Origin of the sequence: Opitutus sp. ER46, from assembly GCF_003054705.1 — a bacterium.
Taxonomy (GTDB): Bacteria; Verrucomicrobiota; Verrucomicrobiia; order Opitutales; family Opitutaceae; genus ER46.
Genome location: NZ_QAYX01000020.1, coordinates 288358 through 403700, shown reverse-complemented (window position 1 = coordinate 403700; position 115343 = coordinate 288358). Strand labels below are relative to the sequence as shown.

General features: G+C 67.4%; 86 protein-coding genes and 1 tRNA gene (2 of these 87 only partly in view). 44 read left to right on the top strand and 43 right to left on the bottom strand.

The window, feature by feature from the left end; genetic code table 11:
* The 10 genes from DB354_RS08335 to DB354_RS08290 form a co-directional block, all read left to right on the top strand.
* Positions 1 to 843, top strand: the end of a protein-coding gene (locus tag DB354_RS08335) for an Hsp70 family protein (RefSeq protein ID WP_107834987.1). Its footprint begins 999 nt before the window's first position; 843 of the gene's 1842 nt are visible here — the last part of the coding sequence; its start codon lies off the left edge, out of view; the stop codon is at positions 841 to 843.
* Between the two features lie 3 nt (positions 844 to 846).
* Complete coding sequence (locus DB354_RS08330) at positions 847 to 3648, top strand: Hsp70 family protein (protein WP_107834986.1); 2802 nt, start codon at positions 847 to 849, stop codon at positions 3646 to 3648.
* A gap of 94 nt (positions 3649 to 3742) precedes the next feature.
* Positions 3743 to 4153, top strand: coding sequence for a hypothetical protein (locus DB354_RS08325; RefSeq protein WP_107834985.1), 411 nt, complete (start codon positions 3743 to 3745; stop codon positions 4151 to 4153).
* A 267-nt stretch (positions 4154 to 4420) separates the two neighbouring features.
* Complete coding sequence (locus DB354_RS08320) at positions 4421 to 5467, top strand: LacI family DNA-binding transcriptional regulator (RefSeq protein ID WP_107835031.1); 1047 nt, start codon at positions 4421 to 4423, stop codon at positions 5465 to 5467.
* Between the two features lie 320 nt (positions 5468 to 5787).
* Positions 5788 to 8145, top strand: a complete 2358-nt coding sequence (locus DB354_RS08315; RefSeq protein WP_107834984.1) for a TonB-dependent receptor — start codon at positions 5788 to 5790, stop codon at positions 8143 to 8145.
* Between the two features lie 33 nt (positions 8146 to 8178).
* Positions 8179 to 8934: an SDR family oxidoreductase gene (locus tag DB354_RS08310; protein WP_107834983.1), complete on the top strand. Its 756-nt coding sequence runs from the start codon at positions 8179 to 8181 to the stop codon at positions 8932 to 8934.
* On the top strand, positions 8934 to 11126 hold the full coding sequence (locus DB354_RS08305) for a heparinase II/III family protein (RefSeq protein WP_107834982.1): 2193 nt from the start codon (positions 8934 to 8936) through the stop codon (positions 11124 to 11126). Before DB354_RS08310 ends, DB354_RS08305 begins: the two co-directional genes overlap by 1 nt.
* Before the next feature lie 11 nt (positions 11127 to 11137).
* Positions 11138 to 11488: a cupin domain-containing protein gene (locus tag DB354_RS08300; protein ID WP_107834981.1), complete on the top strand. Its 351-nt coding sequence runs from the start codon at positions 11138 to 11140 to the stop codon at positions 11486 to 11488.
* Between the two features lie 14 nt (positions 11489 to 11502).
* Entirely contained in the window at positions 11503 to 12780 is a 1278-nt protein-coding gene (locus tag DB354_RS08295) for an MFS transporter (RefSeq protein ID WP_107834980.1), read from the top strand.
* A gap of 36 nt (positions 12781 to 12816) precedes the next feature.
* The gene (locus DB354_RS08290) at positions 12817 to 13701 is read left to right on the top strand and encodes an alpha/beta hydrolase (protein WP_107834979.1); all 885 of its coding nucleotides are present in this window, start codon (positions 12817 to 12819) and stop codon (positions 13699 to 13701) included.
* Positions 13702 to 13736: 35 nt separating this feature from the next.
* Here DB354_RS08290 and DB354_RS08285 read toward each other — a convergent pair whose 3' ends face one another.
* Positions 13737 to 16022, bottom strand: a complete 2286-nt coding sequence (locus DB354_RS08285; RefSeq protein ID WP_107834978.1) for a cation:proton antiporter — start codon at positions 16020 to 16022, stop codon at positions 13737 to 13739.
* Between the two features lie 230 nt (positions 16023 to 16252).
* Here DB354_RS08285 and DB354_RS08280 point away from each other — a divergent pair, with 230 nt between their 5' ends.
* The 5 genes from DB354_RS08280 (at position 16253) to DB354_RS08260 (ending at position 23024) form a co-directional block, all read left to right on the top strand.
* A complete protein-coding gene (locus tag DB354_RS08280) occupies positions 16253 to 17353 on the top strand; it encodes an efflux RND transporter periplasmic adaptor subunit (protein ID WP_107834977.1) in 1101 nt (366 codons plus the stop codon).
* Between the two features lie 6 nt (positions 17354 to 17359).
* Positions 17360 to 20434, top strand: a complete 3075-nt coding sequence (locus DB354_RS08275) for an efflux RND transporter permease subunit (protein ID WP_107834976.1) — start codon at positions 17360 to 17362, stop codon at positions 20432 to 20434.
* 102 nt (positions 20435 to 20536) lie between these two features.
* Entirely contained in the window at positions 20537 to 21499 is a 963-nt protein-coding gene (locus DB354_RS08270; RefSeq protein ID WP_107834975.1) for a LysR family transcriptional regulator, read from the top strand.
* 447 nt (positions 21500 to 21946) lie between these two features.
* A complete protein-coding gene (locus DB354_RS08265; RefSeq protein ID WP_199226813.1) occupies positions 21947 to 22669 on the top strand; it encodes a response regulator transcription factor in 723 nt (240 codons plus the stop codon).
* The gene (locus DB354_RS08260; RefSeq protein ID WP_107834974.1) at positions 22662 to 23024 is read left to right on the top strand and encodes a hypothetical protein; all 363 of its coding nucleotides are present in this window, start codon (positions 22662 to 22664) and stop codon (positions 23022 to 23024) included. Before DB354_RS08265 ends, DB354_RS08260 begins: the two co-directional genes overlap by 8 nt.
* A gap of 21 nt (positions 23025 to 23045) precedes the next feature.
* Here the strand turns inward: DB354_RS08260 and DB354_RS08255 are convergent, their stop codons facing one another.
* From DB354_RS08255 to DB354_RS08245, 3 genes are all read right to left on the bottom strand, one after another.
* Complete coding sequence (locus DB354_RS08255) at positions 23046 to 27479, bottom strand: PAS domain-containing protein (RefSeq protein WP_158277440.1); 4434 nt, start codon at positions 27477 to 27479, stop codon at positions 23046 to 23048.
* Between the two features lie 182 nt (positions 27480 to 27661).
* Positions 27662 to 29761 carry an HAD-IIB family hydrolase gene (locus DB354_RS08250; protein ID WP_107834972.1) on the bottom strand — a complete coding sequence of 700 codons (2100 nt, stop codon included), beginning with the start codon at positions 29759 to 29761 and terminating at the stop codon, positions 27662 to 27664.
* Between the two features lie 178 nt (positions 29762 to 29939).
* Complete coding sequence (locus tag DB354_RS08245) at positions 29940 to 31238, bottom strand: glycosyltransferase (RefSeq protein WP_343205569.1); 1299 nt, start codon at positions 31236 to 31238, stop codon at positions 29940 to 29942.
* Between the two features lie 397 nt (positions 31239 to 31635).
* Here DB354_RS08245 and DB354_RS08240 point away from each other — a divergent pair, with 397 nt between their 5' ends.
* Positions 31636 to 31995, top strand: coding sequence for a hypothetical protein (locus DB354_RS08240; protein ID WP_107834970.1), 360 nt, complete (start codon positions 31636 to 31638; stop codon positions 31993 to 31995).
* A 126-nt stretch (positions 31996 to 32121) separates the two neighbouring features.
* Here the strand turns inward: DB354_RS08240 and DB354_RS08235 are convergent, their stop codons facing one another.
* Both DB354_RS08235 and DB354_RS08230 read right to left on the bottom strand, forming a co-directional pair.
* Complete coding sequence (locus DB354_RS08235; RefSeq protein WP_107834969.1) at positions 32122 to 34332, bottom strand: hypothetical protein; 2211 nt, start codon at positions 34330 to 34332, stop codon at positions 32122 to 32124.
* Between the two features lie 16 nt (positions 34333 to 34348).
* Positions 34349 to 35746, bottom strand: coding sequence for a glycoside hydrolase family 88 protein (locus tag DB354_RS08230; protein ID WP_107834968.1), 1398 nt, complete (start codon positions 35744 to 35746; stop codon positions 34349 to 34351).
* Between the two features lie 287 nt (positions 35747 to 36033).
* Between DB354_RS08230 and DB354_RS08225 the strand changes: the two genes are divergently transcribed.
* The gene (locus DB354_RS08225) at positions 36034 to 37713 is read left to right on the top strand and encodes a methyl-accepting chemotaxis protein (protein ID WP_158277439.1); all 1680 of its coding nucleotides are present in this window, start codon (positions 36034 to 36036) and stop codon (positions 37711 to 37713) included.
* A gap of 51 nt (positions 37714 to 37764) precedes the next feature.
* On the opposite strand, the gene DB354_RS08220 is transcribed toward DB354_RS08225, so the two are convergent.
* On the bottom strand, positions 37765 to 39159 hold the full coding sequence (locus tag DB354_RS08220) for an MBL fold metallo-hydrolase (protein ID WP_107834966.1): 1395 nt from the start codon (positions 39157 to 39159) through the stop codon (positions 37765 to 37767).
* A 558-nt stretch (positions 39160 to 39717) separates the two neighbouring features.
* Here DB354_RS08220 and DB354_RS08210 point away from each other — a divergent pair.
* Positions 39718 to 42483, top strand: a complete 2766-nt coding sequence (locus DB354_RS08210) for a glycoside hydrolase family 38 C-terminal domain-containing protein (protein ID WP_233256590.1) — start codon at positions 39718 to 39720, stop codon at positions 42481 to 42483.
* Between the two features lie 226 nt (positions 42484 to 42709).
* Here the strand turns inward: DB354_RS08210 and DB354_RS08205 are convergent, their stop codons facing one another.
* On the bottom strand, positions 42710 to 43147 hold the full coding sequence (locus DB354_RS08205; protein WP_107834963.1) for an HU family DNA-binding protein: 438 nt from the start codon (positions 43145 to 43147) through the stop codon (positions 42710 to 42712).
* Between the two features lie 342 nt (positions 43148 to 43489).
* Here DB354_RS08205 and DB354_RS08200 point away from each other — a divergent pair, with 342 nt between their 5' ends.
* Positions 43490 to 44740: an inositol-3-phosphate synthase gene (locus DB354_RS08200; RefSeq protein WP_107834962.1), complete on the top strand. Its 1251-nt coding sequence runs from the start codon at positions 43490 to 43492 to the stop codon at positions 44738 to 44740.
* A gap of 273 nt (positions 44741 to 45013) precedes the next feature.
* Positions 45014 to 45331, top strand: a complete 318-nt coding sequence (locus DB354_RS08195) for a hypothetical protein (protein WP_146180156.1) — start codon at positions 45014 to 45016, stop codon at positions 45329 to 45331.
* A gap of 51 nt (positions 45332 to 45382) precedes the next feature.
* On the opposite strand, the gene DB354_RS08190 is transcribed toward DB354_RS08195, so the two are convergent.
* Positions 45383 to 46186, bottom strand: coding sequence for a CDP-alcohol phosphatidyltransferase family protein (locus DB354_RS08190; protein WP_158277438.1), 804 nt, complete (start codon positions 46184 to 46186; stop codon positions 45383 to 45385).
* A 261-nt stretch (positions 46187 to 46447) separates the two neighbouring features.
* Between DB354_RS08190 and DB354_RS08185 the strand changes: the two genes are divergently transcribed.
* Both DB354_RS08185 and DB354_RS08180 read left to right on the top strand, forming a co-directional pair.
* Positions 46448 to 47350 (top strand): phosphatase PAP2 family protein, encoded by a 903-nt coding sequence (locus DB354_RS08185; RefSeq protein WP_158277437.1) that lies wholly within the window; start codon positions 46448 to 46450, stop codon positions 47348 to 47350.
* Positions 47351 to 47368: 18 nt separating this feature from the next.
* Positions 47369 to 48487: a CDP-alcohol phosphatidyltransferase family protein gene (locus tag DB354_RS08180; protein WP_107834958.1), complete on the top strand. Its 1119-nt coding sequence runs from the start codon at positions 47369 to 47371 to the stop codon at positions 48485 to 48487.
* A 14-nt stretch (positions 48488 to 48501) separates the two neighbouring features.
* On the opposite strand, the gene DB354_RS08175 is transcribed toward DB354_RS08180, so the two are convergent.
* Entirely contained in the window at positions 48502 to 49785 is a 1284-nt protein-coding gene (locus DB354_RS08175; RefSeq protein ID WP_107834957.1) for a beta-ketoacyl-[acyl-carrier-protein] synthase family protein, read from the bottom strand.
* Positions 49782 to 50156 (bottom strand): acyl carrier protein, encoded by a 375-nt coding sequence (locus tag DB354_RS08170; protein WP_158277436.1) that lies wholly within the window; start codon positions 50154 to 50156, stop codon positions 49782 to 49784. Before DB354_RS08170 ends, DB354_RS08175 begins: the two co-directional genes overlap by 4 nt.
* 385 nt (positions 50157 to 50541) lie before the next feature.
* Between DB354_RS08170 and DB354_RS08165 the strand changes: the two genes are divergently transcribed.
* Entirely contained in the window at positions 50542 to 51228 is a 687-nt protein-coding gene (locus tag DB354_RS08165) for a bifunctional 4-hydroxy-2-oxoglutarate aldolase/2-dehydro-3-deoxy-phosphogluconate aldolase (RefSeq protein WP_107834955.1), read from the top strand.
* Between the two features lie 118 nt (positions 51229 to 51346).
* Here the strand turns inward: DB354_RS08165 and DB354_RS08160 are convergent, their stop codons facing one another.
* Entirely contained in the window at positions 51347 to 54127 is a 2781-nt protein-coding gene (locus tag DB354_RS08160) for a glycoside hydrolase family 31 protein (protein WP_107834954.1), read from the bottom strand.
* A gap of 63 nt (positions 54128 to 54190) precedes the next feature.
* Positions 54191 to 55135: a hypothetical protein gene (locus tag DB354_RS08155; protein ID WP_107834953.1), complete on the bottom strand. Its 945-nt coding sequence runs from the start codon at positions 55133 to 55135 to the stop codon at positions 54191 to 54193.
* A gap of 184 nt (positions 55136 to 55319) precedes the next feature.
* Between DB354_RS08155 and DB354_RS08150 the strand changes: the two genes are divergently transcribed.
* The 6 genes from DB354_RS08150 to DB354_RS08125 all read left to right on the top strand — a co-directional run bounded on the left by DB354_RS08150 (position 55320) and on the right by DB354_RS08125 (position 60636).
* Positions 55320 to 56822 carry an NfeD family protein gene (locus DB354_RS08150; protein ID WP_233256589.1) on the top strand — a complete coding sequence of 501 codons (1503 nt, stop codon included), beginning with the start codon at positions 55320 to 55322 and terminating at the stop codon, positions 56820 to 56822.
* Positions 56819 to 57286, top strand: a complete 468-nt coding sequence (locus DB354_RS08145; RefSeq protein ID WP_107834952.1) for an NfeD family protein — start codon at positions 56819 to 56821, stop codon at positions 57284 to 57286. Before DB354_RS08150 ends, DB354_RS08145 begins: the two co-directional genes overlap by 4 nt.
* A 6-nt stretch (positions 57287 to 57292) precedes the next feature.
* Positions 57293 to 58306, top strand: coding sequence for a flotillin-like protein FloA (gene floA / locus DB354_RS08140; RefSeq protein WP_107834951.1), 1014 nt, complete (start codon positions 57293 to 57295; stop codon positions 58304 to 58306).
* Positions 58303 to 59019: a hypothetical protein gene (locus DB354_RS08135; protein ID WP_107834950.1), complete on the top strand. Its 717-nt coding sequence runs from the start codon at positions 58303 to 58305 to the stop codon at positions 59017 to 59019. Before floA ends, DB354_RS08135 begins: the two co-directional genes overlap by 4 nt.
* Positions 59020 to 59257: 238 nt before the next feature.
* On the top strand, positions 59258 to 60154 hold the full coding sequence (locus DB354_RS08130) for a thymidylate synthase (protein ID WP_107834949.1): 897 nt from the start codon (positions 59258 to 59260) through the stop codon (positions 60152 to 60154).
* Between the two features lie 230 nt (positions 60155 to 60384).
* Complete coding sequence (locus DB354_RS08125; RefSeq protein ID WP_107834948.1) at positions 60385 to 60636, top strand: hypothetical protein; 252 nt, start codon at positions 60385 to 60387, stop codon at positions 60634 to 60636.
* Positions 60637 to 60685: 49 nt separating this feature from the next.
* On the opposite strand, the gene DB354_RS08120 is transcribed toward DB354_RS08125, so the two are convergent.
* The 3 genes from DB354_RS08120 to DB354_RS08110 form a co-directional block, all read right to left on the bottom strand.
* The gene (locus DB354_RS08120) at positions 60686 to 61936 is read right to left on the bottom strand and encodes an MFS transporter (protein ID WP_107834947.1); all 1251 of its coding nucleotides are present in this window, start codon (positions 61934 to 61936) and stop codon (positions 60686 to 60688) included.
* A 123-nt stretch (positions 61937 to 62059) separates the two neighbouring features.
* Complete coding sequence (locus DB354_RS08115; RefSeq protein WP_107834946.1) at positions 62060 to 64489, bottom strand: beta-L-arabinofuranosidase domain-containing protein; 2430 nt, start codon at positions 64487 to 64489, stop codon at positions 62060 to 62062.
* 174 nt (positions 64490 to 64663) lie between these two features.
* The gene (locus DB354_RS08110; RefSeq protein ID WP_158277435.1) at positions 64664 to 67078 is read right to left on the bottom strand and encodes a hypothetical protein; all 2415 of its coding nucleotides are present in this window, start codon (positions 67076 to 67078) and stop codon (positions 64664 to 64666) included.
* Positions 67079 to 67303: 225 nt separating this feature from the next.
* On the opposite strand from DB354_RS08110, the gene DB354_RS08105 reads away from it, so the two are divergent.
* The 4 genes from DB354_RS08105 (at position 67304) to DB354_RS08090 (ending at position 72697) form a co-directional block, all read left to right on the top strand.
* Positions 67304 to 68215, top strand: a complete 912-nt coding sequence (locus DB354_RS08105; RefSeq protein WP_107834944.1) for an EamA family transporter — start codon at positions 67304 to 67306, stop codon at positions 68213 to 68215.
* 163 nt (positions 68216 to 68378) lie between these two features.
* On the top strand, positions 68379 to 69125 hold the full coding sequence (locus DB354_RS08100) for an MIP/aquaporin family protein (protein ID WP_107834943.1): 747 nt from the start codon (positions 68379 to 68381) through the stop codon (positions 69123 to 69125).
* 33 nt (positions 69126 to 69158) lie between these two features.
* Positions 69159 to 70667, top strand: coding sequence for a glycerol kinase GlpK (gene glpK, locus DB354_RS08095; protein WP_107834942.1), 1509 nt, complete (start codon positions 69159 to 69161; stop codon positions 70665 to 70667).
* Between the two features lie 335 nt (positions 70668 to 71002).
* Positions 71003 to 72697, top strand: coding sequence for an MFS transporter (locus DB354_RS08090; RefSeq protein ID WP_107834941.1), 1695 nt, complete (start codon positions 71003 to 71005; stop codon positions 72695 to 72697).
* 48 nt (positions 72698 to 72745) lie between these two features.
* On the opposite strand, the gene DB354_RS08085 is transcribed toward DB354_RS08090, so the two are convergent.
* Positions 72746 to 73582 carry a rhomboid family intramembrane serine protease gene (locus DB354_RS08085; RefSeq protein ID WP_107834940.1) on the bottom strand — a complete coding sequence of 279 codons (837 nt, stop codon included), beginning with the start codon at positions 73580 to 73582 and terminating at the stop codon, positions 72746 to 72748.
* 184 nt (positions 73583 to 73766) lie between these two features.
* On the bottom strand, positions 73767 to 73991 hold the full coding sequence (locus DB354_RS21960) for a hypothetical protein (protein WP_146180155.1): 225 nt from the start codon (positions 73989 to 73991) through the stop codon (positions 73767 to 73769).
* 9 nt (positions 73992 to 74000) lie between these two features.
* On the opposite strand from DB354_RS21960, the gene DB354_RS08080 reads away from it, so the two are divergent.
* Positions 74001 to 75248, top strand: coding sequence for a sensor histidine kinase (locus tag DB354_RS08080; RefSeq protein WP_107834939.1), 1248 nt, complete (start codon positions 74001 to 74003; stop codon positions 75246 to 75248).
* 8 nt (positions 75249 to 75256) lie between these two features.
* Here DB354_RS08080 and DB354_RS08075 read toward each other — a convergent pair whose 3' ends face one another.
* Both DB354_RS08075 and DB354_RS08070 read right to left on the bottom strand, forming a co-directional pair.
* On the bottom strand, positions 75257 to 75616 hold the full coding sequence (locus tag DB354_RS08075) for an arsenate reductase family protein (protein ID WP_107834938.1): 360 nt from the start codon (positions 75614 to 75616) through the stop codon (positions 75257 to 75259).
* Between the two features lie 172 nt (positions 75617 to 75788).
* On the bottom strand, positions 75789 to 76670 hold the full coding sequence (locus DB354_RS08070; RefSeq protein ID WP_107834937.1) for a LysR substrate-binding domain-containing protein: 882 nt from the start codon (positions 76668 to 76670) through the stop codon (positions 75789 to 75791).
* Between the two features lie 70 nt (positions 76671 to 76740).
* Between DB354_RS08070 and ilvD the strand changes: the two genes are divergently transcribed.
* From ilvD to DB354_RS08050, 4 genes are all read left to right on the top strand, one after another.
* Positions 76741 to 78438, top strand: coding sequence for a dihydroxy-acid dehydratase (ilvD, locus tag DB354_RS08065; protein WP_107834936.1), 1698 nt, complete (start codon positions 76741 to 76743; stop codon positions 78436 to 78438).
* Positions 78439 to 78625: 187 nt separating this feature from the next.
* A complete protein-coding gene (locus tag DB354_RS08060) occupies positions 78626 to 79636 on the top strand; it encodes a PDZ domain-containing protein (RefSeq protein WP_107834935.1) in 1011 nt (336 codons plus the stop codon).
* A gap of 101 nt (positions 79637 to 79737) precedes the next feature.
* A complete protein-coding gene (locus DB354_RS08055; protein WP_107834934.1) occupies positions 79738 to 80058 on the top strand; it encodes a metalloregulator ArsR/SmtB family transcription factor in 321 nt (106 codons plus the stop codon).
* Between the two features lie 35 nt (positions 80059 to 80093).
* The gene (locus DB354_RS08050) at positions 80094 to 80651 is read left to right on the top strand and encodes an SRPBCC family protein (RefSeq protein ID WP_233256588.1); all 558 of its coding nucleotides are present in this window, start codon (positions 80094 to 80096) and stop codon (positions 80649 to 80651) included.
* Between the two features lie 54 nt (positions 80652 to 80705).
* Here the strand turns inward: DB354_RS08050 and DB354_RS08045 are convergent, their stop codons facing one another.
* Positions 80706 to 81161, bottom strand: coding sequence for an SRPBCC family protein (locus DB354_RS08045; protein ID WP_107834932.1), 456 nt, complete (start codon positions 81159 to 81161; stop codon positions 80706 to 80708).
* A gap of 64 nt (positions 81162 to 81225) precedes the next feature.
* Complete coding sequence (locus tag DB354_RS08040) at positions 81226 to 81822, bottom strand: NAD(P)H-dependent oxidoreductase (RefSeq protein ID WP_107834931.1); 597 nt, start codon at positions 81820 to 81822, stop codon at positions 81226 to 81228.
* A 298-nt stretch (positions 81823 to 82120) separates the two neighbouring features.
* On the opposite strand from DB354_RS08040, the gene purT reads away from it, so the two are divergent.
* Entirely contained in the window at positions 82121 to 83311 is a 1191-nt protein-coding gene (gene purT / locus DB354_RS08035) for a formate-dependent phosphoribosylglycinamide formyltransferase (RefSeq protein ID WP_107834930.1), read from the top strand.
* Between the two features lie 1242 nt (positions 83312 to 84553).
* Here purT and DB354_RS08025 read toward each other — a convergent pair.
* The 8 genes from DB354_RS08025 to DB354_RS07990 all read right to left on the bottom strand — a co-directional run bounded on the left by DB354_RS08025 (position 84554) and on the right by DB354_RS07990 (position 94514).
* A complete protein-coding gene (locus DB354_RS08025) occupies positions 84554 to 86335 on the bottom strand; it encodes a glycoside hydrolase family 9 protein (protein ID WP_107834928.1) in 1782 nt (593 codons plus the stop codon).
* Positions 86332 to 87240, bottom strand: a complete 909-nt coding sequence (locus DB354_RS08020) for a polysaccharide deacetylase family protein (protein WP_107834927.1) — start codon at positions 87238 to 87240, stop codon at positions 86332 to 86334. The genes DB354_RS08025 and DB354_RS08020 overlap by 4 nt, the downstream gene beginning before the upstream one ends.
* 491 nt (positions 87241 to 87731) lie before the next feature.
* The gene (locus DB354_RS08015) at positions 87732 to 88544 is read right to left on the bottom strand and encodes a DUF72 domain-containing protein (protein WP_107834926.1); all 813 of its coding nucleotides are present in this window, start codon (positions 88542 to 88544) and stop codon (positions 87732 to 87734) included.
* Positions 88545 to 89718: 1174 nt separating this feature from the next.
* Positions 89719 to 91650 (bottom strand): Ig-like domain-containing protein, encoded by a 1932-nt coding sequence (locus DB354_RS08010; RefSeq protein WP_107834925.1) that lies wholly within the window; start codon positions 91648 to 91650, stop codon positions 89719 to 89721.
* A 242-nt stretch (positions 91651 to 91892) separates the two neighbouring features.
* A complete protein-coding gene (locus DB354_RS22820) occupies positions 91893 to 93167 on the bottom strand; it encodes a DUF6596 domain-containing protein (RefSeq protein ID WP_107834924.1) in 1275 nt (424 codons plus the stop codon).
* A gap of 10 nt (positions 93168 to 93177) precedes the next feature.
* The gene (locus DB354_RS08000) at positions 93178 to 93561 is read right to left on the bottom strand and encodes a YciI family protein (RefSeq protein WP_107834923.1); all 384 of its coding nucleotides are present in this window, start codon (positions 93559 to 93561) and stop codon (positions 93178 to 93180) included.
* Positions 93562 to 93708: 147 nt separating this feature from the next.
* Positions 93709 to 94278, bottom strand: a complete 570-nt coding sequence (locus DB354_RS07995; RefSeq protein ID WP_107834922.1) for a DUF4256 domain-containing protein — start codon at positions 94276 to 94278, stop codon at positions 93709 to 93711.
* 26 nt (positions 94279 to 94304) lie between these two features.
* A complete protein-coding gene (locus DB354_RS07990) occupies positions 94305 to 94514 on the bottom strand; it encodes a hypothetical protein (RefSeq protein WP_107834921.1) in 210 nt (69 codons plus the stop codon).
* A gap of 220 nt (positions 94515 to 94734) precedes the next feature.
* On the opposite strand from DB354_RS07990, the gene DB354_RS07985 reads away from it, so the two are divergent.
* The gene (locus DB354_RS07985; protein WP_107834920.1) at positions 94735 to 99135 is read left to right on the top strand and encodes an immunoglobulin domain-containing protein; all 4401 of its coding nucleotides are present in this window, start codon (positions 94735 to 94737) and stop codon (positions 99133 to 99135) included.
* Positions 99136 to 99189: 54 nt separating this feature from the next.
* Here the strand turns inward: DB354_RS07985 and DB354_RS07980 are convergent, their stop codons facing one another.
* Together DB354_RS07980 and DB354_RS07975 are read right to left on the bottom strand one after the other, a co-directional pair.
* On the bottom strand, positions 99190 to 100005 hold the full coding sequence (locus DB354_RS07980; RefSeq protein WP_107834919.1) for an alpha/beta fold hydrolase: 816 nt from the start codon (positions 100003 to 100005) through the stop codon (positions 99190 to 99192).
* A gap of 170 nt (positions 100006 to 100175) precedes the next feature.
* On the bottom strand, positions 100176 to 100877 hold the full coding sequence (locus DB354_RS07975; protein WP_107834918.1) for a PIN domain-containing protein: 702 nt from the start codon (positions 100875 to 100877) through the stop codon (positions 100176 to 100178).
* 259 nt (positions 100878 to 101136) lie between these two features.
* On the opposite strand from DB354_RS07975, the gene DB354_RS07970 reads away from it, so the two are divergent.
* Positions 101137 to 101622, top strand: a complete 486-nt coding sequence (locus DB354_RS07970) for a VOC family protein (RefSeq protein ID WP_107834917.1) — start codon at positions 101137 to 101139, stop codon at positions 101620 to 101622.
* 78 nt (positions 101623 to 101700) lie between these two features.
* On the opposite strand, the gene DB354_RS07965 is transcribed toward DB354_RS07970, so the two are convergent.
* The 4 genes from DB354_RS07965 to DB354_RS07950 form a co-directional block, all read right to left on the bottom strand.
* A complete protein-coding gene (locus DB354_RS07965; protein WP_107834916.1) occupies positions 101701 to 102438 on the bottom strand; it encodes a hypothetical protein in 738 nt (245 codons plus the stop codon).
* A 24-nt stretch (positions 102439 to 102462) separates the two neighbouring features.
* Complete coding sequence (locus DB354_RS07960) at positions 102463 to 103365, bottom strand: hypothetical protein (RefSeq protein WP_107834915.1); 903 nt, start codon at positions 103363 to 103365, stop codon at positions 102463 to 102465.
* Positions 103362 to 103634: a helix-turn-helix transcriptional regulator gene (locus DB354_RS07955; protein ID WP_199226812.1), complete on the bottom strand. Its 273-nt coding sequence runs from the start codon at positions 103632 to 103634 to the stop codon at positions 103362 to 103364. Before DB354_RS07955 ends, DB354_RS07960 begins: the two co-directional genes overlap by 4 nt.
* Before the next feature lie 388 nt (positions 103635 to 104022).
* A complete protein-coding gene (locus tag DB354_RS07950) occupies positions 104023 to 105828 on the bottom strand; it encodes a LamG-like jellyroll fold domain-containing protein (protein WP_107834913.1) in 1806 nt (601 codons plus the stop codon).
* Positions 105829 to 106554: 726 nt separating this feature from the next.
* Here DB354_RS07950 and DB354_RS07945 point away from each other — a divergent pair.
* Positions 106555 to 106629, top strand: a tRNA-Asn gene (locus DB354_RS07945).
* 75 nt (positions 106630 to 106704) lie between these two features.
* Here the strand turns inward: DB354_RS07945 and DB354_RS07940 are convergent.
* Complete coding sequence (locus tag DB354_RS07940) at positions 106705 to 107280, bottom strand: hypothetical protein (RefSeq protein WP_107834912.1); 576 nt, start codon at positions 107278 to 107280, stop codon at positions 106705 to 106707.
* A 74-nt stretch (positions 107281 to 107354) separates the two neighbouring features.
* Here DB354_RS07940 and DB354_RS07935 point away from each other — a divergent pair, with 74 nt between their 5' ends.
* Positions 107355 to 107732: a hypothetical protein gene (locus DB354_RS07935; RefSeq protein WP_146180153.1), complete on the top strand. Its 378-nt coding sequence runs from the start codon at positions 107355 to 107357 to the stop codon at positions 107730 to 107732.
* A gap of 3 nt (positions 107733 to 107735) precedes the next feature.
* Here the strand turns inward: DB354_RS07935 and DB354_RS07930 are convergent, their stop codons facing one another.
* Both DB354_RS07930 and DB354_RS07925 read right to left on the bottom strand, forming a co-directional pair.
* Complete coding sequence (locus DB354_RS07930; RefSeq protein WP_158277434.1) at positions 107736 to 108017, bottom strand: hypothetical protein; 282 nt, start codon at positions 108015 to 108017, stop codon at positions 107736 to 107738.
* Between the two features lie 139 nt (positions 108018 to 108156).
* Entirely contained in the window at positions 108157 to 108432 is a 276-nt protein-coding gene (locus DB354_RS07925; RefSeq protein ID WP_107834909.1) for a hypothetical protein, read from the bottom strand.
* A gap of 681 nt (positions 108433 to 109113) precedes the next feature.
* Here DB354_RS07925 and DB354_RS07920 point away from each other — a divergent pair.
* A complete protein-coding gene (locus tag DB354_RS07920) occupies positions 109114 to 109392 on the top strand; it encodes a hypothetical protein (RefSeq protein WP_158277433.1) in 279 nt (92 codons plus the stop codon).
* A gap of 17 nt (positions 109393 to 109409) precedes the next feature.
* On the opposite strand, the gene DB354_RS07915 is transcribed toward DB354_RS07920, so the two are convergent.
* The 4 genes from DB354_RS07915 to DB354_RS07900 form a co-directional block, all read right to left on the bottom strand.
* Entirely contained in the window at positions 109410 to 112859 is a 3450-nt protein-coding gene (locus DB354_RS07915) for a hypothetical protein (RefSeq protein ID WP_233256587.1), read from the bottom strand.
* A gap of 358 nt (positions 112860 to 113217) precedes the next feature.
* Positions 113218 to 114795, bottom strand: coding sequence for a hypothetical protein (locus tag DB354_RS22500; protein ID WP_199226811.1), 1578 nt, complete (start codon positions 114793 to 114795; stop codon positions 113218 to 113220).
* Between the two features lie 13 nt (positions 114796 to 114808).
* Entirely contained in the window at positions 114809 to 115186 is a 378-nt protein-coding gene (locus DB354_RS07905; protein ID WP_107834906.1) for a hypothetical protein, read from the bottom strand.
* Positions 115187 to 115257: 71 nt separating this feature from the next.
* A protein-coding gene (locus DB354_RS07900) for a hypothetical protein (protein ID WP_107834905.1) crosses the window boundary here: on the bottom strand, positions 115258 to 115343 show its 3' end. It continues 301 nt past the right edge of the window; only the last 86 of its 387 coding nucleotides appear in the window; its start codon lies beyond the right edge, outside the window; its stop codon occupies positions 115258 to 115260.

Below are 115343 nucleotides of genomic sequence, written 5' to 3'. Positions count from 1 at the left end.
CGGGTGCTGACCGACGGCTTCTTCCCGCAAGTCGCGGTGACGGACCTGCCGAAAACCGCCCGCAGCACCGGCCTTACGCAGATGGCGTTGCCCTATGCGCAGGACGCGGCGGTCACGCGGCACCTCGCAGCTTTCCTCACGCGGCAGGCGCGGGCGCTCGCCGCTACGCCCGACGCGCCGGTCAAGGTCGCGGGGCGCACGTTCGTGCATCCGACGGCCGTGCTCTTCAACGGCGGTGTTTTCAAGGCCGGCGTGCTCAAGCAGCGCGTGCTCGAGGTTCTCAATGGCTGGCTGGCGGCCGATGGCGGCGCGGCCCTCAAGGATCTTGAAGGCGCGGAGCTCGACCTCGCGGTGGCGCGCGGCGCGGCCTACTACGGCTGGGCGCGGCACGGTCACGGCCTGCGGATCCGCGGTGGCACGGCGCGCGCGTACTACGTGGGCGTCGAGGCGGCGATGCCGGCTGTGCCCGGGATCGAACCGCCGGTGCGCGCGTTGTGCGTGGCGCCGTTCGGCATGGAGGAGGGTACGCAGGCGGACATTCCGCCGCAGGAGTTCGGCCTGGTGATTGGCGAACCCACGCGCTTCCGGTTCTTCTCGAGCTCGGTTCGCCGCGACGACGCCGTCGGCGTCATGCTCGACGATCCGGTGGGCAACGATGAGTTCGAGGAGCTCGCGCCGATCGAGTCCACGTTGCCCGCCGCCGGCGCCGATGCTGCCGGCCGCGTGGTCCCCGTGAACCTGCAGGCGGTCGTCACCGAGATCGGCACGCTGGAGCTGCGCTGCCTCGAGAAGGGCGGCGCCGGGCGGTGGAAGCTCGAGCTCAACGTCCGCATGAAGGAGTAAGGCATGGCGGCTGACTTCGTCGTTGGCATCGATCTTGGCACCAGCAACTGCGCCATGGCCGCCGCGGCGCTCGCGTCCGGCGCCGGGGCGACGGTGACGGACTTCGCGATCACGCAGCTGCAGCGGCCGGGTCAGGCGGAGGCGCGGCCGTTGCTGCCATCGTGCCTCTATCGGCCGGGCGCCGGGGAGATCGCGCCCGGGACGGCGCGGCTGCCGTGGGGCGAAGCGACGGATTGGATCGTCGGCGAGTTTGCGCGCTGGCAGGGGGCACGGGTGCCGGGGCGGTTCGTGAACTCCGCGAAGAGCTGGCTGTGCCACGCCGGCGTCGATCGCACGGCGCCGATCCTGCCGTGGGGCGCGCCGGCCGACGTGGAGAAGATCTCGCCGATGCAGGCCTCGGCCCGGCTGCTGGCGCACCTGGCGGCGGCTTGGGATGCGGCGCATCCGACGGCGCGGCTCGCGGCGCAGGAGGTCGTGATCACGGTGCCGGCGTCCTTTGACGAAGTGGCGCGGGCATTGACGGTCACCGCGGCGCGGGAGGCGGGACTGGAGCAGTTCACGCTGGTCGAGGAGCCGCAGGCGGCGTTTTACGATTTCACGTCGCGACACCGCCATGACCTGGCTGACGCGCTGGCGGGCGTGCGGCTCGTGCTGGTGGTGGACGTCGGCGGGGGTACGACGGACTTCACGCTGATCGCGGTCGGAGTGGGGGACGACGGACCGGTTTTGAAGCGCATCGCCGTGGGCGAGCATCTCATCCTGGGGGGCGACAACATGGACGCCGCGCTGGCGCGGCGCGCGGAGGAGCGGCTGGCGGAGACGGGTCGGAAGCTCAATGCGACGCAGTGGACGCAGCTGGTGCAGGCGTCGCGGGTGGCGAAGGAAGCGCTGCTGGCGGTCACGGCGCCGGAGCGGCAGCCGCTGGCGCTGGCGGGCAGCGGGAGCCGACTGATCGGCGGCACGCTTTCGACGGAGGTCACGCGTGCCGAGGCGGAGCAGTTGATCGTGGAAGGCTTTTTTCCCGCGTGCACGCCGGACGAGCCGCCGCGGCGGGCGGCGCGGGTGGCCTTGCAGGAACTCGGTTTGCCGTATGCGCAGGACGCCGCGATCACGCGGCACCTCGCGGCGTTTTTGCGGCGGCATGCGGCGGCGGGTCATGCGGCTTTGGGCCGGCCGGTGGCGACGGGTGAGACGGCGGCCGAGGCGGAGTTGCCCCGGCCCGACGCGATTTTGCTCAACGGCGGTGTGTTCAACGCGCCCCGACTGGCGAATCGTCTGGTGGACATGGTCTCGGCCTGGTGGCCCAACCAGCCCCGCATCCCGCTGCTCGAGCACGACTCGCTCGATCTCGCGGTGGCGCGCGGCGCGGCGGCCTACGGACTCGCGCGCCGCGGGCTGGGACGAAAGATCGGCGGCGGCGCGGCGCAGGCGTTGTACATTGGGCTGACGCCGGAGGACGCGGGGGGCGATGCGCAGGCGGTGTGCGTGATCCCGCGCGGGCATGAGGAAGGGCAGACGGTCGACATGGCGGAGCGCGCCTTCCAGCTCACGGTGGGGCGGCCGGTGCAGTTTCCACTCTTTGCGACCACGGCCGACCGCGTGGACAAACCGGGCGACGTGGTGGCGCTGGGCGATGACTTCAAGCCGCTGCCGCCGCTGCACACGTTGCTACAGGCGACCGCGGCGAAACGCGGCGCGGTGCCGGTGCACCTGCGCTCGGCGCTGACGGAGCTTGGCACGCTGGAGCTGTGGTGCGTGTCGAACGCCGCCGACGAACGCTGGCGCCTCGAGTTTGACCTGCGCGGGGCGGCGAGCCGCGGCGGGGCAACCGTGACCGAGTCGATGCCGGAGAGTTTCGGCCAGGTGCGCGAACTCGTGGAGCGCGTGTTCGGGCCGGCGCCGCGCGTGGTCGAGCCGCGGGAGGTAAAACGGTTTGCCGAGACCCTCGAGGCGGCGCTGGGGCCGCGTGAGGCGTGGAGCGCGCCGCTGCTGCGGGAACTGTGGAGCACGCTATTCGCCGGAGCGAAACGCCGCCGGCGGTCCGCGGTGCACGAGCGTCTGTTTTACCGGTTCGTCGGCTACGGGCTGCGCCCCGGCTTCGGGTATCCGCTCGACGACTGGCGTTGCGAGCAGACCTTTGCGCTGCTGACGGAGAACGTGAATTTCCACGCGGAGGTCTCGGTGTGGAATGAGTTCTGGGTGATGTGGCGCCGTATCGCCGGCGGCCTTACAGCGGAGCAGCACCAGGCCATCTGGCGCGTGCTGGAGCCGCACCTCGCGCGGCGTATTCCGCCGAATGCGACGAAGAACGCCGGCCGGGTGAAGGGCATCCAGCCGGAGGGGCTGGACGAGATGGTGCGGACCGCCGCGGCGCTGGAACGGCTTGAGCCCGCCCAGAAGGTGGTGTTTGGCAACTGGATCGTCGCGCGCCTGCGCACGCCGGGACAATCGGCGGCGGGCCCTTGGGCGTGGGCGCTCGGTCGGGTGGGCGCGCGCGTGCCGTTGTTCGGCAGCAGCCACCAGACGATTGCGCCGGAGGCCGCCGCGGCGTGGCTGGAGCTCCTGCTCGAGCGCGGGCTGCGCGAAATCGACGGCGCGGCGTTCGCGGCGGTGCAACTGGCGCGGCGGACGGGCGACCGGACGCGCGACCTGGACGACACGTTGCGGGAACGCACGCTCGAGGGACTGCGGGCGGCGAAAGCGCCGGAACGTTGGCTGCAACTCGTGGCGGAGGTCGTGGCGCTCGAGTCGGAAGACGAGGCGCGCGCTCTCGGCGACACGTTGCCGCTTGGGCTGAAGCTGTAGCGTGGCGGACGGCCGGCACGAAAGGCACTTGTCGCGCGGCGGCCGGTCGGGTATCCCAGCCGCGACTTCGTCCGTCCCAAGCACTCCTTGCACCATGAAGACGCTCCTTCGCCTCTGCCCGGTCCTCGCGTTGTTTTTCCTCGCTGTTCCAGGCGGGGTTGCGACGGCGGCGACGCCCTCGGAGAAGGCAGCGATGACGGCCGTCGACGTGTCGGGCACCTGGGACGTGGTGGTGGAGACCAGCGAAGGCTCCGGCACTCCGGTGCTCGTGCTGCAGCAGGACGGGGCGAAGGTGACCGGCAAATATCAGGGGCAGCTCGGCGACGCGCCGATCAGCGGCACGGTGCAGGGGAAGAATATCCGACTTACGTTCAAGACCGGCGCCGGCGAAGGCGTGCCGGTTGAGTACACCGGCGTGGTGGATGGCGACGCGATGTCGGGCAAGGCGAAGATGGGCGCCGAAGGCGAAGGCACGTTCAGCGCGAAGCGTCGGAGCGGAAAGTAACGGCGCCTCGGGACGGCGCGCCGCTGCGACGGCGGGCGTCCGGTATCTGGACATTATTCGGCGAGTATCTGGACATTATCCCGGAAGTACCCCGTCACGGGGGAGATATAATTGCAGCCCTCGTTGCCTCCTGCTCCTCAGTACGCGCGGTGGAGTGGGGGAGGGCGCAGCAGGACGGAAAAGCAGGTGGGGGCGCGGTGGAGTTGCGGATCGCGCCGAGGTTCGGAATTGCGCGGCGCGGTCGATCCGGCAATGAAGGCGCGTCCCATGTCATCCGGAGGCCAGACCATCCACGACGTTGCCCGCCTGGCGAACGTGTCGCCAAGCACGGTCTCGAATGTCCTGAACGGGCGGCGCGACCGGATGCGCGCGGAGACGCTGGAGCGCGTGATGCAGGCGATGGCGGACCTCGGCTACGCGCCCAACCAGGTGGCCCGCGGGCTGAAGACCGGTTTCATCCCCACGATTGGGTTGATCGTGCCGTCGGTGGCGAATCCCTTCTGGGGCGCGTTCGCGCGGTACGTGGAGCACGCGGCGCTCGCGCGGAACTGCCAGGTGCTGCTGTGCAATGGCGAACGCGATCCCGCGCGGGAACAGCAGTACGCGGAGTCGCTTCTCGCGCGCGGCATTCGCGGACTGATCCTGGGATCGGCCCCGCTCTCGTTGAATCACATGGTGGGTCTCGTGAAGCGGGGGCTGCACGTGGTGACCTTCGACCGCGAGCCGGTGGGGGCCGACGGGGTGGAGTTCGACAGCGTGCGCGTGGACAACGCTGGCGGCACGCGGCTCGCGATCGAGCACCTGCTCGCGCTCGGCCATCGGCGGATCGCCTTCGTTTCCGGCCCGATCCGTTCCTCGAATCGGCGCGACCGTTTCGAGGCGTATCGCGCGGCCCTGGCGGCGCAGGGCGTGGCGGTCGACGATCAACTTGTGTGGACCGAGGCGGTGGCCGCGGGGGATGAGGAGGGCACCGAGACGGGGAAGTCAGCGGCTCGGACGCTCCTGCAGCAGCCGAACCCGCCGACCGCGTTTTTTGCGATCAATGACATGACCGCGTTCGGCGTCTATGCGGGCGTGAGGGAAGCGGGACGTGAGATCCCGCGCGACGTGTCGGTGGTGGGCTTCGACGATTTGCGGCTGTGTGAGGTCGTGACGCCGCCGCTGACGACGGTGCGCCAGCCTTTGGAGGATCTGATGCGTTCGGCCGTCGAGCTGTTGCTCGCGCGCCTGGAAGGAAAGCAGACGGGACCGGCGACGCACGTGACGCTGCCGGCGATGCTGGTGCCACGCGGATCCACGCAGCCGGCGCGTTAACGCCGCCATCGGTGCGACGCGCCGGCGCCCGGGTCAAAATGTGACGCGGTGACGGCCTGACCCCATCGTCAGGGGAAACGGGGTCAGGCCGTCACCGTTTCACATTCTGGGATCCTATGCGCGACGGGGTCAGCAACGGTCACGGCGTCACATCGGTACTCAGAAGCGATATCGCGAAGATGGGGATTTGCATCTACGTCAATGTGGCCGCTCATGTTGATGTAAGAAACAAATGGACAGGAAATTAGGATTTTGCGTAGTGTTTTTCATTGCGTGAGTGCATCGATATAGTAAATCGATGCACCAAGTTCGCCACCCCTATGAACACCCCGAAGCTCGCCGCCTTGGCTTTGCTGTCTTTTGCCCCGTTCGCCGCCTTCGCGCAGGCGTCCAATCCGCCCACCAACGGCGGCGCCGCTGACGACGAGATCGTCACCCTCAAGGAGTTCACGGTTTCCGCCAAGGCCGCCTCTGAATACGCGGCCGCCGAATCCACCACCGGCACCCGCGTCGCCAGCAAGATCCTCGATCTGCCGTTCTCGGTGCAGAGCGTCACCGCGGACTTCATGGACGACTTCAACACCCTCGAATTCCGTGATCAGTTCGCCTTCACGAGCAACGTGGTCGGGTGGGAAACGCTCTCCACCGGCTACAGCGTGCGTGGCTTCGACGCCGACGTGCAGCTGCGCAACGGCTTTCGCCGCATCGGTCTCATCGACAAGGTGAACATCGAGCGCGCCGAGGTCATCAAGGGGCCCGCCGCCTCCATCTACGGCAGCGTTCTCCCCGGCGGCACGATCAACTACGTCACCAAGAAGCCGAAGACCAAGGCCGAGCAACGCCTCACGGTCACCGCCGGCGATCACGATCTCCTGCGGGGCCAGTTCTCCAGCACCGGCCCCCTCGGCACCTCGAAGACGTGGTTCTACCGGCTCGATACCGCCGCGCTTCAGCGCCGGTACGACCAGCAGTACAAGGAAATGAACCAGGCGACCGTCGCCGCGCAGGTGCAATGGCGGCCCAGCCGCGACACCAGCCTGCTCATGGAGGCGGAGTGGCTCGAACGGCGCGAACGCGGCACGTCCAGCGCCGGCGTCCCGTTCCGCATCCAGACGGGCACGCCCGACCCGTACCGGCTGCCCGCGCAGAAGCGCACGTACAACCGGTACGTCGGCGTCGCCTACGAGATCATCGATTTCAACACCCAGGGGCCGCACAACTACTCCAACCGCTACGTCAAGAACCTCACCGCCACCTTCGAGCACCGGTTCAGCGAGGTCTTCTCCCTCCGCTCCAGCGCCAACTGGTTTGACCGCGGGCTCACCCGTCAGGAGGTCGGCGGGCGCGACCAATTCAACCCGGTCACCCGCACCGTTCCGCGCGGCACGCCGCGCTATCGGCCCTTCCCCGAAGGCGGCGCCAGCCTCCAGAACGACCTCCTCGCCGCGTTCTCCACCGGCAGCGTCAGCCACAAGCTTCTCGTCACCGTCGACTACCAGCGCCAGACGCAGCAGCCCGAGCGTTACGATCTCTCCAACTTCGCCGCCGGCATGCCCGCGGGTGTGCTCTCCGGCATGAGCGTCGATGCACCCAATTACGACTTCACCGGCTACCTTGACGCTCCCGAGCTGTACACGCCGGGCCAGAAGGAGGACGACGAGATCGACATCTACGGCCTGTTCATCAGCGAACGCGCCACGTTCTGGAATGGCCGCGCCAACCTGCTCCTCGGCGGCCGCTACGATTGGTCGCACAATATTTCCCGCGACCTCCTCGGCGGTAACGTCACCGATCAGAAGAGCAGCGAGATCACCCACCAGATCGGCCTCAATGTCCGCGTCGTCTCCGGGCTCAGTCTCTACGCCAATCAGAGCACGTCCTTTGTCCCGCAATTCGGTCTCGGCCAGAACGCGGACGGCTCCACCTACGACCTGCCCAACGAGCGCGGCAAGGGAATCGAGGGCGGCCTCAAGGCCGGGCTCTTCGGCGAGAAACTCACCTTCACCCTCGGCTGGTTCGACATCACCCGAGACAACGTCGCGACCGCCACGACTGACTCCGTCACCGGCCGGCCCATCACCGTCCTCTCGGGCAAACAGCAGTCGCGCGGCCTCGAGTTCGACTTCAACGCCGTCGTCACGCCCTCGCTCCAGTTCTTCGGCGGCTACGGGCACACCAAGGCGGAGACGGTCAGCAATGTGAACTCGCCCCACCTCGAGGGACTCTCCCTCCGCCGCGCCCCCGAGAACACGCTCGGCATTGGCTCCAAGTACGAGTTCAAGAAGGGCGCGCTCAAGGGCGTGTTCCTCACGGCGAGCTTCAAGTACAACGACCAGTCGATGGCCAACCCCTCGAGCGGCCGGTCCATCACCGCCTCCGCCTCGAATCCGATCATCAACAACCCGATGCCCAACGGACGCCTGCCTTTCGCCGACAAGCCCGTCGGGGCCACCATCACCAGCGGCAGCGTCCGCGTGGACGACGGGCGCGAGACGGTCTTCAACAACGCCTACGAGGTCGTCGACGCCGGCATCGGCTACAAGTGGAAGGACGCCCGCAAACACGCCCACCGCGCCCAGCTCAACGTCGGCAACGTCTTCGACAAGCGCTACACCTACGGCTCCACCGGCCAGGGCGAGCGCCTCAGCGTCGCCGTCACCTACGACCTCACGTTCTGACGCGGTTCATCCCGCCGACTCTTCTCCAACGCCATGCTCGAACTCGCCCAAAAGGTTGCCCTCGTCACCGGAGGCGCGCGTGACATCGGTCGCGCCGTCTCGCTCCGCCTCGCCGAACTCGGCGCCGCCGTGGCCGTAAATTACCGGTCCGACGCGGCCGCCGCCGAGGAGGTGGTGCGCACCATCACGCAGGCGGGCGGTCGCGCGATCGCCGTGCCGGGCGACGTCACCGTCGCCGCCGACGTGGGCCGCCTGGTGGCCGCCACCCGCGCGCAGCTCGGCGGCTCGATCGACATCCTGGTCAACATCGCCGGCGGGCTCGTCGGCCGGAAGGCCATCGGCGAGATGGACGAAGCCTTCTGGGACCACGTGCTCGCGCTGAATCTCAAGAGCGTGTTCCTGGTCACGAAGGCGGTGCTGCCGCACATGCCCGACGGGGGTGCGATCGTGAACTTCTCCTCGCAGGCGGGCCGCGACGGCGGCGGGCCCGGCGCCAGCGCGTACGCCGCGGCCAAAGCCGGGGTGCTCAACTACAGCCGCGCGCTCGCCAAGGAACTCGCGCCGCGGCGCATCCGGGTGAACACCGTTTCGCCCGGGATGATCGCGACGAAATTCCACGACACCTTCACCAAGCCCGAGGTGCGGCAGCGCGTGGCGGCCATGACGCCGCTCGGCCGCGAGGGCACCGCCGCGGAGGTGGCCGACCTGACAGCGTTCCTGGCGTCCTCCCGCGCCTCGTTCATCAACGGCGAGGCGATCGAGATCAACGGCGGCATCTTCTTTGCCTGATGAACCCGCGCCTGCTCGCCCTGCTGCTCCTTTTCCTCCCGGCCGCGTGGGCCTCGGCCGCGATCGCGCCGACCCATCCGCGCCTGCTCTTGACGCCCGACGGCGTGACGGCGCTGCGCCAGAACCTCGGCCGCGCGCCGCTGTTCGATGCCGCGCTTGCCGAGGCCAAGGCGCAGGTTGACCGCGCGCTCGCCGCGCCGCTCGAGGTGCCGGTGCCGCGCGACGCTGCCGGCTACACGCATGAGCGGCACAAGCAGAACTACACCGAGATGCAGCTTGCAGGCCTGCTGTATCAGGTGACGCGTGACGCCAAGTACGCGCGCTTCGTCCGGGACCTGCTCGAGCGCTACGCGCAACTCTATCCCACGCTCGGCGCGCATCCGGCGGGGCGCGGACAGGCGCCGGGCCGGCTTTTCTGGCAGACGCTGAACGAGGCGGTGTGGCTGGTCCACGTGAGCCAGGCCTACGACTGCATCTACGACACGCTGTCGCCGGACGAGCGGGCCCGCTATGAGACCGCCCTGCTGCGGCCGATGGCGCGATTCCTGAGCGAGGAGCGCATGCAGGAGTTTGACCGGATCCACAACCACGGCACGTGGGCGGCGACGGCGGTCGGCATGATCGGCTACGCGCTCGGTGACGAAGAGCTGGTGCAAAAGGCGTTGCTCGGTTCGAAGCGCGACGGGCAGGCCGGGTATTTCCGGCAGATGGACGAGCTTTTCTCGCCCGACGGCTACTACTGCGAGGGCCCGTACTACGCGCGCTACGCGCTGATGCCCTTCATCCTGTTTGCCCAGGTCATAGAGAACAACGATCCCGGCCAGCAAGTGTTCGCCCGCCGCCAGCAGATCCTCCGGCAGGCGGTGTACGCCACACTGCAGCAGACCAGCCCGCAAGGCGCGTTCCTGCCCTTCAACGATTCGCTCAAGGACAAGGACATCCGGTCCGACGAGGTCGTGCTGGCGGTCGACGTGGTCTATTCGCGCTACGGCCGCGACCCGCGCCTGCTCTCCATCGCGCAGCGGCAGGGCAGTGTCTTCCTCGGCGGGCCTGGGCTCGAGGTTGCGCAGGCGCTCGCCGCCAATCCGACGCCGCCGGCATTTCCGTTCGCCAGCGTCGAGTTCAAGGACGGCCCGGACGGTCGCGCGGGTGGGGTGGGGCTGTTGCGCGCCACGCCCGCGGCGGACGCCGCGCTCGTGCTGATGAAGTACTCTGCCTTCGGCATGGAGCACGGGCACTACGACAAGCTCGCGGTCATGTACTACGACCAGGGGCGCGAGATCATTCCCGACTACGGCGCAGCACGCTTTCTCAACGTCGACCAGAAGTTCGGCGGCCGTTACCTGCCGGAGAACAATTCCTTCGCGAAGCAGACGATCGCGCACAACACCGTCACCGTCGACGAGCGCTCCAACTACGGCGGCTCGTTCAAAACGGCGGAGGAAGCGCATGCGGAACGAGTCTTCTTCTCGGCGCAGGATCCGGCGTTTCAGGTGATGAGCGCGCTCGATCGCACCGCGTATCCCGGCGTGCTGATGCACCGCACGGTCGCGCTCGTCCGCGATGCGAAGCTGCCGCAGCCCGTGGTGGTGGACGTCTTTCGTCTCCGTGCCTCCGCCGCGCACCGCTATGACCTGCCATACTACTACGCGGGACAGTTCCTCGAGACGAACGTCGCCCTCACGCCACACGTGACGAGCCGACCTGTCCTCGGCGCCAAGCACGGCTACCAGCACCTCTGGGTCGCGGCCGAGGGCCAGGCGACCGGGCCGGTGCGCTTCACGTGGATGAATCAGCAGCGGTACTACACGCTGACGATGGCGGCCGACGCCACGGCCCGCGTGGCGCTGGTCCAGGTCGGCGCGAACGATCCTTCCTTCAACCTCCGCAATGAGAACGCCGTGCTGCTCCGGCAGGACGGTCGTGGCGACCATGTGTTCGCCGCCGTCCTCGAGCCGCACGGCCACTGGGACGGCGTGCGCGAGCGCACCTACGGCGGCCGGCCCACGATCCAGGAAGTCCGGGTACTGGCGGCGTCCGCCGAGGGCACCGCCGTGCGGATCACCGGACCCGGCGGGCTCGAGTGGACGCTGCTGATCGCAGCGGCGGAGACGGTCGCGGGGGCGCACCGCCTCACCGTGGGCGGGGAAACCTTCTCGTGGGAGGGCGCCGTCGCCCTCCGCAAACGCTAACTCATCCAGCTATGTTCGTATCCAAGGAGCAGCTTTTCATCGAATTCGCCCAGGTCGCCTGGGAGGACCGGGGCGGCGGAGTGCGCCGCAAGGTCATGGCCTATGGCGACCAGCTCATGGCCGTGTACGTCGAGTTCCAGCGTGGCGCGATCGGCGCCAAGCACCACCATCCGCACCTGCAGATCACGTACATCCAATCCGGCTCGTTCCGCACCCACATCGGGGACCAGACGCGCGTGCTGAAGGGCGGCGATTTCTACTACATCCCGGCGGACGTCGAACACGGGGTCGAAGCGCTGGAGGACTCCGTGCTGGTCGATTTCTTCACGCCGATGCGCGAGGACTTCGTCCCGCAACGATAACACCGAACGCCGCCATGCCTTTCCAACACCGCCTGCGCTGGGCCATCATCGGCCTGATCGGTCTCGCGACGATCGTTAACTACATCGATCGCACCTCACTGGCGGTGATGTGGCCGGCGATCTCGCGGGACACCGGGCTGTCGAAGGACGCGTACGCGTCGATCATCGCCGTCTTCATGGTGTGTTATGCGCTCGGCCAGGCGGTCTCGGGCCGGCTGTTCGACCGCGTCGGCACACGGATTGGCTTCGTGCTCTCCATCACGGTGTGGTCGGCGGCGTGCGGGCTGCATGCCGCGGCGCGCAGCGTGCTGAGTCTCTCGCTCGTACGCGGGTTGCTCGGCTTCAGTGAGGCGGGCAACTGGCCCGGTGCGACCAAGGCGGTGGCGGAATGGTTTCCCCGCCACGAACGCGCGCTTGCGCAGGGCGTCTTCAACGCGGGCGCGTCGGTGGGCGCCGTGGTGTCCGCCCCGATCATCGCGACGCTGTACCTGTGGTTTGGCTGGCGGGCGACCTTCCTCGTCGTCGCCGCGCTCGGCTTCCTCTGGCTGATTCCCTGGCTGTGGATCGCGCGGTCCACGCCGGCGCAGCATCCGTGGATCACCGCCCGGGAGCGGGAGCATATTCTCGATGGCGCCGCGCCCGCGGCGAATGCGGGACAGCCGGGGATGCGCTGGCGCGAAGCACTCGCGTTCCGCCAGACCTGGGCGGTCGTAGTTTCGCGTTTCTTCCTCGATCCGATCTGGTGGCTGTTCGTGAACTGGCTGCCCATCTACCTGGCGGACCGCTTCGGTTTCGACGTGAAGCAGATAGGCATGTTCGCGTGGGTGCCGTACCTCGGGGCCGCGGCCGGCAGCCTGGGTGGCGGCTGGTATTCCGGGCACAAGATCCAGCAAGGCTGGAGCGTCGACCGGGCGCGAAAGCGCGCCATCCTCATCGGGGGCGCGATGACCATCCCGGGATTCGGACTCGCCGCCATCGCCGGCTCTCCCTGGGCCGCCGTCATTGCCATGGCTCTCGTTCTCGCGGGATTCCAGGTGATGATTAACAACATCCAGACCCTCCCGAGCGACTTCTTCGCCGGGAAGTCCGTCGGCACGGTGGCCGGCATCGGCGGCCTCAGCGCGGTCGCGGGCGTGCTTGTTTTCAGCACCTGGCTTGTGCCGGTGCTCACGCGCATCAGCTACGTGCCCGTCTTTCTGTTGGGCGCGGCGCTCGTGCCGCTCGCCATCGGTTCCGTGTACTTCTTCAGCGGCGAGATCCGGCGCGTCGACGTGGCGGCCGACGTGCGCTGACCGCGTTTTTTCCACCCCAGGATACTTTCCTCGCCCATGCGCTCCTTCTTCGTTCTCTCCCTGACCTGCGGCTTGATGTCGGCAACGGTGGCCGTGGCGGCGGCGCCGGCGACGGCCAAGGCCGCTACGCCCGTCGAAGCCACGCCGCACGGCTTTCCCGGGGCGCAGACGTACGTGTTTCGCGAGCTCACCCCGGAGCCGCTGCGGCTGCACGTCTTCAAACCCGAGGGCTGGCAGGCGCAGGATCGTCGGCCGGCCCTGATGTTCTTCTTCGGGGGCGGTTGGACGCGCGGGACGCCGGAGCGCTCGGCCGGCTGGGCGCGCTGGGCGGCGCAACACGGCCTCGTGGGCATCGCGCCCGATTACCGGACCAAGGAGCGTTTCGACACCGCCCCGTTGGAAGCGGTGGCGGACGCGCGCGCCGCGCTGCGCTGGGTGCAGGACCACGCGGCGGAGCTCGGGATCGACCCGAAGCGCGTCGTGGTCGGCGGGACTTCGGCGGGCGGGCATCTGGCACTTTGGACGGCGATCACGGCGACGCCGCCAGGCTCGGCTGAGGCGGAGGCGCCGAAGTTCAAGCCGGTTGCGCTGGTCCTCTCGAGTCCGGTCTCGGACACCGCCGAGATCGGCGGCTACACGCCGCAGCGTTTCGGGCCGCACGCGGCGGCGCTCTCCGCGGTGCACCGGCTCGATGCGAAGATGCCGCCGGTTCTCGTGTTCCACGGTGACGCGGACAAGACGGTGCCGCAGCGCCAGTCGCTCGCGCTACGCGACAAGCTGCAGGCGGGAGGCAACCGGTGCGAATTCGTCAACGTTCCCGGTGGCTCGCACAACTTTTCGACCGATCTGCCCGAGTGGAAGGAAAAGGTCCGGGCGCGCATCGAGTCCTTCCTGCGGGAGGAAGGGTTGTTGGCGCGCTGAGACGACGAACGCGGCGGGCGCGCGCACCCGGCCGCTCAGGCGGCGGCCTGACCGAGCAGCCAGCGGTGAAACGCCTTGATCTCCTGGAGCGTGCCCGCGACCAGGATGCTGTCGCCGACGTCGAGCCGTTCGTCTCCCGATGGGGCGACGATCTCCCGGTCACCGCGGCGAATGCCGACGACGCGGGCTCCCGTGCGTTGGCCAATGTTGGAAGCGGCGAGCGTGCGGCCAGCGTGCGGTCCTTCCGGGACCACGAAGGTTTCCAGTACCGAGCCCTCGAATTCGTGCGACTGATCGGTGGCGGCCCGGGCATGCTGGAGAAAGTTTTCGGCGGCGGCGGTCTGCTCCTCCTTGCCCAGCAGCAGGACGCGATCGCCTGGGTAGAGACGCAGATCGGGCCGAATGGCCGTGATGACGATGCCGTTGCGCTCCACCTCGAGCACGGTGCAGCCGAACTGGGGTGGAATCGCGAGTTGGGCGAGCGACTGCCCCGCATACGGCGCGCCATCCGGCACGACGGATTCGCGCAGTTCGACGTCCCAGCCGGCGAGGTCCTTTTCCCTCTGCTCGCGTAGCTTTTCGGCGGCCGCGACCTTGGGGCCGCGCGGATCCTCGGCGAGCACGTCGCGCATCGAAGTCTGCCACTGGCTATGCCAGTAGATGAGCCGGTTGGAGAAGATGCCCACGAAGACGATCGCCGCGAGGCTGATGGCGATCCAGCCCCAGATGCCGAGCTGGTCGGTGGGGAGGATCGCATGCAGCCAGAAGCCGATCGCGAAGAGCGCGATGCCCTTGAAACCGGTCAGGAGCCGGTCGCGGGCGGGCGCGAGGCCGCCGACGCTCTCGGCCAGGATCATCGCCACGGCGCTGAGATTGCGCCAGACCGCGAACAGCGGGATGAGCACGATCACGGCGACGACGCCCCAGAAGACGGGAACCAGGGTGCCGGGGGCGAGGCCGAAGGACTCCGAGTTGGCGACCACCATGGCCAGGATCTGGCGGGAAAATGTCATGACCCCGGTGATGAAGAGCACCTCGCCTCCGATCTGGATGAGACGGGGCCGCACCAACGCCCACGCCGAGGCGGAGGTCGGCGCGTTCTGCAACTGGGTGAACCAGCCGTGATAGGCCTCAAGCGTGCGCTGCAACCAGCGCGGCTCGGCACGCTCGAGGGCGCCGACGATCGGATCGGCGAATCGGTTGAGCAGCGGCATCAGCAGGACCGTGAAGATCGAGACGCCGACCGCGATGGGGTAGTACTGTTTGGGCAGGACCGCGGTGCTCACGCCCAACTGGGCAATGATAAAGGAAAACTCACCCAACGGGCCGAGGAGTAGGCTGGCCCGCCGGGCCTCGTGGGCGTTGCTGCCGCTCAGGATCAGCGCGAGGCCCGTTGCCATGGCGCGCGCGAGTAGCACGAAGACGCCGAGCCCCAGGATCCAGGGCCAGACTTCGAGCAGGAGCTTGATCTCGATCAGCATGCCGATGGACACAAAGAACACGCTGCTGAACAGGTCGCGCATGCCGGCGAACGCCTTCTCCACCGGCGCGCGCTGGGGGATCTCGGCCACGATCGCGCCGAGCAGGAAGGCGCCGAGCGCGAGCGAGTACCCCGCCTTCACCGCTGCAATCGAGAGCAGGAACAGCACCCCGGCCACGGTGATGGTGAGAATCTCCGGATCCGCCCGGGCTTCCAGCCGGCGCAGCAGTCGCGGCACCATCAGCAGGCCGACGCCGACCAGCAGGACGACGAACGCCGACATGCTTGTCAGCAGCGAGCCCACGTTCGCGTCTCCCCCGCTGGTGCGCGCGGCGAGCAGGGTCAGCATCACCACCGCCACGACGTCCTCGAGCACGGTGATGCTCAGCGCCACCTGCCCGGAGCGGTCGTGGCTGAGGTTCAGTTCGTCCAGCACCTTGGCGATCACCGCCGAGCTGGACACCATGAACATCGCGGCGATGAAAAGTGACTGGGCGCTGTTCCAGCCCACGAAGTGGCCGAGCGCCCGCGTCAGCATGAAGACGAAGAACGCGCCGAGTCCGGTCGCCAGCAACGTCGGCCAGCCCATGCGGCCCAGCTTGCTCAGGCTCAATCCCAGCCCGATGCCGAACATCAGGAAAACCAGGCCGACCTGGGACAGCGTCTGAATGCGGTTTACGTCCGACACCAGTGCGAAGGGTGGGGTGTAGGGACCGATGACGATGCCGGCGAACAGGTAGCCGACGATAACCGACAGGCCGATGCGACGGCAGATGGCGGCCGCGGCACTCGCGGCGAGCAGGACAACGGCAAGATCTTGGATGAGGCTGATTCCGTCCATGTGCGTGGGTGGCCGACGTGCGCGGAGGTGACGCGCGCGGGTGGCGCGCGGAATACGCTACCGGATGCGCCTCAAGTCAATGCGTCGGGTGGGAAATCTTCACTCGGATGCGTCAAACCCTCCCGCGCGGGCTGCAACCCGCGCTACTTGGCACTGGTAGGGTCCTGAATGAAGGAACCTTGCATATTGCGAGCTAGCTGGCGCCGTGATTTGAAGACGGGATTTTCCGCATGAAAACACGAGTCACCCTCACCCTGATTATCGCCTTCGCGGTTCTGGGCGCGATTTTCGGCGCCAAGTTCCTTTCGATTCGCAAGGCCATGGAGGCTCGGGCCCGCGTCGTCCAACCGCCGGTGACGGTCAGCGCCGTGACGGCCAACGAGGAGGTCTGGCAGACGACGTTCCCGGCCGTGGGCTCGCTCGCGAGTTACCGCGGCATCGTGGTGAAGACCGAGCTTGAGGGCGTGGTTCGCGCGATCGCCATTGAGTCCGGTGCGGAAGTCGCCGCCGGCGCGCTGCTGGTGGAACTCGACACCTCGGTCGAGACGGCGCAACTCGCCGGCCTCGAGGCGCAGGCCAAGCTGGCCGCCGCCAATCTCACCCGCGCGCAGGAACTGCGAGCCAATCACACCAACACGCCGGCCGACCTCGACGCTGCCGAGGCCGCCGTCGCCCAGACGCGCGCGGCCGCCGATCAGCTCCGGGCGACCATCGCGAAGAAGCGGATCGTCGCCCCCTTCGCCGGCCGGCTCGGCATCGTGCGCATCTATCCGGGCCAGTTCCTCAACAAGGGCGATGCCATCGCTCAACTCGAGACCCTCGATCCCATCCACGTTGATTTCTCGCTCCCGCAGCAGGATTTCCCCCGGCTCGCCATGGGCCAGCCGGTTCGGGTCACGAGCGACGCCGCCCCGGGCCAGGTGCTCGAGGGGCGCATCGCCGCGATCGATCCGCGCGTCAGCGACACCACCCGGACGATCCAGGTTCGGGCGACGCTCGCCAACCCGGGCGACAAGCTCCGCCCCGGCATGTTCGCCCAGGTTGAGGTGGTTCTCCCCGCCGAGGAAAAGCACGTCGTCGTGCCCAACTCCGCCATCATCTACAATCCCTACGGCGACACCGTGTTCGTCGTGGAGAACGGCGTCGTGCAGCCCCGCTTCATCAAACCCGGCCCGCAACGCGGCGAGATCGTTGCCGTTCTGTCCGGCCTCAAGCCCGGCGAGCAAGTCGTCACCTCCGGCCAGCTCAAGCTGCGCGCCGGCAGCAAGGTCAAGATCGACAACTCCCTCGCTCCTGGTGCCAACCCCGCGCCCAAGCCGACCGAAAGCTGAGCCGCCATGCGTTTCACCGATCTCTTCATCCGTCGCCCCGTGCTGGCGACGGTGGTCAACCTCTTCCTGCTGATCATCGGCGGACTGGCCATCAAATCGATGGTCGTCCGCCAGTATCCTGTTACCAACAACGCCGTCATCAAGGTGACGACGACGTATCCCGGCGCCAGCGCGGATCTCATCCGCGGCTTCATCACCACGCCGCTCGAACGGGAAATCGCCTCCGCCGACGGCATCGACTACCTCGAATCCGTCAGCGCGCCCAACATGTCGGTCATCACCGCCAAGCTGCGGTTGAACTATGACCCGAATGACGCGCTTACGCAGATCACCTCGAAGGTGAACCGCGCCAAGCGCGAGTTGCCCAAGGACGCCGAGGATCCGGTGTTCGACGTCTCGATTGGTGAGACGACGTCGGCGATGTACCTGAGCTTTTCCAGCGATGTGCTGGCGCAGAACCAGGTGTCCGACTACCTCATCCGCGTCGTGCAGCCCAAGCTGGCGACGATCGAGGGCGTGCAGAAGGCCGAGGTCATGGGCGCCCGCACGTTCGCGATGCGCATCTGGCTCAAGCCGGACCGGATGGCCGCGCTCGGCCTGAGCGCCGCCCAGGTCTGGTCCAAGCTCGCGGCGCAGAACTACATCTCCGCGGTCGGCAACACGAAGGGCACCACCGTCTCGGTCAACCTCACTGCCGGCACCGATCTGCACCGGGCGGAGGAATTCCGCCAGCTCGTCATCCGCGAATCGAACGGCCAGATCGTCCGCCTCGGTGATATCGCCGACGTCGTTCTGGGCGCCGAAAGCTACGACGTCGAGGTCGGGTTCAAAGGCGAGGGCGCGACCATCATCGCGATCTCCGTGCTGCCCACCGCCAACGCGATCGACGTCATCAAACGTGTCCGCGCCGTCTGGCCCGAAGTGGTCAGCCAGCTGCCGTCGGGCCTGCATGCTGCCATCGTTTACGACGCCACCGAGTTCATCAACGACTCCATCAACGAGGTCGCGAAGACCCTGCTCGAGGCGATGCTCATCGTCGTCCTCGTCATCTACGGCTTCCTCGGGTCGTTCCGCTCGGTCGTGATTCCGATCGTGGCCATCCCGCTTTCGCTGGTGGGCGTCTGCGCCCTGATGCTGGCCCTCGGGTTCTCCATCAACCTCCTGACGCTCCTGGCCATGGTGCTGGCCATCGGCCTCGTCGTCGACGACGCCATCGTCGTCGTCGAGAACATCCACCGGCACATCGAGGAGGGACTCTCGCCCTTCGATGCCGCGATCAAGGGCGCGCACGAACTCGTCGGCCCGATCATTGCGATGACCATCACGCTCGCCGCGGTGTACGCGCCGATCGGCCTGCAGTCGGGCGTGACCGGCACGCTGTTCCGCGAGTTCGCCTTCACCCTGGCCGGCTCCGTCATCGTCTCCGGTTTTGTCGCGCTGACGCTTTCGCCGATGCTGTCGTCGAAACTGCTCCGCCATAATCCGAACCCGAAGGGCATCGAGCACTTCCTCGACGTCGCGTTCGAAAAGCTGCGCAGCGGGTATGAACGGCTGCTCGACAAGGTGCTCAATACCCGCCCGGCGGTCTACGCCGTCGCGGCGCTGATCTTCCTGGCGATCCTCCCGATGTACCTGCTCACGCAGCAGGAACTTGCGCCCGCCGAGGATCGCGGCTTCGTCATCGCCATGGGGCAGGGCGCGCCCAACGCCTCCCTCGACCAGTCGCTGCGGTACTCCCGGCAGTTCAACCAGATGGTCCGCCAGATGCCCGAGGTGGTGACCTTCTTCAGCGTGCAGGGCATGGACATCGCGAGCGGCATGCTGCGCCCCAGCTCCGGCCTCACGGGCATTGCCCTCAAGCCGCGCAGCCAGCGTGCGCTTTCGGCCACCCAGCTGATTCCCCAGATCCTCGGCCGGGCGAGCACGATCTCGGGCTCCAATTACGCCGCGTTCCTGCCGCCCTCGCTCCCCGGCGCCGGCTCCGGCCTGCCGGTGCAGTTCGTCGTCAGCTCGACCTCCGACCCGGAGCGCATCGCGGCCGTGACGCTGGACCTGCTGCAGCGGGCGCTCGGGAGCGGGAAGTTCATCTATGGCGACACCGACCTGCGCTACGACCAGCCGCAGGCGAACATTCGGATCGACCGCGACAAGGCGGCCTTGCTCGGCATCGATATGAACCAGCTGAGCTCCGACCTCGGGGCGATGCTGGGCGGCGGCTACGTGAACCGGTTCTCGATCCAGGGGCGCGCTTACAAGGTCATCCCGCAGGTGACGCGATCGGCCCGCCTGACGGCGGAGCAGCTGGATAATTACTACATCTCCAGCAAGGGCGGCCTCGTGCCGCTCTCCGCGGTCGCGCAGATCGAGGCGTCGACGCAGCCCCGCGATCTGCGGCGTTTCCAGCAGTTGAACGCCGCGACGATTTCACTCCTGCCCCGCCCGGGCGTGTCCATGGGCGAGGCGCTCGAGTGGCTGAACGCCGAGGCGAAGCAGGTTTTCCCCGAGGGCTTCACGGCCGAGTACAAGGGCGAGTCGCGCCAGTTCGTGCAGGAGGGCAGTTCGCTGATGGCGACGTTCGCGCTCGCGGTCGTCGTCATCTTCCTCGTGCTGGCCGCGCAGTATGAGAGCTTCCGCGATCCGGTCATCATCATGATGGCGGTTCCGCTCTCGATCGCCGGCGCGATGGTGTTCCTCTTCCTGGGCGTCGCCACGCTGAACATCTACACGCAGGTCGGCCTGATCACGCTCGTCGGCCTGATCACCAAGCACGGCATCCTGATGGTGGACTTCGCCAACAACCTCCAGGAGCAGGGCCATGGCGTGCGCGAGGCGATCGAGCACGCGGCCGGCATCCGGTTGCGCCCGATCCTGATGACCACCGCGGCGATGGTGCTCGGCGTGTTGCCGCTGCTGGTGGCGGGCGGCGCCGGCGCCGAGGCACGTTTCAGCATGGGGCTCGTCATCGCGACCGGCATGTCGATCGGCACGCTGTTCACGCTGTTCGTCGTGCCTTCGTTCTACGTGCTGGTGTCGCGTCCCCGCGCCAAGCCGGCGGCCGCGCCGGTCGTCGCCCACGCCTGATCCGGGCGGAGCCAAGTCGGGCTCGTTTTTCGGCCGTCGCCCCGGGCGGCGGTCGCCCCCGCCTTGCGTCGGGCGCAGGCGTTCGCTACCCCGTCGAGCTGCATGGAGCTCCGACACCTGCGCTATTTCAAGGCCGTGGCTGAACTGTTGAACTTCAGCCGGGCGGCCGAGCGTTTGAACGTGGGCCAGCCCGCGCTCAGCCGGCAAATCCGCGATCTCGAGAATGAGCTCGGTGCCCGGCTGCTGGACCGCAGCCATGTGCGGGTGCAGCTGACCGACGCGGGGCGCACGTTCTACACCCATACCTGCAAGATCCTGGCGCAGGTGGACATTGCGACGGCCTCCGTGCACCAGACGCTCGAGGGGCTCGGGGGCGAACTGATCATCTGCAACGACTGGCGGCTCTCGAGCCAGTTCGTGCTGGGGGCGATCGCCGAGTTCCGGGCCACGTTCCCACAGGTGGAAGTCAACCTGCGCGACCTGCACGTCCATGAGCAGTTGACCGCGTTGCGGACGCGGCAGGCGCACTTGGGGTTTCTGGTGAATCGCGAAGTCGGCAAGGCCGACGAACTGCGGTCGATGCACCTGCAGACCGCCCAGCTGCTCGTCGCCGTGGGAGCGCAACACCGGTTCGCCTCGCGGGCGTCGATCAAGATGGCGGAACTCGAGGATGAAACGTGGCTGTTGGCGGAGGATGCGCCGGGCCTCCGTGAGTTCATCAGCCAGCTCTGCCGCATGAGCGGCTTCAGCCCGCGATTTGCCCGGCCGGTGCGCAACGTCGAGTCGCTGATCGCACGCGCCGCCATGGGATTTGGGGTGTGCCTGATGCCCGATTTTGCCGCGGCCGCCCGTCCCAATGCCATGGTCCGCTTCCTGCCGTCGGATTGCCCGCCCCTCGAGGTGAGCGCCGCCTGGCACGCCGGCGAGACCTCGCGCCTGCTCGAGCAGTTTCTCGGCATTCTCAAGCATCACCTCGCCGCCGGCGCCCCCGTGCTGAATTTCAACGCCGGCCAGACTGGGAAGAAGACCGCCGCTCCCCGCAAACGCCCGCAAACTGGCTCCTAGCCATTGCTGGTTGCTCATCCTTCCCAGAATGGCGCAGCCATTCTGCTCAGGCGAACGGCGGACACGTGCCGCCGTTCGCCTACCGGTCGCTTTCCGTGGCGACGACCAGCGTCAGCAGCGTCAGGATGAGAACGGCGACGATCAGGTTCATGGCGGGCTGAGTGTACCCGCTGGGGTGGGGACCGCGGAAATGCCTCGTTTCACTGCGGGTTATGCCCGGCCGGCATGGCGTCAGGCATGCCGGCGACGAAGGGGCGTTTGCCGCCGGCCAAACTGACGGTAATGTCAGGCGGACAGAATGGTCGACCGAGCGACGCAACCTAAGGTGACGCCCGTCCTGATGAAGCCCTTTCCCACGCCCAAGCGGGGGGATTCCTCCCGCCCCACCTCAAGGACCCCTGGCCCCGGCCGACACGCGGCTGGGCGGAAGGAGCGTTGCCTGCAGCGATGAACGCCCCATCCCCGGCGAGTGTTGAACCACCGGCCGCGCATCTGCGCGTCCTCGTGGTCGAGGACGAGGAGAAGACGCGGGACTCCGTCGCCGAGGGTCTGCGCCTCGAGGAGTGGCAGGTGACCACGGCCGCCGATGGCAACGAAGCCATCCGGTTGGCCGAAAGCGGCGCCTTTGACCTCCTCATCCTCGATTGGATGCTGCCGGACCGCGACGGGCTTGAGATCCTGCAGCACCTGCGCGGGCGTGGCATCGAAACCCCGGTCCTGATGTTGACCGCGCGCACGAAGCTCGACGACCGCGTGGTCGGCCTCGAAAGCGGCGCCGACGACTACCTGATGAAGCCTTTCGCGTTTGCGGAGTTGCTGGCGCGCTGCCGGGCGCTGCTCCGGCGCCCCGTGCTGCGGACGGGCCGGCTCCTCAACCATGCGGACCTCCAGCTCGACACCCGCGCGCGCATCGCGCTGCGGTCCGGCCAGGAAATTCCCCTCACGCCCCGCGAGGTCGATGTCCTGGAATACCTGATGCGCTACCAGGGGCAGGTTGTGACGCGTGAGATGCTCGAACGCGACGTCTGGAAGCAGACGAGCCGTCTTACCTCCCTGGACAACGTCATCGACGTGCAGATGATGCGGCTCCGCCGCAAAGTCGACGCTGAGGGCGCGGAGAAGCTGATCCACACCATTCGCGGGGTGGGGTACCGCTTCGGGAATGCCTGACGCGATCCGCCAGTTCATCGCCGCACACGTGCCCTCGGTCGAACGACTGGAGGTCCTGCTGCTGCTGTGTGAGTCGCGACCGCGGACGTGGACGATCGACGAGATCGAGCAGCGGATTCGCAGCAGCCGTGAATCCATCGCGCAGCACGTGGCCGCGCTGATCACGGGTCGGCTGTTCGTCGCCTTGGACGTCGCTCCGGTTCGCTATCGCTTCGCGCCGGAGGCCCCCGCACTCGAACGGGTGGTCGTCGACCTCGCGCATTCGTATCGCATGCGACGGGTCACGGTCATCCAGCAGATCTACGCCGAGCGCGCCAACCGGCTGGCGAACGACTCGCCCGCCTGCTCCACCTAGCGTGGATCGTGCCCGGCGCGCCTACCGCGCGTCCAGCAGCGACCGGATCAGCCGGAGGAGTTGCTCGGGCGCGAACGGCTTGGGCAGGAAACGGTCCGCTTTTTCCAGCTCCAGTGGTTCGCCTTTCTGCTCGGGCGCGTAGCCGCTGGCGTAGATCACCTTCAATGCTGGGTCCTCGGCGCGGAGTTCACGGGCGAGTTGCCGGCCGGATATCCGGCCGGGCATGACGATGTCGGTGAGCAGGAGCCGGATTTTGCCGCGATTCTGCTCCCACTGCGCGCGTCCCCTGGCGCCGGATTCGGCCTCGATGACGTGGTAGCCGTGGCGTTCCAGGAAACCGCGGACCGCCAGCCGCATGCTGGGTTCATCCTCGACGAGCAGGATCGTTTCCGAACCGCCCGAGACCGCCGGGCTGGACTCGTTGCCGTCGGGTGCATTCTCGGTCGGGGTGATGACCGGCAGGAAGATCTCCACCCGTGTTCCCTCGCCAACCTGGCTCGAGACGCTGATGCCGCCGCGATGCTGCTTCACGATGCCGAACACGGTGGCAAGGCCCAGCCCGGTGCCCTTGCCTGCTTCCTTGGTGGTGAAGAAGGGTTCAAAGACATGGGGCAGGACGTCCGGCGGGATGCCGGCGCCCGAATCGGTCACGGTGAGCGCGACATAGCTGCCCGGCTCCACCGTGCGCAGGCGCGCGGCGGCCTGGGCATCGATTTCCCGCGGCGCGGTCGTGATCTGCAAGCGGCCTCCCGCGGGCATCGCATCGCGGGAGTTGATGACGAGGTTCATCACCACCTGGTCGAGCATGCCCGGGTCGGCTACGGTGCGCAGCGGGCTGGGGTGGAGGGCGATTTCGAGGTGAATGTCCTCGCCGATGAGCCGGCGCAGCATCTTGCCCAGATTGCCGACGACCTCGTTGAGGTCGACCGGCCGGCTCTGCAGCTCCTGACGCCGGCTGAACAGCAACAACTGGCGCGTGAGATTGGCCGCCCGCAGGGCCGCGGCGCGAATCTCCTGCAGGCATTCCTGCAGCTCCGTTGGGAGCGCCGGATCGGAATGCGCCAGCTCCACCTGCATGACGATCACCGAGAGGATATTGTTGAAATCGTGCGCCACGCCGCCCGCGAGTTGGCCCACCGCCTCCATCTTTTGCGACTGGCGGAGCTGGGCTTCCATCTGCCGGCGCGACGTGACATCCCGTGCGACGCCAACCATGCGCTCCACCTTGCCGCCGGCGCCCTGGACCGGGAAGGCCCGGTCGCGGACCCAGCTGACGGCGCCGTCCGGGCGGAGGATCCGATACTCCTCATCGTAACCCACGCCGGCTGCGCGCGCGGCCATCGTCCGGCTCACGCGTTCGCGGTCGTCCGCATGCACGCTGGCGAGCCACATGCCCGGGTCCTGGATGAGTTCGCTGCAGCGTCGCCCCCAGATGGATTCAAACGCCGGGCTGACGTACAGCACCTTGGGCTCCGGCGTGGTGGCCGCGACCCAGAAGGCGTCGGTGATTGTCTCCGCGAGTTGGCGGAACCGCTCTTCGCTCTCGCGCAGCTGCAGCTCCGATTCCTTGCGATCCGTGATGTCCTGCAGCGAACCCGAGACGCTCGCCGACTGCCCATTGGCACCGGCCAAGATGCGTCCGATGGCACGGACGTATTTTGTCCGCCCATCCGGCACGCCCACACGGAATTCGATATCGAACATCAGCCGGTCGTAGATTGCGCGGCGGAAGGCCCGATGGACGCGTTCGCGATCGTCCGGATGCACGCGGGCCAGGACCCGGTCGTAGGGCGCGCCGCGCGCGCTGGCGTCGAGTTCGAACGTGCGCACCACTTCTTCGGACCACTCCAGCTGCTGCGTCGCGAGGCTCATGTGCCACGTGCCAAGTCGCGAGAGATGCTGGGCGTCCTTGAGCTCGGCCTGGCTGGTGCGCAGCGCCGCCTCCGTCCTTTCCCGACTCTTGATTTCCTCGGCCAGGACGCGATTGGTCCGGCGCAGGCGGGCGCGCTCCAGCAGCACGCGGATCAGCAGAACCGCGGCGGTCGCGACAAGGGCGGCCAGCAGCACCACGAACCACGCCTGGCGCCAGACTGGCGGCTGCACCTTGAGCCGGAGCTTCGCCGGGGTTGGGTCGACGTTGAAGCTGCGGTCGCGCGCGCGGACTTCGAACAAATGCTCGCCGGCGCCGAGCGAGAACAGCGTGGTGCCACGGTCGGCCGTGTAGGCGGACCAGGGGCCGCCGTCCAGGCGGTAGGAGTACTCCAGCCGCGAATCGTCGCCGGTGGCCCACGGTGCGGTACCGTCCCACAGCACGGAGATGTGGCCGGGATACCCGATCACCTTCGGTCCCGGCCTGAGGACGGTATCCGGCGGCGTGCCGGTGGGCACGTGGCTGTACGCGCGAAAGGCCTCGGCTTGTGCGTGTGCGCCGGGCTTCACGCGGGGCCAGCCGCGCCGGAGCCACTCCGGCGGATAGTGATTGATCCAGATGCGATTCTCCCGCCCGGCCCGTAGGCTGCCTCCGGCGTCCGGCAGCGTCAGCGCTCCAGGCAACACTGACGTCCATGTCTGGCCGTCAAAGCGGCTGTAGCCGCGATCGGTCGCAGCCCAGATCGTGCCGTCCGCGGTCTGCGCAAAGTCGCGCACCGAGTTGGCCTCGAGGCTGCCCGAGCCTTGGTAGCGCCACCAGTTACGTCCGTCGTAACGGATGGCTCCGTAGCGGCGCGTGCCGAGCCACAGATCGCGCTCCTCGGACGTGAACAGGGTGTCGACGGAATCGATGCTCACGCCGACCGCCGGGCTGACGCGTTGCCAGCGCTTCCCATCGTACGCCGCCAGGATGGTCCTTCCCGCCCACACCCGGCCGTCAGGCGAACCCGCAATGCGGCTGAACTTGCCGATCGGCTGTGGCGATTGCGTCGCGGGCAGGAGCGTGCGCGCATCGTCGTCGGCTTCACCGGGAAAAACCCGGCCGGGCTGGTGGTGGTGGATCCAGCGCCCGTCGCGATACTCGAGAATCCCGGCCCGGTGCCGGGCGGGACCGTTGGTGTCCACCGCGGCGCCAAACCAGAGCGCGCCGTCGAATCCCTCCCAGATGGCCTGGCCATCGATGCCCCAGGAGAAGTTGGCGTGCACGGTCCGGGTCCAACGCCGGCCGTCGAAGCGCGCCGTGGCGGCTTCATTCTCATGGCTGCCGGCGACCCACACGTCGCCGGCACGGGTGACGATCAGGGCGACGGGCACGCTGATGCCGCCATCTTCGGCGCCGTAGCTGGTCCACGTGTCGCCGTCATGACACACGATTCGTCCACGCTGGTGGATGAACCACTCCCGGCCCGCGGAGTCTTCGCCCTGGAACATCAGCTCGTCGAGCGTACGCCAGCGATGGGTCGAGTAATCGATCCGGAGAATCTCCGTGTTTGGGCCGGCGATCCAGAGCGCGCCGTCGCGCGTTGCGCAAAGGATGTTGCGGGCGCGGGGAATGGGCACGGCCGGCCGCTCGTAGGTGCGCCATCGGCCCTCGCGAAAGGCACTCACGACATAGCGGGCGGAAAGCCAGACCGCGCCGTCGCGGGTTTGCAGCGGGTTCACGCACACCTCGGGCAGACCGAGGGTCGCAAGCGGCGTGGCCCGCCAGCGGGTGCCGTCGAACTGATTCAGATGCGCCGACCGGGTTTCGTACGTCACCCAGACCTCGCCATTCTTCAGTCCCAGAATATACGGGCGCAGACCGCGCACGAGGCCGTCTTTCTCGTTGTAGAGTTCCCAGACGGGTGGGCTGGTGGGCGTGGCGGCGGGGGTCAGCCGCAGCAGTTCGCCGCCGGAGGTGCCGAACCACAACCGGCCCATCGCGTCGCGGCAGGCCTCAAATAGGTCATGCCGGGCCAGCGCGGGCGGGTTTCCCGGGAGGATCGGTTCCTGCACCGCCGCGGGCCACTCCTGGATGGAGAACGCGGGCGCGGGGTTGAAGTGTGCCGCGCGCAGTTGCGCGGCGCGTTCCGCCGTCGTGTGCAGCGTGCAGGTGGTGCGCCGCAGTTCCACCGCGCCGTAGGAGGAGGCGGCCCACACCGTGCCGTCGGGAAGCGAAACCAGCCGGCGGACCTCGGTGTCGCGCTCGGCCGCCAGTTCATAGCGGCGCGACCAGGTTCCATCCCGGTACTCGCTGATGCCCCAGCGGCCGGCCGCGAAGATGCGGCCATCACCGGTGGTGTGAAGCGCGAGCACACCACCCGGCAACTGGGTCGAACCATCGTCCGCCTGCCACCGGACGCCGTCGAAGTGCCACAGCCCGTCGGCCGTGCCGAACCAGAGGGTGCCGTCCGCCGCCTCGGTCATGCAAAGCACGCCCATGCCGGCAAGCTGGGGAAAGACGCGCCAGCGCCAGGGCTCGGACAACGGGTCGACGGTGAGGGGTTGGTAGGGTTCCGCCGCGATGGCGGATGGGGTCAGAAGCACTCTCAGGAAGAGCGCCAAGATCCACATGAGGTTTCGCCATCTGGCTTTCACCCACATAGTTCGGCGCGAGAGCGCAGCCGGATGGCCAGTTGCCGTCAAATCAATCCACGGGATGGCGCCCGAGTATTACGAAAACTGTGACAGATGGGCGGAGAGGAAATTTCCGCGCGACGGCCGCGGCGCTATTCCGCGCGGGCCGCTGCATCCGAATCGAGATGCAGCTCCTGGCAGGCGCGCAGGTAGGCGGCGGCGGACCACGCCTGATACGCCTTGCCCATCGGCCGGCCGGTGACGCCGTGCACCCATTCGTTGAACTCCCATTCGCGGTTGCGCCCAAGCCGGTTGACCTCGGCGAGCTTCACCAGTTCGTGGCGGGCGAGGTCGTGGAGCCCGAGCCGGTGGATGAAGCGAACCCACAGGCCGCCGATGAACGGCCAGTGGCCGCCATTGTGATAATGGTGCGGGAGGTTCAGCAGGTTGACGGTGTAGTACGGCCGCCAGTCCGGGTCGCCGGACTGCACCGCGGGGTAGAGGTTGGCAACCGGGTAGGGATTGTTCACGCCGACGCCCCACATGAAGCGGAACGCGGTGCGCGCCCGGTCGACGTCGATCACGTTGGTCAGGAACGCGAGCAGGTTGCCGATCACGTCGCAGCGCCAGTTGAAGGCGAACGGCGTGATCTCCGCGATCAGGTACTGGGCGTCGCCGAGCGAGGCCTGCCGGTCGGCGAAAGTCGGGGCGCTCTTCGGATCGCGCGCGGTCGAGGGCCAGAACGACGCCTTGATCTTGCCGGCGATGTGCTGCGACCAGCGCAGGAACTCCGCGGCGCGGTCGAAATCCTGCTGGTATTCGAGGAGCCGGCCGTAGCAGACGTTGGCGCGATACCACAACACCTCGTCGTAAAGCACGTGATAGCTGCGCCCGAAGAGATCCGTCCAGTCGCCCGCCTCCGGCACCTCGATCAGCCCGTCGTTGTTGCTGTCCTGCGCGCTCAGCCACTCCATCGTCCGGCGGAGTGTCGGCGCGTATTCCGTGAGCAGCGCGAGGTCGCCCGTTTCGGTCACATAGTGGTACACGGCGAGGATCAGCCAGAGCCCGCTGTCGATGGAACAGATCCCGCCCACGCCGCTGTACTCCGGCGTGCCGTCATCGATCCGCACATTGGCGGGGACCTGGCCGTTCGGCGCCACCGTGTCCAGCAGCGTGCGCAGCGTCCGGCGCTGCGCGTCCCGCAGGTCGGGATCATCCATTTCAATCGTCTGCACGACGGTGAAGCAGCCGTCGCGCGCCCACACGCTGCGGTAGTTCGCGTCGGTGCCGGTGACGGTGTTGTCCGCCAGCGAACACGCGGAGAAGCCCAGCGGCGTGATGTTGCGGCGCAGCGTCGCGAGCGCCTGCTCGTAGCCGGTGGCGATCAGCGCGCGTTCCTCCTCATGCAGCGTGCGGAAGGTCTCCGGCGCGAAGAGCATGCCGCGCCAGGCGGCGTGATGGCGCTGGCCGGAGGGCAGGCCGCGGCCGACCGGCACCTGGGGAATGACGCCGAAATGCTTCAGCCCCTCGAGCACGCCGTCGGCCATGACGTTGCGGGACACGAAGGTCGGCAGCTTCACGACCGACTCGAACAACTCCGGCTGCGCATTCTCGACGACGATGCCGTGGACGCCCGGCAGGAGGAACATCGCGCTGTCGTTGCCGGTATCCCCGGCCACGAGGACGCTGGTCAGCGGCAGGTTGAGTCGCGCGCAGAGCCAGGCGAGGGCGTTGCCCTTGTTCGCGCGGCTGGGCAGCACGTCGAGGTCGCGCAGGCTCGAGTACACCACGTTGACCTGCAGGCCGGCAGACTCGAAACGCCGGCGCAGCTCGTCGATCTTGGCGCGGTCGGCGCGATGCAGGTACCAGCTCGATTTGTACGGGTGCAGAAACTCGGGCGGCTGGCGCTCGACGCCCGGCATGGCCGTCATGATCGCCTCGACCTTGGCGAGGTCCCAACCTTCGCCGAATTGCGCATTGAACGCCGGCTCTTCGTGGTGCGTTCGATGGTTGTACAGCTCGGTGCCGACGCCGCCGATGATGTAGTCGGGCTCGGGCAGCCGGCGCGACAACACGAGGGCGCGCGTGTCGGTGACGCTCCGGCCGGAGTTGTACACCAGCAGGGGCCGGGTCTCGCGCGGCAGCGCCTCCCAGGCCTGCTTGAAGCGCAGCGTCGACTCGGGGTTGCCGAGCAGCGTGCCGTCGAGGTCGGACGAGAACAGGCGGATGGAGGGCGCGGGTGCGGGAGTCATGGGAGCGCAGACCGGCCGGTCGGATACGGTGGATGGTTCGCCGGGCGGAGTGCGCGTCGACTGTGCTTGGCTGGGCATGATTCGCGAATCGAAAGCGGCGGGTAACGGCAAAAAGGCCGCACCTCACAGGAGGCGCGGCCGGGAACACCGGTTCAAATGCAAGGGGACGCCGGCTGACTCAGTCGCCATCGTTCCAGGGCTGGTCCCACTCGCTGTCGTCGAGCGTGACCGCCGCGGTCATGCGGTGTTCGACCGCGGCGACGAGCTGGTGCGCGATGCCGGTCCAGGTAAAGAGACTGCGCGCCTTGTGCGCACCCATGTGCGCGAGCCGGTTGCGCAGCCGCGGATGGCGGAAGACCTTCGCCATGGTGATGCCGAGATCCTCGCGGTCGAAAGGATCGGCGAACAGCGCATGCCGGCCGAACGAGAGCGCGCGATAAAGCCCGCCATGGACGGTCACCACCGTGGGCGTGCCCGCCGCCATCGCCTCGATCGCCGTCATGCCAAACGGCTCATAGCGGCTGCAGAGCACGAACAGGTCGGCGGCGCGGTAGTAGTCGGCAAGGTCGGCATCGGCCACGAAGGAACCAAACGTGATGCGCTCGGCGTAGCCCGTTTTCTCAGCGCGCTCCTTGAGCTCGGTCAGGAGTTTCTCCTCGTTGGCATTCAACTCCTGCCCGCCCACCGCCAGGTGGAGGACGGCGTCGGGTTGCCGCGCGGCGAGCACGGCAAAGCCGTCGATCAGAAGGTCGTAGCCCTTGTTGCGGGCGAGCCGACCCAGGGCGAGCACCACCTTGCCCTTGAAGCCAAGCCGGTCGCGGATTGCCAGGCGCGAGGCCTCGCTCACCGGGTAGAAGCGCGTGTCGTCGTAGCCGGGCGGCACCATGCGCACCTTTGCCGCCGGCACTTCGTAGTCGTTCACGATCAGGTCGAGCTGCGGCGGCGTGGTGGCGATGACAATGTCGCAGTCGGCGTACAGCTTTCGCTCCTCGCGAATCCGCCGGTCAAAATTGTACCGGCGCTCGAACTCCGCGGCGCAGTCCGGGAAGTCGGCCTCCATCTGCCGCTGCTTCCAGAGACCGAGCGAATGGGGGGTGTGAATGTGCGGCACCTGGAGCACGTTGGCCAGATGCTGGGCCGCCAGCCCGGCGTCCCAATAGTGACTGTTGATGAACTTGTAGTTGAGGCCGTGCCGCGCGATGAAGCGCAGCGCGTGCTCGTTCCACTCCGCGAGGTGCTCGCAGAGGTATTCCTTGGGCAGGAAGTCGCCGCCGCCGCAGGGCATGCGGACGATGCGCACGCGGTCGGACACCGGTTCGAGCTGCGGCTGGGAGGCAAACTGGCGCGTCCAGATGTCCACTTCGTAGCCGAGGCCGGCGAGCTTCTTGGCCAGTTCCAGAACATAGACCACCTGGCCGCCGGTATCGGCGGCGCCGAGGGGCGGAACGGCGGCGACGTACCCGTGGGTTGAAACCATCGCGATGCGGGGCAGCGGGCTGTGGGCGCGCAGCAGGTCGGCAGGCGGACGCGGCGCGGGCGTGGCGGTCAGGGAACGTTTGCGGAGTCGCACCAGCGAGGTGCGGATCGGAGTGGGAACGGAGTCATGAACCATCGCGGTGGACCTTATGGCGGGTGGGGAAGCGCGCCATGGTTCCCGGCTGACATTTTCGTCAGCGAAAGCGGTCTGCGATCCGCGGGCTTGCGCGGGGCGCGCCGTGCTGCCTTGTTGCCAGCGGGTTCGGGGCCAGACGGCCTCGGAGGCATCCGGAACAGTCGGGCCGCTGTTCCAGCAACACCTTGCGCCGCTCGCGCATGATGCCTCCAACCCCCGGTTCCGGGAGGATGCGGCATCGCCGGGCGTCGCCTTGCCGATCATGCCTTCGCTCGAAAATTCCTCCGACATCGCCTCCGCCCAGGAGATCTCCCACGCCACCTGCCGCTGGGTCGGCCACATGGCCGATGACGTCGGCGCGACCTACGGGACCACGCCGCTGGCGGTCCTGACGGCCACGCCCGACGAACTGGTGCTCAGTGGCACGCGCGGAACCTTCCGCTTGCCGCGCGCGCACGTGCGCAAGGTGGGCCGCGGCGGCTTTTATCCGTGGCTCTTCGCCGCCGTGCGCCTGCATCACGACCTCCCCGGACTGCCCGAAATCCTGCAGTTCAAGTCGCGCGCAGCGCGGCCCGCCGAAGTGCGCGCGGCGCTGGCGCGGCTCGGGTATCCGACGAGTTGATGCCGGCCTGCCCGTCGCCTCCGCTCCCCGGCGTCGTACAGATTCTTATGCTCACGAGCGTGCGGCGCCGAGGCCCGCGTCGGGCGTTGCAGCCGGGCCTCGGCGGCGGTCGCGCCGCGCGCGAGGCTAGAGCCGACGCTGCACGCCGGCGGGGCCGACCTCGAAGATCGCGAGCTCCTTCGTCGGCGGCACCGGGACCGCGCGGCCCTCGCACCGCAGTTCGCCGCTCACGGTCTCACCTGGCGTGATCGGCATCACGAGGACGAACATCGTGGCGCCGTCGCCACGAATGGCCGTGACGTACGCGCCGGGCAGCTGGGTGACGGGCGAGGGAAGGCCGAGCGCGGCGACCGACGTGATCAGCGCCGCCGCGTCGCCAATTGCGAAGGCCGGCTTGGCGGCGAGCTGGAGAGCGCGCCCGTCCACCGTGCGCTGCGGCACCGTGTCGATGAAATGAAGCGGGAAACCCGCGGCCTGGAGACGTTCGATCATGGCGAGGCAGCGCGCTGTCACGACGCTCGCTCCCGGCAGCAACACGGCCTGGTAAGCCTGGCCGCGGACGATCAGCCGACCGGCGCGGAACGTGGCGTCGGCGAAGAAATCCTCGGAGATCGCGTCCGCCTGGACGCCGGCGGCGGGCATCGCCCCGACGAGGCGGTTCACGCGGTTGATCAAGCCGTCGTTGGCGGGCTCGCGCCCGGTGGCGAACGTGGAGAGCGGATACACGACGGCGACCTCGGCGACGGGCAGTCGGTAGCCGGTGATCGCGTGGACGCGGCGGGTCTTCTCGATCCAGCCCGGCAGGAGAGGCCACGTGACGTGGTCCGGGAAGCCCGGGCCGAAGTTTCGGCCGCCGCCGATGGCGCCGGTGGAACCATACGAATGCTGCAGCCACTGGTTGGAGAACAGCGGCATCAGGTCGTTGAAGTAGGCGGGCACCTCGGGGCCGTAGTTGACGCCCCAGCGGTTGTAGAACGCCTGCTTGCTCCGCGAGAACCGCCCGAGGCTGGCCGCCTGCACGAGGTAGGAAACCTGCTCGAGCTTCCGCTCCAGGCTGCCGGTGAAGTAGCCCTCGAAGCCGCTGTCATCGGTGTAACCGGCGTCAACGCTGTCGACCCCGCGCCAATAGTCGGCGGAGCCGTGGTAGAGATTGTCGGGGAGGCTGTGCCAGTTGTGGTGGATGCCCATTCGCAGCGGGCCGAAGAGCTTCTCCCCGTGCCGCCACGCGCGCTGCTCCGCGCCGAAGACGTAGTCCATCACGAGCTGGAAATAGTCCTGTCGCACGCGCAGGTGCCGGTCGTTGTTGAGCGGTAGCAGCAGGGCGGCCAGGTTGGCGCGCAGGTCATAGCCGTACTTGGCCGCGAAATCCCGGTAGATCCGCTCGCTGATCACGTACTGGCCGAACTGCAGGTAGTAGCCGGGCTCGTCCCACCACAACCCGTCAAAGCGGATGCCCTCGGCATGATAGTGGTCCAGCAACCCGAGCATGAGCCGCTCGTGCTCCGGGGAGTCGAAGGCGAACATGTTCGTGCGGAATCGCGGAAACGCGACGACCCACCACTCGCCGGGCGGCAAGTCGAGGCGGCCGAACACTTCGACGTAGTTGAGCGCGCGGTTGATGAAGAAGCGGTGTTGCGCGGTGACGTCGCGCACCGAGGCGGCGCGGACGCGGCCGTCCTGCCGCTGGTACGCGAAGACCCGATCGACGCCGACCGGGTCGAACCACAGGCTGACCTCGGTGAGCATGTGGGTGTCGCGGCGCGCGGGATAGTTGTAGCGCAGCGAGAAGCGTCCCTGCGCATCGACGCGGGCCTCATTGAGGAGCGCGCGCTCCGGGTCCGCGCTGCCGGCCGGGGCAGTCTTCGCCATGAAATCGCGACCGGTGAGGAGGACCTCGGCGCCGTAGCCGGTTTGCGTGACGACATGGTGGGCGCCGAAGCGTGGATCGGGGCCCCAGATGAAGGCGATGCCCTCACGCCGGCAGGCCTCGCTCGCGACTTTCACTGCCGCGGTCATCTCCGGATCGAAAAGCTGGTACCGGGTCGCGCGCGGCATGACGAAAAGCCCGTCGAAGCCGGCGCCCTTCAGGTCGCGCAACTCGGCCAGCAGGACGTCGGGGTTCTCGATCTCCTTGTCCTGCCAGGTCCAGAACATCGTGGCGAACGGACCGCGGCGCGCGGCCGCGGTCGCCGTGTCTGATCCGGGGGCAGCGCCGCCCGGCGCAAGAGGGGACGTCGACGCCGCGGGACTGCGCAGCGGCAGCAGGGCGAGGATGGCCAGCAGGCCGGCGAGGCGGATGGTGGCGGCGGGGCGGGGCAGGGTAACGTAGAAGCGCATGGCGGCGGGCTGCGGACTATTGGGTGGGTGCCTGCGGCTTGAAGTGAATGGCGCTGTTCACGGCGCCCGGCTTGGCGGCCTCGATCTTCAGGGAGGGATTCTGCACCAATCGGATGATTTCTGCGCCGGCGTAGATCACGGGCCCGATAAACGTCGTGTTGGGGCCGGCGCCGCGGAAGAAGTAGTACGTGCTGTCGTTGGCGTAGGTGGTGCCTTCGCAGATGCCGTCGACGCGGCCGTCGGGCAGGACGCGGGTGGCGAGGCCGTTCCAGCCGGTCAGCGCGGCGGGTCCGTAGATCGGGCTCAACCAGCCTTCGTTTACTCCCCGGGCGATCGCATAAACGAACATCGCGCTCGCGGAAGTCTCGAGGTACGTCTCGCTGTGATCGAGGAGGTTGTGCCAAAGCCCGGATCCGTCCTGCAGCTCGACGAGATGGCGCAGGTGCTGGCGGTAATAGTGCAACACGCGGTCGCGGTTGGGGAAGTCCTTGGGCAACTCGGCGAGCAGTTCGGTCATCGCGAGCGCGGCCCAGCCGTTGGCGCGGCCCCAGTAGAAGCGGGGGTCGTAGCCGTCGGTGTTCTCGCTCCAGCCGTGGTCATAGAGTCCGTTTTGTGGATTGAACAGGCGGGCGGAGGCCTGCGTGACCTGGCGCACGGCGTCGTGCCAGTATCTCGTGTCACCGGTCATGCGGCCGCGCTGGGCGAGAAACGAGATGCCCATGTAGAAATCATCGGTCCAGAGCGACACCGCCTGCGGTCGTTCGCGGGCGAGGGTGCCGTCGGGCAGTCGGAACTGGCCGTGCGAGATGTAGGCGTCGACCACGCTGATCCACTCCGCGTAGCGCGGGTCGGGGTGCTTGAGGTGCGTGCGAATGAGGCCGGCGGTGATTGCGCCGCAGTGATCGAGCGCGGCCATCTTGACCATCTTCGAGAACTCATGCCGCTGACCGGTCTTCTCCTCCCGTGCCCGCAAGTACGGCATCCACGTGAACACGAAGTCGTAGAATCGATCCGGATACTCCAGATACCGGCGGTCGCCGGTGATTTCCTCCATTCGGTGCAGCGCGCTGATGATCACGCCATTGGGGTAATCCCAGCGGTTCATGGCGGCAAAGCGGCCGTCGATGACCGCGTTGGGGTTCAGGTTGCCGAGGTCGGGCCGGGTGATCTCCTCGCCGGTCGCCTGGTCGAAGACCCGAAAGCTGGACTGCCGCAGGACATAGCCGTTGATGCGGTCGACGACGGCGCGTACCTCCGCCGGCTTCGGTACCTCATACGGCACCACGTACTGCGGGACGGCGCCATCCGGTTGGTCGACGCGCTGGCGGTAATCGGTCTGCTCGGTGGCGAACGCGGCCCCGGCAAGGAGGGGCAGAAGCGCGAGCAACGGGAGACAACGGCTGGGGAGGAGCATGAGGAAGAATGTTGGGGGCGCGGAGGAGGCGCCACCGAGTCTGTTGGCGGGGAGCGGATGGGCGAGTGGAACGGAGAGCGCGTCGTCGACCAGGGGGGGCCGGCGGGGACGACGCGGGCAGAGCCAAATCTCATGGCGCCACGGACATCCGTGATGGAGTCGGACTGACCGTGAAGCGTGGCCGAGGGGGCGGCAAGGTGTCAGGGCCCCCGGCGCGGACGGTCCGAAACGGGTGCAGCAATTACTTAGCGGATAGCGAGCACACACGCGCCGATGTACCGGGGGTAATGTCCCCAGCCACACTGTCCTCCCATCCCACCGCCCAGCGTCCGCGTCGGTCCGTCAGCATTCGTCGACGGCTGCTCGTCTTCCCCCTGATCTTTCTCGTCGCGCTCGTGCTCTTGCAGGTCGTGACCTTGATGTTCCAAGGGCGGCTGGTTCAGGGGATCAGCGGCCACATCGGGGAGCAGATGATGCAGGGACACCGGGAGAAGCTAAAGTGGACGACCGAGGTGATGATCGCCTCGTTGGCGCCGCGGCTGGCGACGCTGAAGACCCGGGAGGAGCAGATCGCCGCGATCATCGCGGAGACCGATCCCATCCGGTTCTTTGGGGACAAGTCGGGCTACTTTTTCGCCTACGACCTGACCGGCACCCGGATCAACGTGCCGACGAACAAGAGCGGGAACGGCAAGAACTTCATAGACGCGACGGACCCGAACGGCGTGCGCTTCGTGGCGGGACTGGTCGAGGCGGGCCGGCAGGGAGGCGCGTTTGTCGAATACGTTTTCGACAAGCCGGGCGCGGGCGTGCAGCCGAAGCTCAGCTACGCGCAGCGGATTCCCGGCACTGACTTTGTGCTCGGCACCGGGATCTATATCGACGACGTCGCGGCGCAGCAGGCGCAGGTCGCGGCTTCGGTCGCCGCGCAACAGCGGCGTAATCTTGGCTATGTGGTCATCGCCCTGCTCGTGCTCACGGCCGTCGTCGTCGGCGCTTCGCTGGTGGTGAGCGGCTCGGTCAGCCGGGCGATCCGCCGGGCGATCGAGGAGTTGCGCAAGAGCTCGGACGAACTCTCCTCCGCTTCGGCCCATGTGTCACAGACCAGCCAGACGCTGGCGCAGAACTCCACGGAACAGGCGGCGGCGCTCGAGGAGACCAGCGCGGCGATTCACGAGATTCAGGGCGGCATGGACAGCAATGCGGAGCGGATCACGCAGATGAAGGAGTCCGGTGCCGCGGCGCGCGTGGCCGTCGAGGAAGGCGAGCGCGACATGGCGGCGGTCAACGACGCGATGCAGGCGATCAAAGCCTCGAGCGACGAGATCGCGAAGATCACCAAGACGATCGACGAGATTGCCTTTCAGACGAACCTGCTGGCGCTGAATGCGGCGGTGGAAGCCGCCCGCGCGGGCGAGGCGGGCGCGGGGTTCGCCGTCGTGGCCGAGGAGGTGCGGGCGCTGGCGCAACGCAGTGCCCAGGCAGCCAAGGACACGGCGGGCAAGATCGAGACGGCGATCGTGACCAGCGCGCGGGGCGTCGAGCTTAACCGCCGCGTGGCCACCGAGCTCAAGACGATCGCCGAGAAGACCCGCCACGTGGACCAACTGGCCGCCGAGGTGGCCGCCGCGTCGAAGGAGCAGGGCACGGCAATCTCCCAGGTGAGCGGGGCGGTGGAGCAGATGAACCAGACGACGCAGTCGAACGCGGCCGGCGCGGAAGAAAGCGCCAGTGCCGCCGAGGAGGTCAGCGGCCAGGCGCGGGCGCTCGAGGTGACGGTCGTTCAGCTGGCGACGCTCGTCGACGGCGAGAAGGCCGCGGTGGCCTCGCACCCGGAGAAGCCGCGGGCGCTGGCCCCGGTCGCGGGGGCGGCCAGGCTGGCGCGAGTGGCGGCGAAACCCGCCAAGCTGCCGCCGACCGAGCGGCGCCGCGCTCCGACCGATCCGAACGCGATCACGTTTCACTGAGCTGCCCAACGGGCCGGGTCCGTTACGCCGCCGGCGGCCGGTGATGCGCGGCTAGAGCTCGATCGTTTCGCCGATCGCGGGCAGGTGCGGCGTGATGCCGTGGCGCTGCGCGATCACGTCGCGGAGGACGTTCCGGGCGTCGGGTTCACCGTGGGTGAGGCAGACGCGCGGCTTCGAGGCCGCGAGGGCGTCGAACCAGGCCAGCAGATCGGCCTGGCCCGCGTGGGCGCTGAAGCCGCCGAGGGTGTGGACCTTGGCGCGGACCGCGATGGTTTCGCCGAAGATGGTGACCTTGGTGGCGCCGTCGACCAACTGGCGGCCGAGCGTGCCGTGACCCTGATAGCCCACGATGATCACGTGCGCCTGTGGGCTCCAGAGGTTGTGCCGCAGGTGATGCAGGATGCGACCGGCGGTGCACATGCCGGAGCCGGCGAGAATCATGCACGGGCCGGGCACGCCGTTGATGGCGCGGGACTCGGCCGGGGAGGCGGTCATGTGCAGCGTCTTCAGGTCGAGTCCGATCGGTCGGGCCTTGAGGAAGGCGACGGTCTCCTCGTCGTAGAGTTCGGGGTGGCGCTGGTAGATGGCGGAGGCCTCGATGGCCATCGGGCTGTCGAGAAAGACCGGGAACGGTTTCAGCTTCTTCTCGCGGAAGGCCCAGGCGAGCAGGCCGGTGAGGAGCTGCGCGCGGCCAACGGCGAAGGTCGGCACGAGAACCTTGCCGCCACTCTGGATCGCTTCGGTGATGATCTGGACGAACTCCTGCACCGTCTCGGCAAACGGCTGGTGGTCGCGGTTGCCGTAGGTCGACTCCATGAACACGGCGTCGGCGCTGGTGAACGGCTCAAACTCCTTGAGAATGGGCGCGCTCTTCGGGCCGAGGTCGCCGGAGAACACGATCGTGCGGCGCGCGCCCTTGCCGTCGTCGACGAGCAGTTGGATGCTCGCGGAGCCGAGCATGTGGCCGGCTTCGACGAAGCACGCCTGGACGCCCGGCGCGATGCTGACGGGCTCGCGGTAAGGCACGGGCCGGAGCTGGCTGATGATCTGCTCCGCATCGGCGCCGGAGAACATAGGCACGAACGGCGACTCGCCGGCGCGCTCGCGAATCCGGTTCTGGCGTTCGGCGTCCTGGGTCTGGATCCGGGCGGCGTCGCGCAGGATCAAGCCGGTCATGTCGACGCTCGCCGGCGTCGTGAACACCGGGCCCTTGTAGCCGGCCTTGGCGAGCAGCGGCAGCCGGCCGGTGTGGTCGAGGTGGGCGTGCGTGAGCAGCACCGCCGACAGCGAACCCACGTCGGGCAGCGCGCCATGATTGAGCGCGTCGGCCTGCGGCCCGCCTTGGAACTGGCCGCAGTCGATCAGTACGCGCGAGCGCAGGGTTTCGACGAGATAGCAGGAGCCTGTGACTTCGCCACCGGCAGCACCAAGAAGCGTGATTTTCATAGGAGCCCGCGCCGAACGCGGAATGCCGCGGAGTGTGCACCGCCCGCTTGGCGCGAAGCAACCCCGGATCGCCAGGGAATCTTTCTCGTTCTCTTTCTCGTTCTCGTTCTCTCAGAGCCGGCGCCGCCGTGCGCCGGGCCGGGACGATGCGACATCGACGAGAACGACGACGACGAGAACGACGACGACGAGAACGACGACGACGAGAACGAGAACGAGAACGAGAACGAGAACGAGAACGAGAACGAGGAGAGGACGGCTACGACATCGAGGAGCGGCCCTCAATCCCTCAATCCCTCAATCCCTCAATCCCTCAATCCCTCAATCCCTCAATCCCTCGAGAGTAAGAGTAAGAGAAAGAGGAGGAGTAAGAGGCGGGAGAACACCCTTGCTTGGTCAGATCCCAGAGTTCACCACTCTGGCTCCCGCTTTTTTTACCTTTTTTCCCCCCTCGCATTGGCCATGGCTTCAGATGCTTTCGCCCAAACGGATAATCAATGTGCGGCGCCGTCCGACGGACGCGCCGCGGCGCCGCGCGGAGCGGCCGCGGCCCCGCGGATGCGCAAGGTGCACTACGTGCTGAGCACGCACTGGGACCGCGAGTGGTATCAGACTTTCCAGGACTACCGCCGCCGGCTGGTCCGGCTGATGGACCGCGTGCTGGATGACCTGGAGTCGGGCGCGCTGCGCGGGCCGTTCACGACGGACGGCCAGGCGATTGTCATCGAGGATTACCTCGAGATCCGGCCCGAGCGGCGGACGCAGCTCGAGCGGCTGGCGCGGGCGGGCCGGTTTATGATCGGGCCCTGGTACGTGCTGCCCGACGAATGGCTGGTCTCGGGCGAGGCGCTCATTCGCAACCTCCGCCAGGGCCGGCGCGTGGCGCGGGCGGTGGGCGGGCGGACGTCGGACGCCGGCTTTGTCTGCGATCTGTTTGGCCATATCGGCCAGTTGCCGCAATTGCTACGGCAGTTTGGGATCAAGGGCGCGCTGGTGTGGCGCGGACTCGAGCCGCGGCGGCAGGCGTTGCTGCGCTGGCGCGGGGCGGACGGCACGGAGGTGCCGGCGTACCGCTTCGGGCGATGCGGCTACTGCGACTTCGCGAACGACGTCCGATACATGAGCGAGCCCCGGCGCCCGTTCACGCCGGCGCAGGCGTTGGCCGATCTGAAGGCCTTCCTGGCGAAGGAGGCGGCGCGCACGCCGGAGGGGCCGCTCCTGATCTTCGATGGCGCGGATCATCTCGAGTACGACGCGGAGCATTACGCGGTGCTCTTCAACCAGCCGGTGAGCGCCGAGTTCCCCTACGAGATCGTGCACAGCACGCTCGACGCCTACCTCGAGGAAGCCGCGCCGCTCGCGCAGGCGAGCACGGAGGTGGTGACCGGCGAACTCCGGCAGAACGCGATGCACCCGGCGGCGACCGACGCGCAGGGGATGATTCCGGGGACGCTTTCGAGCCGCGTGCGGCTGAAGCAGGCCAACGCGGAGTGTCAGACTCTGCTCTGCGCCTGGGCGGAGCCGTTCTCGGTGCTCGCGACGGTGCTGACGGGGTCGCCGGTGCCGCAGGGGTATCTTGACGCGGCCTGGCGCTGGCTGCTGCAGAACCACCCTCATGACTCCATCTGCGGCTGCAGCATCGACGAGGTGCATGAGGACATGAAGTACCGGTTCGCGCAGGCGCGGCAGATCGCGCAGGCGCAGACGACCGAGGCCCTGCAGGCGCTGGCGGCGTCGGTCGGCGGTACCCCGGGCGAGCGCGAGCTGCGCGTCCTCGTGGCCAATGCGGCGGCGCGTCCCGTCGCCGAGCCGGCAACTCTCGTGCTGCCGATCCCGGCCGAATGGGGAACCTTCCAGGAGTTCATGGGCTACGAGCCGAAGCCGGCGTTCCGGGTGTTCGACGCCCGTGGCGAGGAGTTACCGTACCAGCTGGTTGCGCTCGAGTCGGGCCGGGCGAAGTCGCGCCTGTTCCGGACCAAGTTCCCGGAGCCGTACCGGACGAATGACGCGACGATCGTGGTGCGGCTGACGGTCCCGGGGCTGGGCTACACGACGCTGACCGTGCGGGAGGGGCCGCAGATGCCGAAGGCTGGTCCGTTCGCGGCGGCGTTTCTGCCGACGCGGCACCCTGTCGCGCCGGGTCTCGCGACGAGCGAGCGCGCAATGGCCAACGCGTTTCTCGCGGTGCAGATCGAGAGCAACGGCTCGCTCACGGTAACCGATCGGCGCACCGGGCAGAGCTATTCGCGGCTGTTGACCTTCGAGGACATCGCCGACATCGGCGATGGCTGGTACCATGGCCCGGCCGTGAACGACCAGCGGGTCGTGTCGACCGGTGCGCACGCCGATGTGGCGCTCGTGCAAAACGGGCCGCTCGTGGCGCAGTTTCGTGTCCGGATGACAATGAACGTGCCGGCGGAGTTCGATCACGGGCGCCACGTGCGGGCGGAACGATGGGTGCCGCTGGTCGTGGACTCGCTGGTGACCTTGCGGGCCGACGTCGCTCGCGTCGAAGTTACCTCGCGGATCGACAACCAGGTGAAGGATCACCGGCTGCGCGTGCTCTTCCCGACAGGCGCGGCCGGCGCGCAGACCTATTTCGCCGATGGCGCTTTCGATGTCGTCGAACGGCGCGTCGGGCTACCGGCGGACAATCACCTCGCCCGCGAACTCGCGGTCGAAACGACGCCGCAGCAGTCGTGGACGGCGGTGGCGGCCGACGGGCGGGGACTGGCGGTTGTGGCCCCGGGATTGTTCGAGACCGCGGTGCTGGATACGCCCGAACGGCCGATCGCGTTGACGCTTTTCCGCGCCGTGCGGCGTACGTTCCTGACGGACGGGCAACCTGACGGGCAGATGCAGGGTCCCCTTGAATTCTCGTATTGGATCCTCCCGCAGGCCGGTTCGTTGGACGGCGCGGCTCTGGCGGAAGCGGGCCAGCGGCTCGCGGCTGGTTTGCGCACGACCACGCTGACCGCGCAGGATGTCCCGCTGCATCGTGCCCCGGCGACGATTGCGGTGGAGCGCTCGCTGCTGACCGTGCCGCCGGGGGTGGCGCTGTCGAGCGTGTGCCCCGTGGGCGACGACGTGGAGGTGCGCATCTACAACCCGGCATCCGCGCCGGTGATCGCGACGCTCGGCGTCGAGGGCGACGCCCTCCCGGCGACCCATGCGACCGCGTTGGTCGTGGATCTTGATGGCGCCCCGCTTGGCGCCCCGATGGCGACGGCCAATGGCGTCCCAGTGACGTTGAAGCCGAAGCAAATTCTGACGCTGCGATTCCGGCGGGAACCAGAAGCCGGAGGCCAGAAGCCGGAAGCCTGAGGACGGAGGCCAGAAGCCGGAAGCCTGAGGACGGAGGCCAGAAGCCGGAGGCCGGAAGCCGGAGATCAGAAGCCAGTGTCTGAGGCCGGATGAAATTGTCCGAGGTCTGAGACGAGAAATCGGAGCCGGAAGCGGGCATCCGGGAAGGCGGCTGGCCAGATATCCGGGCGCGGCTTCGGCGGGTCCTGCCAGATTCCGAATGCAGGTGTGCGGTGGCGAGCCGGCGCTAGCGGGCGCCGCCACCCTCGGGCTTGGCCGCAGGGGCTTGGACGTTTTGACGGAGAGGGTGGTCCTCGACGGCTTCGCCGTCATCCGCACCCTCGGCGTCGCCGCTGCTCTTCTCGACGCGCCCGCTGCGCTCAAGGCTGGCGAGGTCGATGTTCTTGAGCTGCTCCTTCAGCACTTTGCCCGACTTGAACTTCACGATCGCGCGCTGCGGGATGATCACGGTGTCGGTTGGCTTGTTCGGGTTGCGGCCGATGCGCTGCTTGCGGAGCTGCACCTCAAGGACCCCGAAATTGCGCAACTCGACGTTCCGGCCTTCCGAAAGCGCGTGCTGAATGATGTCCAGCGTCTGCTGTACCGTGTCGACAATCTGTTTCTGCGGGAAACCCGACTTGCGGTAGATTTCCAGCACGATCTCGCGTTTGGTTAAGTTTGTCATGGTCGTGTTGGGTGTCGGCGTCCGTGTGGCGGACGAACGTCCCCCCGGGTTGTTGTTTTCCGATTTGCTGCCACTGACTTCTAAAGGTGCGGCCCGTTGCTCGGGAGGTGTCCCATGCCGCTCTCGGATTCGCCCGGAAGGCGTGTAAAAGTCACCGGGCCGGGTCGACTTCCACCCCCCTTCACAGGCCACTTGGGCCTGGCTAGGAAAGGCGTGAATTACGCTCGATTGGGTGCGTGGACGTGCCGCGATGTTGACGGCGGAACACGGGGCGATGTCTCGTTCGTAAATTTCGCAATTCCTTAAGGTTGAAACCCCTGCGAATTTCGGTTGCATGGCGCCATGAGTACCGAGCCAAGCAATGGGCGGCTCGGGGTGTTCGCGGTCGGCGTGGGTGCCGTCGCTTCAACCCTGATGTCCGGCGTGGAATTGATCCGACGTGGTGTACGCCCCGCGGTTGGATCCTTTACCCAGATGGGATTTCTCGAACGGCCGGACGGCACTTCCGTGCGGGTGAGCGACGCCCTCCCGGTGGCTCGGCTGACGGATATTGTTTTCGGCGGTGTGGACCTGCTCGAGACCAATGCCGCCGATGCGGCCCGTACGGCGGCGGTGTTGAATCCCACAGACCTGGCCTTGGCGCAGGATTTCCTCGCGACGATCAAGGTCGGCCCGGGCGTGTTTGATCCGGCCTACATCGGCAACCTCAAGCCGAAGAATGTGCGCGCGGAGAAGACCAAGTTCGAACTCGCCCAGGCGATGGCGGGCGAGATCCGGCGATTTCTCGCGGACGGGAAATGCGCGCGTGGCGTCGTCCTGCTGACGCTTTCAACCGAGGCTTGGCGTAGCCAGACCGCGGTGCATGCCACGCCGGAGAGCTTCCTGGCCGGCCTCAAGCGCAGCGATCCCGCGATTTCTCCCGCGCAGATCTACGCCTGGGCGGCGCTCGAGGCGGGTTGCCCGGTCGTGAACTGCACGCCCAACCAGGTGCCCGAAGTCCCGGCGCTGCAGGCGATCGCCACTGCGCGCGGACTGCCGATCTGCGGCTCCGATCTCAAGAGCGGCCAGACGCTCATGAAAACCGTGGTGGCCACGGGCCTCGCGCAGCGCCTGCTTGGCATCCGCGGCTGGTACAGCACGAACATCCTCGGCAACCGCGATGGCCTCGTGCTGCATGCGCCGGACAACTTCCGCGCCAAGGAAATCACCAAGGGTGGGGTGCTGTCGGACATCTTCGACGCGCAGCGTTACCCGGAGCTGTACGGCGACCTGACGCACCAGGTGCACATCAACTATTTCCCGCCGAAGGGGGACAACAAGGAGGCATGGGACGCGATCCAGCTCTTCGGTTGGCTGGGCTATGAGATGGAGCTGAAGATCAACTTCGAGTGCCGCGACTCGATCCTGGCGGCGCCGCTCGTGCTCGACCTTGCGCTGTTCACCGATCTCGCCGCGCGCAAGAAGGCCTCCGGCGTCCAGTCCTGGCTGGCGTCGTACTTCAAGTCGCCGGCGGCGCGCCCGGGCGAGACGATCAGCAACCAGCTCCACATCGAACTCGCCACGCTCCACGATCAACTCCGCTCCTGGCTGTAGGTCGGGCGGCTCCTGTTGCCGTGGCACCGGCCCGCGGCGGCGCGATTCCTCTCTCCCTCTGGCATGCGTCATCGCCTCACTATGCTCTGGTGGCTTGCCGCCGGGCTCGCGTTCGCCGCGATTCCGGTCGATCGCGGCACGTTTGCGCTCACCTTGCCGGACGGCTGGCGCGAACGGAAGTAGAGCGGGAACGTTGCGCCGGCGCCCGGGAGCAAGGAGGTGCCGGCGCGCTTCTTTGCCTATTCACGGCATGGCTCGTTTTCGCTCCTGCAGGTGCCGAAGCGCGGCCGGATCAATGTGGCATGGATGGCCGAGACGTTGCTGAAGCGCGAGGGGGCACGCGGTGTCGCAGCTAACGCGTTCGCGGACCGCGAAGGCGTTGGCGCGTTGTTCTACAGCCACACGCCTGACGGCGTTCACTCGGTGACGCGCGTGTTTGTCTTTGAAGAGCGTGGGTACATCTGCGGCCTCATCGCCACGACGAGCGCAATGAGCGAGACGTCCGCGGCGAAGTGGATGACCGATCAGGAGCCTGCGCTCGCTGCGATTCTCGGCTCGCTCCGACTGAAGGAAGCGAAGGCTGAAAGCTGAAGGCGGAAGGCTGAAGACGGACGTCAGAGGCCAGAAGCCGGATGCCAGAAGTCAGACGTCGGATGTCGGAGCCCGATCTCTGATCCCTGACGTCTGACATCTGACGTCTGAGATCTGGTCGCGCTGCCGGGTGGCAAAAGTGAGGGCGCGGAGCCGCAGGAATGCGGAGGCGTGGGCGAAGACGGCGATCAGTGCGAGGACGGCGCTGATGATATGCAGGCTGGGCACGCCGAGTAGCGTGCCGGCGGCGGCGCAGGCGGAGCCGGCGACCAGCCAGACGATGCGTTCGGGGCGCTTCATCCAGCCGCGCGGGGGCGTGACTTGGAGCGCCTCGGCCTTCGCGGTCGAGTAGGTGACCATAAACCCGCCGAACAGGGCGGTGACAGCGACCAGTTGGTGGGCCCAGTGTCCACGCAGCCAGACGATCAGGCCGGCGATGAAGAAAAATTCGACGTAGCGGTCGAGGGCCGAGTCGAGCACCGCGCCCGCGGGTGAGGCGGCTCTGGTTCGCCGCGCCACGGCCCCGTCGACGCCGTCGCACAATCCGCTCAACGCGAGCGCCCACGCGGCGGTGCCGAGCCAGCCCAGTCCGGCGCAGATGCCGGCCGCGGCGCCGAGGACGAAGGACAGCCAGGTGATCGCGTTGGCGGTCAGGCCGGCGGCGACCGCGCCGCGCGCCAGGGCGTCGATCCAGACGTACCCGCGCTGCATCACGCGTTCGCGGAGGAAGAACGTGCCGCCTTCGCGCCGCACGCGCGCGTAGTCCGCCGGTGCACCGCGGGCGGCGGCGGCGAGCAGGAGCGCGGCGGCCGCGACGGGTAGGGCGGCTCCGCAAAGGGCATCGCACGAAGGCATGGAAGCGACGAAAAGTTGGCGCGGAGCATAGGCGGGCGGCAGAAGCGCCGTCGACATGTTTGCGAGCCGGCACTCGACAGCGCGGTTTCACTCCAAACAGACTGGGCGCATGGTGCTGCCCCAGCCGGTTTCAGGTCCAGAAGCGCGGCGGATGCCTTGCCGCCGCGCCCAGGCGGCAGGTGTCCGCCCGGCGGGCGCCGTGCCGGGCGGGGGCGGCGGGCACTGGTCGGCCGTGGCGACGGGCGTCGGAGGGCCGCGCGCGTGAGCGCGGCGAAGCGCTTCGGAGTGGGCGCGCTTGGCGCCGGCGTGTATCTCGGACTGCACGCGCTGTTGGGCGGCCTGCGCCTGGACAATCTCTGGCTCGCGCTCGCCGGGCTGGCCCTGTGGCTGGCGCCGGGCCGGCTGCGTCCGCTGGCCAGATTCTGCGTGCCGCTGCTGGTGATCGGGGTGGTGTATGACGCCCAACGCTACTGGGCCGAGGCGTTGCGCGGGGTGGTGCACGTGGCCGAGCCGCACGCGTGGGAGCTGGCGTGGTTTGGCCTGCCGGGCGCACACGGACCGGTGACGCTGGCGCATTGGTGGCAGAGCCACACGCATCCGGTCCTCGATGCGGTCGCGGGGGTGGCGTACCTCGGCTTCATCCCGGTGTTCCTCGGCCTGGCGGCGTGGTGGCGGTTCCGGCTGGGGCGCGTCGAGGCGCTGGAGGCGATGTGGGCGATGATGGTGCTGAACCTGGCGGCCTACACGACGTTCCTCCTCTATCCGGCGGCGCCGCCTTGGTACGTCGACCATTACGGCTTCGGTCCGGTGAACCTGGCCGCGGCGCCGGAAGCGGCGGGGGCGGCGCGGTTCGATGCGCTGTTCGGCGTGACCTGGTTCGCGGACTTCTACGGGCGCAACACCAACATCTTCGGCGCGATCCCCTCGCTGCACGTGGGGCAGAGTTTCCTGGGCGCCTGGTACGCGTGGCGTTTTCGCGCGCTCCGCGGGCCCGCGACGGCGTACTGGCTCGTGGTGACCTGGGCCTCGGCGTACCTGAACCACCATTACATTGTCGATGGCGTGGCCGGCGTGGCGTACGCGGTCCTCGTGGCGCTGGGGTTCGCGGTGGGCGGGGCGTGGTGGCGGCGGCGGGCGCGCGCCGCGGAGAAGAATGGCGTCTGAGGCGAGTGTCGTGGCGGCATGGAGACGTCGGCCTTGAACCTTGCCGGCCGCGGCGCGAACAACCAACGTCGGAGCGTGGATCCCGTTCCGACTTCGGGCCCGGCGGCCCCGGCCTATGCGTATCGCTGCCATGACCGTTCGCTGCTGGTCCCTTGGATCAGCCGCGGCCCGGCGGCCTGGCTGCACCGGCAGGTGCCGGCGGGGGTGTCGGCCAACGCCCTGACCGTGTTCGGTTCGGTGGTGATGTGGGTGACGGCGGCGGCGGCGTGGCTCACGCCCCCCGGCTGGCGCGAGACGCTCGCGCCGGTGTGGGTGGCCGGGATGTGGTTTTACTGCGTGCTGGATCACGTCGACGGGCAGCGGGCGCGGGCGAAAGGCACGAGTTGCGCGCTGGGGGAGTTTCTGGACCACGCGCTGGACGCCTGGAACGTCGGGCTCGTGATCGGCGTGACGGCGTTGATGGGCCCGGGGGGGCCGCACGCGACGGCGGCCGTGCTGGGGCTGCTGGCGGCCGCGAGTTTTGCGACGGTGGCTACGTGGCTCGAACAGCGGGAGCGGGGCGCAATCTATCTCGGACGCGTCGGTCCGGTCGAAGGCGTGGCGGTGGCCGGCATTTATCAGCTGGCGTGGGCCTGGCCGGCGGCGGCGAACTGGCTCTCGGATCCGGTGGGGCTCGCGGACATGAGCCGCTCGACCGCGTTGCTGGCGGTTGCCGCGGCGTTCACGTTGGGCGGCGCGCTGCTCGGGGGCGCACGGCTGGCGACGACCCGCGCACGGTGGCTCGAGCTCTGCCTCCTTCTGCTCGTGATCGCGTGGGCGGGCACGGAAGGCTGGCTCGACGCCTGGATCGCGGCGATCGCGATCACGTCGGCGATGGCCTCCTATTCCGGCCGCGTGATCGTGAGCCATCTGGCCCACGAATCGGTGCCCGCGGTGCATCGCGCGCCCCTGCTGTTCCTGCTGCTGATCGCGTTTGCGGAAGGGCAGGGGCTGGCGCCGCGCCACTGGGAGTTCGTGGCGCTCGCGTGGCTGGCGGTGGCGGCCGTCCGACCCTGGAACGGGCTGGGGCGACTCGCCGCTCCGGCGGCGCGCGGCATGCCGGCCGTCGAGCCGGCGGAGGCGCCGCCGGTGGCGTAGGGAGGGAGATTTGCTCAGGCCGGCCAGCGCCGGAGCACGAGGGACACGTTGCTGCCGCCGAAGCCGCTGCTGTTTTTGACGATCACGTTCGGTGCCCGCGCGATGGTTTCACGCGGGATATTGAGACCCTCGCAATCGGGATCGGGGTTCACGAGGTGGGCCTGCCCCGGGATGAAGCCTTCGGCCATGGCAACCGCGCAGAACGCGGTCTCCATCACGCCGGCCATCGACAGCGCGTGGCCGGTGAGGGCCTTGGTGCTGCTGATCGCCGGGGTCGCGCCGGCCTCGCTGAAAATCGTGCGGAGGGCGCGGGCCTCCGAGCGGTCGCCTGCGACCGTCGACGTCGCGTGGGCGTTGACGTAGTCGACCTCGGTCGGCGCGGTGCGCGCGGCGGCGAGCGCCCGCTTCATCGCCAGCGCCAGCCCACGGCCCTCGGGATCGGAGATCGCGATATTGTAGCCGTCGGCGGACTGGCCCCAGCCGGCGAGCTCCGCATAAATCCGCGCGCCGCGGGCCTGGGCCGCCTCGGCGGACTCGAGCACGAGGGCGGCGCCGCCGCCGCTGCCGACAAACCCGTCGCGCGCCGTGTCGAATGGCCGCGATGCCGTGGCGGGGTCGGGGTTGCGCGAAAGGGCGCGCACCGCGTGGAACGAGTAGGTGGAATCGGCGGTGATGTCCTCGCCCCCGACAACGATCACACGTTCCAGCCGGCCGAGCGCAATCTCGTCGTAGGCGTAGCCGAGCGCATGTGACGTGGACGCGCAGGCGGAGACAAAGCCGCAGACTGCGCCGCGCATGCCGTAGCGCGTGGAAAGATTGAAATTCAGGGTGCCGGCGATGGTTGCGACGACGCCGAGCGGCACGAGCCGGTCGCCCTTCGAGTCGTACATCGTGCCCAGATACTTGTGCTGGAGAAAGGGGGACCCGGCGGACGCCGTGAACAGGCCGGTGTCGTCGCGCGCGAGATCCTCGCGCACGAGTCCGGCGTCGGCGATCGCCTCGTCAGTGGCGCAGATGGCGTGGAGGCCGTGGGGCGGGAGCGTGCGCAGGACGTCGCGCGTGAAGGTGTAACGGGCCGGCCAGCGCCAGTCGGAGTAATGGTCGGATCGGGTGTCGAATTCCTTGATGGTACCCGCGACCTTCACCGGCAGGTCGGAACCGGAGATGAAATCGAACGGCTCGAGGCCGTGGCGCAGTTCCCGCAGGTGCCGGGTGACGGTCGCACGGTCGTTGCCGATGCTCGTGATGAACCCCAGGCCGGTTACAACGACGCGGCGGGGCGCAGAGGGCAGGCTCATGCCGAGGCGCGCGCTGGCAACTGGGTCTTCCGGCGCAGGAGCGCGCGCAATTCGTCGAGGGTCCGCACGCTCGCGAAGTCATCGGCCCGAAGGCGTACGCCGAAGATGGCTTCGAAGATGGACACCATCTCGACCATGGTCAGCGAATCCAGCCCGAGGTCGGCGACAAGACGGGTGGTGCCGGGCATCGCGGAAACCGGCTGGGCCGGCGGTTGCAGCAGGTGGTGCGTTATGATGCCAGCGAAGGCGCGCTCAAAGGAGTCGTCCCGTCGCGTCGCCTTGAACTCTGCGCAGGCGAGGATCGTCTCCTCGGGGTAGCCACGCATGATCTGGCGCACGGACGGGGTTGAGTCGGTAACTGAATTCGACACGCGGTTGACGGGTAGGGTGGGTTTTGGCGGGTTTCAAGTCGTTTACATCGCCGCGCGCCGTTCCGCATAAAAATGCGGAATACTGTGTTGTCCAGTGGCCAATGTTCTGGGGTTCGCCGGTCCGACCGCTGCTTTGCCCGCCGCGGCAACTTGGGGGCCGCCTCGTACATCCGGAGCCGGTCGCGGGCGAGTTGGAGCGAACGGGTGATGGCGGCGATGGCATCTTCATTCACCTTAATCATGCGGTCCCGGTGCTCGTTGGCCTGTCGGTCGGTCCGGCGCCGTGACCGGGCTTTGGGCTTGCGATGCCCCGATGGGCGGGGAAGAACGACGGCATTCGTGGCGACCCTGCTGGCGCCACTAAACTGCACTCAAGGATACACTCATGGCCCGTTTCACCCGCATTCAGGTTCTTAACACGATCTACGACATCAGCGTCGTCCCGGTTTTCTACCATCCGGACCTCGAGACGGCCAAGAATGTCGTCGGCGCGATCAGCCGCGGTGGCTGCAAGCTGGTCGAGTTCGTCAATCGTGGCGACCATGCCTGGGAAGTGTTCTCGGAACTCGAGCGCCATTTCGCGAAGGCTGATCCCTCGCTGATCCTCGGCGTCGGCTCCATCGTCGAGCCCTACACCGCCTCGCTCTATATCAACTGCGGCGCCAACTTCGTGGTCGGCCCCTCGCTGAATGCCGAAGTCGGCAAGCTCTGCAACCGTCGCATGATCGCCTATGCGCCCGGTTGCGGCAGCGCCTCCGAGGTGTCCGACGCCCAGGAGCTCGGGTGTGAGATCGTCAAGGTCTTCCCCGGCAAGGAAGTCGGTGGTCCCGGCTTCGTGAAGAACGTCATGGGGCCGATGCCCTGGACGCGCATCATGCCGACGGGTGGTGTCGAGCCGACCGAGGAGTCGCTCACCGCCTGGCTAAGCGCCGGCGTCGCCGCCATGGGCATGGGCAGCAACCTGATCACCAAGGAACTGCTCGCGGCGAAGGACTGGGCCGGGATCGAAACCAAGGTCCGCGAGACGATCACCCGTGTGAAGGCCATCAAGGCCAAGCTCGGTCGGTCGTGAACGGCGTGAAGCGGTAAGCTCCAGGCCGTACGCTTTCGGTGGTAGGCGGGACGTTCCCGCTTACCGCCTTTTTCATGCCCGGACACGGCGCCGGGCGAGGGCGTCCCCGCGGTGGGGGCTATGGATGATCGCTGCGCAGCGCATCCAACTGCGCCTTGGCCAGCGTGATCGCCGCGCGGAATCGGGCGAGTTGCGCCGCGGCTTCCTCGGATGGAACCGACGGCTTGATCTTCAGGTAGGCGCGCAGTTCGGCGTCGGGCCGCGCGGCTTGGTCCGCGCGCTCCTTGATCCACGCGTGGGCGGCGGAGCAGGCGGCGGGCAGGCCCGCGATCTCCGCCTCGGCAGTACCCGGGTTGAAGTCGAGCCGGCGTCCCGTCTGCATCGCCGCCGTCAAGACGTCGGGCGAATACAGGTGGGGATGGTCGCTCAGCAGGGCGTCGTAGGCGGCGCGCAGGCGCGTCATCCGCCCGGCAAAGCCCTCGAGTCGGGCCCGGCGCGCGGCCTGACCTGGTGCGCGGGCCACGCGTACCTCCACCGTGTCGGTCACGGCGAGCGGGGGCGTGCGCACGATGGTCGAAAGCGTGTTGCCCTCGAAGCGCCAGCCGGCGGCGGTGGCGGCGGCGGTGAATGCGAGCGGCTGGCCGTTGCAGGTCACCGCCACGGGCGGCCAGTCGGCCGGGAGCCGGAGTTCGTAGGCGCGTTTTGGCGGGAGCGCAGGTACCTGGCCCTCGACGGCCGCGACGCGCACGACCAGCTCGTCGCCCCGCTGCGCCGCCGTGATGGGGGTCCAGCGGCAGACGCCGTGCTGGTAGTCCTCGGCGTGGCCGTCGTCCTCATAGAGTCGATACGTGCTCTCCTGGCCGTCGCGGAGCGGGAAGACCGTCAGGATCAGCGGATCGACCGGCTTCTCGCCGGTGTGGCGCATGGGCGGTTGTTGCGGGATGATCGCGCCGGCGCGGGCGTAGACGGGAATCTCGCTGATGCCGAATGCGCGGGCCACCTGCGCGGGGCCGCGGAACTGGCGGCCGGTGGGCCACTCGAACCACTCGCCCTCCGGGAGCCAGACGGTGTGCGCGGCCAGGCCGGTGGCGGCGTCGACGGGCGCGGTGACCGGCGCCACGAGCAGCTGGTGGCCAAAGAGGTATTCGCCCTTGGCGGCGTAGGCTTCGTCGGCTTCGGGCCAGTCGTAATAGAGCGGCCGGAGGAATGCGACGCCCTCGTCGTAGGTCCGCCGCGCCTCGGTGTAGAGGTAGGGAATCAGCGAATACCGCAGGTGGAACGCCTGCCGCATCAAGCTGGAATAGGGTTCCGGATACGCCCAGATGCGGCGCTCGGAGTCGGCGTTCTTCGTGGTGTGCGTGCGCAGGATCGGGCTGAACACGCCGAACTGAATCCAGCGCAGGTAGAGCTCGGGATCGACCTTGCCGGGCATGTGCCCGCCGATGTCATGGCTCCAGTAGGCGTAGCCGACGTTGGCCGCGGTGGCGGTGAACCAGGGCTGATACGCGAGCGACTCCCAGACCGAGATGGTGTCGCCCGAAAAGCCGATCTGGAACCGGTGGTTGCCCAGACCGCCCCAGCGGTGGAAGAGCAGCGGGCGTTTCCCCTGCCGCTGCTGGTCGGTGAAGTGCACGTAGTTGAGCCACCAGGTCGGATTCACGCCGGCCAGCGCGGTGCGGTGCTCTTGCTGCCAGTCGAGCCACCAGAAATCGATGCCCTGCCGTTCCAGCGGGTGGTGCAGGAGGCTCATGTAGTTCCGGGCGAACTTCGGGTTCGTCAGGTCAAAGGGCACATACGCCTTGGTCGCGGGATCGATGCCCATGGCGCGGGCCATCTCCGCGTATGCGTCCTCCCACGGCTGGACACCGGACGCGGGGTGGAGGTTGAGCGTGAGCTTGAGCCCCTCCTCGCGCAGCTGACGCAGGAACCGCTCCGGTTCGGGAAAGAGCGCGCGGTTCCAGCTGTAGCCGCTCCAGCCGAGGCGATGGCCGGAGGCGTCCTTCTCGCCGGCCCGGTCCGGGAAGGTGAGGTGCCAGTCCATGTCGATCACGAACACGTCGAGGGGCACGTCGTTGGCGCGGAAGCCGCGGGCGAGCTCGAGGAGTTCCTGGTCGCTGTACGCCCAATACCGCGACCACCACGCGCCAAAGGCGAAGCGCGGCGGCAGCGGGATCTTGCCCGCCACCCGGGTGAAGTCGGCGAGCGCGGCGCGGTAATCGTGTCCGTGGCCGAAGAAGTACCAGTCCTGCCGGTCGCCCTCGGGCCGCGGCTGCACCCACGGCCATGGGCTTTTCTCGCCGGCCTTGAAGCTGAAGTCGGCTGAGTCAAATAGCGGGCGGGTCGAGTCGTCGACGAGGACCCAACCGTCGCGGGAGATCACGCCTTCACCAATCGGCTCCTTGGTTTTGCCGCCGCGCGCGCCGTCGAGCGTCCGGGTGGTGCCGAGCAGGTTGCCGGTGGCGGGCTGGCCGGGCTGCCAGGTGGCTTCGCGCTGGGCGACGCGGAAGGTGATTGTGAGGTTGTCCGCCGCGAACCGGCCGTCACTGCCGGCCGCCGGCGCGTAGCGCAGGGTCAACGCGTCGGTGCGCAGCACCGTGGCGTCGCCGTCGCGGGTGACGGTGAACTTCGGCACCGGGAGCCGCCGCTGGATGAACGCGAGCGAAGCGCGGTCCTCGAAGGCGCGCGTGGGCGACCACTCGAGCCGGATCAGCTGGGGCGTGAGGACGGTAAACCGCGCGTTGCCGGTCGCGACGATCGCCGCGGGGTCGGCGGCGGCGAGATCGGTGCTGGCAGCGGCCGCGGGGGTGCCGAGACAGACGCTGGCTCCGAGCATGCACAGCAGGGCGGCGGTGCTCAGGCGCAACGACCGAAGCGACGGGCGGGAGGCGAGTGACATCATGGGGGTGAAGGTTACGCCCCAGCGAAACCTCCGGCCTCGCCGCCTGCCATCCGAATAAATCTATCATCGTTGCGGGGCGGCAGGGCTCGCAGGGGGGGGCGCCGTCTCCGGCAATACGCGCAGTTCGCCCACCTGGACGTCGCCGCGACGAAGCGTGGGCTGAATATGCACCGGGTCGGGGGTGTCGCGGCCAAACAGCGCGGCGCCGGCGCGGGTGAGCTCCGGCAGCACGAGCGCAAAGTTGTTGCCAGCGGCGCGGACGTTCATGTGCGTCGTCCACACGAGGGCGCGGCGCTTTTCCTTCTGCAAGACCCGGTAGTCGTACGCCATGACGACCAGAAAGTAGCGTTCCTCCCCGAGCTCATGGCGCATCGTCTTCTCTTCTTCGCTGGGCAGGATGCGCCCCGAGCGTGCTCGGAGGCTGCGTTTGTAGCCGAGCAACTCGGCGTTCTCGTCGAGGTAGCGTTGGGCGAGGGACGCATCGCCGGCCATGCCGCTGAAGAGTTCGTTCATGGCGCCGGGATCGGCGATGCCGCCATTCTCCGCGGCGGCGGACGCGTAAGCCGAGAACGCACTGTTGAGCTTCTCGATCGTCAGCTCACGGTTCGGGTCTTCGTAGGTCTGAGTCGTTCCCCAATGTACGATGAGCAGCAGGTCCGCTCGCGCGGGATCCTTCGCCGGGAAGTAGCGTTGCTGCGCGAGTGCGGGGCCGAGCGAGGTGATGATCGCCCGAAATTTGGTGGCCTCGGCCGCGCGGTCCCGGGTTTGGCCGGAAAAATAGCGGCCGGGGGAAACGACATAGGTCTCGGCCAGAACCGCGCCTCGGCTGTCGCGCGGCCTTTGGTATTGCGGGATTGCGCCTGCGCTCACCACGACGAAGTCGGCAGCCGGAGCCGACGTGGCCGCCAGGAACGCGAGCGCGAGCGGCAGCCACCAGCCGCGCGCGCGGGACGCGCGGGAGACACGTGGACCGTAAAAGCGGGAGCCGAAGGGCAGGGTGGGGTGCATGTGACAGGACGGGGGAAATGAGGTCGGCGCGGGCGCGAGGCAATCTTGCGGCTCCCGCTGGGAGCGGACTGACGCGGCGCGGGCTGTTTGGTTGCTGTTCGTCTCCTGCTGGAAACGCCGCGCCCGTTTCGACCGTCGGCACGCTTGCCCCGGCGCGCGCCGCCGGTATGCGTTACGGAACTCCATGCGCCTGCGGATACTCCAGCTGATGGGACTTCTCGCTCTCGGGTTCGCCTCCGTCGCCGCTGCGGCGGAAAACGCGGCACCCGCCCAGGGCTCGCCGGCTCCGGCTCCTGCCCCGACTACGGTTGCGGCGCCCGCGTCCCCCGCCCAGCCCGCGGTCCCCGCGCGGATCGAGCGCGTTCACGTCATCCCCATCCAGGGAGAAATCGGCTCGTCGGTGCTGTACGTGGTGCGGCGCGGCATCAAGGAAGCGATGGCCGCCGACGCCGATCTCATTGTTTTCGACATGAAGACTCCCGGCGGTGCGCTGGGGCCGACGCTCGAAATCATGGAGGCGATCGCCCGGTTCCCGCGGCCGACCATCACCTATGTGAACTCCGAGGCGATGTCGGCCGGTGCCTTCATCGCGGCGAGCACGCAGGAAATCTGGTTCGCGCCCCAAGGCATCATTGGCGCCGCGGCGCCGGTGGCGGCCGGCGGGCAGGACGTCGAGGCGACGATGAAGCTCAAGGTGGTCAGCTACCTCAAGGCCCGCATCCGAGCGGAAAGCCAGGACAAGGGCTACCGGGGCGAAGTGATTTCCGCGATGATCGACGCCGACCGTGAGTTCAAGATCGGCGACAAGGTGATCAAGGAGAAGGGCGAGCTGCTTTCGCTCACCGCCGTCGAAGCGGCCCGGACTTACGGCACGCCGCCGCAGCCGCTCCTGTCGGCTGGCACGGCCGGCAGCTTGGCCGATTTGATCGCGCAACGCAGCGGTGGCACGCATCCGAAGGTGACAACGCTGGAAATGACGTGGTCGGAGACCCTCGCCTCGTGGCTCAACTCCATTGCGCCGGTCCTCCTCGGCATTGGGATGCTGGCGCTGTTCATTGAGTTCAAGACGCCTGGCTTCGGCGTGTTCGGGATCGTCGGCATCGTGCTGCTCGCGATCGTGTTTCTCAGCAGCTACATCGCGGGGCTGTCCGGCCATGAGCCGATCCTTTTCTTTGTGCTCGGCGTGGCGCTGCTGGCCGTCGAGATCTTCTTCTTCCCTGGGACCGTCGTCATGGGTGTGGCTGGCCTGCTGCTGATCTTTGGCTCGCTCGTGTGGGCCATGGCGGACCTCTGGCCCAACGAGCCCCTCACGGTTGCCTGGTCGGGTGACGCCTTCGTCCAGCCGCTGCTTAACCTCCTCTTTGGCCTGCTGATCGCTGGCGGCGTGGGCGTGCTGCTTATCCGCTTCCTGCCGCGCGGCTGGGTCTGGGACCGCCTGGTTCTGAACACCGCGGTTGCCGCACAGGCACAGGTCTCCGGCGGTGCGAGCGCCACCACGACGCGGCCCGACGAACTCATCGGCGCACGCGGCGTGGCCGCGACCGCCTTGCGCCCCAGCGGCCAGATCGACATCGATGGCCGGCGCTACGAGGCGCGCGTGGAGATGGGCACGGTGCCCGCCGGCGCCTCGGTGGTGGTTGTGCGCCGCACCGACTTCGAGCTCATCGTCGAGGAGACCCACTCATGAACGCCGTCGTCCTGCTCTTCCTCGTCGGGATCATTCTCCTCGTCTTCGAGGTGTTCACCCCCGGCGGCATCCTCGGCATCCTGGGCGGCATCGCCATGGTTGCCGGTTGCGTCATCGCTTTTCAGCAGTTCGGCGCCACGACCGGCGCGGTCGCGACCGGCATCGCCGTTCTCGTGCTCGGCATCATGCTTTGGGCCGAGCTCGTGCTGCTCCCGAAGACGCGGCTGGGGCGCAAGCTCTTCCAGGACGAGGCCATTTCCGCCCGCAGCCAGCCTGAGGTCGCCAATGCCGTGGCCATTGTTGGCCAGCAGGGCGAGGCGGCCACCGCCCTCGCGCCCAGTGGCTATGTCGTGATCGCCGGCCGTCGCTACGAGGCGTGGTCCCAGACCGGGTTCCTGCCCAAGGGGGCCGCGGTGCGCGTCATCGGCCTCGATAATTTCCGCCTCATCGTCACCAAAACCTGAACCATCATGAGTGAACTGCTCTCCTCTCCCCTGTTCTGGGGCATCCTGATCGGCGTCCCCGCGCTGATCGTCGTCATCGTGTTCCTTTCCTTCTTCAGCGTGTGGCTGCGCGCGCTGCTGGCGGGGGCGCCGGTGAGCCCGCTGAACCTGGTCGCGATGCGGCTGCGGCAGGTGCCGTATGGTATCATGGTCGACGCCCGCATTCGCGCCACGAAGGCCGGCATCAAACTCTCGATCGACGAGATCGAGGCCCAGTACCTCGCGGGCGGCAACGTCATCAACTGCGTGCACGCGTTGATCGCTGCCCAGAAGGCCGGCATCGCCCTCGACTGGCAGCGCGCGTGCGCCATCGACCTCGCGACCAAGGGCTCCGGCAAATCCGTCGAGGAGGCCGTCCGCACTTCCGTCGATCCCAAAGTCATTGATTGCCCCAACCCGGAGAGCGGCCGCACCACCATCGATGGCGTCGCCAAGGACGGCATCCAGGTGAAGGTGAAGGCCCGCGTGACGGTCCGCACCCACCTCGACCGCTTCGTCGGTGGCGCCAAGGAGGAAACCATCATTGCCCGCGTCGGCGAGGGCATCGTCTCCACCATCGGCGGCGCCGAGAGCTACAAGAGCGTGCTCGAGTCTCCCGACAGCATTTCCAAGACCGTGCTGGCGCGCGGCCTCGATGTGGGCACCGCCTTCGAGATCCTCTCCATCGACATTGCCGACGTGGACGTCGGCGAAAACGTCGGCGCCAAGCTGCAGGAGGCGCAGGCCGAGGCCAACAAGAGCATCGCCCAGGCGCAGGCCGAAATCCGCCGCGCCGCCGCCGTCGCCGTGGAGCAGGAAATGAAGGCGCGCGTGCAGGAAATGCAGGCCAAGGTCGTCGAGGCGCAGGCCCAGGTGCCGCTCGCGATGGCCGAAGCGTTCCGCAGCGGCCGGCTCGGCGTCATGGACTATTACCGCATGGAGAACGTGCAGTCCGATACCTCGATGCGGTCCGCGATCGCCAATCCCGAGGGCAAGAAGTGAGCGAATTCCCTGCCATCGCCAGCCTCCCGCTGGCTGCGGCTGACATCGGCGCGCTGATGCCGCTGATCGTGGTGGTGTTTTTCATCATCTCGATCGTGCGCGCCATCCGCCAGGCCCAGCGCGCCCGCCAGGAACACGAGGCTCGCCGAGACGAATCCGAAGCCGACCGCCGCGCGCAGGAGATACGTGAACGTCTGCGCCGGCTGTCCGCGGAACGCCGGGGGGAGACGGCGCCTCCGCCGCTGGTGCGCGAGGGACCTCCCGTCGTGGCGTCGGCCCCGGCGGCCGCGCCCGCGGCGCCCCAGCCGCGCGTGCCGCCGCTCGATCCGTTTGGTGGCGGTGCCCTGGGCAAGCGCATCGGCCGGGTTTTGACCGAACTTGAGCGCACGCTCAACGAGCGCGGCGAGGAACCGCAACCGGCCCCCGTCATCCCGGAGTGGCGCCGCCTCGAACTGGAGCGCGAACGGCTGGAAGCCGAGCGCGCCGCCGCCGAACGTCGATTGGCCGCCGCCCGCGAGCAGACCGGCGGAGAGGGGCCATCGGGCCCCGTCGTGCGCCACGAGGATCGCTTCGTGATTCAGGCCAAGCGTGAGGCCGAGGGTCGGCGCGCCGCGCGCGGCCGGCTCCTCGAGGATCTCGCCAGCCCCGACGCCCTCCGCCGCGCGATCGTGCTCCGTGAGGTGCTCGGCCCGCCGGTATCGCTTCGTCGCTGAGCCGTCGCCGGTCGCGCCCGCCGCGGCGGCGCGCACCGGTCGTGCACCGGCCTGAACCCAGCCGCCCCGCACTGCGAACGGTGAGGCAAACTCGACGCGTTCGCTTCGCCTCCGGGCCGCCTCGTTCGCGCCACGCCAAAAGACGCGTGGCCGCGGGCAACTTTTGCGCCGAAAAGCGCGTCGCCCCGGCGTACCCGCGTCGCCAACCTGGGCTCCCAGCCAACCGCTCCTCCACGGCATGAAGAACATCCCCGTCCTGCACGTTTGTGAGAACAGCCTGGCCGCCGCGCACGAAAAGGCGCTGACGGCGCTTTACCAGAACGGCGTCCGGTTCCGGACCCAGTACGACAAGCCCGGTGATCCGCTCAGCCTCGACTGCACGATGAACATCACCGTGCTCGATCCGCTGGCCGAGCCGATGATCCATAAGGCGTTTCCCGGCGGCATCGAGGACCTGCGCGAGTACGTGATGGAGCTCTGTGGCGCCAAGGACCACTGGGTGAAAAACATGAACGACCCGGCGGACACGCGCTGGGAATACACCTATCATGGCCGGCTCGCCGGCTACGGCGCTTGGCAGGAGAAGCGCGACGGCCAGTCGGTGCGCGCCGGCGGTTTCGACATCAACCAGATCGAGCACGTCATCGCGAAGCTCGTGAAACAGCCTTTCACCCGCCAGGCGCAGATGATCACCTGGATGCCGAACATCGATCTCGACTGCTTCGATCCGCCGTGCCTGCAGTCGCTCTGGTACCGGCTGATGGAGGACGACGAGCAGCCGGGTACCTCCTGGCTCAACTGCAACGTGCGCTTCCGCAGCAACGACGCCTGGGGCGCGAGCTTCATGAACATGTTCGGCTTCACGCTGTTCAACCGCGACGTCATCGCCGCCGCGATCGCGCAGCGCACCGGCCGCACCATCAAGCTCGGCCGGCTCAACTGGCAGGCCGACTCCTATCACATTTACGGCAAGGACATCGCTGAGGCGAAGACGCGCCTCTTCGACCGCCTGGCCGCCGGTGGCTCCCTGGCCGACCGCGCCTTCGAATTTTCCGACGAGGCCATTCAGGAAATGTACCACGAGGCCGAGGCGGCGGTCCGCGCCAAGATCGCGGCCTACGACGCGACGCACTGACGCCCGGGCCTGCTCCGGAAAGTCCGCCTCGGCCCATCCGCCATGCGTGGTGGGATGATGCCCGATTGCCCATTCCGCGACGCCGCCCATGGCGGCGTCGCCCGCGCTGGGCTAGCGTCCGGCGCAATCGAGTGAGGGCCGGCGTGCGGGCGGGAAATGTCCTGCCGCGCGCCGGTTTCTTCCCCGCGGGCCCACTGCGCGCGGGACAACCACCACACGGAGGAAACAACATGCGCCTGGCAGCGGAAAACGAGATGCAGCACATCGGTGAGACCCACGGGGCCGCCGATCACGACCACGACATGATCCATGAGCTCAGCAAACGCCTCGATGCGCTGTGGCGCATGGACCAGTACATCGCCAACGCCGACGGCGACATCAACCTCCAGAACTTCTGGCGCGACGTGAAGCACCAGGAACAGGCGAACGTGGACCGCCTGAAACAACTGGTGAAGGAACACTGTGCCAAGGACTGCTTCTGAGGCCGGCCTTGCGCGCCCCCACCGCCGGGTTCCGCCCCAGCCGCGTCGGCTATTGGGCTGCGGCGGACCCGCCAGGTGGGTTTACCAGCCGGTCGACCCGCGCCAGAAGGAGCATCGACGCCAGCATCGTGCCCGTCACGATGTATCCGAGAACCGGATAATGATCGAGATGGCCATCGGCGTGCTGGACGACGACGGCGCCGGCCGCCAGCGAGGCAATGCCGCCGGCGATCTGCTGCAGGGAGGCGTTGATGGCCATGTAGGCGCCGCGGTCTGCCGGTTCGGGCATCGCGGAGTTCAGGGCCCCGGCGGAGATCATGCGCGCGGAGATCGCCGCGAAGAGTACCACGTTGATGACGATGATCTCCCAGATCGGCGTGGGCCCGAGACGCGTGTAGAAGAGCGTGATCGCCGCCGCGGCCACCGTCGCGTAGCAGAAGGTGCGGTATTTGCCGAAGCGATCGCTGATCCGGCCCATCAAGGGGCCAGTCCCGAGCGAGCTTACGCCCGTGATCATGTAGATCACCGGGAGCGCCGTGAGTGCGATCCCGAGGTTGTTTACCGTGAACGCGCTCCCGAAGGGCATGAGCATGAACCCTCCCGTGGTGAGCAGCGTCGTGGCGGCGAATCCGGCCTGATAACGGCGGCGCGTGGCAGTGTGCCACAGGTGCAAAAGCGGCGACTTGCCGGAGGCGTGGGCGAGGTGGGCGTCCACCGGGCGCATCCGGAGCAGAATGACGACGCCCACGACCAGCGCCACGCCGGCGATCAGGAGAAATGGGGCATGCCAGCCGAGATGGGTGGCCAGGAAGATTCCGAGCGGAATGCCCAGCACCTGGCTCGCGGCGAATGACGACTGGACATAGCCCATCACCCGGCCGCGCACATGCAGCGGAAACAGGTCGGTCAGGATGGCAAAGCTGATGGCCCCGATCACGCCGCCAAAAAGACCGGTCACGATCCGTCCCGCGAGCAGCACGGCGTAGTTCGGCGCCACGCCGCAGACCAAGGTGCCGAGCACGAATCCGGTGTAGAAGAACAGGAGCAGGCGTTTGCGATCGAACCGGTCGGCGAATCCGGCGGCCAGGAAACCCGAAAGCCCGGCGGCGATGGCGTAGGCCGACACTGCCAAGCCAAACTGCGATGTCGTGATGTGCAGCGCCTCCAGGAGAATGGCCCCCAGCGGCGACAGGATCATGAAGTCCAGGATGATCGTGAACTGCAGGAACGAGATTATCGCCACCGCGAAGACTTGCTCGCGGCTGAAGACATACGCTTTGGCCGAGGTGGATTGTGACATGGACGTCGCGCCGGGAGGCGGCAGTCGCCTCCTGCAAGCGAGCGGCGCACACTGAGTGCCGCGGCTCCCGCGGCAACCCCAATCTGCACGGGCTGGTTTCCGCCTCCGGCGCGCGACGCTACCTCACTGCACGCACTCGAGCTGCAGCCGCCAGCCATCGAGGTGCTGCTGGTACTTGGGCAGCGGAGCAACCTTGACCATCACTTCGTTGTCGCCGGCGCGCAGCGATACGGGGACGAGGGTGGGCTGCTCCGACAGCTTGTGCGGTCCGGGAATTGTCAGCACGGGCTGGTCGTTCAGCCACACGGCGCCACAGTCCTTCACGTGCACCGCGAGCGTGGCAGGACCCGCCTGTTTGGCGTGGATCGTGGCGCGGACGTACACGAGCCCGCGCGTCTGGCCGAGCAGTTGCGCGAGATCGATCCGGCCGTTGGTCACGTTGTCCACCGCGCGCCACGCCATGGCTCCGCCGAGTTCCGGCGCCTCGGGATGCGAGAGCGCGAGCCGCCACCGCTCCGCGGCCATCGCGGGGGACTTGGCAAGCTCCTCGGGGATGCCGGGCGCGGCATAGATCGGCGAGACCTGCCAGTCCTTGAAGGGCAGGCGGTAGCGCTCCACCGCCTCAGGGAAGCAGGTGACGCGCAGGCGCGTGCTGCCAAGCGGCACGAGCGTGATCGTCTCCGTCTCCGGCGCCAGGTCGCAGGCGACCGGGATCGCCGAGGTGAATCGACCTTCATCCAGCGTCCAGTTCCGGACGCGCCGCGCCGGCACCTGCAGGGTGATCGGGCTCGCGCCCGGATCGAAGGGGTAGCCCGGCTTGGCCTCCGCATTCTCCACCACCTTCACGCGTTCCCGGAAATTGGCCTCGGTGATGTCGAGCGCGTAGGCCCAGGGCCCAGCCGGCGTGAGGTCGAGTGCCGGAAAGTCCGGGTACTTCGTATCTTCCGACCGCACCACGCGTTCCTCGGAAATCGCATAGCTGAAGACCAGCGGGCCGCGCTCCAAGCTGAGCTCATGACCGCGCCGATGGAGCTTGAGCGGCATCGGGAAGCGGAGGCGCAGCGTGTCGCCAGTCCGGACCGTGAGCGGCAGGCGAACGAAGGTTGCCCGCACCAGCGGCACCGTGACGGGCTGGCCGTTGAAGGTCGCCTCCGGTGCCTCGCACCAGCCGGGAATGCGGACCGCGAGGGGCAGGTCGACCGCCTTGTCCGCTTGGAACGTGAACACGACCGTGTCGCCGAACGGGTACTTCGTCTCCTCCGTGATCCGCACCGTGCGGTCGCCGACGCCAAAATCGATCTGCGACGGCGCATAGAAGGCGGCGGCCAGGCCCGCGCCATCCCGCAGCCATTGCCGGCCGGCAAAGTTGGGGAGGAGGCGATGGACGTTGCCCGCGCAGCATTCGGTTTCGTGCCGCGGCTGGTACGAGTTCCAGGTACCACCGTGCTTGTACTCGTTGTGGTCATAACCGCGGCCGGCGGTGAACTGGTTCGGACTGGAGAAATACTGGAGCGCCCGGAAGTCCTTGGAAAACGATCCGAATCCGGCGTTGAAGACCGCCCGCTCGATCATGTCCGCGTAGGTCGCATCGCCCGTCGCCATCAACAGGTACCCCAGGCTCCAGGTGTAGTCGGTCACGACGCAGGTCTCGTGGCTCTGCGCGGGGTCCTGGCTGGACAGGTATTCGTTGGAACTCGGGACGCCGTCGACCTGCAGATGGTCGCGGATGGTCTTGCGGACGGCGTTCTGCGCGGCCGTGAGGTAGCGCGGATTGCCGGTCTGAATGTAGAGGAGGGTGGGCAGCTTCATCTGCTCCGACCACGTGACGCCATGCGTGACGATGCGGTCGTCCGACTCCAGGCGGTTGATCGGCACCTCGTGCTCGCGGGCGTACTTCGGCCAGAGCGCGTAGGCGGCCTCGGCCTTCTCGAGCAGCGATTGGTCGCCGGTCCATTCATAGCACTGCAGCACGCCCTCGAGATTGCAGATGTGGCGGTGACCCTTGGAGAGCTGCTCGACCGTGGTCGCGCGGTAGTGGCGAGCGAAGCCTTCGACGATGGCGGGATCCTGCGTCCCCAGCCACTGGCCGTACGCCGCGCGGAAGAACACCGCCATCGGCCATTCTGACTTGGTGCCCGAGATCACCGGCCCGAGGCGGCCGTCCGCGTGCGGGTGCTGGAGGACGTAGCTGATGTTCGCGTCCGCGAGCTTGAGGAGGGAAGGATCCCGCGTGAGGTGGGCGAGCCGGGTGAGCCCGTCCACGAGATAGGCCGTCTGCTCGTAGCGCCACCAATCCTGGCCATGGGTGCCGATACGCGGAATTTCGCCGCCCCAGAGGCATGTATCGAACGGATAGCCGTGCACCTCGCGGTGGCCGCTCATGCCGGCCACCTGGCGCTGGAGGGACTCGGCGAGCCAGCCCTGCGGGTGGATCGCGGTGAGCGGCAGTTCGGCGAACCGCGCATGACGGAGGGGCTTGGCGTCGGCGGCGAAAACCGGGGCCACGGCGACGAGACCGAGGAGGGACAGAAGCAGAACGGAGCGGAGTTTCATGCTGGCGGACAGACGGGTGTTGGCGGTCCGTGCCGGGCCAAGATGTCCCGGGACAGGCGCGCGTTTGCCTCGCCCAATCAGGAAATCGGCGCCCCCGTTGCGATGGTAATAAATATCCAGCCGCCTCGGCGGCACTCCCGGCGCCGGTGTATCGCAGGCCGCCGGTGTGCGTAGCTATTCGATGTCGTAGATCTCGACGAGCGCTAGGCCGGAGGCGCCCGAAGCACTGGAGACCATCGCGGTATAGTTGCCGGCCGGCAGAGTGACGACCAGGGCGGAGTCGGCGCTCGCGCCGTCGGACCAGGCGGAGGCGTACGCGCGGTTCGCGAGCGCCACGATCTGGGCGTCGCCGCCCCAACCGGCATTGCTCATGAGGACGGTGCCGGCGCGGTCGTACAGCTGCAGCACGGGGTCCGAGAGGGTGTTGGTGAGCCCGAAGCCGGCGAGCGCGGGGCCCGCGGCGCGGATGAGAACGGTCTTGGCGGTGGAACCGCCGATGACGAACCCCCCGATGAGCACATCGCTGCCCGTGCCGCAGCAGGCGCGGGCCGAGAGGTTCACGAGCCGAGGCCGGGTGGCGGCATAGGTGCCGGCGTCATACACCTCGGTCAGGGCGAGTCCCGAAGTCCCAGTCCCGCTGACAATGTGCGTGGTGTAGCCGCCGGCTGGGGGCGCGGCGAAATAGAGCGCCGCGTCCTTGCTGGCCGGATCCGTGAGGGCGAAGGCGCCGACGGCCGTGTTGGCGTTGGTGATCGTCTCCGAACCGCCCCAGCCGGCGTTGCGGTCCAGCTCGGTGCCCGTCGCGCTGTAGAGGATCAGGACAGGGGCGGCGAGCACCCCGGAGAGGTCGAATGCCGTCAGGCGCGGACCAATCCCGCGCAGGAGGAGCGGGCGCGTGCCGGCGGTGCCGGTGCCGCCGGTCGTAAAGCCCGCGATGAGCACGTTGACCCCGCTTCCGACCTTCGCGCGGGCGGACAGGTTCACGAGCCGCCCGGGATCGCCGGTCGTGAGAACGGCCAGGGTCGCCGCACTGCTGGCGCTGGTGCCGCCGGCATCCGTCACCGCGACCGAATAGGAGCCCGCATCGGCGGCGGTGGCGCCGGTCAGGACGAGGAGTGCGTTGGTCTGGCCGGAGACGTTCACGCCGTCCTTGCGCCACTGGTAGCTGAGGCCCGTGCCGCTGGCCGCGACACTGAACGTCGCGGTGGCGCCCGCCGCCACGGTGATACTGGTGGGCTGGCGGGTGAGGGTGGGCCCGGTGGTTGAGGGCGATCCCGTGATCGTCAGCGTGACGGCCGTGGTACCGTAGCTGAGCTGGGCGGACTGCCCGGAGTCGAGGGCGGGGGAAAACGCCAGGTTGGCGAATGTGCCGCTGATGCTGCCCGCGCGGAGGATCGAGTACGTGCCGGCGCTTGGCGTTGCCTCCAGCGCGACCTTGAGGGTGCCGCCAAGCGTGGCGGCGCCCGTTACGGTGACGGGCGTGGCCAGCGTCGAGACCACCAGGTTGCCCGCCGTCGTCAGGCTCACGAGGGTGGACGCTCCGGTGGCGGTCCATGCGCTCGTGGCATCAACGACCACGGTCGTGCGGGCGGTGGGGGCGCCGGCGTAACTTGCCCCGTTGCGGGCGTTCAGGGTGATGCTGGAGCTGGCATCGGCGACGAGATTGCCGGACAGATCGGTGCCAATCGCGGTCAGCGTGGCGGTGACGTTGGTCGCGGCATAGATGAGCTGGCTCGTGCCGGACGTGAGGGCGGCGTCGTCCCGCACCGTGATGGCCACGGCGGCGGAACCGCTCTGGGACGTCAGGGAAAACACCGGACCGTTCGTGGCGGTAAGCGCACCACCGGCGATCGTGATGGCGGCGCTGCTCGTGCCGCTGCCGGTGCTGTGGTGCACGTACACCCCATTCTTGTAGGCGGTGGTGGTGCAGTTGTTCAGCGTGATCCAGTTCGAGCCGTCGATCACGCCGCCGGAGCCGGTGGTGGCCGTGAGGGTTGCGCTGGTGACCGTCACGTTGCCGGTGGAGTAAACCGCGGGCGACTTCTCGCCGGTGGTTCGGACGATGCCGCCGACGACGTTGAGGGTGCCGCCGCCGAAGTCGGTGGAAAGGGCGGCCGAGGCGCTCGCGCCGGTGGTGCTGACGTTGACCTGGTTGAGGTTGATCGTGCCACCGTAGGTAACGTCGATGCCATGCGAGGCGGTGCCGGTCGTCGTGATGTTACCGCCGGTCATGGTGATGACGGCGGAACTGCCCGTCGCAAACAGGCCGTTGGCGCCCGCGGCGGCGGTCGTGACGCTGCCGCCAGTGAGGGTCACGCGGCCGCCGGTTACCAGGACGCCGGCGTTGAGCCCGTACTGGCTGCTGGTGTCGACCGAGGTCGTATTGCCCGCGAGCTTCGTGATCGTGGCGTCGGTCAGCGTGAGATTGCCGCCGGTGACATAGATCGCCGATTCGTCAACCGCGGTCCCGGCGTAGGTCTGGCCCGTGGTGGCCACACTACCGGAGGTGAGCGTGTACGCGCCGGTCTGGCCGGCGAGGGGAGTCGCGGTGAGCGCGAGCGCGAAGAGGATCCGGGGATGATTGGTCATGAGGCATCGCCGGCGCGCAGGCCGGCGACAGCCGCGAGCGTAGCGGGGGTGTGTTAAGCAATTGTGTGCGGGCGGCGGTTTTCGCCGGAGGCCGCGGGATTCCCGGGTGGACGGGCAGGGGCTGACGCGACAACGTGCGGAGGCCATGTGCCGTCATTGCCTCCCTTGCGTGCCACCGCCCGGCGCGGGCGGGCGGCGTCCAGGCGGGGAAGCGGAGGGCAAGGCGTGACCGCTCTCGCGCTGCTGCTCGTGCTGGTGGCCGCGGTGCTGCACGCGGTCTGGAACTATTGTGCGAAACGCGCCGGCGGCGGCCTGCCCTTCGTGTGGGTGGTCGGGCTGGTGATCTGCGCGGCGTACGTGCCGGTGACCGGGTTCTATTGCTGGCGTTACGCGCCGTCCGTGGGGGGCGGCGCGCTGCTGTGGATTCTCGGCAGCGGCGTGCTGAAGACCGGTTACTCGCTGTTCCTGCAACGCGGGTACCGCACCGGCGACTTCTCCCTCATCTACCCGCTGGCCCGCGGTACCGGCCCGCTGCTTTCGACGCTGGCCGCGGTGCTGCTGCTCGGCGAGCGGCCGTCCGCCCTCGCTTGCGCCGGCGGGGCGGTGATTGTCGCGTGCATCTTCTGGCTGACCGGCGGGCTGGCGCGGGTGGTCGCCCTGGTGCGCGGCGACCGCCCGGCGCCCGTCGGGTCGGGTCCGGCGGTGGCCGGGCCGGTGTACTCATCGGTCAATTACGGGGTGATTTCGGGCGTCTTCATCGCGGCGTATACCATCTGGGATCGCCAGGGCGTGGCGGCGTTGGCCATTGCGCCGATCCTTTACGATGCGGGCACCTCGCTGACGTCGACGCTGCTACTGGCGCCTTTTGCCTGGCGCCGCCGCCCGGAGGTCGCGCGCGAGTGGCGGGAGCATCGGCGCTGGGTGCTGGGCGTCGCGCTGCTGTCGCCCACCGCGTACGTCCTCGTCCTGACGGCGATGCGGTTCACGCCGGTCAGCTTTGTCGCGCCGGCGCGCGAGATCAGCATTGTGGTCGGGGCGTTCATTGGCGCCCGGGTTCTGCGGGAGGCCAACCCGCGCCGCCGACTGCTCGCCGCGGCCGGCATGGCGGTTGGGGTGATCGCGCTTGCGCTCGGGTGAGCACGGCGCCCGGGCCGGCGAGCTTCAGTTTTCCGACTCGAAAGCCAAACCGCATAGAAATTCGAGTTTGCATTGACCAAACCACGGCGGAGCTTGGCGGCACCCCTCGAACCCATTGCGCCGCAAGCTGTCTGCCAGCCGCGGCGCCCGACCTTTTCTCCCTATGCACCCCTATATCGCTGAGTTTGTCGGCACGGCCATCCTCGTGCTTTTCGGAAACGGTGTCGTCGCCAACGCCGTGCTTGCCCGCACCAAGGGCAACGGCGGCGGCTGGATCGTCATTACAGCGGGCTGGGCCTGCGCCGTCGCCCTCGCGGTGTACGTTGCCGCCCGCGCTTCCGGCGCCCACCTCAATCCGGCCGTCACCCTCGGGCTTGCGAGCGTCGGCAGCTTTGGCTGGGCCCTCGTCCCCGGCTACCTCTTCGCGCAGATGGCGGGCGGCTTTGCCGGCGCCGTGCTCGTTTACCTTTCGTACCTTGCCCACTGGGAGCCCACGACCGACGCGTCGGCCAAGCTGGCCTGCTACTGCACCGGCCCGGCGGTGCGACGCCTCGGGGCCGCATTTGTGACTGAATTCATCGGCACGGCCGCACTCGTGTTCGCCGTCCTGTCGTTCGGCCGCCTCGCCGCAGGTGCTCCGACCGAGCAGCAGGCCTGGGCGGCCGCCGTGAACATCTGGTTTGGCCCGGCGCTCGTCGGCATCCTGGTCTTCGCCATCGGTCTCTCGCTCGGCGGGCCGACCGGCTACGCCATCAATCCGGCGCGCGACCTCGCGCCGCGGCTCGCGCATGCCCTGCTTCCCATTCCGGGCAAGGGCGGCTCCGATTGGGGTTATGCGTGGGTGCCCGTGATCGCCCCGATCTGCGGCGGCATCGCCGGCGCCCACCTGTTCCGCCTGCTCGGAGTCTGATCCAGCCCGGCGTCTTCCCAACCTCCTCTTCCGATGAGCAAACCTTCCTATATCCTCGCGCTCGACCAGGGCACCACGAGTTCGCGCGCCATCGTGTTTGGCCCCAGCGGTGAGGCGATCGCCGTGGCGCAACGCGAGTTTCCGCAGCTTTTCCCGCAGCCCGGCTGGGTCGAACACGACCCGCTGGCGATCTGGTCCACCCAGAGCGCGACGGCCGTCGAGGCGCTCGCCAAGGCCAACCTCTCCAGCGCCGACATCGCCGCGGTCGGCGTCACCAACCAGCGCGAGACCGCGCTCGTCTGGGATTGCGAGACCGGCAAGCCCGTCTACCCCGCGATCGTGTGGCAGGATCGGCGCACCGCCGACTTTTGCGCGCAACTGCGCCGCGACGGTGTCGAGCCCATGATCACGCGCAAGACCGGCCTGCGCCTCGACCCATACTTCTCCGCCACCAAGGTCCATTGGATCCTCAACCACGTTCCGGGCGCCCGCGCTCGCGCCGAAGCCGGCAAACTGCTCTTCGGCACCGTGGACTCCTGGATTCTCTGGCAGCTCACCGCCGGCCCGGGGCAGGTGCATGTCACCGACGTGACCAACGCCTCGCGCACGCTCCTGTTCGATATCCATCGCGGCCAGTGGGACGACGAACTCCTGAAGGTGTTTGGCATCCCCCGCGCCATGCTGCCCGAGGTGCGCTCCTGCTCGGAGGTGTACGGCGAAGTGGGACGGCACCTGCCGCTCGCAGGTCTGCGCATCGCGGGCATCGCCGGCGACCAGCAGGCCGCGCTCTTCGGCCAGGCGTGCTACCAGCCCGGCATGGCCAAGAACACCTACGGCACCGGCTGCTTCCTGCTCATGAACACCGGCACGGAAGCGGTGCCGTCGCGCAACAACCTCCTCACCACCGTCGCCTGGCGCATTGGCGGCCGGACGGAATACGCGCTCGAGGGCTCGGTCTTCATCGGCGGCGCCACGATGCAGTGGCTGCGCGACGAATTGAAACTGGTCAGCTCCGTCCAGGAACTCGACCAGCTCGCCGCCTCGGTGCCCGACGCCGGGGGGCTCTTCCTCGTGCCCGCGTTCGCGGGACTTGGCGCCCCGCACTGGGACCCGTACGCGCGCGGGCTTGCGATCGGCATCACCCGCGGCACGAACCGCGCCCAGTTCTGCCGCGCCGCCATCGAGGCCGTTGCGTTCCAGTCCGCCGACCTCATCACGGCGATGGAGAAGGACAGTGGGTTGACCCTCACGGAGCTGCGCGTGGATGGTGGCGCGTCCCGCAGCCAGCCGCTGGTGCAGTTCCAGGCGGACCTTGTCGGGCACCCCGTGGTGCGGCCGCGCAACGTCGAAACCACCGCGATGGGCGCCGCGTACCTCGCGGGGCTGGCCGTCGGGTACTGGGAGAGCCGTGAGGCCATCGCGCGCAATTGGGCCGTGGATACGACGTTCAAGCCGGTCCGGCCCGCGGCCGAGATGCAGGCGCTGCGGAAGAAGTGGGATCGCGCGGTCGAGCGCGCCAAGGGCTGGACGCAGGAAGGGTGACGCAACGCGGCGCCGTGCGTTCGCGCGCGGCGCCCGCGGTCGGAGGACATCCGCGGCGTGAACGCGGGCGCGGGCGCAGGGCACGCGGGCGAGCGGAATTCGCCGCGAGGGCCCCGGGGGCCGTCGCACCATCGGGAGTTTCCCGATGAATGATGACGCACCTTGGCGGGGTTTCCGGCCGCTTTCCCGGGCGCGTCCCTTGCGAATTCGCCGGGCGCACCTACCTATGCGCGCGCACGCGTCCGTGCGGTCTGCGCTTTCCACCCCACCCAACGCTCCCCGTCCGGCGTGTGCCACCGGCACTGGACCCGTGCGGGGACGAGTCACCCACCCAGATGAACCCCGCCACACTCCGCCCAAGAACTCCCGCATCGGTCCAGGAAGAAGGCATCGATCAGAAACATCGCTTGGTGATCTTCGCGTCGTCCCTCGGCACGGTCTTCGAGTGGTACGACTTCTACATTTTTGGTACGCTCGCCGCGTTTTTCGGGAAGCTCTTTTTTCCGCCGGGCAATGAAACGGCAGCGTACCTCTCGAGTCTCGCGCTGTTCGGCGTTGGCTTCTCGGTGCGGCCCTTCGGAGCGCTGGTGTTCGGCCGGATCGGCGACCTCGTCGGCCGCAAGTACACGTTTCTCGTGACCATCATGGTCATGGGCATCTCCACGGCGGTGATCGGCTTTCTGCCTTCGTTTGAAACCATCGGCTGGGCAGCGCCAATCACCCTCGTGCTCCTGCGGCTCGCCCAGGGGCTCGCGCTTGGTGGCGAGTACGGCGGCGCCGCCACGTACGTCGCGGAGCACGCGCCCCACGGTCGTCGCGGGGTCTATACGAGTTGGATTCAAACCACCGCCACCCTGGGCCTGTTCCTCTCGCTGGGGGTGATCGGCACCACGCGGCTCCTGATGGACGGCACCACGTTCAACGCCTGGGGCTGGCGCATTCCCTTCCTGTTCTCCTTCGTGCTCCTGGCGGTGTCGGTCTACATCCGGCTCAAGCTGCAGGAGTCGCCGGTGTACCTGGAAATGAAGGCGCAGGGAAATCATTCGAAGGCGCCGCTGACCGAGAGCTTCGCCCGGTGGCCGAACGCCAAGCTCGTGCTCGGCGCGCTGTTCGGCGCAACCGCCGGGCAGGGCGTGGTCTGGTATGCCGGCCAGTTCTACGCGCTGTTTTTCCTGATGAGCACGCTGAAGCTGTATTTCGTGGACTCCTACGCGCTGCTGTCGGTCGCGCTCGTGATCGGAGCGGTGCTGCTGGTGTTCTTCGGATGGCTGTCGGACCGGATCGGCCGGAAATACATCATGCTGTCGGGCTTCGCCCTTGCGATCCTCACGTACCCCTCGATCTTCCGCGGACTCACGCAGGCGGTGAACCCCGCGCTGGCGGAGGCGATGGCGCGCTCCCCGGTGACGCTGCACACCAACGAATTCCAGGGCACGCTCGGGCTGACGCTCGCGGCCGTGGGCGACGCGGCGGTCAAGATCGTCAAGCCGCAGCCGCCGGCCACGACCGTCGATCAGGCGCGGGCGTACCTCAACGCGAAGGGCATCCCGTTCAACCTCGCGCCGGCGCGCGACGCGGCCACGCCCCTGGCGATCGAGATCGACGGCACCGTGGTGCCGGGCTTCGACGCCAAGGCCTACGACGCGCTCTTCGCGCGCAGCGCCTACGCCCACGCGACGGTGAAGCTGCCGGGAGGCGCGATGGGGGCCGATCCCGCGCGGGTGGACCGGCCCAGGACGATCCTCCTGCTTTCGCTCCTGCTCGCGTACGTGGCGATGGTGTACGGCCCGATCGCGGCCTATCTCGTGGAACTCTTCCCGACGCGCATTCGCTACACCTCCATGTCGCTGCCGTACCACATCGGCAACGGCTGGTTCGGCGGCTTCCTGCCGCTGATCGCAACGTCGATCTGCGTGTACACGGGCAACATCTACGCGGGCCTGTTCTACCCGATGGCAATCGCCGGTCTCAGCCTGCTGGTCGGACTCTTCTTCCTGCGCGAGACGAAGGACCTCGATATCTCGCGCTGACGCGGGCGCCGGTTCGACGACTCAACGCGCGGCGGTTGCCGGCTCCGGTCAGGTCGATGGGCGCAGCAGCAGTCCGATCCCCACACCCGCGGCGAAGCCGGTCAGGTGCGCGAGCACATCGACGTGCACCCCGCCGGCGCCGTACAGCGCGAGGACCGTCACGCCAGCGGCGAGCGGCGCCGCCATTGCGCGGCCGCGCCCCCCGCCGGTGGCGGTGGCCATCTGCCGCACGGCGTGGCCGGTGAGCAGCCCGAGCGCCGCGAACACGAGCGTTGAAGCGCCTACCGAGCGGTAGGTGCCGCCGAAATGCACGCTCACCGCGGCGACGTTGCCCAGGATCGAGGCGCCCGCGACGGCCAGCCACCCGCGCGCCCGCCCGAGCGTTGCGAGCACGGCCGCCAGCACGAAGACGCCGCTGATGCCATTGGCCAGGATGTGCCCGGCGTCGGCGTGGAGGAAGAGGGCCGTCACCGGCCGCCACCATTCGTGCCGAACGAAGACGGCTTGCGCATCGAGCGCGCCCCACGCCACGGCCGGGACGCGCGCCTGCGCCCAGAAGGCAAGCAGTACCAGCAGCGCCCACAGGAGCGGTTGGCCCAGCTCCGCGCGCGTCATGGCGCCCGTCAACGCGACGGGTCGCGGCGGCCAACCGGCACTCTCCCGGTCGAAACACTGCAATTGCCGGCGCACCCAGGTGGCCGCGGTCGGCTCCACCAGCAGCCGGTGCCGGCCCTCGGCGGACTCGAGCCAGTAGGGATTACCGGTGGCGAGGACGACGAGGCCGTGTTCGGTGGCGTCCCGTGCGGTCGTATACACTCCCACCTCGACCAGCGTCTCCGGCGCGGGCTCGTCGGACGGCGTGAGGGGCGTGGTGGACTCGAGCACGGGCCCAGCCTAACCGCGTCGCGCGCCGGCGCCAGCGTCGCGGCAACCGCGCCGGGAAAAAATTCCTGCGTCCGTCGGCGGCGCGCGGCGTCAGCAGGGATATCATGAATTCACGTTTCGACGTTCCTCCGGGGTGTGTGCTTTGCGGCGAGCTGGCGGCGGCCTTCGATTGTTGCCCACGGTATCAGGCGGGGCAGGACGAGTGGGCGCCGGTGCTGGGCGCGGCCATCGACTGGGTCGAGCCCAGGTTGGGGCGGGCGGCCGGCGGACTGTCCAGGGTTCTGCAGAACGCGGTGGTCTCGCGGTTGTGACCGGCCCGCTGCGGCGGCGACGCGGACGAAAGTAATGGGTAGTCGATGCAGCCGCACGGCACCGTCGGGGCCTTGCGGTCGCCCTTTTCGGAACGCATGCTCGCGGCGTGCATTCCGAGTCGAATGGAGGATCCGCATTCGCCAACCCTGGCCGCGACGGGGCGGCGCCGGGCCGCAGCGCCGCCCTGAGCGCCGCCCCGGCAACCTATTACGCTGAGCCCGGGCGCGCGTCGGCGGCGGAGCTGGCGCGGCAACTCGACGTGATTGCGCACGATCCCGTGGTCGACGCGCTCCTGCATGCCGTGGCCGGCTTGGTTGCGGTGCTGAATGATAAGCGCCAGGTGCTGGCGATCAACGCGGCGCTCCTGCGGCTCCTGGGCATCGAGGATCCCGCCAAGGCCCTCGGCCTCCGGCTTGGCGAAGCCGTCGGGTGTGTCCACGCGCACGCCGCCCCCGCGGGTTGCGGCACCACGGAGTACTGCTCGACCTGCGGCGCCGCCATCGCCCAGGTCACCAGCCTTGCCCAAGGCGAACCAGTCGAGCGCACCTGCGCGATCGACCTGAAGTATCCCCGGCATGGGTCGGAGCAGGCTTATCTTCGGGTGCAGGCGTGTCCCCTGGTGCGCAATCGACACCGCATCCTCCTCCTGTTCATCCAGGATATTTCCGAGCAGCAGCACCGCGCCGCGCTGGATCGAACCTTCTTCCACGACGTGAAAAACACCGTGGCGTCGATCCTTACCGCCGGACAGCTCATGACCATGGATCCGACGAACGCGGCCGATCTCGCGCCCAAGCTCGTGGAGATCAGCAAACGTCTCGTCCGGGAGATCGAACTGCAGCGCTGCCTGTCGACGATGTCGGTCGACCGCTTTCAGGAGTCGCTGCTCCCGGTCGACGTCGCGACCGTGCTCGACGACGTGGCGCGCTGCTACACCAACGATCCCGAGGCCCCGGACCGTCGGCTGGAGGTGGCGCGGGACGCCGCGTTTGGCACGATCGTGACCGACGTGACGCTCCTGCTGCGGGTGGTGCACAACATGGTGATCAACGCGCTGGAGGCCACGCCGGTCGGCGGGACGGTGCGCGTATGGGCCGACTCCACGGCGGAGGCGGTGGAGTTCTGCGTGTGGAACGAGGGGGTGATCCCGCCGGAGATCGCGCGCCGCGTTTTCCAGCGCAACTTCAGCACCAAGGGCAATCTGGGCCGCGGGCTGGGCACCTTTTCGATGAAGCTGCTGGGCGAGCGCATGCTCGGCGGAGCGGTGTGGTTCACCAGCGAGGCGAGCGCGGGCACCACGTTTCACTTTCGCGTGCCGCGGCTGCGCGAAGAGCGCGCCGGGGCGAAGTCCTAACCCGGCGGCTAGGCGCGCGGCAGAAGTGCAGCGGCCCAGACCTCCGGCTTGAAGCCCACGAGTCCGACATTGGCGCCGAGGAGAAACGGCCGCTTCACGAGGCGACCATTGCCCGAGAGCAGCTTGAGCGCATCCTCGACGGACATCGTCGGGAGCTTCGTCTTCAGGTCAAGCGCGCGGTACTCGAGTCCCGACGTGTTGAAGAGCTTCCGCAACTCGCCGCCCTGGAAGGCCAGCATGCGCTTGAGTTCGGCGAGGGAGGGCGGGCGTTCGTAGATCGGTCGTTCCTCGACAGAGACCGCATGTGCGCGCAGCCAAGCCACCGCATCGCGGCAAGTGCTGCAGCCCGAGTAGGAATAGAGGAGCATGGATAAAGGGAGAGTGAGAGTGAGAGTGAGAGTGAAAGTGAGAGTGGAAAAAGGGCGAGGCGCGGAGCAAGGGCGCCGGAGTGTGAACGAATGCAGCCGACTTCCGTTTTCGCGTCAGCGAACACTATTCACCTTCACTTTCACTCTCACGTCGTCAGTTGCGGAGCCCGCGTCAGCGGGCGAAGCAACTGACGAAGTCTTTCATCACGCCGCTGAGGATGCCGCTGCGGCGGGCGAAGACGTGCACGATGCGCGGGTGCTCGGCGAGCGGGAGGCCCGGTGCCGCCTTGCCCACGACGCGGCCAAGCGAGGCCGGCAACAGCGCGACGCCGCAGCCCGCGGCGACCATCACCCCCACGGCTTGCGCGCGCGGCGCCTCGAGCACGATGCGGGGGCGAAACTTCGCCTGGCGGCAGAGCTCGCGGATGTACTCGGCGAACGCCGGCGCCGACTCGCTCGACACCGCGATCATGGGCTCGCCGGCGAGTTGCCGGAGCTCGATCTGCCGGCGGTGGGCGAGGGGATGACCCGCCGGCACGAAGCACAGCAGCGGCTCCTCCTGCCACGGCACAAACTGCACACCCGGCGTGGCGCCCGCGGGGTGCAGCCCGACAAACCCGCCGTCGAGCGTGCCCTGCGCCATCGCGGCCAGCTGCTCGGCCGGTGGACTGTCCTGCACCATCAGTTGCACGTTCGGGTGCTGCTCCCGAAAGGCGCGAAACACGTGCACCAGCTCGGGGCCGAGCACCGCGCTGACGAAGCCCAGCCGCAACCGGCTGGTCTCGCCTGACGCCGACCGCCGCACCGCCTCGCCGGCGCGCACGAGCTGCGGCAGCACCATGCGCGTCTCCTCGTAGAACAAGGCCCCCGCCGGCGTCAGCGCCACGCCGCGCTTCCCGCGCTGGAACAGCTCCGCGCCGACTTTCTCCTCGAGCGCCCGGATGTGGCGCGAGAGCGGCGGCTGCGCCAGATGCAGCTTCGCGGCGGCGCGGGTGAACGACAGCTCCTCCGCCGCGGCGGTGAAGCACTCCAGCTCACGCAGGTTATAGTCCATACCAGGATGGTATCACAGAACGGAAAAGGTGGTAGTTTTGTTATGGCTGACGGTCCGCTACGATCGCGGGATGGCCACCAGCGACACCATCAAGCGCGGACCCCTCCGGGCCCCTCAACGCTCCCTGCTCCGCGCCACCGGCGCGATCCAGTCCGAGGCGGACTGGGATAAGCCGTTCATCGCGGTCGCAAACTCCTTTGTGCAAATCATCCCGGGGCATGCGCATCTCGATGTCGTTGGCCGCAAGGTGCGCGAGGCCATCCGCGCCGCCGGCGGCGTGCCCTTCGAGTTCAACACCATCGGGGTCGATGACGGCATCGCGATGGGCCACAGCGGCATGAAGTACTCGCTGGCGTCGCGGGAACTCATTGCGGACTGCATGGAGACCATGTTGCGGGCGCACTGCTTCGACGGCGTCGTCTGCATCCCGAACTGCGACAAGATCGTTCCGGGCATGCTCATGGCCGTGGCCCGGGTCAACCTGCCGGCGATCTTCGTCTCCGGCGGGCCGATGCAGGCCGGCCGCATCCCGTCGTCCGGCCGCGTGCTCGACTTTGCGTCGGTGTCCGAGGCCGTCGGCCAGTTCTCCCGCCAGGCGATCACCGAGGCGGAGCTCACCGAGATCGAGCGGTTTGCCTGCCCCTCCTGCGGTTCCTGCTCCGGCATGTTCACCGCGAACTCGATGAACTGCCTTTGCGAGGCGCTCGGCATCGCGCTGCCCGGCAATGGCACCGTGCTCGCGACCGACCCGAAGCGCGACGCCCTATTCCGCGCCGCCGGCCAGCGCATCGTCGCCCTCGTGCGGGACCAGGTGCGGCCGTCGGACATCCTCACCCGCGCGGCGTTCGAGAACGCGCTGGCGCTCGACATGGCGATGGGCGGGTCGTCCAACACCATCCTGCACGCGCTGGCGATCGCGCGGGAGGCCGGGGTCGACCTGCGACTCGACGAGTTGAACGCCGTTTCCGAGCGCGTGCCGCACATCTGCAAGGTCGCGCCGTCGGGCGTGCATCACATGGAGGACATCGACCGCGCCGGTGGCATTCCGGCGATTCTGAAGACGCTGAGCACGCGGCCCGGCCTGCTGCACCTCGAGGCGGCGATGGTCTCCGGCCAGACGCTCGGCGCCCAGTTGCAGGCGGCGGAGGTGCGTGACCCCGAGGTGATCCACCCGCTCGCGCAGCCCTACTCGGAGCGCGGCGGACTCGCGGTGCTCTACGGCAACCTGGCCCCCGAAGGCTCGGTGGTAAAGGCGGCCGGCGTGGCGCCGTCGATGATGACGTTCCGCGGGCCGGCGGTGATTTTCGAGTCCGAGGAGGAGGCGCGCATCGGCATCCTCTGCGGCAAGGTTCAGGCGGGGCAGGTGGTGGTGATCCGCTATGAAGGCCCGTGCGGCGGCCCCGGCATGCAGGAAATGCTGGCGCCCACCGCCGCGCTCGCCGGCCGCGGGCTGGCCGAGTCCGTGGCGTTGATTACGGACGGCCGCTTCTCCGGCGCCACGCGGGGTGGCGCGATCGGGCACGTTTCCCCGGAGGCTGCGGCCGGGGGCGCGATCGCCCTGATCGAGCCCGGCGACATCATCGAGATCGACATCCCGCACCGTGCGCTCCGGCTCGCCGTGGACGAACTCACGCTGGAGCGCCGCCGGGCGCAGGCGCCGTGGCGTAAACGCCAGCCGAAGCTCTCCGGCTGGTTGGCCCGCTACGCCAGCATGGTCACCAGCGCCGCCGAGGGCGCGATCCTGCGCGTGCCGCAGGTCGTGCGCTGAGCGGTGCCCCGGCCGGACGGCGCGGTCGCGCGGTGTCGCCCGCCGGGATTGCGCCCGCCCCGGGCGTGGCGCCGCCAGAGGCTGCTGGTTCGCTGACGTCACGGATACGTGACGTGGCCGGACGCGAGCGAGCGCGGCCCGGCGTGCATGGAACCGGCCGGCGGGCCGGCTTGTCGCCAGCGTGCCTATGGCTCCGAGTCGTTTCCCGCCGCTGCTGCGGTTGATCCTATTTTTTGTCGGACCGTTTGCCGGCCTGGAACGGGCTGCCCAGGCCGCGGAGGGGGTGGACGCGGTGGAGCCGCCGCCGGTGCAGATGGAGGCGGTCGCAGTGAAGGGAGATGTCTTTCGCACGCTCGGCACCCATGGCGTGATTCACGGCAACCTGGGGTCTCTGGTCGGGGCGCACAATGTGCGTTGCCAGATCACCGCGGTAAATCCGGCGTCACCTGCGTTTCGCAGCGGCTTGCGCGCTGGAGATGAACTCCTGGGAGTGGCGGGCAAGGGGATGAACGCGTACTCGATCTATGGGTTGCGCGCCGTGCTCCAGGAGGCGCTGCGGGCGGGACGAGCGTTTGATTGCCTCGTCGACGCGCCGGGCCGGGGGCGGCGGACGGTGAGCTTCCAGGCCATGGCCGAACCGAAGCATCTCTGGTTGCCAGCGCCACCTCCCGCACCGCCGCCGGGAACGGAGCCCCTGGCGCCCGGCTCCGCGGCGCCGCTCTGGCGCAACGCCGGTCGGGCGTCTGCGATGGCGTGCCTGGAGACCCTGCTCTGGGCCCGCCACCGCCACGACCCCGATGCCATTGCGGTGTGTCTAGATCCCGACGACCCGGCGCTCGAGCCGATGCGGGTTCTCTTCGCCGCGCTGCCCGAGTCGGGACGCGCCTACTACCGTTCGCCGGCACGCATGCTGGCGGTCTTCGTCAGCCAGGAGATGCCGCCGGCCGAAACGAAGTCGCGCCAGACGTCGCTGCGTTCGGACCGGGCCTCGTGCGCCCTGGAGTTGCGCTTTGCGGAACCGACGGACGTCCGGACGCTGCGGCGGGTCTTCCGTTTCGTGCGCCGCGGTGACACGTGGTGTTGGAGTCCGGCGCGCGATGCGCTGCGCGACTACGCCGAGTTTTACCGTGGGGTGCCTTTCGGGCTGGCAACGCCCGATGCCGTGCCGGCGATCGCCTGGTTCTTCCAATCGTACTGACTTCGCCCGGATTTCGGTCGTTAGCCGCTGGGGACGCGCGGCTTGGTCGCGATCGTCGATTTATCATTTGCTTAATTAAGCATCGTCTTAATTGTTCCGGCATGCAGAGCCTTGCCGCCATCGCCGATCCGACGCGTCGCCGCATTGTTGAGCTGCTGGCGGCGCGCGACCGCACCGCGGGCGAACTGGTCGAGGAATTCGATCTGAGCGCGCCCGCCATTTCGCAGCACCTGAATGTCCTTCGTGAAGCCGGGCTCATTGCGACCCGGGCGGAGGGAAAGACTCGCATCCAGTCCCTCAACCCCGCCGCGTTCGACGAACTCGACGCGTGGCTGCAGCGCCAGCGCCAGCTCTGGAGCCGCCGCCTCGACGCCCTCGAGCGGGAGTTGCGGGCCGAGGACCAGCGAAAACGAAAGCCATAACCCACAGACGAAGCCAGACAACCCACGGTACCCACATGAAGACCCACCCACAGATGAACGCCCAACCCGCCCGCTTTCCCGCGCCCGGCGAGGTGCGCCTCGTGCGCACGCTCCCGGGGCCAATCGAGCGGGTCTGGGAGTACCTGACCGATCCGGACAAGCGCAGCCGCTGGTTCGCCGGCGGGCCGATGGAGCCGCGTGCGGGCGGCAAGATGGAGCTGTACTTCCGGCATGCGAACCTCGCCCCCGACGAGGTGCCGCCGGAAGGCTATCGCGAGCATCATGATCCCGGCACGCGGATGTCGGGAGCCGTGCTGCGCTGGGAGCCACCGCACGTGTTGAGCTACACGTTTGGCTCGAGCTCCGACGTTACCTTCGAGCTGACCACCCAGGGGGAGGACGTGCTGCTGGTGGTGACGCACCGCTCCCGCGGGGAGGATCTCGCGTCGATCGCGGAGTTCGCGAGCGGCTGGCACATCCACCTTGATCACCTGTGGGCGCAACTGGCCGCCGCCCCGCGTCCCAAGTTCTGGGCGGCGTTCGCCGTGCTCCACCCGTTCTATCAGCAGAAACTGGGCGCGGCGGCAGTCTGACTGCCTGCGCTGGTGCGCCGCCGTGGAGTATCCGCGGCGGCGCCGCCGGCGAGGTCAGGTGGGAAAGAGCGCGGCAATCCGATCGTGCCGGTAGTCGAAAATCCGCCGGAGCTGGCCGCGCACCCAGAGGCGCTCGGCGAGCGCGCCGGCCGGTCCCCAGCCGACATCATAAGTCACGTGGTCGGTCATCTGCAGCCCGCCGACGACCGGTGCGAAACGGTGCTCGTGATGCCAGAGGCGGTATGGGCCGATCCGCTGCTCATCAACGAAGTATTCGCCCGCGCGCACGTGCGTGATCTCCGTGAGCCAGCGCGTCCACACCCCCGGTAGGATGCCGACGCGGTACTCGATCATCTGCCCCGCGTACATGCGGGCCGGCGGATCCCCGACGATCCGGAACCGGAGTTGCGGCGGGGTGAGGGTGTCGAGGTTGCCGGGCGCGCAGAAGAAATCCCAGATGCGCGCCGGATCGCCGGCAACGAACTGCTCGCGGTGCAGGTGGCGAATCATGCGGGGCAGGATGCCCGTCCGGCCGGGCGCGGCAAGGGGGCGGGGACGCCCGGTGCGGGCGGGATCAGGCCGCGAGTTGGGCGATCTGCGAACGCGCCGCGGCGAGCGAGGCGGCCCGGAGCGCCGCGCGGGAGGTGTTCTCCGCGCGGACGAACGTGATGTCGGTGATGCCGAGGAAGCCGAGCACGGCGCGGAGATAGGACTCCTGGTGATCGAGGACCTCGAGCGGCGTCTGCGCGTAGGCGCCGCCGCGGGAGGAGACGACGATCACGCGCTTGTTGCCCGCGAGCCCGCGCGGACCGCTGCTGGTGTATTCGAAGGTCTTTCCGGCCACCGCCACGCGGTCGAACCAGGCCTTGAGCTGCGACGGAATGCCGAAGTTGTACATGGGCGCGCCGATCACGACGATGTCGGCGGCGAGGAACTCCTCGAGCGCGGCAGCGCCCGCCGCGCGCTCGGCCGCCGTCTCGGGCGACCCGGCCAGATGCCCGGCGGAAAGATGGGCCAGCGGCTGGGCCGCGAGGTCGCGGTAGGTGACGCTGAGCTGCGGGTGCAGATGCTGTTCGGCGGCGACGACTTCGGCCGTGAGCAGGCGCGAGACCGAGTTCTCGCCCGTGATGCTGGAGTCGAGGTGGAGCAGGCGGAGCGATGTGGTGTTCATGCCGGCACGATACCACCGCCGCGGCGGGCCGCCTACTGCGCGCCCACCATCGCAGCCATGCGCGCGGCGCATGATCCCGCCGCGAGTGTCACGCATTACGTGACATCGGCCCGCGGCGGAACTGTCACGTAATACGTGACACTGGCGTCGGAGCTACGAGGGAACGGCGCGGAAAACTGTCACGTATTACGTGACAGTGGGCGGAGGCGGCAGGGCGGAAAGTGTCACGTATTGCGTGACAGTTTGGCGGGGCGAGTTCGGGCCTGACGCGGGGCGCGCGGGTTCTCAACATGCCCGGATGCTTCAACCAGGTTCACTCGGCACTCCCAACACCCAGGGCGCGACACGCGTCCTCCTGCTCGGCTCCGGCGAGCTGGGGAAGGAGGTCACCATCGAGCTGCAGCGGCTGGGCTGCGAGGTGATCGCCTGCGATCGCTACCAGGACGCACCGGCGATGCAGGTCGCGCACCGGAGCCACGTGTTCCCGATGCTGGACGAGCTGTCGCTGCGGCGGGTCATCGCGCAGGAGAAGCCCGATCTGGTGGTGCCGGAGATCGAGGCGATCGCGACGCACGTGCTCGTGGACCTGGAGCAGAAGGGCCAGCGCGTGGTGCCGACCGCGCGGGCGGCGCGGCTCACGATGAACCGCGAAGGGATCCGCCGGCTGGCGGCGGAGGAACTCAAGTTGCCCACGTCGCCGTATCGCTTCGTCGATGACGAGGCCATGGCGCTCGCGGCGGGGCGCGCGCTTGGGTTTCCCTGCGTGTTGAAGCCGCTGATGTCATCGTCCGGCCACGGGCAGAGCCTCGTGCGCACCGAAGGCGATATGGCGCGCGCCTGGAAGTATGCGCAGGAAGGCGCGCGGGCGGGGGCGGGCCGCTGCATTGTCGAGGGCTTCGTGCGGTTCGACTACGAGATCACGGTGCTGACGGTCTCGGCGGTGAATGGCATCCAATGCTGTCCGCCGGTCGGGCACGTCCAGATCGACGGCGACTACCGCGAGAGCTGGCAGCCGTGCCCGATGTCCCCCGCGGCCTGGGCGAAGGCGCAGCATATCGCGAAGACAATCGTGGGCAACCTGGGCGGCTGGGGCATCTTCGGCGTGGAGTGCTTTGTTTGCGGCGACGAGGTGATCTTCTCGGAGGTCAGCCCGCGCCCGCACGACACGGGGCTGGTGACGATTGGCAGCCAGCAGTGGTCGGAGTTCGCGCTGCATGCGCGGGCCATCCTCGGCCTGCCGGTGCCGCCAATCGTGCTGCTGCGGCCGGCGCACAGCGTGGCGCTGCTCGGAACGGGTTCGGGCGTGCCGTCGTACTCCGGGCTCGAGCAGGCGCTGGCGGTGCCGGAGACGCACCTGCGGCTTTTCGGCAAACCCGAGTGTCGCGGCCACCGCCGGCTCGGCGTGGTCGTGGCGACCGGCGAGACGCCGGAGGTCGCGCGCGCCCGGGCGCGCGAGGCGGCGGCGGCGGTAAAAATCCAGCTCGCCTAGCCTAGCAGCCTGTCGGACTTCGTCCGCAGGCTGCTAATCAAAATGGATGCGCCATTTTGGTTGGGATGAGGGAACGCGGAGTTCGATTGGGGCTTTGGGGGGGTACAGACTCGGCGGCAACAACATCGCGGTGTCTCGACGAGTTGAGCTGCTTTGTGCGGGAGAATCATTTTGGCCGCCGGACCTGATCTATTTCTCGGGCACGGAGGTGTTCCCGACGCTCAATTACACCATACAGCAGCTCTTCGCGGAGAACCGCGGGGATGCCTGGTTGCCGACGACGCTCCAGGCGGCAGGACGTGGCGCGGCCTCGACTGTGCGCGATCCCGCGACGGGCGAGGTCGTGATCACGATCCTGCGTTTCGAACCACGAAAGGCAGGAGGGTGGAACCGCGAAAGACGCGAAGGGGGCGCGAAAAAGTGCGGTGGGAGAGGGTGAGTGGACGGTTCGCAGGTTGCAGGTTTGAAGGTTGCAGGTTCCGAACCACGAAAGGCAGGAGGGTGGAACCGCGAAAGACGCGAACACGCGCGAAAACGTGCGGTGGAAGAGGGACTGGTAGCGATATCGCGTGAGGGGCTGAATAGCCTCGGGTTTTCGCGGCTGGGTTCGCGGGCGTTCGCGGTGACTCTTCGGCAGACCAAGGCAGATGCTTAACCACGAATGCACACGAAGGGACACGAATGAATCGCGGACGGAGGAAAGGAACCGCGAAAGGCGCGAAGGGGCGCGAAAACGTGCGGTGGGCGGGAGCGCGTGGACGGTTCGCAGGTTGCAGGTTTGAAGGTTGCAGGTTCCGAACCACGAAAGGCAGGAGGGTGGAACCGCGAAAGACGCGAACACGCGCGAAAACGTGCGGTGGAAGAGGGACTGGTAGCGATATCGCGTGAGGGGCTGAATAGCCTCGGGTTTTCGCGGCTGGGTTCGCGGGCGTTCGCGGTGACTCTTCGGCAGACCAAGGCAGATGCTTAACCACGAATGCACACGAAGGGACACGAATGAATCGCGGACGGAGGAAAGGAACCGCGAAAGACGCGAAGGGGCGCGAAAACGTGCGGTGGGCGGGAGCGCGTGGACGGTTCGCAGGTTGCAGGTTTGAAGGTTGCAGGTTCCGAACCACGAAACGCGGGAGGGTGGAACCGCGAAAGGCGCGAACAGGCGCGAAAACGTGCGGTGGGCGGGGGACGGACCTGCAACGTTTCAACATTCAACCTGCAACAGCGCGAGGCGCCCGCGCCTCGCGCCTACCGGCGCGCCGCGATCATCAGCACGGCGGCGGCGGTGCCGTCCATCGTGGGCTCGTTGGTCGAGTAGTCCTGGTAGTCGTTGTGGTAGACGGCGCGGGCGTCCTGGAACGCGGCGAACGGATCCGGCTCGGTGATGGTGACGCCGCGCAGTGACTTGAAGATGCGCTCGTACACGGGGCCGTCGACGAGTCCGCCGGCGACGCGGCGGCCGGTGAGCTTCGTGGTCTGGAGGTGGACGGCGGTCGGGAACACGCGGCCAACCTCGGTGAACATGGTCGTGCCCCAGGGATTGCGGCCGAGCAGCCAGTCGGCGTGCCGCGCGGCGAAGGCGGCGTAGGAATGGTCGCCCGTCATCTCCGCGTAAAACGCGGCCTGGGTGACGAGGGCCACGGTGAGGTTGTTGGAGCACCAGATGAACGGCACGCCGATGCCGTACGGGTTGCCAGCGGCGACCTTGGTGCACGCGTCGAGCCCGGTGCGGTAGTAGCCGGCGAGCGTGCGCTGGAACTCGGGGTCGACGAGCCCGTGCAGGCGAAAGTGTCCGACGTTGAGGAACGGGTAGTACTGATAATGTCCGGTCTGTTCGCGGCCCATCCACGTGTCGTTCGCCGCGAGGGCGGCGTAGCGCTTCGCGTCGGCGAGGAAGGCGGCCTCGCCCGTGGCGCGGGCGAGTTCGGCGGCGCCCCATTCCATGTCGTCCGCCCAGGTGGTCTCCTCGTAACGGTATGGCGCGCGGACCGAATTGCCCTGCTGCACGCCCTCCTGGCAGCGGCCGAGGGCGTACACCTCGCGGCCGGCCTGGAGACAGCGGTCGGCGAAGGCGCGCTCGCCGGGGACGTCATGCCAAACCTGGTACGCGAGGGCCATCGCCGCGGCGTAGCGGCCGGCAAGGTTGGCGAGACCGGTGGAAGCGCTCGGAAACTTGCCGAGCCCTTGTGGCCGGCCGTCGGCGAAATAGACGACGCGAGCCGCGCCGGGGCCCCAGCCGTAATCGGCGGTGTCCTGAGGCGGGAGTCGCAGCCCCATGTGGTCGCGGTCGTCGGCAACCTGGTGATAAAGCGCGTCGGGCGTGGGATGGAGCTTCAGCAGCCAGTCGAGACCCCAGCGCGCCTCGTCGAGCACGTCGGGCACGCCGTTGGGCTGCGGCGTGCCGCGGGCATCGACGCGATCAAGCCGACGAGCGGACTCGGGCGCCAGGAGGTATGCGAGCAGGAGTTGGGCGGTGGCGTTGCCGGAGGTGAGTTGGTATTTGAGCAGGTCGCCGGCGTCGTGCCAGCCGCCGCGGGCGTCGAGGCGGGTGCCGGCGGGGAGGGGCCCGTAGGCAGTGCGGCCATCCTCCTGGTGACATTCGGTGTCGAGCCACGGGTTGTAGCCGCAACGCTGCTGGCGCATGAACTCGAGCAACGCGGCGGACAGGTCGGCGCTGGCATCGGCGGCGATGGAGAACGGCAGGGAGCGCGATTCACCGACGGCGAGGACGTAGGTGCCGGGGTGAGCGAAGGCGGAGAAGTCGAGTTCCGCGTGATAGGTGAACCGACCCCACGTGCCGGGCGTGAGCGGACGCGCGGCGAGGGTGGCGGCAACGCGGTCGGAGGCGGCGTCGACCACGGAGAACTCGGCGGGAAGGGGCGCGTCGGACAGCGCCACGGCGAGCTTCGACGCGGTGGGGGCGTAGCCGAGTTGATTGACGCGTACGTGCGTCGCGGCAGCGAGCGACGAGGACGCCGCGGCGAGCAGGGCGGAGAGGAAGACCGTGGAGAGGTGGCGGACGAACGTCATGGTTGGGCTGGAGAAAGCAGTTCGTCGACGCGCACGAAGCTGTAGCCGCGTGCGGCGAGCGTATCGAGCAGCGCGCCGAGCTGGGCGGACATCTTGTCGGTGCGTTCGGGGCCCGCGCCCAGGTGCAGGAGGAGCAGGTAGCCGTTGAGCCCGTGCGGGTCGGACTCCTCGCGGGCGAGGATGCTGCGGATGATGGCCGCGGAAGAGATGAAGTTGGGCGCGGTGTCGGCGAGGTAATCGGCGGCGGAGCGGGTGCCGCCCGTGTGGTTGATCAGCCGGAGCCCGAGCGCCTCGGTCCAGCGTGCAATCTCGGCGTCGTAGTGCTCGAACGGCGGCAGGTACCAAAGGGTGGGCGCGGGCGAGAGTCGGGCGAGCTTGGCACGGTTCGCGGTGAGATCGGCGGCGAATACCTCGCGCGTGACGAGACGGGTCTTGGCGGGCGTCCAATCGCAGAGCAGCAAGTGCTGGTCGGAGTGGGGGCCGACGTAGTGCCCCTCATGCACCAGGCGCTGAAGGAGCGGAGCGAACGCGGGGTTGTCGAGGAAGACTCCGGTGAGAAAGAAGGACGCGCGGGCGTGGTGGCGGTTGAGGGCGGCGAGGATGTCCGGTGCGCCCTCGGCGAAGGAGTGGCCGGTGAACACGAGGGCGACGCGCTTGGCGTCTGTCGGGCCGCGCACGACCGCACCCTCGCGCCAAGTGCAACCGGGGGCGACGGCGGGAAGGGACGAGGCGGCGGCGGAGTCGACCGGCGACGGAGCGGCGGTCGGCGACGTGGAAGGCGCGGTGGCGGCGGCGGCGGCCGGAACGCTGTTGACGATAGCGAAAGCGAGGAGGGGGCCGAGGGCGGCGAGACGGCGGAGGACGGAGGGGGTGAGCGGATGCCGGACGCGGAAGAACAGGCTCATGGGTGCCGCCGATGAAGACAGTTTCCCGCGCGGATGGGGAGCACTTTGGCGGAGCGCGGGGCGGGCGCTCCGCCAGAGGTTGGAAAGCTGTAATGTTGAAGGTTGGCAGGTTTGCGGCGCAGGCGCCGCAGGTTGGCAGGTTTGAAGGTTGGCAGGTTGCAGGTTGGGGGAAGCGCGAAAGCCGGAGGTGGTGGAAACCGCGAACGGCGCGAAGGAACGCGAAGCCGAGGTGCTGGCGCACACGCGGCGGGTGGCAGGTTGGGACGTTGGCAGGTTGCAGGTTGGGGGACTGCAAAGAATGCGGTGGGCCGCGAAACGAGATGATGGGAACCGCGAAAGAGGCGAAAGGGCGCGAAATGGAGGGGGCGGGGGGGCGGGCGGCGAAAACGGAGGGATGACGGAGGGGGCGGGGCGAACGGGGCGGAGGAGGGCGGCGACAATGACGGAGGGGGAGAGAACGAGAAAGAGAAAGATTCTTTTTGGGGGAGCGGCTACGGCTTCGGGCGGGCGGACAGTTTCTGCCGCAGGGCGAGAGCGGCCCTCGGGGCGAAGTCGTTGGCGTGGTTGTTGGCGATGACGAAGACGTCGGTGGCGACGCGGGCGAGTCTGCGGGCGCGTGTGACGATGCTGGCGAGTTCGCGGGGCGAGTACGCGTGGTGGTGGCCCTCGGCGGTGGAGCCGGCGGTGGCGTAGCATGGGTTGCGGCCATGGAGCCGGAGGTAGGCGAGGCGCGGGTCGGTGACGGCATCGCTGCGCGGGAGAATGCGCGGGTTGTCGCCCGGCGGCTGATCGACGGACACGAGGACCAGATGGTGGGAGCGAAAGTGCGCGAGGGTGGCGGCGCGTTGCGGGCCGGTGAGCCAGTCGCGGTGGCGGAGTTCGACCGCCAGCGGAGTGGGGGCGAGCTGAGTGGCGAGGGCGTCGAGTTCTTCGAGCCGGCGCTTGGCGGGGGTGAAGCCGGGTGGGAGAACAAGCAGGAAGGCGGATAGCCGGCGGGCGGTGAGGAGCGGCTCCATCGCGGCTAGGAAGCGCGGGAGGAGCGTGGTGTCCGCCGCGGCCTTGACGGGGCTTTGGGAGAACGCGCGGTGGAGTTTTACGCTGAACGTGAAACCGGGCGGGGTTTGCTGCACCCACGCGTGGACGGCGGCGGGAGCCGGTGTGGCGTAGTAGGTGGAGTTGACCTCGATGTGGCCGAGAGCGCGCGCGTAGGTGCGAAGCCGGTCGGCCCGCGGGAGGCCGGGCGGGTAGAGAATCCCGACGTAGGCGTCGTCGCCCCAACTGCCGGTGCCGATGTGGAAGGCCATCGGGCGAGTTACGCGGGGTGCGTCGCGGCGCAAGCGGCGCACGCGCCGCGAGTTTCAGGTTTGAAGGTTTTAAAGTTGCAGGTTGCAGGGCGGGGCGGAGTGGCAGGGCGGGAGGAAGTTGCAGGTTGGAAGGTTGAAGGTTCGCAGGTTTGAACGACGGAAGACTGTGTAAGGGGCGCGAGAGAAGGGAGGATTGGGCGACGGATTCGCGTGCAGGTCTTGCCCCGCGGAGCCCCTTCGGGGCGCGCGATTTGCTCGCCACGGTGCGCGAGCCGCAGGGGGTTGGCCGCAAGGCGGCGCCCCTTTTGGTGACGGCGGTCGGCAGGGTTTTGCCCCTTGGGGCGCGGGGATTGCACGGCGATCTGCAAGCAGGGGCGCGAATTGGGCGCGGGCTTTGCGTTCGGACGTCCACGGGCCTTGCCCCGGATGTGATCAGAGGCGCCCCATTTCCGCCCCTGATTCTCTCAGCTCCCCGTGCGTTTCCGCGTTCGTGGCGACGAAAACCCAGGACGCATAGGTGTCGATGGCTGCAATTATTACTGCCTGTCAATCAGGGGCTAATCGAATAATGTCCAGATACTCGATCATAATGTCCGGATACTTTCGCATAATGTCCGGATCTTTTGTTTTCGCCGACGGCGAAAACAAAAGGAAGAGGGCTAGGTTTTCTGCGGCGGGCGTCGGTGGATTGAAGGGAAAGTGCGAGGTGGCGTGGCGGAATCTTTGCGGGGACGCAGGGAATTTTCGCGGATGGCTTCGAGAGGCTCGCGCGGTCGACGCGAAAAGGCGTTGAGCCGTGAGAAGGGATTTCGCGGGGCGCTGCGACGACGCTTCGCGGGGCGGCGCGAAGAATTTTCACGAGGCTGCGAAGGAAATCGCGGGTGCGCGAAAGGGAAATCGCGAGGGGCGCGAACGAGAATCGCGAGGGTGGCGAAGGCGAATTCGCGGGAACGCGAAGGCACATCGCGTGACGCCACGAACGCGAATCGCGTGAGCCGCAAAGGGGAAACGCGAGGGTGCGTAAGGCGTTTCTATGCGGGCCCGCGCAAAAATGCGCAGGCCCGGCGCGGTTCTCAGCACGGAGGCGGCGACAGATCGCGACGCGACAGAGGGGGTGGGAGAACGAGAAAGAGTACGAGAAAGAGAAAGAGGGCCGGCGCCCGGCGGGCGCCGGTTACATGTGCTCCTCGTAGGTGATGTCGATCTTGGCGAGGAAGGCCTTCTTCTTCGCGGCGCCTTGGAAGCGGATGCTGTGCGTCAGCTCGTCGTAGACGTACCCGTTCTGGGCGTCGGCCGGGACTTCGGTGCCGTCGACGAGGACGCGGAGGCTCTTTTTGTAGAGCGTCGCGCCGGCATCGATCGGCTCAAGGGCGACAGCGACGGTGTCGGCGATGCGGTCACCGAGGGCGGCGAGGGGGGCGGAGAAGTCGCTCTCGATGTTGAGCACGGTGCCGCCGGTGAGCTCCGCGGCGCGGCGGTGGGAGATGTTGTTGGGCGAGACGACGGCGTGCATCTCGACCTTTCCGCGCTTGTTGCCCTTCGCGATGATGAAGGGGCGGAGGACCCAGTAGTTGATGTAGCCGTCGAGCGTCTGCCGCTTCTTCGGGTTGCGGGCGTTGTACTGCTTGAGGAGGTCGGGGAGCTTGCCGTTCTCGATCCATTCGGCCTCCTGCGAGCCGTCCTTCTTTTCCTTCCAGGTGGCCATACGCGTCTCCTCCTCGTCCATGAAGAACACGACGATGGTCGTGGCGTCGGGGCGGAGGAGGGTGTGCTGCTTGTTATAGTAGCCGGCGACGAAGTTATAGACCGAGGTGAACGCGGTGCGGTTGCTGTCGCCGTTGGTGCCGACCTTGACGAGCTCGGCGAAGACGGGATCGGGCGTGTGCGGGGTGACCCACGGCTCGGGCATGACGGGGAGGGTCACGAGGTTGCCGTTGCTGGCGACGCGCTTGGTGGTGGACTTCGGGCGGCCGCGGCGGTCGAGGACGGGCTTGCCGGCGGCGTCGAACTGGATCGAGCGAACCTCCTTGTAGAACCGCTGGTCCTCGTTGCGGCGGCCGGGATCGGAGTCGACGAAATCGGTCGTGAGCACGCCGATGCGGTAGTCGAGGTCGCGCTGGTGGAAGAGCTGGCGGAAGCGGCTGAGGTTGTCGGCGATCCGGCTCTGGTGGGCGGCCATGGACGGCGAGTTGTTGATGACGAACACGAGGTCGACCTCGCGGCTGCGGGAGCGGTCGACGGCGATGTGCTTCACGTTGCGGACCGGCTCGACGGTGGCGACGACGACGTTCTCGACGCCGAGGTGCGGGTTGGCCTCGTCGACGGTGTAGTACTTGAAGCGGTCGACGCCGATGAAGCCGGGATTGGGAGCGTAGGTGAGCTGGCCGGTGGTGCGGTCGAGCTTGGCGGTGCCGTGCTGGGGCTTGGCCTTGTCGTCGAGGTGGTAGGCGACCTTGGGCTCGGCGAGGCCGAGGCGCTCGGCGGCGGAGAGGTAGGCCTCGTGGCTGGGGAGCTTTTGCGAGACGGGGAGGTTGGGGCGGGTCGCGACCGGGATCTCGTGGATTTGGCTGGCGCGTTCGCGGGTGGCGTCGACTTCGTACTTCTGCAGGACGATGGGGGGCGGCGCCTTCACCGTGACGACGACGGTGTTCTTGAAGACGAGGCCGGAGGTCTCGTTGCGCACGCTGTAGCTGAAGGAATCCTGGCCGGTGAAGTTGTCGGCGGCGCGATAGGCGAAGTAGCCGAGGCGGGAGGTCTTGTTCTTGAAGAAGTCGCTCTCCTCACCGCCGCCGGCGAGACCCACGCGGCCGTAGCGCGGCTCGGAGGTGATGGTGTAGACGAGGTCGCCGTGGGTGTCGGCGCTGAGGATCTCGGTGGCGACGACGAGCTGGCCGTGGATGCCGCCGTCCTCGGTCTCGAGTTCCATCGGGTTGGTGGAGACGATCGCGTCCTTGTCGGCGGCCGCCGCCGCCGAGTTCGCCGCGGGCGCGGCGGAGGCGGTGGCGTCAGCGGCGTAGGCGGGGGCGAGCGTCAGCAGCAGTCCCAGCGCGCAGGCGCGCAGCCACGAGCTGGCGGTGGGTTGGAAAGTCGGGAGGTTGGTGGTCATGTGGCACATAACGTCTGATGCGTAACGCGAGTGACGTCGAGGTTCCGCTGACGTTGGGTGCGGTGGAAGGCGGAGGAGGCGGGAAATACGCAACTCGGGAACAAGAACGCGCGGCGTCGCGCGACGCGGGCGCAGGGAGCGGCGGGCAACGGGCGTGTGGGTGCAAAGCGACCCGGTGCTGCACGCGTCGGGCGGCGACACAGGGCGCGGGGCCCGGCTCTGTGCCCGGGGGCCGGCGACGCTCAGGCGAGCGCGGCGGCTTGTGCGAGTAGGTGAGTGCGGAGCACGGGATCGTCGCTGAGGCTGGCGGCGCGTTCGAACGCGTTGCGAGCGTCGGCGGCGCGACCGAGCTGGCGCAGCAGGTGGGCGCGGGCGGCCCACCACGGCTGGTAGGCGGCGGCGCGCGGAGGCGGGAGCGCGTCGAGCGCGGCAATCCCTTGCGCGGGTTGTCCGCATTCGCCGAGGGCCACGGCGCGGCCGACATGGGCGCCGATGGTGGGCGCAAGGCGGACGAGACCCTCGTAGAGCAACGCGATTTGCGGCCAGTCGATGGTGCCGCTGATCGCGCGATGGGCGTGGACGGACTGGATGGCGGCCTCGAGTTGATAGCGACCGAGCCGTTGGGCAGCCGAGGCGGCGCGCAGGTGGGACTCGGCTTCGGCGATCAGCGTTGGCGACCAGTGCGCGGGATCCTGGCGATCGAGGGGTACGAAAGTCGGCGCAGAGGCGCCGTTGCCGTCGTCGACCGGGCGCAGACGGGCGGGGCGACGGGCTTCGCAGTGCAGCATGAGGGCGAGGAGCCCGCGGGCCTCCGGTTCGTGGGGGAGGAGTTCGACGACGGTTCGGCCGAGGGCGACGGCCTCGCTGGCGAGCGCGTGGTGCGTGGCGTTCTCGTCGGCTGCATCCTCCCAGCCGGCGGTGTAGGCGGAGTAGATGGCGTCGAGGACGAAGCTGGCGCGTTCGTCCCATTCGGGCGGCTCGGGAACCCGAAACGCGATGCGGGTCTCGCGGATCTTGGTCTTGGCCCGCACGAGCCGCTGATCCATGGCGGCGGGCGAGACGAGGAAGGCGGAGGCGATGCGGGCGGCGGAGAGGCCGAGGACGGCCTGGAGCATCAGGGGAGTGCGCGCGGCGGGATCGATGGCGGGGTGCGCGCAGACGAAGAGGAGCTTGAGACGTTCGTCGGGGAATGGGGAGTCGGCGGTCGCGGCGCTTTCGGCGGCGGCGGCGACTTGGAGCAGCGGCTCGACCTTGCGGCGGACCATCTCGTGGCGGACGGCGTCCGTGAGCCGGTTGCGAGCCGCGTGTAGCAGCCAGGCCTCGGGTTTGTGGGGCACGCCGTCGGCGGGCCAGCGACGAAGCGCGGTGGCAAAAGCGTCGCTGAGGGCGTCTTCCGCGGCGGCGATGTCGCCGGAACGGGCGGCGAGATAGGCGACGAGCCGCCCGTATGAAAGGCGGGCGACGCTGACGATCGCGGCTTCGGCCGAGTCGGGTGGGGAGGAGGCAGGTTCGCCCATCGCGGTTGGTCTAGTGGGGCGCGGTGGCGGGGCGAGGCGGAGCGGAGGCGGCAAAGGTCGAGCCGCCGACGGGGAGGACCTCGATCGTCCCGAGGGCGGCGGACGGATTGCGGGCCGCCCACTCGAGCGCGGTGTCGAGATCGGGGACGTCGATGACGACGAAGCCGCCGAGGAACTCCTTGCTCTCGGCGTAGGGGCCGTCCTGCACCTGGCGTTTGCCGTCGCGGACGGAGACAACGGTTGCGTTGTGAGGGGAGCCCAGGCCGACGCCGGCGACGAAAATGCCGGCGGCTTGAAGCGCTTCGCCGTAGGCGCGTCCCGCGGCAGCGGCGGCGGGATCGCGCGGGGCGTCGAGGGCAGACTGGGGGAGATGGACGAGGAGAATGTATTTCATGGCGGGAACGGGGTGGTGGGAACAGGGAGGCGGTCAGCCGCGGAATCGTGGGCCGCGGGCGGGAGTCGTTGCGAGCGGCTGGGCGATCGAAGGCGGCCGGTCGAACGAAGGCGGCGGGCCGCCGAATTGTGGGCGTCCGGCAGCCGACTACACGCGCAGGAGCGCGCGGAAGCCGCGGCCGCTGTAGTAGGAGTCGGCGCCGTTGTGATAGACGAAGACGCGGCCGAAGCGGCGGTCGCCGAAGATGGCGCCGCCGAGCTGGCGGATCTCGGCGGGGGTGGCGAGCCAGCTGGAGGATTTGGTGTCGAACTCACCGAGTTGCTGGAGTTCGCGGTACTGCTCCTCGGTGAGCAGTTCGACGCCCATGCTGGCGGCGAGGTCCTGGGCGCTGTTCTTGGGCTTGTGTTCCTTGCGCGCGGCGAGGGCGGCGCCATCGTAGCAGAGGCTGGTGCGGCCGGCGGGGCTTTGGGGCGAGCAGTCGGCGAACAGAATTTCACCGGACTTCTTGTCCTGGCCGATGACGTCGGGTTCGCCGCCGGTGGCTTCCATTTGCTCGAGAGTGCGGAGCTTGGCGGGGGCGGCCTCGAGGCGGGCCCGAACCTTGGCCCAGTCGAGCTTCGGATGGCGGGAGGCAAATTTTTCGAAGCGCTGCTGGAGGACGGTGAGCAGGTCCGTCGCAGGTGCGACGGACGCTTGGGTGGGTTTGGCGGATTTCATGTGGGAGGGTGGAAATGAAAGGTGGGTCAGACGGCGCGTTTGGTCAGGAGCCGGCGGAGGACGTGCCCCTTCCACATCCAGAGGCCGGACAGCAGGATGGCGGGCATGGCGGCATAGCGGACAACGGGGGCGTAATTCGGGAGTTCCGCAAACGGACTGTAGATGTAGCCGAGGACAGGAACGCCGGCGACGAGGTGAATCCAGCGCAGGATGATGCGTGTGGTGGAAGATGGCATGGGAGGGAGGGGGGGCTTGATGGTATGATGCGGACGGAATCGCCGCGTGCACCCCGATGACGGCTCAGCCCGGGCGATTCCGACAGATTTGAATATGCGTATAGCGACCAGGGGCTAGCGGTGGCAGCGGCGCCTAACGGAGCCGGGCACGCGCGTGATCCTGCGTTTTCGGTGCGAGATTGTATTTGTTTGGGTGAAAGGAAGCTGCGATAGCGTCGGCATGAATTTTGGCCGACGACTGATGGCCTTGGTGGTGTTGGTGGCGAGCTACGTGCCCGGAGCGGTCGCGCAGTACTACTATCCGAGCGTCGCCTCGGCTGAGCTGGTTTCGCCCGGCCCCTTTTCGCCGGGGCAGGAGGTGAAGGTGCGGTTCACGCTCAACGCGGGCAGCTATGCCGCGGACCGGGTGGCGTTTATTCTCCAAGCCGCCGATGGCTCCAACGACCGCACCGTCATATCGACTGATCCCGCAAGCGGCTTGGCGGCGGAAACCGTGAGCAGGTTCTGGCGCAATACGATCTATAGCGTGAAAACGATCTCGGTGTCGGATGCCGCCGGGGGAAATGCCGCCTACGACGCGTCGGGCGCGATCAGCATTCGGGACAATGACTGGTTCCTTCCCGGAGAAGGACCGCGGGCCGCATTGACTCTTGCATTCGCAGTGACGGGGGCCGGCGAACGCCCTGCGATGCCTAGGCTGGATATTGCGCAGGTCTCGCCCGGTGAAATCAAGGCCGGGGATCCGCTGGTCTGGTCGTATACTGCCACCCCGGGCGTCGGCGACGACTGGAGATTCGACCTTCAGATCATGGGACCGAACTCGATAAACATTTTTACTCGAGCTGCCGCGGGCAAGGGCACTGCTTCTGGGACCTACTCCTATCCCACCACCCCCAATTGGGTGAACGGTACCTACAAGGTGTATTACACGTGTTGGGGCAACGAGAACGGCTCAGCGGGGGGGCTCGTTGGGAGTTTTGTCATCACTGGCGGTGCAGAGCGGATGACGTTGCCCCAGCTGAAGTCGATCGCGGTATCGGGCCACGGCCCGTTTGGCCTGAACGACACCATATCCATGGCGTGTACGGTCGATCCCGGCAGCGTGGCCCTGAAGTCGGGAACCGCAGTCTATAGCGGCCCGAGCCGGTTTGAGCTCAGGCTGGCGGCGGACGGCACCGGCAGCTTTCAAGTGCAGCCGCAAACGGTTGATGGCCTCTACACGTTGGCCGGTGTCTCGCTGACGAATATTTTCGGATTTACCGTAAGGTATGTCCGCTCGGGCGATATGCTCGAGCCGCGGTCGAACTTCGATTCGACGCTGCCGTGGATACCATACCCTAATGCCGATGTTACTGTCGCGGACGTGCTCAAGATTCCTCCGGTCATCACGCGGCAACCGGAAGGCGGTACCGTGCAGCCGGGGGCGACGAAGACGCTGTCCGTCGAGTACTTCGGGCCAGTGGCCGCGGTACAGTGGTATCAGGGGAAGCGGGGCGATACCTCGAATCCCGTAGGGGACCTGTCCACTTTTACCCCGCAACCGCCAACAGACACCACGAGCTACTGGGCGCGGGTCACCACGATGTACGGCTCGGTTGATTCGGATGCCGCGACGCTGACGGTTCTGTTCTCGAGTCCGTTGCCGGTAATCCTGTTGCAACCGGAAGGGTGCAGGCTGCCGGCAGGCATCTCCTGGAGACTCAATTTCCGCGCCTACGGCCCCGGGCCCCTGAGCTACCAATGGTACAAGGACGACACAGCGGTCGCAGGCGCGACGGCGACGTTGCTCGTGCTCAACCCCGGAAAGCTCGCCGACAGCGGTCAGTACAAGGCGGTGATCACCAACCCCAATGGTTCCGCGACCTCGAACGCCGTATCGGTGCTCTTCTATGAGCAGCCGACGATCACCCTCCAGCCGGTGAATACCTCGGTGGCGCTTGGCGGTACGGCGACGCTGAGTGTGTCCGCCACGGGCGGCGACCTGAAGTACGAGTGGGATTACGTCGGCAAGACGAGCTATCCCTTCGTGCTGACGGACGACCACCTGAGTACGCTCACCCTGACGAACGTGCAGCCCTACATGGCGGGGGCGTATCAGGTGCGGGTGTTCAACGACGCCGGGCGCGTCGATAGCGTGCCCGTGACACTTACCGTCACGAATGTGCCGGTCCCGGAGTTCGCCGCCATCGCCACGCAGTATGGCCAGATTGGCATGCCTGTGTCGATTCGGGCGCGGGCCACGAACTACCCCACGCGTTATGTCGCGACCGGGCTGCCCGCGGGATTGGCGATTGACCCGGCGAGTGGCGACATCACCGGCACACCGACCGCGAGCGGTACGTTCCCCGTCACCGTGAGCGCCATCAACGCGGGAGGGACTGGCACGCGGACCTTCGACCTGATCGTGGCACCGGCGACGTATGGGCCGACGATCATCGAGCAGCCAGTCTCGGTTACGCCACCGCTGTACACGTCCGCGACGCTGTCCATCACCGCGGTGGGCACGCCCATGACGTGGCTCCACTCATTGGGGTACCAGTGGTTCCATGACGGAGTGGCGATCACAGGTCAGGACGTGTGGCCTACCTGTACGGTTTGGGCCGACTCGCCGGCGAAATCAGGAGACTACTGGGTCGTCGTGACGGGGGCGGGTGGCTCAGTAAAGAGTGCGGTGGTTCGACTGGAGGTGGATACCACGCGCTCGGCGCCCCGCATCACGTCCATCCTGGCACCGGAGTCGGCGGTGGCTGGAAGCACCGTGACTTTTGCGGCGGCGGTGACTGGGAGTCCGGCGCCGACCTATCAGTGGTGGCGCGACGAGACTGCGATCGCGGGCGCGACTGATGCGACCCTGACTCTGGCCAATGTCAGTGCGGCGGATGCGTCGGGCGGCTACCGGCTGTACCTCAGCAATGCCCACGGGACGTGCTGGAGCACGAGAATGGGGTTGCAGGTTTCGTATGCCGTTACCCCTGCGGCGGTGTCGGTGCGACCCGGCACGAGCGCGACGCTGAGCGTGCCGGCGTCAGCGGCGGTGACCTACCAGTGGTACCAGGGGGAGCGAGGCGATACTTCCAGGCCGATCGCGGGGGCGACGGCGGCAAGTTATACGACCCCGCCTTTGCTCGCGACGACCAGCTATTGGGTGAAGGTGTCGGGCTTCGGCTTCATCTACAGTTCGACGGCCACTGTCACGGTGACGGAAGCCCCGGCCAATTTTGGTGGGAGCTACTCGGGGACCTTCAGCGACGGCGGGAACTGGGTGATGGTGATTGGGACCGACAACCGCGGGACGTTCCTCGGCTACGGCACGCAGCCGGCGCGCGCGATTGCGGGCACCGTGACGGTTGCCGCGGACGGCTCGTTTACGGTCACGCCGTCGGCGTCGACGGCGACGAGCGTGAGTGGAGCGGCCGTGCGTGCGCTCACGACCGAGGCGACTGCCGCCGTGAGCGGACAGATCGGCGCGGGCGGCGGCGTGAGCGGCGGCGCGATGGGTCTGACGGGGACGCTCGACAGCGGCACGAGTGGGGTCGCGCTGAGCGGTTTGCATCACGTGACGGCACTCGCGGGCGCGAGTGGCGGAGCGGACATCCTCGTTGGGGCGAGCGGCAAGGCGGTGATCGTCGTGACGACGCCGGCTGGGGTCGTGGGCGCGGCGGGAACGCTCGGCGCGAACGGAACGCTCAGCGTTAAGACCGCGGCGGGTGAGACCCTGAGCGTGGCGCTGGACGGGAGCAGCAAGCGTGCGACGCTGGCGCTGCAGGATACGGCCGGGGCGCGGACGGAGTTTGGCGGGCTGGTGGCGGGCGCAACCAACACGAGCCGGCTCATGAATCTTTCGGCGCGGGCGCGGGTGGACGGGTCGAGTGACCTCGCGATCGTGGGCTTCACGACGAGCGGCGCGGCGGCCAAGAACCTGCTGATTCGCGGGGTGGGCCCATCGTTGGCGCAGCTGCAGTTGCCGGGCTTCCTCAAGGTGCCGGCGATGACGCTGTACGACGGACGGTCGAATCCGATGTGGAGCGGGTTGCGCTATGGCAGTGCGGCCGCGATCACCGACACGGCGCAACGTCTCGGGGCGTTTCCGCTGCTGCCGGTGGCGCTCGACTGCGCCTATTTGGGGCCGATCGAAGGCGGCTCGCACACGGCGATTCTAAGCGGCAAGGACGTTGAGAACGGCATCTGCCTCGCCGAAGTGTACGACGCCGACACGGCGGCGACCGGCGAGCGGCTGGTGAACCTCTCGGCGCGGGCGAAGACGGCGTCGGGAATCGATGTGTTGTCGGCCGGATTCGTGATCAGCGGCAACGGACCGCTGACGGTGCTGCTGCGCGGGGTGGGGCCCGGGCTGAAGGTGTTTTCGCTGTCGGGGCTGCTGGCGCAGCCGAAGCTCGTGCTGTTCAACGCGGCCGGGCAGGAGCTGACGAGTAATGCCGGGTGGGGTGGCGACGCGGCGCTGGAGCGCGCGTTCAAGACGACCATGGCGTTTGGGCTGGCGCCCGATTCTGCCGACGCCGCGCTGCTCGTCACCCTGACGCCGGGATTGTACACAGCGCAGGTGCAGTCGAAGGACGGCGCCGCGGGCCTGGCGCTGATCGAAATCTATGAGGTGAAGTGAGCCGGCGCCGCGCGTGACGGTGGCGATGGCAGGGGGGGCGCCCACGGACCGGACTCAGGGCAAGGCGGCAGCGTTAAGGAAGGACTCCACCATGGGCGCGAGGGCGTCGCGCGACGTGAGCTCGCCGTGGTTGGTGGCGGGCAGGATCGCGAGTTGGGCGTGCGGGAGCAGGCGGTAGAGGGCGATGCTGTGCTCGGGCAGAACGATGTCGACGTCGCCACTGACAATGAGCGCGGGTGCGGCGATGGCGCGGATCGCGGCGTCGGGGAGGTCGCAAAACTCACGCATGCGCTGGGCGGCCTTGTCGTGGAAGAGCCGGAGGTTCTCGGGGTGAGGCGCCACGCGGAGGTAGGCGTCCTGCAGTTCTGCCGGCATGTTCTCGAGACGGGCGTCGCGCATGAGATCCCAGAGTTGGGGAATGACGCCGTCGCGGCGGAAGACGGCGGAGGCAAGAACGAGCCGGCGGACGGTGTGCGGGTGGCGAATGGAGAGCTGGAGGGCGATGGTGCCGCCGTTGCTGAAACCGAGGAAGTCGGCCTGGGGAATCCCGAGGTGTTGGAGGAGCGCGGCGGTGTCGTCGGCCGACTGGGCAAACGAGAACGGCCGATCGAGGATGTCGGCGGTGTGGCCATAGCCCTGTTGTTCGAAGGCGATGATCTGGCGGGTGCGGGCGAGGATGGGCAGGAGTTTCGCGAACGAGGTTTCGATGGTGTCGCCGCCGCCGTGGAGGAGCACGAGCGGCACCTGGCCCGGGCGGGCCGGGCCGTGGATTTCGTAGTAGAGCTTCAGCCCGTTTACAGGGGCGTAGCCGGTGTGCACGGAGGAGTCGGAGAAGACGGAGTCGGGGGAGGGGGTATTTGACGGGGGCATGTGGGATGAGGACGGGAGAAACGCCGGAGCTCCGGGCGCGGACGCCGGCCACGGCGCGGACGTTGGGCGTCGGAGCTCTGGCCCCGATGGGCGGGCGGCGTACCCTCCTCCGAGATCACCGCGGCGCAACTGGACGCGGCGCCGCCAAACGGGTTCGCCCGGAGTTGGCGTCAGGAGCGCGTGGCCGACGGATACGTCACGGTTCCGCCATCGGTCAGGGCGATGACCTTTCGGCGGGCGAGCTCGTGCAGGACCTCTTGCTGTTCGTCGGGCGAAAGCTGGTTTCCGAAGCGATTCGCGATGAGTCGCAACAGCGCGGTCTTCTTGCGCGGGAGCGGGCTGCTCTCGGTCTGGATGAAGCGGGCGAGTTCCGCGAAGCGGGGTGAGTGAAGCGTTTCGCTTGCCGTCGCCGCGGGTCCGGCGGCGGCAGGTTTCGGCGCTTTGGGGCGGCGGGGTGGCGTCGCCGGGGAGCGACTTGGCCGCGGGGGAGCGGACTTCCGCACGGCGAGAAAATCAGGGTCGCGTCGCGCCGACACGTCCTGGGCCTGCAGGTGGGCGATGAGCGGATCAAAGTCGCGGTCCTTCGAGACGATGACGAACTCCGCGTCCGCGTGGCGGGCCAGCGCTTGGCCGAGATGCGCGGCGAGCACGAGATCGAGCGCGTTGTGCCCGGTGACCCCGGACTCGATCAGTTTCACCTGGGCCGGGAAGCGGAGCGCGGCCTTGAAGATCTCGATCCCGACCTGCTTCTGCTGCTTGCCGAGCACGAGACTCACCTCGAGCGGCTGGCCGGCGATGCGGCTGAGGTCGAACGACGGGATGTTTTCGCAGTCGACGAAGACGATCTGCTTCGGGGTGGGGATATCGGGCATGAGGGAAGGTGGTGGGAGCAGGACGCGCGAGGCAAGGCGCGGCTGAGCGCGATCAGGCGCGTAGCGCGCAGTCTCTATCACGTTTGCTCAGGGAAAGCGGCGTGGCCTGGGGAAAAGGAATCGGGATTAGCGCCAGGAGTGGAATGAGACTCCACTCGAGTGTCCGGCGGCCGTCACTTCGTTCGTTGAGGGAGGACAGGCGCTAGCGACCGCTCCCTGGTCGCGGGAATCAACCCACCGCCTCGAGAGCGATACGACGATGAACACACCCACGCCCAAGAACACGATCTGCCTATGGTACAATAAGGACGCCCTGGATGCGGCGCGCTTTTACGCCGCGACGTTTCCGGACAGCAAGGTGACGGCGGTGCATCAGGCGCCGGGCGACTATCCCTCGGGGAAAGAAGGCGACGTGATTACGGTGGAGTTCACGGTGCTCGGGATCCCGTGTCTCGGTCTGAACGGTGGCCCCGAGTTCAAGCACAGCGAGGCGTTCTCGTTCCAGGTGGCGACCGACACGCAGGAGGAGACGGACCGCTATTGGAACGCGATCGTCGGCAACGGCGGGCAGGAGAGCGTCTGCGGCTGGTGCAAGGACCGCTGGGGGCTCTCCTGGCAGATCACGCCGCGTGTGCTGACGGAGGCACTGGCCGCGGGAGGCGCCGAAGCCAAGCGGGCCTTCGCGGCGATGATGGAGATGGGCAAGATCGACGTCGCGAAAATCGAGGCCGCGCGCCGCGGGTGAGGGCGCGAAACGGATCGACCGGCCCGGGAAGACCGTTGCCGCATTGAGGGCGGGCGATCGCTGGCCTCGCGACGGACATCAGGGCGCCGGGGGCGCAGGGCGTTCGCACGCGCGCAGGATGCTCGAAGAGCGACGCTCGGGTTTCACTTCCCTTCCGTCAGGGGCACGGATCGCCTCGTAGCGCAGTTCCTCCCTGATCAGGACGCCTTGGGGGTTGAACCAGAGGTCGCAGTGCACGACCGCGTGGGTTTTCAGCCCTTCGACGGCGGTGGTCTTTTTGACGAGCGAGTGAAGGCAGTCCGCAAACACTCCGGCGGGCGTGGTCACCGTTTCATTCGGCAGGCGTGTGGTGACGGCAGTGCAGTGCATTACCATCTTCCGGGCGCTGGCTCCGGTCCTCGTCTTGTCGTAGGTGATGGAGAAGACCTCGGTTCGGGATTCGCCGATGCCCAATTGTGGTACGGGCCAGCAGACCGCAGGGGTGAAATCGACCGCGACCGCGCCGTCGGCCGAATCGACGGCCACAAGCATGTGGTCGGCAGTGTTGATATACTCAATCGCGGCCTTGCCGTCCTGGTCATAATGATCGGTCAGCTTGAGGCATTTTCGGCCGTTGCGTTCTACCGTGCCCACCACGAGCCGGGTACGCGTGCCTTTGCCCGCGACTTGGTGCCAGGTACTCCCGCCTTGGTTGTCGTAACTCCATTGGGTACCGGTCGCCGGCAAAGGCGGCAGGTTCTCTATGGCGCCGGCTTGCGTGCGGCAGCCAAGGGAGATGAGGGCCAGGGCGAAAAGAAGACTGCGGGGGAGGATCATGTTGGGGATGCTCAGGCGAGCTGCTTATCGATACCGTGCGAGCCAGAGGGACGAACCGGAGAAAACCGCCATGCCGAGTCCGACGGCGGCAGGGAACCAGAGAACTGTGACCAGCGAGGCGGGGATGAGTGTTTCCTGAAATGCGTAGCCGATTCCCAAGACCAGGAGCGATGTTGCCAAGGTGGCCAGACTGGCGAGGCCGGTGTTGATCAGCGCCCGCTCGTCCAGCCACTGCGTCAGGGGGCGTCGCCACCGGATCGCGGCGCAAGCGCCCAGCGCGAGGAGATAGGGAACCGTGGCCACGGTTTGGAAAGTAATCACCATGCGCCTGAGGTACTGCGCAGGCAGGCCCGAGGCGGCCAGGACGACCAGGATCGTCAGGACCAACGTGCCGGAGAGCACGCCGACGTAGTGGGTCGTCAGAATGAAAGCTTCATCCTGCTCGGCCGCCTCGGGCGCCGGCCCGGCTTGGAGAGAGCGGTTGGTCAGAGTGATGATCCAGCCCGCAAGAATCACAAACGATAGATGCAGGCCGTGGAATCCGGCGACCATCTGGCATTCGCGCGTGGTTCCAAGGCCGGCTCTGTACTCGTGTCCGATGTCCCCGAGGAGAGTCACGTCTGCGCCCAGCAACAGGAGGGACGTCACGCCCATGAGGCACACCGCCGCCGTCGCCAGTCCAATCCGATGCGTGATCCTGATCTGCGAGACCAGTATCCAGAGCGCTGCGAGGTGTTGGAGTCCCGTTAGCAGGATGCCCAGCCCTACGCCGAGCCCGGCCGTTTCGGCCCAAGGCGGGATTGCCTGCAGGGCGGCCGAGCGCGGCAGCACCAACGCGAGAACGACGATATTGTACAGCAGGGCAACCAGTGCGACCGCGCCAAGGACTTGGGCGATGCGAGTGTGGCGGTACAGCCGAGATTTCATAGCGCGTCTGCCTTTCGTTGGGGCTCTTGGGCCTGATCTTTTCTCTCAAGGTAGAATACCTCGTCCACCCGCCGGCCGAAGAAATGTGCGATCTTGAAGGCCAGGAGGGCCGAGGGGGAAAACTTCTCCGCCTCAATCGAGTGAATAGTAAGGCGGGTCACTCCCACGGCGTTTGCCAGAGCCTGCTGCGTCAGTTCGCCGTGTTCAAAGCGCAGTTTGCGGAGGTGGTTCTTGAGGACGAAGGGATCCAATGGAGTAAAGTTAACCATGCATAAAGTATAGCAAACTATCCATTGTCAAGGCCGATGTTCCCTTGTGATCGGCCACGATGCCGCGCAGCGCGCCCATGGTCTCCCTTGCCTTAGAAATTGGGGCGAACAGCGCCGTGTTCAGTCTCGTCGACGCCGCGCTGCCGCACACATTGCCCGTGAAAGACCCTGGGCAGTTGGTGGGATGGCGTCACCGTTGGCGCCACCGGCACCCCTGAGATCGTTTCCAGCGCTCATGTCCTATTCGGCGACACCGCCGCGGACTTGGGGCGATCGGCAGGTCAGTTCCCGCGCGCGTGGCAGTCACTCTGGTGGAAGAGGGGGGCGCGCTCGTGCCCGCGCCGCACCCGACGGGTCGCCGTCGGGGTGGGGCGGCGTGAGGTTTCGGCTATGGGCTTACCCCGAAAAGGAATGGGAAGAGATTATCCCAGCCGGCGCCCTTCTGGTAATAGCGGCCGCCGGTCTCGGAGGTCGTCCATACCTGCGTGCCCACGAGTACAAGATCCTCCGTGCCGGGCGGGCCGGAGAACACCGTGGTCGTGCTTTGCGCCGTCGCGCTGGACTTGAGGTAACGGACACGTTTCCACACGCCGCCGGTGACCACGTAGAAGTAGCACTCGGTGGCCGTCATGTTGTAGCAGGCCATGCCGTTCACGCTGAACACGGGGAGCGTGAAGGCGTACTTCGCGGGGGTGGTGATGCCTCCACTCGAGTTGAGCACGAAACCGAGGATCTTCTTCTTCGCGGCGGAATCGTATTCGCTCACCCACAGCACGACGTCGCCGTCGGTGTCGGTCGCAAGGTGAAGCGTGGAGTTGGAGGTGTTGCCCTGGAGGTAGCTGCTGAGCGGGTAAGTGGTGACGTCGGTGAGCGGATTCTGGTCGGCGCGCGGATTGGCGAAGGTCTTGGGATCAAAGACGTAGGTCGGGCTTGGCGCGCTCGCGAGCGGGTACCGATACACCGACGTGCCATAGGTCACGTAGAGGCTGCCGTTGTAATACTCCAACCCGCCCAAGTGGCCGTAGTTGGCGTCTCCATTGGGACGATACAGGCGGAAGGTGCGGCGCAGGGTCTGGGTGCTTCGGTCGATCTCCGCCACGATCGAGATCTTGTCGGAGTTGGCCGTGGTGCTGCCGGTGCTGCCGTCGTCGCCGCACCAGTAGTAGCTCACGTAGAAATAGCCGTTGGCGGCGTCGTAGCCGAGTCCCTGCGGCACGTAACCATCGTTCAGGTATGGGAGCTGCATCCGGCCCACGACCTGCGAGGAACCCAGGTCGGTGTAGTCTGAGATTGTCGCCTGGATGCGGAAGTCCACGCCTGCCGTGGTGCTGAGATAGTCGTGATAGCCGATCATGCCGCCGTAGCGCGAACCGTCGCGGACCACCGCGTTCTTGACGTAGTTGTCCAGGTACAGGTCGTGGTTGCTGACGGTCACGGCGTAGATTTGCCCGTCAAAGAAGCTGCTGCTGCCCACCCCGCCGGCTGGTTCCGCTCCGACCATGGGCAGCTCCACCGACTGGTAGACGCCGTCCCATTGGGAACTGGTCGTTACGAAGGCGACGCGCGTGCCGTTGAGGTAGAGCCGGATTTCGTAGGCGCTGGATGTTTTCCGAACGTGCAGCACGGCACAGTACCAGGCGCCGGTCTCCAGGTCGGCGTACGCGGCCTCCTGGGCGACAATCTGGTTCACGTAGGTCGAACCGTTCTTGAACCGGACCTCGCCCCGCAGGCGGGCGCCGTTCAGGCGGAGGGCGAAACCGCGATAGTCTTCCGTATTCGAAAAGAGGGTGCGTGGGCCGCTGAGCGTATCGGCTTTGAACCACGCTTCGACGGTGAAGGAATCGTCGGCCGCGCCGTCGACCGTCGTGATCGTGCCGGCGCCCTGGACGTATTCGGTCGAGCCGTCAAAGTCGGTCACCGTCAGGTTATCGAAGCCCGCGCCGCGGTCGGTCGTGACCAGGTCGGCCGAGCCGCTGGCATGGCTGATGTTACCGAGGCTGGTGAGCGGGGACACCCAGTCCGGTGTCGTGCCGGAGAAGGAGCGATACCGGAAGACGACCTTTTGGTTGTTGGGCTCCGTGATCGTGGCGACGGCTGGCAACGCGAGGAGGGCGAAGAGAATCAGCAGCGCGGGGATGGGGCGAAGCCGGCATCGCGAGAGGAGGCCGGCGCAACAAGCGTGGTTGGATTTCATAGGGGTAAGGGAATCGCGCCCAGCGGGGGTCGCGGCGCCGCGATGATCTTCCGGATGGGGCTGCCGGCATACGGTCGGCCCCGGGGGGGCGTGAAGGAGGCGGGCAGATCGGAGTGGCTAAGGGAACCAATCGGTCCGTTCGATGAGACAATTTATGCGCATAGCCACGTGAAGGAAGTGGGACGCGGCGCCCTCCCGCCGTGCGAAACGTGACCCGGGTAACCACCGCGCCCGGAAAGACGGTGAATTCCCCGCCGCCGCAGACGCCGGCCACGAGTCAGTCGCGTTCCCAGGAAACGATATGATGAGAACGGCTGTCCCCAAAAGGTGCGTCGGCCGCTTGGATTTGAATCTTCCAGACGCAGTTGATGCCCTGTTCAAGGATGCGCCGACGGCACAACGTCACGGTTTGAAACTCATGCAGGGGCGGATGGAGTCCTTGGCGGGCGAGCCGATGGCCGGCCAGGGCGAATGCTCCGGCGCGTTCGGCGTAGGGCCGGTGAGCACTGATTGCACGGCCTGGGGGCCGAGGAATCGGCAATTGGAATTCGCGGTGGAGTCTGGTCGACTAATGGCGCGCCCCGCGGCGCGTTTAGTTCTTCTAGGAGTGGGAAATGCGGATACTACCCGGGTTTTTCGTGTGCACCGGAAAAAGGAGCATTGACAACCCCCGGCGGCGCCGTGTTTTTCAGCCCTTCCTTTGCACGGAAATCGTGCGAGCCACGTTGCCCGGTAGCTCAGTGGCAGAGCAGGTGACTGTTAATCACTTGGTCGCTGGTTCGATCCCAGCCCGGGCAGCCATGAAGCCCAAGAACTTACGCGTTCTTGGGTTTTTCCATTTTTTCAGCTCCGCCACTTCTCCGCCATTCCCGCGATTCACGCTTCCCCGAGGTGGGCGTGCCGTTTCGAGATGGCGACAGTAACCCCTCCTCCCGGGCGCTTCTTCGTCGTGGATCTCAAACCCTGGCGTTGCGCCAGCGGCACATACAGCCGCCACGCCTTGCGCGCCTTCACCGCCTCTTCCCGGCTGTCCAGGTGGAGCACCTCGCCCGCCGCGAGGCGTTCAGCGTAGCGCCTGTACCGGCCGCGCTTCGGGTCGTAGCCCGCGCGGATCTCAACCTTGGGGGCGTTGACGTCGGCCGGGAGCACAAAAAGCAGCCACTCCGACTGTGCGACCTGCCGCCGAACCAGTTCGAGGTTCGCACCGGCGCGGCCTGCCTCGCGCATCCGCTTGAACACGTGGTAGAGGTTCACGTAGTCGCTTGCGGAATGGACGCGGATCGGGTGGCCCTCAACAGCCTTGCGCATCACGTCGCGAGAATCGGGGCGAACCAAGATTCCGCCGATCTCGCGCTTGGCGTAGTCCACCACCGTTTTGCCGCTGGTGCTCGTCTTCTGGGGCATCAACGCCCAAGTCTGGGCGAATCCGCGGCGCGTGTCAAACGCCTGCATCTGATTGGATTTCTGTCGGCAACTTGTGAATAGTGTACGTTTGCACACGCCTTCGGCCGTCGTTGGCTCGTTACATGTCGAGGAACACAGATGGCGATCCCTGGGTGTATGAGCGCGACCTACTCCGTTACATGCTGACGGCCCAGACCGAGACCGGCGCGCCCGTCGTCTGCGCCGAAGCACTGCTGCGCGAGATCCTGGATGACATCAGCGTGCGCCACGACGGTTGCGCAACGACGCCGGCCGATCTCATGGCCTGGGCGTTCCGGCGCGGCGAGGACTGCACCGACGACCCTCACTGTCTCTGCTTCGACATCTGGCAGAGCTACCGCGTGATGGTCGGGGCGTTCTCATACGGCTACCACCCCGACTGGTTGTGCGCAGCGCCCTCACCGGCGCTCGGATCACCGAAGTTCCCCGCATGGGACCGGAACGGGCGGCGAATCGTCTGATGCCTAGCCAACGACCTTGCCGCCCAACTTAAGCAGCTCGGAGCCGCGGATCATCCAGGGCGACCGCAGTCCGCCCTTTTGCCCGATTATCGAGCGGCAACGCAGCCGCTTGCAGATTGTCTTTGCGCTCAGTCCCGGGATCAGCGCCGCAGCCTCATCGATGGAGTACACCGCGTTAGGCTCAATGCGCTTAACCGCGGCTGTCCCGCGCAGCTCTTGACGCAGCTCGCGCACCTCCCGCATGAGGCTTGGAAGAAGGCATTCGGTGAGGTCGGCCTGGGGCATGAGCTCGACTAACCGGCGGGCAATAGCCTCAACCGATTCTGGGGACAGGGTGCAGACGGGGTGCATGCCATTGCGATGGTACAAAAAGCCCGCATTGGCGAACCAGGGCGGGCTGTATGGGGCCAGGTGCGGCCAGAGCTTAGTGCCGGCGCAGATCGGGCGGTAAACGTGGCGCCACGCGCTCGGCGATCGCCTCGCGGAAGCGGCGCCGCGCGACACGCTCAGCGATCTCCTCGAGCTTGATGCACTCCACTCGCTCACTGATCGCGGCAAGTTGCACCGGGGAGACGATACCCCGAACCACCTCTATCACCTCCCGCACGTATTCCACGCGCTGGTCGATGCATTTGGCGCAGGCGGGGCAGTGGTGACTAGCATTCGACGACGCGAAGCCGCGGTCATTGTTCAGTTCCATTTTAGCTTTCAACAGGGAGGGCCGGATGCGTCCGGATTGAACAGACGCGGATGAAGGCGCCCCGGCTTTCGCCGCCCGCACACACCCGGCCCAATTCTGTTGTATTTCTGGTTTTCATCCTTCTACGAACCACTCCGGCCGGGGCGTCACTGTTCAAGGCAGCGCACCCAACCTCGCGGCGGACACTGCCCGCCATGCGCCGGAACGTCAAAGCGCTTCTGGGTGGAACGGCTCACCAGTTTTCCACGGCCGCCGGTTGTCGCGGACATCGGCCAACGAATATTGCCCCGCCGCCGGTCCCGCCATGCTAGATTGAGATTCGATTTGTGAAGCGCGTGTCTATTTGAGAGAAGAACTGAACCCCATTCGGCTATGCCCCTTATTACCTGCCCCGACTGTAAAACCGAAGTATCCGAATCCGCAGAGAAGTGTCCGAAGTGCGGACGGCCAATTAAGGAAAGGCAGACCGCCACGGGTATCGTGGCGGCAATCATCATTGGGCTAGTTGCCGGTGCGCTGCTGCTGAAGTTGCTGGGAATCTGGTGACGGGGGCGCCGGGCGACCCGCCGTCGGACGCGGTTCGCCAAGGCGGGCTTTTTGTACCATCGCAATGGCATGCACCCCGTCTGCACCCTGTCCCCAGAATCGGTTGAGGCTATTGCCCGCCGGTTAGTCGAGCTCATGCCCCAGGCCGACCTCACCGAATGCCTTCTTCCAAGCCTCATGCGGGAGGTGCGCGAGCTGCGTCAAGAGCTGCGCGGGACAGCCGCGGTTAAGCGCATTGAGCCTAACGCGGTGTACTCGATTGCCGAGGCTACCGCGCTAATCCCAGGACTGAGCGGCAAGACCATCCGCAGGCGGCTGCGTTGCCGCTGGATCATTGGACAGCGCAGCGGACCGCGCGCACCCTGGATGATTCGCGGCTCCGAGTTGCTCAAGCTCGGCGGTCGAAATCCATGACCCGCCAGCGCGAATCCCTACGCCATTATATTCCAATCTTTGAGCGTCTGGATGACCGAATCGAGTGCGGCGCGGGCCTCGACGTCCTGCGCGTCACTCACCCCGCCACCCGACACAAACCCCACGGCAGACGACTTCCCCGCGTGGTGCGGGATGATGAACTCACTGACGTCAATCTTGATAAGGAGTGTCGAGCCCCACTTAAACGACATGTAGTTGCTGCCGACCGCGGACCGCATCGCCGGACCATACCCATCGCCGTTGGTGGAGGTGATGCTGGACAGGCCAACGGCGCCCATGTTGTCCGCGTTGAGCGTCGCGGCGGTTCCAACCCCAAGGTTGCTACGAGCGGCAGACGTATTTGTAAGGTCCGATAGGTTGCTGGCCTTCTGAGCGGCTCCGGTTATGCGGGAGTCGTCACCGGCCGCCACCGTCCCGGATGTTGTTCCGACGTTTTTGGCGGACGCATCCCCGCCCGTCAGCGTCCAATACCCGGGTGTCTCCCAAATCGTAGTTGCCCTGAACCAGTCCGCGGCCTGGCCCGACTTGTTGACCCCGCGTATCCTGAGATATGATCTGACCGGCGAATCTACATAGTAAAAGACAACAGGTGATGAAGACTTTATCAGCGCGGGAACACCGCTGCCGCTATCCGCATTATAGTCGACTGCCGCGTCCGAGTCGGTTGCGGTGGCCTTGACCTCCCAGTGACTAAAGTCGGACGGATATGGATAATTCGTGTATCCAATTCCGTCGGCCCACCTAGCAGCAACCCCATATCGCCTCGCGCCAGATGACGTGAATGTTGGGCTAAATCCGTAGTTGAGCAGACCAAAGCCGTAGGTGCTGCTCATTACTGGCGGTGCGCCAGTCTTTGTTGGCGCCGTGAACGGTGATCCCGTCGCCGCCGTGATCGCAGACCCGCCGGCGCCCGACCATGCCTGTGTCGCAAACTCGTAGGCTACGCCAGTCGATAGGTCGTCAACACGCAGCGTCGTGCTGCCCGTATTTTTTAGCTGGGCCGCAACGATCCACTCGCCGCCGCCATTGCGACGGTATAGCACGTTTTGCCATACGGCGCCCGACGGCATTGCCGGCACGCTCAGAGTGATAAACGCGTACACCGTGCCGTCGCCGGCCATGTACGTGTCATTACTGCCGGGTGTGACGCGCGAGGCAGCGGACGGGGCGGACGGGACGACGGCGCCAACGGGGGCTGTGGCTGTAGTTGCCGCGCCGCTACTCGTCGGGTCGCTCTCGTTTTCCGAGCCGTCGATCGCGGTAACAAAGTAGTAGTACGTCACGCCGGCAGTGACGGATGGATCGTCCCACGCAAGCCCGCCGGTCTCGCCCAGCTTTGTGGCACCCGAGAAACTGTTACTCGTGTTGCGGTAGATCGCGTACTCGTACACGTCAGCCGCGCTGCTCTTGGACCATGTGATGCGATTGTAACCTGGGTACGCGACGGCCGTCGGAGTGCCTGGAGCGCTTGGCTTGGCCGTGTCGCCGACAAGCGTATGGCCGGTTACAGTAGCCCACTCGCCGCGAATGCCGCGGTTATTTTGGAATCGTACGCGAATATCAAATACGCCGCCAGCGCGGTACCCAACAAGGTAATCAGACGTCGCGTCGCCACGCACCGTCTTTGCTGGGAACCACGCCCCACTGCCATTAATTGCCGTCTCGATGATGACACGACCGCCGCTCTCGATGTGGATGTCGTTTGGCGCTGTCCACGCCACGAGCATGCGCGGTAGCACCGTGCCGTCTGGCTGCATCTGCACCGTAGTCGCGCCACTCGTGACCGTGAGCCCCGCGGGAGTTGCGACGTTGCGCGGGTCCGGCAGCGTGGTGTTTGGCGCCAGGTCAATCGCAGTCTCCTCGCCGTCAGCCCAATCCCACACGCCGGCCGCTGTCTCGCACGCAACAATATCTACGCCAAGCGCCGGGTTGTCTCCGTCGTCGAGCGAAAATTTCCACTCGCTGACCTCGAAGAGTTTGTTGGTCCAGCCGTATCGCGCGACCGTCAGCGCAAACACGTCGCCCGCCTGCACGCGCATGCCATGTAGCTTGAGCGGCAGACTCACAACAATATCTTGCCGACTACGCTCGAGCTCGATCTTTGCGAGTCGCTGCGCCGTCGCGGCCGACGTCGTAAACGGCAGATCCATTTCGCGCCACACGGTATCGCCGACAAGGATGCTATGCGCGCCAGTTCCCGCCGACGTGATGTCAATCGATGTGCCGGCCGTAGCATTGGCGCGCGTACTGGCTACCTTGATATGCGTCGAGTCTACAACGATTGCGTAATAGACCGTGCCAGCCGTGATGCCTCCCGGCGCCGTGCCTGTAGTCGATAGCCGGATCGCAGTGCCGGCGAGGATGTTTGTCTGAGCGTCGAGCGTCAGCGCGTCTGTCGTAGCGTCGGCCGTTACGCTGCGCACCTGGGTCGCGTCCTCCACCTCGTAGGTGGCGTTTCGGATCGGCGGATAGTCCGCCGGCTGCCATTGATTATCTTGGCACAAAAACACGCCCTTGACGCCGTTGCACGAGTCGCGACGGCTGGCCGACGCCTGCACCGTGATCGGGCCGCGTAGGTCGTCGAGCGTAAATGATGCTGACGGCGCACGGTGGGCGCCGGCATACACACGCCAGCGACCGCCAGAGTACACAACCCAGCCAGCCATTGAGTTCGTTAGCTGCAGCAGGATTTCGCTCCTAATGTTCGACGTATCAACCACTCCGTTACAGGTATAGCGCTTTTCGGTCCCGCCGCCGACAAGTCCAACGTCTTCGTCGCACACGTTGGCCGCAGCAATCACTGTCGCGTCATCAATCTCGTCCTCGGCCGCGCCGAATCCATATTGTGGATTCGTTAGATAGTCGCGGACGACAAGGGCCGGGTTGTTCGAAAATGCAGTAGCGCCGGTGCGCGGATCATACAGCTTCCGACCGCTGACCATCGCGCTGATGTTTTCAATGCCGTTGGGATACTTATCGGAATCGTATTTGAACCGCAGCTCAATTGCCGCGATACCCGAACCCTTATGCGACGCGTCCCAGATGCCAGGAGCCTCAACCGCGAGCGTCGATGATCCGATAACCTGCGTAGTGGTTCCGGTGTACTTTTTGCAGCGGACAAATCCGGAGTAGGTTCCGGTGGCGTTGCCGCTGGCGTCGAGCGGCACAACGTCGTCACCAAGATAGATGTCGCCGATAGACTCACACTCTCCGAGCGCAAGCGCGATGATGACGTGCAGGTATTCTCCCTTTGTGCCCGTGAGGTGTGCAAACACGCGGTTACCACCCTTGCGCGCTGTGCCGTAAACGATGTGACGCGACCCTGCCGCCTCCTGTACTGTGATTGTCTGCCCGCTATTTTTGAGCGAGTCCAACATGGCGCGCATCTTTTTTCGCGCACGCGCCGACGACGTAATGGAGTACGCCGTTGATGCGATCGACAGCACGACAAATACCTTTGTCGCCAGCGATGCCGCTGCCCACCAAGCCGCAACTTTTGCCGCAACCCATCCTACTGCTGGTGCCATGGCTTAGCCCTCAGAACCATGACCGTCATTCTCCTGCAGATGCCCCCAGGGAAGCGGCCGATTTGCGTTTGCAGCGTGCTCTAGCCCGCGATCGCCGGGGAAGAGACGCTGCTGATCCTCGTCGCTATAGCGCAGTACGCGAGGGCCCCCAATATCCGCCTTATCAGAGTACACGTCGCGCGAGATCCGCGTGACACCCGGGGCGCAAGCGATGCGCAGAAGCGCCGCCATCTTTCTGAACGTCCGTCGCAATCCGTCGAATGGTTTGATCATAATATTAGATGCCCCTCCGGTCCGCGTCGCGCAGTGCTGCAATAGTCCGCCGCTCCTGCGCCTTAAGAATCGGCAACAACTCGGCATGCGTCACGCCGGCCGGAATATGGTACGTAAAATTGAAGACCTTGGTCGGCTGCGACTCGCCTCGAAGATGCCCACTCGCGCCGACTGGGATTATTGTTCCTCCGACGGACGCCCGGAAAAACTCCTGACCGTCCTCGTTTACCCGATACGTTATGCCGGCCTCTGCGCTACCGCCCGATGCCATAACGGGTGCCATCGTCGTCGAAAATGCGCCCGCATCTATGATGCCAGCACCGCCAGAGCTTGCTGCGCCAGCAGCTCCGGCAGCACCACCAGCAACCGCACCGCCAATGCTAAACAGCGCCGGCAACACGCCGGTCGCACCACCAAATAGCGCGTTGAGGATTGGGTTGATGATCGCCAAGCGACTCACCATTTCGATGACCGCACGCGAGACCATGTTCGCAAGATTCCCAAACGTCATCTCACCCTCTAGCAGCATATCAGCAAACGTCTGCCCGGCGCGGTCGGAGATGCTGTTCCACAGCTGGTTCATTTCGGTCTCGAACGCGCGCGCGCCATTGGTCACGTCCTTAAACTTGCGCGATGCCTGATCGATGTTTCCGAAAAAGTCGTCGAGCTCGCTGGAAACGTCTGACACCTGCCGCGCCTTTTCCTTGTTCTCGATCGCAACTTTCGCTGCCGCATACTCTGCGGCCGTCAGTTTCGCCCGCGCCTTCTCAAGATCCTCCAGGTTCTTCTTGTACTCGAAGAGCGGATCGCTCATCGCGCGAATCCGATCGGCAAGCACTTCTTCCTCTTTGTTTGCGCGGGCGGTCGCATCCGCGTGCTCATCCTGCTTCTTGAGTAGTGCATCAAAGGCAGCTTCACGCTCCCGGAGATACGCGGTACCGTTGCGAATGCGTGCTTCCTGATCCCGCTCCGCCTCCGTCGCCCGCTCGGTGACGGCCTTGTCCTGGAGTTCCTTCCGCAGCTTTGCCACGGACACGCGCAGTTTGTCGTAGGCGGCGGTGAGGTCGGCCAGCTTCTTCTCATCCTCGGAACTGCGTGCCCTCGGCGTGCTGACTGTGAACTCGTTGCCCTCGCGGTCCGTCTTCGTGATCGTGTCGTACTGTTGCTCGAGCAGTGCCTGGCGCTTCTTGTAAAGCTCAGTGGCCTCGGCAATCATCGAGTCGAGCCGCTGTTCATCGGTCTGCCCGACGGCCAGAATTTCCTTCGTGATCGCCAGCTGCCGCGCCGCGCTCTCTTCCATGATAAGCTGCGCCTTTGCGGCGTCGGCGTAGCGGCTCGCAATTAGGTCGATCGCCTTCTCGGCAATCGCAAAGCCGGACCCGAGGCCGAGGCCGGACAGGACGCTTGTCCCGATGTCGGCTAGCGAGAACTTGCGCTTAACCTTCCTGCCGAGCGCATCGAGCTCTTTGTCAACCTGCGACCCGAACGTCTTGGTGGCGCGATCGGCACGCTTCAGCTCAGCGACATATTGTTCGGCGTCGGCGATGACCTTGGCGGAAATTGGCGGTAGTGATTTTGCCATGACGGTTTGTTTGTCAGTTGTCGGTTGAGGCGGGTGCGTCGATCAGCCGCATTGCCGGGCCCCACGCCTGCGCGAGATCGCGCATCCGAGACACCTCGCTCGTGAAGAGGCGAAACCCACCGTGGATTTCGAGCACGCTGCGGGAATCCAGAAGCGCCACGGCTTCTCGCGCGTCAATCGGGTCACCGGCCGCGCGCGAAAGCACCTCGATCAACACGGCCAGCTGCTCCGGCGAACTTAGGCCGCCGTCGACGATCGCCCGGCCAATCTTCTGTTCGAAGGTTCTGAGTGCAGGGAGCGTGATTCGAAGCGTCCGGGGCCGGTCGAGATGTACCGTAAAGGTCACTCCCTCCCACTCGTCGGGATTCTTTGGCAAAACGGGAACGTTCATTGGATTGATCGGTGGCGATTTGGCGGTTTGGCCCCCGGGAGTTCTGCTCCCGGGGGCGCACCCGCAACTAGTCATATCAATGGCACGGCGCTTCGCATCGCCGGGAATCTGGGAGTCGGTTGTGGTGACGGGACCCCGCGTCGCTCAAGTATGGCCT

Excerpts from the sequence above, each read along its gene's own strand:
- DB354_RS07905 (WP_107834906.1), bottom strand. The coding sequence starts at position 115,186 with ATGAACGTTCCCGTTTTGCCAAAGAATCCCGACGAGTGGGAGGGAGTG.
- DB354_RS08320 (WP_107835031.1), top strand. The coding sequence starts at position 4,421 with ATGTCATCCGGAGGCCAGACCATCCACGACGTTGCCCGCCTGGCGAAC.
- floA (WP_107834951.1), top strand. The coding sequence starts at position 57,293 with ATGAGTGAACTGCTCTCCTCTCCCCTGTTCTGGGGCATCCTGATCGGC.
- DB354_RS08110 (WP_158277435.1), bottom strand. The coding sequence starts at position 67,078 with ATGACCAATCATCCCCGGATCCTCTTCGCGCTCGCGCTCACCGCGACT.
- DB354_RS08330 (WP_107834986.1), top strand. The coding sequence starts at position 847 with ATGGCGGCTGACTTCGTCGTTGGCATCGATCTTGGCACCAGCAACTGC.
- DB354_RS08290 (WP_107834979.1), top strand. The coding sequence starts at position 12,817 with ATGCGCTCCTTCTTCGTTCTCTCCCTGACCTGCGGCTTGATGTCGGCA.
- ilvD (WP_107834936.1), top strand. The coding sequence starts at position 76,741 with ATGGCCACCAGCGACACCATCAAGCGCGGACCCCTCCGGGCCCCTCAA.
- DB354_RS07995 (WP_107834922.1), bottom strand. The coding sequence starts at position 94,278 with ATGAAATCCGCCAAACCCACCCAAGCGTCCGTCGCACCTGCGACGGAC.
- DB354_RS07985 (WP_107834920.1), top strand. The coding sequence starts at position 94,735 with ATGAATTTTGGCCGACGACTGATGGCCTTGGTGGTGTTGGTGGCGAGC.
- DB354_RS08010 (WP_107834925.1), bottom strand. The coding sequence starts at position 91,650 with ATGACCACCAACCTCCCGACTTTCCAACCCACCGCCAGCTCGTGGCTG.
- DB354_RS08160 (WP_107834954.1), bottom strand. The coding sequence starts at position 54,127 with ATGATGTCACTCGCCTCCCGCCCGTCGCTTCGGTCGTTGCGCCTGAGC.
- DB354_RS08100 (WP_107834943.1), top strand. The coding sequence starts at position 68,379 with ATGCACCCCTATATCGCTGAGTTTGTCGGCACGGCCATCCTCGTGCTT.
- DB354_RS08300 (WP_107834981.1), top strand. The coding sequence starts at position 11,138 with ATGTTCGTATCCAAGGAGCAGCTTTTCATCGAATTCGCCCAGGTCGCC.
- DB354_RS07960 (WP_107834915.1), bottom strand. The coding sequence starts at position 103,365 with ATGAAATCTCGGCTGTACCGCCACACTCGCATCGCCCAAGTCCTTGGC.
- DB354_RS08245 (WP_343205569.1), bottom strand. The coding sequence starts at position 31,238 with ATGGTTTCAACCCACGGGTACGTCGCCGCCGTTCCGCCCCTCGGCGCC.
- DB354_RS08270 (WP_107834975.1), top strand. The coding sequence starts at position 20,537 with ATGGAGCTCCGACACCTGCGCTATTTCAAGGCCGTGGCTGAACTGTTG.
- DB354_RS07930 (WP_158277434.1), bottom strand. The coding sequence starts at position 108,017 with ATGCCCCAGGCCGACCTCACCGAATGCCTTCTTCCAAGCCTCATGCGG.
- DB354_RS08190 (WP_158277438.1), bottom strand. The coding sequence starts at position 46,186 with ATGCCTTCGTGCGATGCCCTTTGCGGAGCCGCCCTACCCGTCGCGGCC.
- DB354_RS08240 (WP_107834970.1), top strand. The coding sequence starts at position 31,636 with ATGCCTTCGCTCGAAAATTCCTCCGACATCGCCTCCGCCCAGGAGATC.
- DB354_RS08305 (WP_107834982.1), top strand. The coding sequence starts at position 8,934 with ATGAACCCGCGCCTGCTCGCCCTGCTGCTCCTTTTCCTCCCGGCCGCG.
- DB354_RS08020 (WP_107834927.1), bottom strand. The coding sequence starts at position 87,240 with ATGAGCCTGTTCTTCCGCGTCCGGCATCCGCTCACCCCCTCCGTCCTC.
- DB354_RS08310 (WP_107834983.1), top strand. The coding sequence starts at position 8,179 with ATGCTCGAACTCGCCCAAAAGGTTGCCCTCGTCACCGGAGGCGCGCGT.
- DB354_RS07970 (WP_107834917.1), top strand. The coding sequence starts at position 101,137 with ATGAACACACCCACGCCCAAGAACACGATCTGCCTATGGTACAATAAG.
- DB354_RS08150 (WP_233256589.1), top strand. The coding sequence starts at position 55,320 with ATGCGCCTGCGGATACTCCAGCTGATGGGACTTCTCGCTCTCGGGTTC.
- DB354_RS08265 (WP_199226813.1), top strand. The coding sequence starts at position 21,947 with ATGAACGCCCCATCCCCGGCGAGTGTTGAACCACCGGCCGCGCATCTG.
- DB354_RS08210 (WP_233256590.1), top strand. The coding sequence starts at position 39,718 with ATGCGCAAGGTGCACTACGTGCTGAGCACGCACTGGGACCGCGAGTGG.
- DB354_RS08075 (WP_107834938.1), bottom strand. The coding sequence starts at position 75,616 with ATGCTCCTCTATTCCTACTCGGGCTGCAGCACTTGCCGCGATGCGGTG.
- DB354_RS08280 (WP_107834977.1), top strand. The coding sequence starts at position 16,253 with ATGAAAACACGAGTCACCCTCACCCTGATTATCGCCTTCGCGGTTCTG.
- DB354_RS08200 (WP_107834962.1), top strand. The coding sequence starts at position 43,490 with ATGAGTACCGAGCCAAGCAATGGGCGGCTCGGGGTGTTCGCGGTCGGC.
- DB354_RS08145 (WP_107834952.1), top strand. The coding sequence starts at position 56,819 with ATGAACGCCGTCGTCCTGCTCTTCCTCGTCGGGATCATTCTCCTCGTC.
- DB354_RS08025 (WP_107834928.1), bottom strand. The coding sequence starts at position 86,335 with ATGACGTTCGTCCGCCACCTCTCCACGGTCTTCCTCTCCGCCCTGCTC.
- DB354_RS08050 (WP_233256588.1), top strand. The coding sequence starts at position 80,094 with ATGAAGACCCACCCACAGATGAACGCCCAACCCGCCCGCTTTCCCGCG.
- DB354_RS08040 (WP_107834931.1), bottom strand. The coding sequence starts at position 81,822 with ATGAACACCACATCGCTCCGCCTGCTCCACCTCGACTCCAGCATCACG.
- DB354_RS08285 (WP_107834978.1), bottom strand. The coding sequence starts at position 16,022 with ATGGACGGAATCAGCCTCATCCAAGATCTTGCCGTTGTCCTGCTCGCC.
- DB354_RS08120 (WP_107834947.1), bottom strand. The coding sequence starts at position 61,936 with ATGTCACAATCCACCTCGGCCAAAGCGTATGTCTTCAGCCGCGAGCAA.
- DB354_RS07925 (WP_107834909.1), bottom strand. The coding sequence starts at position 108,432 with ATGGAACTGAACAATGACCGCGGCTTCGCGTCGTCGAATGCTAGTCAC.
- DB354_RS08295 (WP_107834980.1), top strand. The coding sequence starts at position 11,503 with ATGCCTTTCCAACACCGCCTGCGCTGGGCCATCATCGGCCTGATCGGT.
- DB354_RS07940 (WP_107834912.1), bottom strand. The coding sequence starts at position 107,280 with ATGCAGGCGTTTGACACGCGCCGCGGATTCGCCCAGACTTGGGCGTTG.
- DB354_RS08225 (WP_158277439.1), top strand. The coding sequence starts at position 36,034 with ATGTCCCCAGCCACACTGTCCTCCCATCCCACCGCCCAGCGTCCGCGT.
- DB354_RS08060 (WP_107834935.1), top strand. The coding sequence starts at position 78,626 with ATGGCTCCGAGTCGTTTCCCGCCGCTGCTGCGGTTGATCCTATTTTTT.
- DB354_RS08260 (WP_107834974.1), top strand. The coding sequence starts at position 22,662 with ATGCCTGACGCGATCCGCCAGTTCATCGCCGCACACGTGCCCTCGGTC.
- DB354_RS08000 (WP_107834923.1), bottom strand. The coding sequence starts at position 93,561 with ATGAAATACATTCTCCTCGTCCATCTCCCCCAGTCTGCCCTCGACGCC.
- DB354_RS07950 (WP_107834913.1), bottom strand. The coding sequence starts at position 105,828 with ATGAAATCCAACCACGCTTGTTGCGCCGGCCTCCTCTCGCGATGCCGG.
- DB354_RS08325 (WP_107834985.1), top strand. The coding sequence starts at position 3,743 with ATGAAGACGCTCCTTCGCCTCTGCCCGGTCCTCGCGTTGTTTTTCCTC.
- DB354_RS07935 (WP_146180153.1), top strand. The coding sequence starts at position 107,355 with ATGTCGAGGAACACAGATGGCGATCCCTGGGTGTATGAGCGCGACCTA.
- DB354_RS08250 (WP_107834972.1), bottom strand. The coding sequence starts at position 29,761 with ATGACTCCCGCACCCGCGCCCTCCATCCGCCTGTTCTCGTCCGACCTC.
- DB354_RS08315 (WP_107834984.1), top strand. The coding sequence starts at position 5,788 with ATGAACACCCCGAAGCTCGCCGCCTTGGCTTTGCTGTCTTTTGCCCCG.
- DB354_RS08055 (WP_107834934.1), top strand. The coding sequence starts at position 79,738 with ATGCAGAGCCTTGCCGCCATCGCCGATCCGACGCGTCGCCGCATTGTT.
- DB354_RS07980 (WP_107834919.1), bottom strand. The coding sequence starts at position 100,005 with ATGCCCCCGTCAAATACCCCCTCCCCCGACTCCGTCTTCTCCGACTCC.
- DB354_RS08045 (WP_107834932.1), bottom strand. The coding sequence starts at position 81,161 with ATGATTCGCCACCTGCACCGCGAGCAGTTCGTTGCCGGCGATCCGGCG.
- DB354_RS08205 (WP_107834963.1), bottom strand. The coding sequence starts at position 43,147 with ATGACAAACTTAACCAAACGCGAGATCGTGCTGGAAATCTACCGCAAG.
- DB354_RS08175 (WP_107834957.1), bottom strand. The coding sequence starts at position 49,785 with ATGAGCCTGCCCTCTGCGCCCCGCCGCGTCGTTGTAACCGGCCTGGGG.
- DB354_RS08165 (WP_107834955.1), top strand. The coding sequence starts at position 50,542 with ATGGCCCGTTTCACCCGCATTCAGGTTCTTAACACGATCTACGACATC.
- DB354_RS07975 (WP_107834918.1), bottom strand. The coding sequence starts at position 100,877 with ATGCCCGATATCCCCACCCCGAAGCAGATCGTCTTCGTCGACTGCGAA.
- DB354_RS08015 (WP_107834926.1), bottom strand. The coding sequence starts at position 88,544 with ATGGCCTTCCACATCGGCACCGGCAGTTGGGGCGACGACGCCTACGTC.
- DB354_RS08235 (WP_107834969.1), bottom strand. The coding sequence starts at position 34,332 with ATGCGCTTCTACGTTACCCTGCCCCGCCCCGCCGCCACCATCCGCCTC.
- DB354_RS07920 (WP_158277433.1), top strand. The coding sequence starts at position 109,114 with ATGCCCCAGGCCGACCTCACCGAATGCCTTCTTCCAAGCCTCATGCGG.
- DB354_RS08180 (WP_107834958.1), top strand. The coding sequence starts at position 47,369 with ATGGAGACGTCGGCCTTGAACCTTGCCGGCCGCGGCGCGAACAACCAA.
- DB354_RS07965 (WP_107834916.1), bottom strand. The coding sequence starts at position 102,438 with ATGATCCTCCCCCGCAGTCTTCTTTTCGCCCTGGCCCTCATCTCCCTT.
- DB354_RS08155 (WP_107834953.1), bottom strand. The coding sequence starts at position 55,135 with ATGCACCCCACCCTGCCCTTCGGCTCCCGCTTTTACGGTCCACGTGTC.
- purT (WP_107834930.1), top strand. The coding sequence starts at position 82,121 with ATGCTTCAACCAGGTTCACTCGGCACTCCCAACACCCAGGGCGCGACA.
- DB354_RS08275 (WP_107834976.1), top strand. The coding sequence starts at position 17,360 with ATGCGTTTCACCGATCTCTTCATCCGTCGCCCCGTGCTGGCGACGGTG.
- DB354_RS08220 (WP_107834966.1), bottom strand. The coding sequence starts at position 39,159 with ATGAAAATCACGCTTCTTGGTGCTGCCGGTGGCGAAGTCACAGGCTCC.
- DB354_RS08230 (WP_107834968.1), bottom strand. The coding sequence starts at position 35,746 with ATGCTCCTCCCCAGCCGTTGTCTCCCGTTGCTCGCGCTTCTGCCCCTC.
- DB354_RS08070 (WP_107834937.1), bottom strand. The coding sequence starts at position 76,670 with ATGGACTATAACCTGCGTGAGCTGGAGTGCTTCACCGCCGCGGCGGAG.
- DB354_RS21960 (WP_146180155.1), bottom strand. The coding sequence starts at position 73,991 with ATGCGTTCCGAAAAGGGCGACCGCAAGGCCCCGACGGTGCCGTGCGGC.
- DB354_RS22500 (WP_199226811.1), bottom strand. The coding sequence starts at position 114,795 with ATGGCAAAATCACTACCGCCAATTTCCGCCAAGGTCATCGCCGACGCC.
- DB354_RS22820 (WP_107834924.1), bottom strand. The coding sequence starts at position 93,167 with ATGGGCGAACCTGCCTCCTCCCCACCCGACTCGGCCGAAGCCGCGATC.
- DB354_RS08125 (WP_107834948.1), top strand. The coding sequence starts at position 60,385 with ATGCGCCTGGCAGCGGAAAACGAGATGCAGCACATCGGTGAGACCCAC.
- DB354_RS08090 (WP_107834941.1), top strand. The coding sequence starts at position 71,003 with ATGAACCCCGCCACACTCCGCCCAAGAACTCCCGCATCGGTCCAGGAA.
- DB354_RS07990 (WP_107834921.1), bottom strand. The coding sequence starts at position 94,514 with ATGCCATCTTCCACCACACGCATCATCCTGCGCTGGATTCACCTCGTC.
- DB354_RS07955 (WP_199226812.1), bottom strand. The coding sequence starts at position 103,634 with ATGGTTAACTTTACTCCATTGGATCCCTTCGTCCTCAAGAACCACCTC.
- glpK (WP_107834942.1), top strand. The coding sequence starts at position 69,159 with ATGAGCAAACCTTCCTATATCCTCGCGCTCGACCAGGGCACCACGAGT.
- DB354_RS08115 (WP_107834946.1), bottom strand. The coding sequence starts at position 64,489 with ATGAAACTCCGCTCCGTTCTGCTTCTGTCCCTCCTCGGTCTCGTCGCC.
- DB354_RS08130 (WP_107834949.1), top strand. The coding sequence starts at position 59,258 with ATGAAGAACATCCCCGTCCTGCACGTTTGTGAGAACAGCCTGGCCGCC.